The organism is Pseudomonas sp. NFR02 (genome assembly GCF_900119375.1).
Classification (GTDB): domain Bacteria; phylum Pseudomonadota; class Gammaproteobacteria; order Pseudomonadales; family Pseudomonadaceae; genus Aquipseudomonas; species Aquipseudomonas paracarnis.
Window position 1 is genome coordinate 628,729 of record NZ_FPJJ01000002.1, and the last position, 113,055, is coordinate 741,783.

The following is a 113,055-nucleotide window of genomic DNA, read 5'->3' on the forward strand; positions in this document are numbered from 1 at the left end:
GGCCTGGAAGGCTTGCAGTGCGGCGTGTGCCTCCAGCGGCAAGCTCATCGCAGCATGTCCAGCGCCTGGTCCAACGCTTCAAAAAAGCGCTCCAGGTCGTCGGAATCGTTGTAGAGCGCCAGTGAAACGCGGATGGCGCCTGACAGATTCATCGCCTTCAACAGCGGCATTGCGCAGTGGTGACCGGCACGCACAGCAATGCCTTGCTCGGTCAGCAGGTGGGCGAGGTCGGCGTTGTGCACGCCCGCCACCACAAAACTCACCAGCGCCACCTGCGGCGATCCCAGCACGCGTACGCCATTGCGGGCCTTAAGCCCACGCAGCAGGTAGTCATGCAGGGCGGCTTCGTGGGCGATCACCGCCGAGGGATCCAGTGAACTCAGGTAATCCAGGCTCGCGCCCAGGCCGATCACACTGGCAATCGGAGGAGTGCCGGCCTCGAAACCCAGCGGCGCGGGGCGAAAGCTGGCGCTGTGGTAGTCGGCCTGTTGCACCATCTCGCCGCCGAACTGCCAGTGGCGCAGGTGGTGCAGGGCCTCATTACGGCCATACAGCACACCCACGCCGTCCGGGCCGTAGAGTTTGTGGCTGGAAAATACGTAGAAGTCGCAGCCCAGGGCCTGCACGTCGTGACGGCCATGGACGATGCCTTGGGCGCCGTCCACCACCGTGAGGGCGTCGTGTGCCTGGGCCATCGTCAGCAAGGCTGGCAGCGGCTGCCAGGCACCGAGCACGTTGGATAACTGGCTCACCGCCAGCAAGCGTGTGCGTGGGCCAATCAAGCTGGCCGCGGCGTCCAGGTCGATGACGCCGTCATCGTCCAGAGGCAAGACCACCAGTGTGAGTGCGCGGCGTTTGGCCAATTGCTGCCAGGGCAACAGGTTGGCGTGGTGTTCCAGGGCGCTGATGGCAATCTCATCGCCCGCATTGAATAAGTGCTCCAGGCCATAGGCCAGGAGGTTCAGCGCAGAGGTTGCGCCGTGGGTAAACACGACCTGCCCGCTGTCACCTGCGTTCAACCACTGCGCGACCTTGCTGCGGCTGTCTTCGAACGCCTGGGTCGCATGGGCTCCGGGCAAATGCTGAGCACGGTGCACATTGGCTGCGCCATTGGCGTAGTAATGACTGATGGCATCCAGCAGGGCTTGGGGTTTTTGCGTGGTCGCGGCGCTGTCCAGATAGGTCTGGTCTTGCCGTTGCAGGGTGGCGATGGCCGGGAAATCGGCGCGCCAGGGGGAGGGCACAAGCATGGTGATCAAGACTCGTATAAGCGAGCCGCCCCCGAAGGTGCGGCCGCTAGTGGCATCGAGTGGCTGCTTAGTTGTGAGCGTGCAGCGCTTCGTTCAGTTCGATGGCCGATTTGTGGGTTTTGCACTCCACGGCACCGGTCTCGGAGTTACGACGGAACAGCAGGTCTGGCTGGCCAGCCAACTCACGCGCCTTGACCACCTTGACCAGTTGGTTCTGCTCATCCAGCAGGGCAACCTTGGTGCCGGCGGTGATGTACAGGCCCGACTCCACGGTGTTGCGGTCGCCCAATGGGATACCGGTACCGGCGTTGGCGCCGATCAGGCAGCCTTCGCCCACCTTGATTACGATATTGCCGCCGCCCGACAGGGTGCCCATGGTGGAGCAACCGCCGCCCAGGTCCGAGCCCTTGCCGACGAATACGCCCGCCGATACGCGGCCTTCGATCATGCCCGGGCCTTCGGTGCCCGCGTTGAAGTTGACGAAGCCTTCGTGCATCACGGTGGTGCCTTCGCCTACGTACGCGCCCAGGCGGATACGAGCAGCGTCAGCGATACGCACGCCAGCCGGTACGACGTAGTCGGTCATTTTCGGGAACTTGTCCACCGAGAACACTTCCAGCAGGTCGCCACGCAGGCGCGCTTCCAGTTGGCGCTCGGCCAGTTCATTGATGTCGATAGCGCCCTGGCTGGTCCAGGCCACGTTCGGCAACTGCGGGAACACGCCGGCCAGGCTCAGGCCGTGGGGCTTGACTAGGCGATGGGACAGCAGGTGCAGCTTGAGGTAGGCCTCAGGCGTGGAGGTCAGCGCTGCGTCTTCGGCCAGCAAGGTCGCGACCAGCGGCGTGTGGCTTTCGGCCAGGCGGCTGAGCAGGGCGGCCTGGGTAGCATCGACGCCTTTGAGCGCGTCGGCCAGTTGCAGGGCCTGGCTCACGGTGAAGGTGATCGCCTGGTTGCCTTCGGTGTAACCGAGGATCGGTGCGATGGCGGCAACGATTTCAGCCGACGGGTTGAGCAAGGGCTGTGCGTAAAACACTTCCAGCCAAGCACCTTGGCGGTTCTGAGTGCCGACGCCGAAGCCCAGGCTGAACAGGGAATTGGACATGCTGTTACCTCTACAAAAATGGAAGGCTGGCCTACTTGAGGGCCGCCGAATAACTATCTGGCTTGAAGCCAATCAGGGTTCTGTCACCGAGATCGAGCACCGGGCGCTTGATCATCGAGGGTTGTGCGAGCATCAATTCAATGGCTTTCGACTGATCGAGATCGGCTTTGCGTTCGTCTTCGAGTTTGCGAAAGGTGGTGCCCGCACGGTTCAAAACCACCTGCCAACCGTGCTCGTTGCACCATTGGGTCAAGTGTTCGCGGTCGATACCGGCTGTTTTGTAGTCATGGAACTCATAGCTCACCCCGTGCTCATCGAGCCAGGTGCGCGCCTTTTTCATGGTGTCGCAGGCTTTGATGCCGAAAAGGTGCAAGGTTTTGCTTGAAGCACTCAAGGAATTGCCCCCCTTTGGACGTATGAAAATGAAAGATCGCCGATTATGCCACGACCAGCGGGTTTCGGCGCCGCTCGTCAACAGCGTGCGACTTTTGCGCAAAGTGCCAGTGCGCAGCATAGGCGAGTAACATAGCCAGGTAACATAGCCGGGTAATATGGCACTTCAACGGCCAGTTGTTGCCTGATGTGTCGTTGCAAGTCGATTGTCCGGGAAACCCGCGTTATGCAAACCGCCTACACCGTTCTTATCCTGCTGATGCTGGTCAGCCTTTCGCGCCTGGTCGGGCGCATCATCCCACTGCCGTTGCCCCTGGTGCAGATCGCCGCCGGCGCCTTGCTGGCCTGGCCCACGTTGGGGCTGCATGTGGCGCTGGACCCGGAGCTGTTCCTGTTTCTGTTCCTGCCGCCACTGTTGTTTTCCGATGGTTGGCGCATGCCCAAGCGCGAGTTGTGGCGCCTGCGTGGTCCGATCCTGACGTTGGCGGTGGGGCTGGTGCTGTTCACCGTGGTGGGCGCTGGTTACTTTATTCATTGGTTGCTGCCCTCGATCCCCTTGCCGGTGGCCTTTGCCCTGGCAGCGGTTTTATCCCCGACGGACGCCGTGGCGGTATCGGCCATTTCCCAGAACCGTTTGCCCAAGCCGCTGATGCACATGCTCCAGGGCGAGGCCTTGATGAATGACGCGTCGGGCCTGGTGACTTTCAAGTTCGCCCTGGCCGCGGCGTTGACCGGAGTCTTTTCCCTGGCGGATGCCAGCCTGACGTTTGTACTGGTGGCAGTGGGTGGGTTGGCGATCGGCGTGGCGCTGAGCTGGCTGGTCGGCCGCCTGCGCGCCTGGATGATCGCGCGCGGTTGGGATGACCCGGCGACCCATGTGGTGTTCATGTTGCTGCTGCCCTTTGCTGCGTACGTACTGGCTGAACGCCTGGGCGCGTCCGGCATTCTCTCGGCGGTGGCGGCGGGCATGATGCAAAGCTGGCTCGACCTGCTGCCGCGCCAGACCAGCACGCGTTTGCTCAACCGCAGCGTCTGGTCGCTGCTGGAGTTTGCCTTCAATGGCCTGATTTTCCTGCTGCTCGGCCTGCAACTGCCGGACATCATCAAGGCTGTGGTCAGTCATGAAACCACGCTGTGGCCCACCTTGATGTATCGCTGCCTGGATGTGGTGGCGATCTTCCTGGTGCTGGTGGTATTGCGCTTTATCTGGGTGCAGAGCATCTGGCGGCTGTCGGGGTTGCTGCGCAGGCTGCGTGGCAAAAGCGCGCTGACCCTGGTGCCGACGGCCCGCTCCTGCTGGTTACTGACCGTCGGCGGTGTTCGCGGAGCGGTGACCCTGGCGGGCGTCATGTCGGTGCCCTTGTTGCTGGCGCCGGGCCAGGATTTCCCTGAGCGTGACCTGCTGATCTTTATCGCTGCCGGGGTGATCCTGCTGTCGCTGGTCGCTGCCTGCATCGCGCTGCCGTTACTGCTGCGTGGTGTCGAAAAAGGCCCGGATGAGAAGCGCCACAACGAAGTGCGCGAGGCCTGGAAGAAGACCGCCGTGGCGGCGATCCATGCGCTGGAGGCCCAGGAACCCGCCGAAGCCGAAACCCCGGATGCCGCTCAAGCTGCGCTGGCCACCGAGCTCAAGGCGCGGCTGATGGCGGAGTATCGTCATCAGTTGGATGTGTTTAATGATTCGGCTGAAGCCCAGGCGCTGGCGCTGCAGATGGACCAATTGGAGCGCAAGCTGCGGCTCAAGGCCCTACGCGCGCAACGGTTGGAGTTGTACAGCTTGAGCCGTCATCACCAGATTGGTGATGACGTGTTGAGGGAGGTGTTGGCGGAGTTGGATATGAGCGAGGCGAATTTGGGTCACATGAAGTGACCGGTAGGCCCTTAACGGCGACGCTGGATAAAGTCGCGAATCCGCTCAGCCGCTTCCACGCATTCGGCTAACGGCGCAACCAATGCCAGGCGCACACGCCCCGCGCCAGGGTTAAAGCCATCCACTTCGCGCGACAGGTAAGACCCCGGCACCACCGTCACATGTTCTTCCACGAACAAATCGCGGCAGAAAGTGGCGTCGTCACCCTCTACATTCGGCCACAGGTAAAAGCCGCCGTCCGGGCTTTGCACGTCCAGCACCGGCTTGAGGATCGCCAGCACCGCGTCGAACTTCTCGCGGTACAGGTCACGGTTGGCCAGTACGTGGGCTTCGTCCTGCCAGGCCGCAATGCTTGCAAGCTGGGTTTGCACGGGCATCGCGCAGCCGTGGTAGGTGCGGTACAGCAAAAAGGCTTTGAGGATCTCGGCGTCGCCGGCCACGAAGCCTGAGCGCAGGCCTGGCAGGTTGGAGCGCTTGGACAGGCTGTGGAACACCACGCAACGCTTGAAGTCCTGGCGCCCCAGCTCGACGCAGGCGCTGAGCAGGCCCGGCGGTGGGGTTTGCTCGTTAAAGTACAACTCGCTGTAGCACTCGTCGGCGGCGATGACGAAGTCATATTCGTCGGCCAGGGCGATGAGTTTTTTCAGGGTGTCGACCGGGATCAGCGCGCCGGTCGGGTTGCCTGGGGAGCACAGGAACAGGATCTGGCAACGTTTCCAGATGTCGGGGGAGACGGCGTCGAAGTCCGGGTTGAAGCCATTGCTGTCCAGGCACGGCAGGTAATGCGGCTTGGCCCCGGCCAGGAACGCGGCGCCTTCGTAGATCTGGTAGAACGGGTTGGGGCTCACCACCAGCGCGTCGTCGCCACGGTTGACCACGGTCTGGGTGAAGGCAAACAGCGCCTCGCGCGTACCGTTGACCGGCAGGATGTTGCGTGCCGGGTCCAGCCAGCCCTTGGGCACGTTGAAGCGACGTTCGCACCAGGCGCCGATGGCTTCGCGCAGGGCCGGAATACCCAAGGTGGTGGGGTACACCGCCATTTGATCGAGGTTATTGCTCAAGGCCTCGGCAACGAAGGCCGGTGAGGTGTGCTTGGGCTCGCCGATGGATAGCGCAATCGGGCGCTTGTCCGGGTTCGGCGTCACGCTGCCGAGCAGAGCGCGCAGTTTCTCGAAGGGGTAGGGCTGCAACTGGTTAAGGGCGTTGTTCATATAAGCCTCTGTCACGGTGAGCGCGGATCCTGTGGGAGCTGGCTTGCCTGCGATGGCCTCACTGCGGTCGACCTGACGCACCGAGGTGTCTGCATCGCAGGCAAGCCAGCGCCCACATGACTCCTGTTCACAAAGTTAAGAATTCAAATGGTCAGGCGCGTCAGCTCGACGCCGGGTTCCTGGCTCACGCTCAATTGCTCCACGATCGCCGCTTGCAAACGCAGGCACAGCTGCGGGTCGGACAGCGGCTGGTTATCGGCATCGGTGATAAAGAACACGTCTTCCACACGCTCGCCCAGGGTCGCAATCTTGGCGTTCTGCAACGACAGGTCGAACTCCAGGAAAATCCCGCCGATGCGTGCCAGCAGGCCCGGGCGATCCGGTGCGCTGAGCTCCAGCACCGTCACCGGTCGCTGTGCGTCGTTGGAGATGGTCACCTGGGGCGCAAAGGCAAAGTGCTTGAGCTGGCGCGGCACCCGGCGCTGGATGATGGTGGGGTAGTCGTCGGGGTTGCGCAGGGCTTCGGTAAGACCTTCGCGGATCTTTTTCACCCGCGCCGGGTTATCGCCAATTGAGTCGCCGTCGGTGTCGAGCACGATGTAGGTGTCGAGGGTGAACTGGCTGCTGGAGGTGATGACCCGGGCGTCGTGGATGTTCAGGTTGAGCTGGTCCATGGCCGCCACGGTCACGGCAAAGAAGTCGTGCTGGTCGGGGGCGTAGATGAAGATCTGCGTGCCGCCTTCGAATTCGCGCTGGGTGGTTTCCTTGATCAGGACCAACGGGCCGCCATCGGCGGGTTGCTGCAGGATCGCGTCGCTGTGCCAGGCCACGTCGCCGGCGGTGTGGCGCAGGAAGTAATCGTCACCCAGTTGCGACCAGAGTTGCTCGACGTCGTCCGGGTCGTTACCGCCGCGCACCAGGATATCCAGGGCTGCGCTTTGGGTGCGGCGGATCTGCTCTTCGCGGTCCACCGGGTTCTCCAGGCCACGGCGCAGGGCGCGCTTGGTCTCGGTGTATAGCTGGCGCAACAGGCTGGCGCGCCAGGAGTTCCACAGCGTCGGGTTGGTGGCGTTGATGTCGGAGACGGTCAGCACATACAGGTAATCCAGGCGGGTTTCATCGCCGACGATGCCGGCAAAGTCGTGGATCACCTGCGGGTCGGACAAGTCCTTGCGCTGGGCCGTGGTCGACATCACCAGGTGGTTCTGCACCAGCCAGACAATCAGGCGGCTGTCCCACACCGGCAACTGGTGGCGCTGGCAGAAGGCTTCGGCATCGACCGCGCCGATCTCCGAGTGGTCGCCATGCCGGCCCTTGCCGATGTCGTGGTACAAGCCGGCCAGGTAAATCAACTCGGGCTTGGGCAGCTTGGCCATCAGCTTACTGGCCAGCGGGAATTTCTCTGACACCTGGGTGTACTGCAACTTACGCAGATGCTTGATCAGGTTCAGGGTGTGGGCATCGACGGTATAGATATGGAACAGGTCGTGTTGCATCTGCCCGACGATAAAGCCGAACTCCGGCAGGTAGCGCCCGAGAATGCCGTAGCGGTTCATGCGCCGCAGGTTGCGATGGATGCCGATGCGGCACTTGAACAGCTCGATAAACAGGCTGGTGTTGCGGATATCGTTGCGAAAGTCGTCGTCGATCAGGTGACGGTTTTCCCGCAGCAAGCGGATGGTGTCGGCGCGCACGCCTTTGATCTCCGGCTGCTGGGCCATCAACACAAAGATTTCCAGCATGGCGAACGGTGTGCGGCGGAACACGTTGTCGTTACGCGCTTCGATATAGCCGTCATGCAGTTGGAAACGCGCGTTGATCGGCTGCGGCGGCGCTTCATCTTCGGGAGCCAGGATCACTTCTTCGAAGTGCTGGATGATCAAGTCGCTGAGCTGAGCAATGCTCATGACCACCCGGTAGTACTGCTGCATGAAGCTTTCAATGCTGGTCTTCGCATCTTCGCCTTCAAAGCCCAGAAGGGTAGCGATAGAGCGCTGGTGGTCGAAGAGCAGGCGGTCTTCGGAACGACCAGCCAGCATGTGCAGGGCGTAGCGCACCTTCCACAGGAATTCCTGGGACGAGGCCAGCAGAGTGTTTTCGCTCTCCACCAGAAAGCCTTCGCCAGCCAGGGCGCGCAGGTTCAGCGTGCCGTATTGGCGGCGCGCTACCCACAAAATCGTCTGGATATCCCGCAGCCCGCCCGGTGAGCCTTTGACGTTGGGTTCCAGGTTGTATTCGGTGTCGTTGTACTTGTGGTGCCGGGCTTTTTGTTCGGCGCGCTTGGCCAGGAAAAAGTCTTTGCTTGGCCACATGTGTGCGGTGCTGGTGACTTCGAGCATGCGCTGGCGCAGGCGCTCGGGGCCACAGATGGTGCGGCTTTCCATCAGGTTGGTGACCACCGTCAGGTCCGCACGGGCCTCTTCCGCGCATTCGTCCACCGAGCGTACGCTTTGGCCGACTTCCAGGCCGATGTCCCACAGCAACGTCAGAAAGCGCTCGATGGAATCGCGAAAGGTCTCGTGATCGGCCTTGTCCAGCAGGATCAGCAGGTCAATGTCGGAGTAGGGGTGCAGTTCGCCGCGACCGTAGCCGCCGACCGCCACCAGGGCGATATCGGCGTCGAAACTCCAATTGAACTGCTCCCAGGCCTTTTGCAGGATGTTATCGACGAACCAGGCGCGGTCTTCGATCAGGCGGCGAATATCCCGGCCACTGCGAAAGCGCGCATCGAGCACCTCGCGGGCTTGGCGGATGGCCTTCTTGAAGGCGGCGATGGGGCTTGCCTTCAATGCCAGCTCGGCCTGGAACTGGCCACGGTCGAAGAGTTCGGGATCCACCTGGGGCATCGATCGGCTTTCCTTTCTATCTATCAGTCAGTCACAACACGCTGTGGGAAAACCTGGGCAGCCTTCAGGCCGAAACGCGTGGGATGGTGTCGTCGGCGCGCAGGGTGAAGATTTCATAACCGGTGTCGGTGACCAGCAGGGTGTGTTCCCACTGGGCCGAGAGCTTGCGGTCCTTGGTGATGGCGGTCCAACCGTCGCCCAACACCTTGGTGTCGGCCTTGCCCTGGTTGATCATCGGTTCGATGGTGAAGGTCATGCCGGCCTTGAGTTCCATGCCGGTGCCCGCACGGCCGTAGTGCAGAATCTGCGGCTCTTCGTGGAACACTTTGCCGATACCATGGCCGCAGAATTCGCGTACCACCGAGAAGCCGTTCTTTTCCGCGTGCTTCTGGATCACTTCGCCAATGTCACCCAGGCGGCAGCCGGGTTTGACGATCTCGATGGCCTTGTACATGCATTCCTGGGTGACCTGGGACAGGCGCTCGGCCCACACCGGCACGTTACCGACGTGGAACATGCGGCTGGTATCGCCGTGGTAACCATCCTTGATCACAGTGACGTCGATGTTCAGGGTGTCGCCGTCTTTCAGTGGTTTGTCGCCCGGAATGCCGTGGCAGACCACGTGGTTGATCGAGGTGCAGATCGACTTGGGGAAACCTTTGTAATTCAGCGGGGCAGGGATGGCTTTTTGCACGTCGACTATATAGTCGTGGCAGATACGGTCCAGCGCTTCGGTGGTGACGCCGGGCTTGACGTGTTCGGCGATCATTTCCAGCACGTCGGCAGCCAGTTTGCCGGCAACGCGCATGCCTGCGATGTCTTCGGCGGTTTTCAAGGTAACGGTCATACAGGCTCTCTCTAGCGCGACGCGCTGAAATCAATACGGTTCACGGGGGCGCGACAAAGGGTTACAACATTCGCGCAAGTCCCAAAAAACGCGATTCTAACAGACGATGCTGGCAAATCATGCGCGTCTGGTGATCGCTTCTCTCTATGAGGTAGAGGCATGTTGGCTGTATTCAAGGGCTTACGCAAAGGCGGCGACCGGCAAATGTGATTGCGGGTTTCGTTTTTGCCGATGCTGTGGTATAAAATGCGCCGCTTTCCGGGGATACCCCGCAAAGCTTAAATCCACACACGTGTCGACACGATGACCTGGGTGCCGGAGGCCTTGATGCCGCTGGTTGGTCATTGGGATACGTGGAGGCCAAACCCGACTTATTAAGGAACTATCATGTCCCAAGTCAACATGCGCGATATGCTGAAGGCCGGTGTGCACTTCGGTCACCAGACCCGTTACTGGAACCCGAAAATGGGTAAGTACATTTTCGGCGCGCGTAACAAGATTCACATTATCAACCTTGAAAAAACCCTGCCAATGTTCAACGAAGCGCTGACTTTCGTAGAGCGTCTGGCCCAGGGCAAAAACAAGATCCTGTTCGTCGGCACCAAGCGTTCCGCTGGCAAGATCGTTGCTGAAGAAGCAGCACGTTGCGGTTCTCCGTACGTCGATCACCGCTGGTTGGGCGGCATGCTGACCAACTTCAAAACCATCCGTGCTTCCATCAAGCGTCTGCGTGACCTTGAAGTACAAGCCGAAGACGGTACTTTCGCCAAGCTGACCAAGAAAGAAGCGCTGATGCGCTCCCGTGATCTGGAAAAGCTCGATCGTTCCCTGGGTGGTATCAAGGACATGGGCGGTCTGCCTGACGCACTGTTCGTGATCGACGTTGATCACGAGCGCATCGCGATCACCGAAGCCAACAAGCTGGGCATCCCGGTTATCGGCGTAGTCGATACCAACAGCAGCCCGGAAGGCGTTGACTACATCATCCCAGGCAACGATGACGCAATCCGCGCTATCCAGCTGTACATGGGTTCGATGGCTGACGCTGTAATCCGTGGCCGCAACCACGTTGCTGGCGGTACCGAGCAGTTCGTTGAAGAAGCTCCGGTAGCTGCCGCTGAGTAACTGACGCCCTGGCGTTGACTCAGTAAGCAAAAAGGGGGCTTGGCCCCCTTTTTGCCACCTCGAAAACCATTTGTCGGCAGCGCAGCTACATTATTTGTAACGTGCAGCGGCCTACAACGGAGATTCGGGAAGAATTGATCGCCCGTTTGATCGGGTGGAATGGTTGAAAACCTATCCAAGAGGATTTTGAAATGGCAGAGATTACTGCAGCGTTGGTTAAAGAACTGCGTGAGCGTACTGGCGAAGGCATGATGGATTGCAAAAAGGCCTTGACCAAGGCCGGCGGCGACATCGAAAAAGCCATTGATGACATGCGTGCTTCCGGCGCCATCAAGGCTGCCAAGAAAGCAGGCAACGTGGCTGCTGAAGGCGCTATCGCTCTGAAAGAAGACGGCAAGTCCGCCGTTCTGCTGGAAGTGAACTCCCAGACCGACTTCCTGGCTCTGCAGGACGACTTCAAGGCATTCGTGGCTGCCAGCGTTGAAAAAGCGTTCGCCGAGAAAATGACTGACGCCGCTCCGCTGATCGAAGCTCAAGAAGCTGATCGCCTGGTACTGGTCGGCAAGGTTGGCGAAAACGTCAACATCCGTCGCCTGGTTCGCGTTGAGGGTGATGTGGTTGGTGGTTACCTGCACGGTAACAAGATCGGTGTTGCAGTTGTTCTGAAAGGCGGCGACGTTGAGCTGGCTAAAGACATCGCAATGCACGTTGCTGCAAGCAACCCTGAGTTCCTGCTGCCTTCGGAAGTGTCTGCCGACGCAATCGAACGTGAAAAAGCTGTGTTCCTGAGCCTCAACGCCGACAAGATCGCCGGCAAGCCAGAGAACATCGTTGAAAACATGATCAAAGGCCGTATCAGCAAGTTCCTGGCTGAAGCAAGCCTGGTTGAGCAGGCGTTCGTCAAGAACCCTGAAATCAAGGTTGGCGAACTGGCCAAGAAAGCCGGTGCTGAAATCGTTTCCTTCACTTACTTCAAAGTAGGCGAAGGCATCGAGAAGCCGGTCGACAACTTCGTTGAAGAAGTTGCTGCCCAGCTGGCTGCCGCCAAGCAATAAGACAGTTCCAAACTGTCGCCGAAAGAGGCTGCCCGCTCACGCGCGCAGCCTCTTTTCAAATGGGAAGGCCAATTTTATTTGGTTTCCTCTCGGAACTGGCTTACAAAGCCGTGTTCCGATGGCGCTGTGACAGCGTCCAGCTAGAGTGAACGCAAGCCGTAAACGGCTCGCCAAGAATTTTTAAAAAATACGCCGCAGGAGAGATTCGCAATGGCTCAGCAGGGCAGTGGTTATCAGGCTCGCTATAAACGCATTCTACTCAAGCTCAGCGGCGAGGCCCTGATGGGCTCGGAAGAGTTCGGGATCGACCCCAAGGTGCTTGACCGCATGGCGCTGGAAGTCGGCCAATTGGTCGGTATCGGTGTGCAGGTCGGCCTGGTGATTGGTGGTGGCAACCTGTTCCGCGGTGCGGCACTCAGTGCTGCCGGTATGGACCGGGTTACCGGCGACCACATGGGCATGCTGGCCACTGTGATGAACGCCCTGGCCATGCGCGACGCCCTGGAGCGCGCCAATATCTCGGCCATCGTGATGTCGGCAATTTCAATGGTTGGCGTGACCGATCATTATGATCGCCGCAAAGCCATGCGCCACCTGAACTCCAAGGAAGTGGTGATCTTTGCCGCTGGCACAGGTAACCCGTTCTTCACCACCGACTCGGCAGCATGCCTGCGTGCTATCGAAATCGATGCCGACGTGGTGTTGAAAGCGACCAAGGTGGATGGCGTTTACACTGCAGACCCATTCAAAGACCCGCATGCCGAGAAGTTCGATCATCTGACCTACGATGAAGTACTGGATCGCAAGCTGGGTGTCATGGACCTGACCGCTATCTGCCTGTGCCGCGACCACAAGATGCCGCTGCGCGTATTTAACATGAACAAGCCCGGCGCCCTGCTGAATATCGTACACGGCGGCGCAGAAGGGACTCTGATCGAGGAAGGCCAACAATGATCAACGAAATCAAGAAAGACGCCCAGGCGCGTATGCAGAAATCCCTGGAATCCTTGAGCCATGCCTTTGGCCAGATCCGTACTGGCAAGGCGCACCCAAGCATCCTGGGCAGCGTGATGGTGCCTTACTACGGTTCCGACACCCCGCTGAGCGGTGTAGCCAACGTGACCGTGAAGGATTCGCGCACCCTGCAAGTTGTGGCCTTCGAGCGCAACATGCTCGCGGCTGTCGACAAGGCTATCCAGAGTGCCGGCCTGAACCTCAACCCGACCAACCTGGGCGAGTTGCTGCTGATCTCCATGCCAGCCCTGACCGAAGAAACCCGAAAGGGCTTCACCAAGCAGGCGCGCAGTGCTGCTGAAGATGCGCGCGTTGCCGTGCGTAACATCCGCCGCGATGCGCTGGGCGACCTGAAGAAACTGGTCAAGGATAAGGAAATCAGCGAAGACGAAGAGCGCCGTGCCGTCGCTGATATCGACAAGCTGACCAAGGACGCCGAAGCCCAGATTACCAAGGCGACCGAAGAAAAAGAAAAGGACCTGATGGCCGTATAAGGGGTCAGGACGCCTTCATGGAAAAGACCAAGCAGACTGTGCCCTCCGTGGTGCCGCGCCATGTCGCGATCATCATGGATGGGAATAATCGCTGGGCGAAAAAACGCTTTATGCCGGGTGTTGCCGGGCATAAAGCGGGTGTTGACGCGGTAAGGGCGGTGATTGAAGTGTGCGCCGAGGCCAAGGTCGAAGTGCTGACCTTGTTCGCGTTCTCCAGTGAGAACTGGCAGCGGCCCGCCGATGAGGTCAGCGCCTTGATGGACCTGTTCTTCAAGGCCTTGCGTCGTGAGGCCAAGCGCCTCAATGACAACAACATCAGTCTGCGCATCATTGGTGATCGTTCGCGGTTCCATCCGGAGCTGCAAACGGCCATGCGCGAAGCCGAGGCCATCACTGCCGGCAGTAACCGTTTTGTACTGCAGATCGCAGCCAACTACGGTGGCCAGTGGGATATCGCCCAGGCTGCACAGCGGCTGGCCCGCGAAGTGCAGGCCGGCCATCTGCGCCCGGACGACATCACGCCCGAACTGTTGCAAACCTGCCTGGTGACCGGCGACCTACCGTTGCCGGACTTGTGCATTCGTACCGGTGGCGAGCATCGCATCAGCAATTTCCTGCTGTGGCAGCTAGCCTACACCGAGCTGTACTTCTCCGACCTGTTCTGGCCGGACTTCAAACACGATGCCATGCGTAATGCACTGGCCGATTTCGCTTCCCGTCAGCGTCGTTTCGGTAAAACGAGCGAGCAGATCGAAGCTGGAGCCCGGGTTTAAATGCTTAAACAACGAATCATCACGGCGCTGATCCTGCTGCCGATTGCCTTGTGCGGTTTTTTCCTGCTCGACGGTTCCGGCTTTGCGCTGTTCATCGGCTTGGTCGTGACCCTTGGGGCGTGGGAATGGGCGCGCCTGGCAGGTTTCGTCAACCAGTTGCCGCGTGTGGCCTACGCCGCCGTGGTCGCGCTGTTGTTGTTCTTCATGTACATCCTGCCGGACATCGCGCCCTGGGTGCTGGGAGCAGCAGTGTTGTGGTGGGCGTTGGCGACGTTCCTGGTACTCACCTATCCACGCACCAGTGGCCAATGGTCCAGCGTGGCCTGCAAGCTGGTGATCGGCCTGGCGATCCTGTTGCCGGCCTGGCAAGGGCTGGTGGAAATCAAGCGTTACCCGCTGGGCAACGAATTGATCCTGGCTGTAATGGTGTTGGTATGGGGTGCTGACATTGGTGCCTACTTCTCGGGTAGAGCCTTTGGCAAACGCAAGCTGGCCCCGGCCGTAAGCCCCGGCAAGAGCTGGGAAGGCGTATACGGCGGCCTGGCCTTGACGCTGCTGATCACCTTGGTGGTCGGTGTGGTGCGTGACTGGTCGGTAAAGGAAGTGCTTCTGGCCTTGCTGGGGACGGCTATTGTCGTCTTCATCTCGGTGGTGGGCGACCTTACCGAGAGCATGTTCAAACGCCAGGCGGGCATCAAGGACAGCAGTAACCTGCTGCCAGGCCATGGCGGTGTGCTTGACCGTATCGACAGTCTCACCGCTGCGCTGCCTATTTTTGCCGTGCTGTTGTGGATGATCGCTTCGTGAGCCGCCTGCAGCAGGTTACGGTGCTGGGCGCGACCGGCTCGGTCGGGCTCAGTACCCTTGATGTCATAGCGCGTCACCCCGATCGCTATCAAGTTTTCGCCCTGACCGGCTTCACGCGTTTGCGCGAGTTGCTGGCCTTGTGCGTGCGTCACTCGCCGCGCTTTGCCGTGGTGCCTGAGGCGGCTGCGGCTCGTAATCTGCAAGAGGATCTGCGGGCTGCCGGGCTGGCTACTCAGGTATTGGTCGGCGAGGCAGGGTTGTGCCAGGTCTCGGCCGATGCGGACGTGGATACCGTCGTGGCGGCGATTGTCGGTGCAGCCGGTTTGCGCCCGACCTTGGCGGCAGTCGATGCTGGCAAGAAAATCCTGCTGGCCAACAAAGAAGCCTTGGTCATGTCCGGCGCACTCTTTATGCAAGCGGTGCGTAAGAGCGGCGCGGTGCTGCTGCCTCTGGACAGCGAGCACAACGCCATCTTCCAGTGCATGCCCGGTGATTTTGCCCGCGGCTTGAGCCAGGTCGGCGTGCGCCGGATTTTGCTGACGGCATCGGGTGGCCCATTCCGCCAGACTCCGTCGGCCGAGCTGGACCATGTGTCTCCCGATCAGGCATGCGCTCACCCGAACTGGTCCATGGGGCGCAAAATCTCCGTGGATTCGGCGAGCATGATGAACAAGGGCCTGGAGTTGATCGAGGCATGCTGGCTGTTCGATGCGCGGCCTGACCAGGTTGAGGTGGTCATTCATCCACAAAGTGTGATCCATTCCCTGGTCGATTACGTGGATGGCTCGGTGTTGGCGCAGTTGGGTAACCCGGACATGCGCACACCGATCGCCAACGCCTTGGCGTGGCCTGAGCGGATTGATTCCGGCGTAGCACCGTTGGACCTGTTTGCAATTGCGCGCCTGGACTTCGAAGCTCCAGACGAGCAGCGTTTCCCTTGTTTGCGCCTGGCGCGGCAAGCGGCCGAGGCGGGTAACAGTGCCCCGGCGATGCTTAACGCGGCCAACGAAGTGGCCGTGGCGGCGTTTCTTGAACGGCGCATCCGCTTTCCGCAGATCGCGAGTATCATCGAGGACGTCCTGGCGCGTGAGCCGGTAGTGGCAGTGAATGACCTGGAGGCGGTGTTCGAGGCTGACACCAAGGCCCGAGCCCTGGCTGGGCAATGGTTGGATCGCAATGCGGGTTAGGCCGTGGGCAGGTTTGAGTCTTCAGGCATTGGATTGAAATGCGGAGAAATTAGATGAGTGCGCTCTACATGATTGTCGGCACCCTGGTTGCTCTGGGTGTGTTGGTGACCTTCCACGAATTCGGCCACTTCTGGGTGGCGCGTCGTTGCGGCGTCAAGGTATTGCGCTTTTCCGTCGGTTTCGGCATGCCGTTGTTGCGCTGGCATGATCGCCGCGGCACTGAGTTTGTCATTGCTGCTATCCCGTTGGGCGGCTACGTCAAGATGCTCGATGAGCGCGAAGGCGAAGTGCCTGCAGACCAACTGGACCAATCCTTCAATCGCAAGACCGTTCGTCAGCGTATCGCGATTGTCGCGGCGGGGCCGATTGCCAACTTCCTGTTGGCGATGGTGTTCTTCTGGGTTTTGGCCATGCTGGGCAGCCAGCAGGTGCGCCCGGTCATTGGCGCGGTCGAAGCCGACAGCATCGCGGCCAAGGCGGGCCTGACGGCAGGGCAGGAAATTGTATCGATTGATGGCGAACCCACCACAGGGTGGGGCGCGGTCAATTTGCAGTTGGTGCGTCGCCTGGGTGAAAGCGGCACCGTCAATGTGGTGGTGCGTGATCAGGACTCCAGCGCCGAAACCCCGCGGGCATTGGCGCTGGACCATTGGCTCAAGGGCGCCGATGAGCCCGATCCGATCAAATCCCTGGGGATCCGCCCTTGGCGTCCGGCCTTGCCGCCGGTGCTGGCCGAACTCGATCCAAAGGGGCCGGCCCAGGCTGCTGGCCTGAAAACCGGTGATCGCCTGTTGGCCCTTGATGGTCAGGCGCTGGGTGACTGGCAGCAGGTGGTCGACCTTGTGCGTGTGCGTCCTGATACCAAAATTGTGCTGAAAGTTGAGCGCGAGGGTGCTCAAATCGACGTCCCCGTGACCTTGTCGGTGCGAGGGGAAGCCAAGGCGGCCGGGGGATACCTGGGTGCCGGGGTCAAAGGTGTCGAATGGCCGCCATCGATGGTGCGAGAGGTCAGTTTCGGGCCTTTGGCCGCGATTGGCGAGGGTGCGAAACGCACCTGGACCATGAGCGTGCTGACCCTCGAATCCCTCAAGAAAATGTTGTTCGGTGAGCTCTCGGTAAAAAACTTGAGTGGACCGATAACCATTGCTAAAGTGGCGGGCGCTTCTGCCCAGTCGGGTGTCGCGGATTTCCTGAATTTCCTGGCTTATCTGAGTATTAGCCTTGGGGTTCTGAATTTGCTGCCCATTCCAGTATTGGATGGGGGGCATCTGCTGTTTTATCTGGTCGAGTGGGTGCGTGGTCGCCCCTTGTCGGATCGGGTGCAGGGTTGGGGGATACAGATTGGTATCAGTTTGGTGGTCGGGGTGATGTTGTTAGCCCTGGTCAACGATCTGGGACGTCTGTAACGCTTCGCTGAATTGCGAATCTGCCGCATTTTGCGGCAGTTTGTTTATTGCCAGTTGGAATAAGAAAGGACTTCATGAAACGTCTGCTGCTAACTGCGGTTCTCACCGTATTGATGATCGCCGAAGTTCACGCCGAGTCCTTCACCATCTCCGATATTCGCGTCAACGGCCTCCAGCGGGTTTCCGCGGGTAGCGTCTTTGGTGCCTTGCCGTTGAACGTCGGGGAACAGGCGGATGATCGTCGCCTGGTGGAATCCACTCGTGCGCTGTTCAAAACCGGGTTCTTTCAAGATATCCAACTGGGTCGCGAAGGTAACGTCCTAGTCATCACGGTCGTCGAGCGACCTTCCGTCGCGAGTATCGCGATCGAAGGTAACAAGGCCATCTCCACTGAAGACCTGATGAAGGGCCTGAAGCAATCGGGCCTGGCCGAGGGCGAGATCTTCCAGCGCGCAACCCTTGAGGGTGTGCGTAACGAGTTGCAACGCCAGTACGTCGCCCAGGGCCGCTACTCCGCGACCGTGGAAACCGAAGTGATCCCCCAGCCTCGTAACCGTGTGGGCCTGAAGGTCAACATCAACGAAGGCACCGTGGCCGCCATCCAGCACATCAACGTCGTGGGCAACACCAAGTTCCCTGATGAAGACCTGGTCGACCTGTTCGAACTCAAGACCACCAACTGGTTGTCGTTCTTCAAGAACGATGACAAGTACGCCCGTGAAAAACTCTCCGGTGACCTGGAGCGCCTGCGCTCTTACTACCTGGACCGTGGCTACATCAACATGGACATCGCTTCGACCCAGGTGTCCATCACCCCGGACAAGAAGCATGTCTACATTACCGTCAACGTCAACGAAGGTGAGAAGTACAAGGTTCGTGACGTCAAGCTCAGCGGTGACCTGAAAGTGCCTGAAGACCAGGTCAAGTCCCTGTTGCTGGTGCAGAAGGACCAGGTGTTCTCGCGCAAGCTGATGACCACTACCTCTGAGCTGATCACCCGCCGCCTGGGTAACGAAGGCTATACCTTCGCCAACGTCAACGGCGTGCCGACCCCGAATGATGAAGACCACACCGTGGACATCACCTTCGTCGTCGATCCGGGCAAGCGTGCCTACGTCAACCGCATCAACTTCCGAGGCAACACCAAGTCTGCGGACGAAGTGCTGCGTCGTGAAATGCGTCAGATGGAAGGTGGCTGGGCTTCGACCTACCTGATCGACCAATCCAAGACCCGTCTTGAGCGCCTGGGCTTCTTCAAGGAAGTCAACGTCGAAACCCCGGCCGTACCGGGTGTGGATGACCAGGTTGACGTGAACTACGCCGTTGAAGAACAAGCCTCGGGTTCGATCACTGCCAGTGTCGGTTTCGCCCAGAGCGCCGGTTTGATCCTGGGTGGTTCCATCACGCAGAACAACTTCCTGGGTACCGGTAACCGTGTGTCCATCGGCCTGACCCGCAGCGAATACCAGAGCCGATACAACTTCGGCTACACCGACCCCTACTGGACTGCAGACGGTGTGAGCCTGGGCTACAACGCCTTCTACCGCACCACCGACTACAAAGACCTCGATGTTGACGTTGCAAGCTATGCGATCGACAGCCTGGGTGCTGGTGTCAACGTGGGTTACCCGATCAGCGAAACCTCGCGCCTGACCTTTGGCCTTACCGCCCAGCAGGATGAGATCAAGACCGGTGTGTACACCGTGGACGAAATCTTCGATTTCACCCGTCGTGAAGGCGACAAGTTCCTGAACTTCAAGGCGTCTGCCGGTTGGTCCGAGTCGACCCTGAACAAAGGCGTACTGGCAACCCGCGGCCACTCCCAGAGCCTGACTGCGGAAGTCACCACGCCGGGCAGCGACCTGTCGTTCTTCAAGCTCGACTACCGCGGCCAGTTGTTCCAGCCGTTGAGCGATAACTACACCATGCGCCTGCACACAGAGCTGGGCTATGGTGACGGCTATGGTTCGACCGATGGCTTGCCGTTCTATGAAAACTACTATGCAGGTGGTTTCAATTCGGTACGTGGTTTCAAGGACAGCACCTTGGGTCCGCGTGGTACGCCAAGCCGCGGTGTTGACCGGACTGGTAACCAGGGCACTGTCGCTGACTCGGACAACGACCCGCTGCCATTCGGTGGTAACGTGTTGATCCAGGGTGGTGCGGAGATTCTGTTCCCGCTGCCGTTCGTCAAGGACCAGCGTTCCCTGCGTACTTCGGTCTTCTGGGACGTGGGTAACGTGTTCGACTCCAAGTGCGAACAGATCAAGAACCCAAGTGGCTTGAAGTCCAACACTCAGTGCAACGACGTAAGCCTCAGCAACCTGGCGAGCTCCGTGGGCGTGGGTGTGACCTGGGTGACTGCGCTGGGCCCGTTGAGCTTTGCTCTGGCCATGCCGATCAAGAAACCGGATAACGCTGAAACCCAGATTTTCCAATTCTCCCTCGGCCAGACGTTCTAAGCGTCTGACCTAAGATAACGACAACGGATTCTGTAGGAGTACATCGTGCGTAAGTTGACTCAATTGGTCTTGCTGGCCACTGTGCTGGTCACCACCCCGGCCTTCGCCGAAATGAAAATCGCGGTCCTGAACTATCAGATGGCCCTGCTGGAATCCGATGCGGCCAAGCGATATGCCGTGGATGCCGAGAAGAAATTCGGTCCGCAACTGACCAAACTCAAGACGCTGGAAAGCAGCGCCAAGGGTATCCAGGACCGCCTGGTAGCCGGTGGCGACAAAATGCAGCAAGGCGAGCGCGAGCGTCTGGAGCTTGAATTCAAGCAAAAGGCCCGTGACTATCAGTTCCAATCCAAGGAGCTGAACGAAGCCAAGGCTGTGGCCGACCGCGAAATGCTCAAGCAGCTCAAGCCTAAATTGGACAGCGCTGTGGAAGAAGTCATCAAGAAGGGTGCCTTTGACCTGGTGTTCGAGCGTGGCGCCGTGATCGACGTCAAGCCTCAATACGACATCACCCGCCAGGTGATCGAGCGCATGAACCAGCTGAAGTAAACCATGACAGCGACTATCAAACTCGGCGAGTTGGCCGAGTTCCTGGGGGCCACCTTACGTGGCTCCAAGGAGAAAGAAATCACTGGGCTAGCCACCTTGCAGGAGGCTGGCCCAGCTCAGTTGAGCTTCCTCGCAAATCCCCAATACCGTAAATACCTGGTCGACTGCCAGGCCGCAGCCGTGTTGCTGAAGGCCCCTGACGCCGAAGGGTTTACCGGGGATGCGCTGGTGGTGGCCGACCCGTACCTGTCGTACGCCAAGGCGTCGCACCTGTTCGATCCCAAGCCGAAGGCGGCTGGCGGTATTCACCCGTCTGCCGTGATCGCCGAGGATGCCCAGGTTGACCCTGCCGCCAGCATCGGTGCGTTTGCCGTGATCGAGAGCGGGGCGCGTATTGGTGCTGGTGTCACCGTGGGTGCCCACTGCTTTATCGGTGCACGCTGTGAAATTGGTGCCGATGGTTGGCTAGCCCCCCGCGTGACGCTCTACCACGATGTGCGTATTGGTCAACGTGTGGTCATACAGTCCGGTGCTGTTATCGGCGGCGAAGGCTTTGGCTTTGCCAACTCCAAAGGTGTCTGGCACAAGATTGCCCAGGTCGGTGGCGTACTGATCGGCGACGATGTGGAGATCGGTGTGAACACTGCTGTGGATCGCGGGGCCTTGGCCGATACCGTGATCGGTAACGGTGTGAAGCTCGACAACCAGATCCAGATCGCTCACAACGTACAGATTGGCGATCACACCGCCATGGCCGCCTGCGTGGGTATTTCCGGCAGCACCAAGATCGGCAAGCATTGCATGCTCGCCGGTGGCGTAGGGCTGGTGGGGCATATCGACATTTGCGACAACGTCTTCATCACCGGCATGACCATGGTGACCCACTCGATCACAGAGCCAGGGGCCTATTCATCCGGTACCGCGATGCAACCTGCGGCCGAATGGCGCAAGAGTGCCGCGCGTTTGAGGAAGATCGACGACATGGCACGACGTATCAAACAGCTTGAAAAGCGTGTCGGGGACGTGACCCCTGGCGGTAATGCTTCATCAGAAGGCTGATACCATTTCCATATCAAGTGTGCGCGGCCGCTAGACGGCCTCCTTGATTTGCTAGCGGGGCGTGCGCCTGGTGCGCCCGCCCCCAATCTTTATTACAGGCTTCCCCCCGAAATGATGGACATCAACGAGATTCGCGAATACCTGCCTCACCGTTACCCGTTCCTGCTGGTGGACCGCGTAGTGGACCTCAACGTCGAGGAAAAGCGCATTCGTGCCTACAAGAATGTCAGCATCAACGAACCATTCTTCAATGGTCACTTTCCTGCGCATCCAATCATGCCAGGTGTGTTGATCATCGAAGCCATGGCCCAGGCTGCCGGTATCCTTGGTTTCAAAATGCTCGACCTCAAGCCTGCCGACGGCACGCTTTACTATTTCGTGGGTTCCGACAAACTGCGTTTTCGCAACCCGGTCACCCCGGGTGACCAGTTGATCCTGGAAGCCAAGTTCATCAGTTGCAAACGCCAGATCTGGAAGTTTGAATGCCAGGCCTCGGTAGATGGCAAGCCGGTGTGCTCTGCCGAGATCATCTGTGCGGAACGCAAACTATGAGTTTGATTGACCCTCGCGCAATCATCGATCCGTCGGCCGTACTGGCCGCCGACGTTGAGGTCGGCCCTTGGTCGATCGTCGGCGCAGGTGTGGAAATCGGCGAGGGGACTGTCATCGGGCCGCACGTGATCCTCAAGGGTCCCACCCGAATTGGCAAACACAATCGTATCTACCAGTTTTCCTCGGTAGGCGAAGACACCCCGGACATGAAGTACAAGGGTGAAGAAACACGCCTGGTCATCGGTGACCACAACATCATTCGTGAAGGCGTCACCATTCACCGCGGCACCGTGCAGGATCGCGCCGAAACCACCTTGGGTGATCACAACCTGGTCATGGCCTATGCGCACATCGGCCATGACAGCGTGATCGGCAACCATTGTATTCTGGTCAACAACACTGCGTTGGCAGGCCATGTGCACGTTGATGACTGGGCGATCCTCTCCGGTTTTACCCTGGTGCATCAATACTGCCACATCGGCGCCCACAGCTTTTCCGGCATGGGCACCGCCATCGGCAAGGATGTCCCGGCGTTCGTGACGGTGTTCGGCAACCCTGCCGAAGCCCGTAGCATGAACTTCGAGGGCATGCGTCGTCGCGGTTTCAGCGAAGACGCCATCCACGCCCTGCGCCGTGCCTACAAGACGGTTTACCGCCAAGGGTTGACCGTGGAACAGGCCTTGGCCGAGTTGGCCGAGCCTGCCACGCAGTTCTCGGAAGTCGCGGTGTTCCGTGACTCCATCCAGACCTCGACTCGCGGCATCACTCGCTGATCATGGCCACTCTGCGTATTGCGCTCGTGGCCGGTGAAGCTTCCGGCGATATCCTGGGTGCCGGCTTGATGCGGGCGCTCAAGGCCCAGCATCCGGCGGTGGAATTTATCGGGGTCGGTGGCCCGTTGATGCAGGCCGAAGGCCTGACCTCCTACTTCCCCATGGAGCGCCTGTCGGTCATGGGGCTGGTGGAAGTCTTGGGGCGCCTGCGTGAGCTGCTGGCTCGCCGCAAGCTGTTGATCAAGACACTGATCGAAGAAAAGCCTGACGTCTTTATCGGCATCGATGCGCCGGATTTCACGCTCAATATCGAACTCAAGTTGCGCCAGGCCGGGATCAAGACCGTGCACTACGTCAGCCCATCCGTGTGGGCGTGGCGCCAGAAGCGTGTGTTGAAAATCCGCGAAGGTTGCGACCTGATGCTGACCTTGCTGCCATTCGAAGCCCGGTTCTACGAAGAGAAGGGCGTGCCGGTGCGGTTTGTCGGCCACACCCTGGCTGACGCCATTCCCTTGCAAGCTGATCGTGCGGCTGCGCGTGCCGAGCTGGGCTTGCGCGATGGCCCCTTGGTTGCGTTGATGCCAGGGAGCCGTGGCGGCGAGGTAGGACGTTTGGGAGCGCTGTTTTTTGATGCCGCCGAACGTCTCCAGGCGCAAAAGCCGGGGATCCGCTTTGTACTGCCCTGTGCCAGCCCACAACGCCGTGCCCAGATCGAAACCCTGCTGGAAGGTCGCAGCCTGCCGTTGACGCTGCTCGATGGCCAGTCCCACCTGGCCCTGGCAGCCTGCGATGCGGTGTTGATCGCCTCGGGCACCGCCACGCTTGAGGCCTTGCTGTACAAGCGGCCGATGGTCGTGGCCTATCGCCTGGCGCCACTGACCTTCTGGATTCTCAAGCGCATGGTCAAGAGCCCTTACATTTCCTTGCCCAACCTGTTGGCCCAGCGCCTGCTGGTGCCGGAGTTGTTGCAGGACGATGCAACGCCCGACGCGCTTGCGCAAACCCTACTACCCTTGATCGACGGCGGCGAAGAGCAGACCCGTGGTTTCGACGATATTCACCGCACGTTACGCCGTGATGCCTCGAACCAGGCGGCCGACGCCGTGTTGACCTTGATCGGCCATAAACAGGAAGCCTTATGACCATGCAAATGGGCCTGGATTTCAGCCTCGTTGCCCAGGCCCACGAACTGGTGGCGGGTGTTGACGAAGTCGGGCGCGGTCCGCTCTGTGGCGCAGTGGTTACGGCGGCGGTGATCCTTGATCCGAACCGCCCGATCCTGGGGCTCAACGATTCGAAGAAGCTCACCGAAGCCCGTCGCGAAAAACTCTATGACGAAATCTGTGAAAAAGCCCTGAGCTGGCATATCGCCCGGGCTGAAGTCGAAGAAATCGACGAGCTGAATATCCTGCACGCCACCATGCTGGCGATGCAGCGTGCTGTGGAAGGGCTGCACATCACCCCGAAAATGGCGATGATCGACGGTAACCGCTGCCCTAAACTGACAATGCCGTCCGAATCGGTGGTCAAGGGCGATAGCAAGGTTCCGGCCATTGCGGCTGCCTCGATCCTGGCCAAGGTCAGCCGCGACCGTGAAATGGCCGCGTTCGAATTGATCTATCCCGGCTACGGCATTGGAGGCCATAAAGGCTACCCGACCCCCGTTCATCTGGAAGCTCTGGCTCGGCTCGGCCCCACCCCGATCCATCGCCGCTCGTTTGCCCCGGTGCGCCAGGCTTATGAGGCCCGTGAAAGCCTGATCGAGGTTTAGCAGCAAGGCTGATGTTTTTACCCAGGCCCGGTACAATCCGGGCCTTGTTGTTTTCATGTATCAAGACAGGATCACTATGCCGGCTTCATTCGTTCATCTACGCCTGCACACTGAGTACTCCCTGGTCGACGGCCTGGTACGGATCAAACCGCTGGTCAAAACCCTGGTGGGCATGAACATGCCTGCGGTTGCGGTTACCGACCAGAACAACATGTGTTCCCTGGTCAAGTTCTACAAGAACGCCATGGGCGCCGGCATCAAGCCGATCTGCGGCGCCGATCTGTGGCTGTCCAACAAAGACCCGGATAACCCCCTGAGCCGCATCAGCCTGCTGGCGATGAACGGCGTGGGTTATCGCAACCTCACCGAACTGATCTCCCGTGGCTTTATCGATGGTCAGCGCAACGGCTCGATCATCATCGAGCGCGAGTGGGTGGCCGAAGCCAGCGAAGGCCTGATCATGCTCTCGGCCGCCAAAGAGGGCGAAATCGGTATCGCGCTGCTGGGCGGCAACCCTCAGGAAGCCGAAGTGCTGGCGCGTGAGTGGATGCAGGTGTTCCCAGGCCGGTTCTACCTGGAAGTCCAGCGCACCAACCGCCCCAACGATGAAGAGCATCTGCACGCTGCCGTAGCCCTGGCCGATAAGCTGGGTGCGCCGCTGGTGGCGACCAATGATGTGCGCTTTATCAAGAAAGAAGATTTCGAAGCCCACGAAACCCGCGTGTGCATCGGCGAAGGCCGGGCCCTGGACGACCCGCGCCGCTCGAAGAACTACAGCGAAGAGCAGTACCTCAAAAGCGCCGAGGAAATGGCGGAGCTGTTCAGCGACTTGCCCGAGGCCCTGGAAAACTCCGTCGAGATCGCCAAGCGCTGCAATATTGAAGTGAAGCTGGGCAAGCACTTTTTGCCCAACTTCCCGATACCCGATGGCATGACCATCGATGAGTATTTCCGCAAAGTGTCGTTCGATGGTCTGGAAGAACGCCTTAGTGTTCTGCTGCCCAAGGACACCACCGAGGACTACGAAGCCAAGCGCCAGGTGTATGTCGATCGGTTGAATTTCGAGCTGGATATCATTATCCAGATGGGATTCCCCGGTTACTTCCTGATCGTAATGGATTTTATCCAGTGGGCGAAAAACAACGGCGTGCCGGTAGGTCCGGGCCGGGGGTCAGGTGCTGGCTCGCTGGTGGCCTACGTACAGAAGATCACCGACCTTGACCCGCTTGAATATGACCTGCTGTTCGAACGGTTCCTGAACCCGGAACGGGTATCCATGCCCGACTTCGACGTCGACTTCTGCATGGATGGTCGTGACCGCGTCATTGAATACGTGGCCGAGAAATACGGCCGCAACGCAGTAAGTCAGATCATCACCTTCGGTTCCATGGCCGCCAAAGCGGTAATTCGCGACGTGGCGCGGGTGCAGGGCAAGTCCTACGGTTTGGCGGACCGCCTGTCGAAGATGATCCCGTTCGAAGTCGGCATGACCCTGGAAAAAGCCTACGAGCAGGAAGAAATCCTGCGCGACTTCATCAAGGTCGATGAAGAAGCCGCCGAAATCTGGGACATGGCGCGCAAGCTCGAAGGCGTGGTGCGTAACGTCGGTAAACACGCTGGTGGCGTGGTTATTGCGCCGACCAAGCTCACCGACTTTTCGCCGATCTATTGCGATGAAGAAGGCGACGGCCTGGTCACCCAGTTCGACAAGGACGACGTGGAGGCCGCCGGCCTGGTGAAGTTCGACTTCCTCGGCCTGCGGACCCTGACGATCATCGACTGGGCACTCAAGACCATCAACCGCGACCGTGCCAAGGTCGGCGAAGAACCGCTGGATATCGCGTTTATCCCGCTGGACGACAAACCGACCTATAGCCTGCTGCAAAAAGCCGAAACCACGGCGGTGTTCCAGCTTGAATCCCGGGGCATGAAGGAGCTGATCAAAAAGCTCAAGCCCGACTGCCTGGAAGACTTGATCGCACTGGTGGCCCTGTTCCGTCCGGGCCCGCTGCAATCGGGCATGGTGGATGACTTCATCAACCGTAAACACGGCCGCGCCGAGCTGGCTTACCCGCACTCCGACTACCAGTACGAGGGCCTCAAGCCCGTACTGGCGCCGACCTACGGCATCATCCTGTACCAGGAACAGGTGATGCAGATCGCCCAGGTGATGGCCGGCTACACCCTCGGCGGTGCGGACATGCTGCGTCGCGCCATGGGTAAGAAAAAGCCCGAGGAAATGGCCAAGCAGCGCGGCGGTTTCATTGAAGGTTGCGCCACCAACAACATCGATGCCGACCTGGCCGGTAACATCTTCGACCTGGTAGAAAAATTCGCCGGTTATGGCTTCAACAAATCCCACTCCGCCGCCTATGGCCTGGTGTCGTACCAGACCGCCTGGTTGAAAGCCCACTACCCGGCACCGTTCATGGCGGCGGTACTCTCGGCGGATATGCACAACACCGACAAGGTCGTGACCTTGATCGAGGAAGTGCGCACCATGAAGCTGCGCCTCGACGCGCCGGACGTGAACGCTTCGGAGTTCAAGTTCACGGTGAACGACGAAGGCCGCATCATCTATGGCCTCGGCGCGATCAAAGGCGTGGGCGAAGGTCCGGTGGAGGCCATCACCGAAGCGCGTCAGGACGGGCCGTTCAAGGACCTGTTCGATTTCTGCGCGCGGGTGGATCTCAAGCGCATCAACAAACGTACCCTCGATGGCCTGATCCGCAGCGGCGCACTCGACCGTCTTGGCCCGTATTTTCATGATGAGCCCAAGGCTTACCAGGCCAATATCGATCGTAACCGGGCGGTGCTGCTGACCGCCATGGAAGAGGCGATCAAGGCCGCCGAGCAGACCGCTCGTACCCATGACAGCGGCCACGCCGACCTGTTTGGCGGGCTGTTCGTCGAAGAGGATGCGGATGTCTACGCGAATCACCGCAAGGCCAAGGAGCTGACTCTGAAGGAACGCCTCAAGGGTGAAAAAGACACCTTGGGCCTGTACCTCACCGGTCACCCGATTGACGAGTACGAAGGCGAAATCCGCCGTTTTGCCCGTCAGCGCATCATCGACCTCAAACCGGCGCGGGATACCCAGACCGTCGCCGGTATGATCATCGCCCTGCGGGTGATGAAAAATAAGAAGGGCGACAAGATGGGCTTCATCACCCTCGATGACCGCTCGGGCCGCATCGAAGCGTCATTGTTTGCCGACGCGTTTCACTCCGCCCAATCGCTGTTGCAGACCGACGCCATGGTGGTGGTGGAAGGGGAGGTCAGCAATGATGACTTCTCCGGTGGCCTGCGCCTGCGCATCAAGCGCGTGATGAGCATGGAAGACGCCCGCACCAACCTGGCCGAAAGCCTGCGCCTGAAGGTCAAAACCGAAGCGCTTAAAGGCGATCAGCTACGCTGGTTGGGTGACCTGCTAAAACGCCATCGTGGCGCATGCCCGGTGACCATGGAGTACACCGGCAGCGATGCCAAGGCCATGTTGCAGTTTGGTGAGACGTGGCGAATTGATCCCGCTGATGGCTTGATTCAAGCTTTGCGTGACCAGTTCGGGCGAGACAACGTCTTCCTCCAATACCGTTGACGGTCAGATAGATCTGATCTCGACTAAACATTTAATCTCGACCTAAACGCGCCTCTCCCTTAAGGTAGGGCGCGAATAGACAACCGGCTGGCCAGGCACTCCCTGGCCGTCGACCCAAGACGGACGCTTATGAACCCGAATTTTCTTGATTTCGAACAGCCGATCGCTGACCTGCAAGCCAAGATCGAAGAGCTGCGCCTGGTCGGCAATGACAATTCGCTGAACATCGGTGATGAAATCGCTCGCCTGCAAGACAAGAGCAGCACGCTCACCGAAGACATCTTCGGCAAGCTGACCAGCTGGCAGATCGCGCGCCTGGCTCGCCACCCGCGCCGTCCCTACACCCTGGACTACATCGAACACATCTTCACCGAGTTCGACGAGTTGCACGGCGACCGTCACTTCTCCGACGACGCGGCCATTGTGGGCGGTATCGCTCGCCTGGACGACCAGCCGGTGATGGTGATCGGTCATCAGAAAGGCCGTGAAGTGCGCGAGAAAGTACGCCGCAACTTCGGCATGCCGCGCCCGGAAGGCTATCGCAAGGCGTGCCGCCTGATGGAAATGGCCGAGCGCTTCAAGATGCCTATCCTGACCTTCATCGACACGCCGGGTGCCTACCCGGGTATCGACGCCGAAGAGCGCAACCAGAGCGAAGCGATTGCCTGGAACCTGCGCGTCATGGCGCGCCTGAAAACCCCGATCATCGCCACTGTGATTGGTGAAGGTGGTTCCGGCGGTGCCCTGGCCATTGGTGTCTGCGACCAACTGAACATGTTGCAGTACTCGACCTACGCGGTGATCTCGCCGGAAGGTTGTGCCTCGATCCTGTGGAAAACCGCCGAAAAGGCGCCGGACGCTGCCGAAGCCATGGGCATCACCGCCGATCGCCTCAAAGGCCTGGGTATCGTCGACAAGGTTATCGCCGAGCCACTGGGCGGCGCTCACCGTGATCCGGCTGCCGCTGCTGCGACCATCCGTGCCGAGTTGGGGTCGCAACTGGCGATGCTCAAGAAGCTGGATAACGAAGCGCTGCTGGCTCGTCGTTATGAGCGCCTGATGAGCTACGGCCTTTAAGCCGACGCTGTACTCAATGTGGTAGCCGGCTTGTGTGGGAGCTGGCTTGCCTGCGATAGCATCACCTTGGTATCACTGATACACCGAGGTGCCTGCATCGCGGGCAAGCCCGGCTCCCACATTTGCTTTGTGTATGCTGACGAACGTATTCAAGCTTTGCGGCGGTGACGTGTGATGAAACCAACCCTGCCGGCCACACTCCTGCACACCCTGGCCCCCTGGCGCAACGCCCCGGCCTGGCATATCGCGTTCTCCGGCGGTCTCGACTCCACCGTCCTGCTGCACCTCCTGGCCTCATTGACCAAAATTGAAAATCTGCCTCCTGTCAGCGCCGTCCATGTCCACCATGGCCTGCAAGCTGCTGCCGATGCTTGGCCCTCTCATTGCCAATCAGTCTGCGACAGCCTGGGCGTACCTTTGTGCGTCATGCGCGTGCAGGTCAGTCAGGGTGCGAGCCTTGAACGCGCGGCCCGCGAGGCGCGCTACCAAGCGTTCATGCAAGTCATGGAGGCAGGGGAGGTGCTTTTCACTGGCCAGCATCGCGACGATCAAGCCGAAACCCTGCTGTTTCGCCTGCTGCGTGGCGCCGGTGTGCGAGGGTTGGCGGCTATGCCTGAGCATCGCCCGTTGGCCCAAGGCCGCTTGGTGCGGCCGTTGCTGGCGTGCACCCGTAGCGAGCTGGAAGCCTACGCCCATCAGCATCAGTTGCAGTGGATCGAAGACCCCTCCAACGTTGATTCCCGGTTTTCCCGCAATTACTTGCGTCACCGTGTACTCCCTGCCGTGACGGAGCGCTGGCCCCAGGCGATCACCCACCTGGCTCGCACGGCTGAACACATGGCTGAGGCTCAGGGGCTGCTCGACGAATTGGCGCTGATGGACCTGCAGCGCGCCGATCAGCCTTCTGCGTTTCCCTGGTTGCCTCTGCAGTCCCTGGCGCTTGAACCATTGCGTGAATTGTCCGATGCCCGCCAGCGTAACGCCCTGCGGCATTGGCTCATGCCACTGACCCGTTTACCCGACAGCGATCACTGGGCCGGTTGGCATGCCCTGCGCGATGCCAAGCGTGACGCACAGCCTCTGTGGCGCCTGGCCGACGGCCAAATGCAGCGTAGCGGTGAACGCATCTGGTGGTTGCCCACAACATGGTCGGAGTTTTCCGACGCATCGGTGAGCTGGCCCGATCCGCAAAATCCACTAGAGTTATCGGGTAATGGCCAACTGAGATTTATCGGCAAGGCTCCCGAAGGCCCGCTGCAGGTGAGTTATCGCCAGGGTGGCGAAATCATCGACGTACCGGGCCGAGGCCGGCGCGATCTCAAGCGTCTGCTGAATGAAAGCGGCATGCCGGGCTTCGTCCGTGGCAGATTGCCGCTGGTCTATCGGGGCGAGCAATTGCTGGCTGTGCCAAGCGTTGCGGGGGCATGGGCCCGGTCGATGGGTGAGGTGCAATTGGATTGGTTGCCACAGACCTGCGATCAAGGTTTGAGCTGATAGCGCCTTTCCGGTAGACTACGCTCCCTTCTTGATACAACTTCTGTGGATTCGCCTGAATCGCAGTCGTTGCCGATTACCAAGCAGTCTTTGCTGGGCGATTCCAAAAAATGTGTAGCGATCAACGTACCGGTGTTTCATTGCTGGTCTGTCACAACGCGGCGGTTTTTTTGAAAGGTGCACTGTGATTAATGCAGGTGATCGGGGGCTTCGGCCTTCCTTCGCTTTCCCCGGCGGCTCGGACCGCTTTAACGCAGACTTCTAGGGTTTTTCATGACGCGCTACATATTCGTCACGGGCGGTGTTGTTTCTTCATTGGGGAAAGGCATTGCCTCCGCTTCATTGGCGGCCATCCTGGAGGCGCGGGGACTTAAGGTCACCATGCTCAAGCTGGACCCGTACATCAACGTCGACCCGGGCACCATGAGCCCGTTCCAGCACGGTGAAGTGTTCGTCACCCACGACGGCGCCGAGACCGACCTGGACCTGGGCCACTACGAGCGGTTCATCCGCACGACCATGACCCAGAACAACAACTTCACCACCGGCCGTGTCTACGAGCACGTGTTGCGCAAAGAGCGCCGTGGTGACTACCTGGGTGCAACCATCCAGGTGATCCCGCACATCACCGACGAAATCAAGCGCCGTATCATCAAGGGTGCAGGCGATGCCGACGTGGCCATGGTCGAGATCGGTGGCACCGTGGGTGACATCGAGTCCCAACCGTTCCTCGAGGCCATCCGCCAGTTGCGTTTCGAAGTCGGCGCCAAGCGCGCGATGCTGATGCACCTGACATTGGTGCCGTACATCGCCACTGCCGGCGAAACCAAAACCAAGCCTACCCAGCACTCGGTCAAGGAACTGCGTTCCATCGGCCTGCAGCCGGATGTGCTGGTATGCCGCTCCGATCACCCGATCGACATTTCCTCGCGCCGCAAGATTGCGCAGTTCACCAACGTTGAAGAACGTGCGGTGATTGCCCTGGAAGACGCCGACACCATCTACAAGATCCCGGGCATCCTGCATTCGCAAGGCCTGGATGATTTTGTGGTCGAGCGTTTCGGCTTGCAGTGCGGCGGTGCAGACCTGTCCGAGTGGGAAGCGGTTGTCGACGCCAAGCTCAACCCTGAGCATGAAGTCACCATCGCCATGGTCGGTAAGTACATGGAGCTGCTGGACGCGTACAAGTCGCTGATCGAAGCCATGAGCCACGCCGGTATCAGCAACCGTACCAAGGTCAACCTGCGCTACATCGACTCCGAAGACATCGAGAACCAGGGCACTGCGCTGCTCGAAGGTGTTGACGCGATCCTCGTTCCCGGCGGTTTCGGCCTGCGTGGCGTGGAAGGCAAGATCACTGCCGTGCAGTACGCCCGTGAAAACAAGGTGCCGTACCTGGGTATCTGCCTGGGCATGCAAGTGGCCGTTATCGAGTTCGCCCGTAACGTGCTGGGCTGGAAAGACGCCAACTCCACCGAGTTCGATCACAGCAGCGGCCATCCGGTCGTGGGTCTGATCACCGAGTGGGAAGACGCCACTGGCGCGGTTGAAACCCGTACCGAAACGTCCGACCTGGGCGGCACCATGCGCCTGGGTGCACAGGATTGCCTGCTGGAAGCTGGCTCGCTGGTACACGACTGCTACGGCAAGGACGTGATCGTCGAGCGTCACCGCCACCGCTATGAAGTGAACAACAACCTGCTGCCGCAGATCAAAGAAGCTGGCCTGAAAATCTCCGGCCGCTCCGGTGATGGCAAGCTGGTTGAAGTGGTCGAGGCACCGGATCATCCGTGGTTCGTGGCGTGTCAGTTCCACCCGGAGTTCACCTCGACGCCGCGCGACGGTCACCCGTTGTTCAGTGGTTTCGTCAAAGCAGCACTGACGCAACATCAGAAGAAGGCGTAAACCTGATGGCCCAGAAGATCATTCGCGTAGGCGACATCGAGATTGCCAACGACAAGCCCATGGTGCTGTTCGGCGGCATGAACGTGCTGGAAAGCCGCGACATGGCGATGCAGGTGTGTGAGGAGTACGTGCGGGTCACCCAGAAACTGGGTATCCCTTACGTCTTCAAGGCCAGCTTCGACAAGGCCAACCGTTCGTCCGTGACCTCCTATCGCGGCCCGGGCCTTGAAGAAGGCATGCGGATCTTCCAGGACATCAAGCAAGCCTTCGGCGTGCCGATCATCACCGACGTCCACGAGCCTGAGCAGGCTGCCGTGGTCGCCGAGGTGTGCGACATCATCCAGTTGCCGGCCTTCCTGTCGCGCCAGACCGACCTCGTGGTCGCCATGGCCAAGACCGGCGCTGTGATCAACATCAAGAAAGCCCAATTCCTCGCTCCTCAGGAGATGAAACACATCCTGAGCAAATGCGTGGAAGCGGGTAACGACCAGTTGATCCTCTGCGAGCGGGGTTCGAGCTTCGGCTACAACAACCTCGTGGTGGACATGCTCGGTTTCGGCATCATGAAACAGTTCGAATACCCCGTGTTCTTCGACGTGACCCACGCGCTGCAAATGCCCGGTGGTCGTTCGGACTCCGCTGGCGGGCGACGTGCCCAGGTGACGGACCTGGCCAAGGCGGGCATGAGCCAGTCCCTGGCGGGCCTGTTTCTTGAAGCTCACCCGGACCCGGACAACGCCAAATGTGATGGCCCATGCGCCCTGCGCCTGGACAAGCTGGAGCCATTCCTGGCCCAACTCAAGCAGTTGGACGAGCTGGTCAAGAGTTTTCCGACGGTAGAGACCGCGTAACTGGCATTTCTCCGGTAGAATTTCCCACGCTTTACGCTCAGGCCCCCGGGCCTGAGCCTTGTCGTCTGCAAGCCTGCCCCGTTGTTCCACCCTTGCGGTCGGTCAAAAGATTTCCTTCAGCTGCGTCGTTTTCGTCAACTTTGGAGTGTTTACAACAATGGCAAAAATCGTCGACATCAAAGGTCGTGAAGTTCTCGACTCCCGTGGCAACCCCACCGTCGAAGCCGACGTGCTTCTCGATAACGGCATCATCGGCAGCGCCTGCGCGCCGTCCGGTGCTTCCACCGGTTCGCGCGAAGCGCTGGAACTGCGTGATGGCGACAAGAGCCGTTACCTGGGCAAGGGTGTACTCAAGGCTGTAGCCAACATCAACGGTCCGATTCGTGACCTGTTGCTGGGCAAGGACCCGCTGGACCAGAAAGCCCTGGACCACGCGATGATCAAGCTCGACGGCACTGAAAACAAAGGCAGCCTCGGCGCCAACGCCATCCTCGCGGTGTCCCTGGCAGCTGCCAAGGCGGCTGCGCAGGACCAGGACCTGCCGTTGTACGCACACATTGCCAATCTGAATGGCACACCGGGCGTCTACTCGATGCCGGTGCCGATGATGAACATCATCAACGGTGGCGAGCACGCAGATAACAACGTCGACATCCAGGAATTCATGGTACAGCCGGTTGGCGCCAAGTCCTTCTCCGAAGGCCTGCGCATGGGTACCGAGATTTTCCATCACCTCAAGGCTGTACTGAAGGCTCGTGGCCTGAGCACTGCCGTGGGTGACGAAGGCGGTTTCGCGCCGAACCTGGCCTCCAACGAAGACGCACTGAAAGTCATCTCCGAAGCCGTGGCCAACGCTGGCTACAAGCTGGGCACCGACGTGACCCTGGCCCTGGACTGCGCCGCCAGCGAATTCTATGAAGACGGCAAGTACAACCTGTCCGGCGAAGGCCAGGTGTTCAACTCCGAAGGCTTCGCTGAATACCTCAAAGGCCTGACCCAGCGCTACCCGATCATCTCGATCGAAGACGGCCTGGACGAGTCCGACTGGGATGGCTGGAAAATCCTCACCGACAAGATCGGCGAAAAAATCCAGCTGGTGGGTGACGACCTGTTCGTGACCAACACCAAGATTCTGAAAGAAGGCATCGACAAGAAGATCGCCAACTCGATCCTGATCAAGTTCAACCAGATCGGCACCCTGACCGAAACCCTGGAAGCCATCCAGATGGCCAAGGCCGCGGGCTACACCGCCGTGATCTCCCATCGCTCCGGCGAAACCGAAGATTCCACCATTGCCGACCTGGCCGTGGGTACTTCGGCGGGCCAGATCAAGACCGGTTCCCTGTGCCGTTCCGATCGCGTGTCCAAGTACAACCAATTGCTGCGCATCGAAGAGCAATTGGCAGGTAAAGCCAAGTACAACGGTCGTGGCGAGTTTCGCGGCTAAGCAGTAAATGGTAAAAAGTCGGCAGATAGCGTCAGAAATCTCACGAAAATGTGAATTTCGGCGCTAATCTGCTGACTGACAAGCGCAAGCCTGGTTTTTCCAGGCTTTGTGCTATCAGTTGCTGCAAAAGGTTTGCATGACTGTCTTTTTTAACTGGATACCCGGATTTCGATGCGCAGTCCCAATTGGTTGTTCCTCGTCTTGCTCTTGTTGCTGGCTGGCCTGCAGTACCGCCTATGGGTCGGTAATGGCAGCTTTGCGCAGGTGGAAGAACTGACCCAGCAAATTGCCGACCAGCGTGCCGAAAACGAACGCCTGCTGGAGCGCAACCGTGTCCTGGACGCTGAAGTGCTTGAGCTGAAAAAAGGCACGGAGACCGTTGAAGAGCGGGCTCGTCATGAGTTGGGCATGGTCAAGGAGGGCGAGACCCTCTACCAGTTGGCCCAATGAGCCACGATTTACCGGCCTTCTGGGCCGTGATTCCTGCCGCGGGCGTCGGTGCCCGTATGGCCGCAGACCGTCCCAAGCAGTACCTGCAACTGGGCGGGCGCACTATTCTCGAACACAGCCTCGGCTGTTTTCTCGACCACCCACGCCTCAAGGGCCTGGTGGTCAGTCTTGCAATTGACGATCCTTATTGGCCCACCTTGGCATGCGCCACTGACCCGCGTATCCAGCGTGCCGACGGGGGCTCGGAACGTTCCGGCTCGGTGCTCAATGCGCTGCTGCAACTCAACGCCCTGGGCGCCAGTGATGACGACTGGGTGTTGGTGCACGACGCTGCGCGGCCTAACCTGAGCCGTGATGACCTCGACAAATTGTTGGCGGAACTGGCTGACGATCCGGTAGGCGGCCTGCTGGCGGTGCCGGCGCGCGACACCCTCAAGCGTGTCGACAAGCATGGCCGTGTGGTGGATACCGTTGATCGCAGCCTGATCTGGCAGGCTTACACGCCGCAGATGTTCCGCCTGGGCGCCTTGCATCGCGCCTTGGCCGACAGCCTGGTGGCCGATGCGGTGATCACAGATGAAGCGTCGGCCATGGAATGGTCCGGGCAGGCGCCGCGCCTGATCGAAGGGCGTTCGGACAATATCAAGGTGACTCGGCCGGAAGACCTGGAGTGGTTGAAGTTGCGCTGGGCTAACCGGCGGTAACCTGTCAGACCGGGTCTGCTTCATCGCAGGCAAGCCAGCTCCCACATTTGATCGCTGCCACGTCCAACTGTGGGAGCCGGGCTTGCCCGCGATGAGGCCGGTGCAGACCACCTCAATTCAATGCTTGTACTCCGGCCTCTGCGCCAACCCCGCCTTCAAAAAGTCCACCAGCTTCCTCACCTTCGGCGACAAATGCCGCTGCTGCGGATACAACGCCCACACCGCAGTATTTGGCGGTTGATGAGCCTCCAGCAACGACACCAACGCCCCGCTGTGCAGATGCTCCAGCACGTAGTAATCCGGCAACTGGCACAAGCCCATGCCTTGTAACGCCGCATCCAGCACCGCTTGCCCGCTGTTGCAGCGCCAATTGCCTTGCACGCGCTGGGAAAATTCCCGCCCATCCTGGGCCATTTGCCAGATATCCGAGCTGCCAATCAGGCAGTTATGCCGGCTCAACTCCGACAAACTGTGTGGCCGACCGTACCGTTCGAGGTAGGAGGGCGACGCGCACAGGTACATGCGTCGAGGTGCCAGGCGGCTGGCAACCATGCGCGAGTCTTGCAGGCGTCCCAGGCGGATGGCCAGGTCGAGGCCTTCATGCACCAGGTCCAGCGAGCGGTTGGTCAACTCGATGTCCACGCGCAGTTGCGGATAGTGCGCCATGAATCGTGTCACCAGCGGCACGATAAAGCGTTCGCCATAGGCCACGGCGCAGGTCATGCGCAACATGCCCTTGGGTTCGCTGGTCAGGTCGCCCACCGCCCGCAACGCTTCCTCGCGACCGTCCTGCAGGCGTTGGCAGTGCTGCAGGAAGGTCTGACCGGCTTCGGTCAAAGTCACCTTGCGCGTACTGCGGTACAGCAATCGGGTTTGCAGGCGTTCTTCAAGGCGCGCCACTTGCCGGCTGACATGGGATGAAGACACCCCCAACCGTTCGGCCGCCGCCGTGAACTGGCTGCATTCGGCCACCGCGACAAACTCGTCAATGCCTTCCCAGCGGTTCTCCAGCATGGTGATTGTCCCTGTACAGCAATAATGTTTTGCTTTAGTTCGAATTATTCATCAATAGGTGATGATTTACACTCACCGTCTCAGTTTTTAACCCGATGGAGAAACCCGGATGATCAAGTCCCGTGCCGCCGTAGCCTTCGAGGCCAAGAAGCCCCTTGAGATTGTTGAAGTGGATGTCGCCATGCCCAAGGCTGGCGAGGTGCTGCTGCGGGTGGTCGCGTCCGGCGTGTGCCACACCGACGCCTACACCTTGTCGGGGGCGGACCCGGAAGGCATCTTCCCGTCGATCCTCGGCCATGAAGGCGGCGCAGTGGTGGAAGCCATCGGCGAGGGCGTAACTTCGGTGGCTGTGGGCGATCACGTGATCCCGCTGTACACCCCGGAATGCGGCAAGTGCAAGTTCTGTCTGAGTGGCAAGACCAACCTGTGCCAGGCCATTCGCGCCACGCAGGGCAAGGGCTTGATGCCGGATGGCACCACGCGTTTCTCCTACAAGGGCCAGCCGATTTTCCACTACATGGGCACCTCGACGTTCTCCGAGTACACCGTGCTGCCGGAAATCTCCGTGGCCAAGATTCCTAAAGAAGCGCCGTTGGAAAAAGTCTGCCTGCTCGGTTGTGGTGTCACCACCGGCATCGGTGCGGTGATCAACACCGCCAAGGTCAAGCCGGGCGACACCGTGGCCGTCTTCGGCCTGGGCGGTATTGGCCTGTCGGCGATTATCGGTGCAGTCAAGGCCAAGGCCGGTCGCATCATTGCTATTGATATCAACCCGGCCAAGTTCGAAATCGCCAAGCAACTGGGTGCCACCGATTGCATCAACCCGAAAGACTACGACCGCCCAATCCAGGACGTGATTGTCGACCTGACTGACGGCGGCGTGGACTTCTCTTTCGAGTGCATCGGCAATGTGCAACTGATGCGTGCGGCCCTTGAGTGCTGCCACAAAGGCTGGGGCGAGTCAGTGATCATCGGCGTGGCCGGTGCTGGCCAGGAAATTGCCACTCGCCCATTCCAGCTGGTCACCGGTCGCGTCTGGCGTGGTTCGGCGTTTGGTGGCGTGCGCGGTCGTACCGAATTGCCAAGCTACGTGGAAATGGCTCAGTCCGGTGAAATTCCGCTGGATACCTTCATCACCCACACCATGGGCCTGGAAGATATCAACAAAGCGTTTGACCTGATGCATGAAGGCAAGAGCATTCGTACCGTCATTCACTTCTGAGGTCGGCCATGAGTCTGGAAAACCTGTCATGCCAGAAGAGCTTCGGCGGCTGGCATAAACGCTACAAGCATCATTCCGATGTGCTCGGTTGCGACATGACCTTTGCCGTCTACCTGCCTCCGCAAGCGGAGCAGGGCGGCAAGCTGCCGGTGTTGTATTGGCTGTCCGGTTTGACCTGTACTGACGAAAACTTCATGCAAAAGGCCGGCGCCCAGCGCATGGCCGCCGAGTTGGGCTTGATTATCGTCGCGCCGGACACCAGCCCCCGTGGCCCCGGCGTGCCGGGCGACCCGGACAATGCCTGGGACTTCGGCCTCGGCGCCGGCTTCTACCTCAATGCCACCCAGGAACCCTGGGCCAAGCACTATCGGATGCATGACTACGTGGTGCAGGAATTGCCGGCACTGGTGGAGGCGCATTTCCCTGCGTCGGATAAGCGCGGCATCAGCGGCCACTCCATGGGCGGTCACGGTGCGCTGGTCTGTGCGCTGCGCAACCCTGGACGTTACCTGTCGGTGTCGGCATTTTCGCCGATCAACAATCCGATGGACTGTCCGTGGGGCCAGAAGGCCTTTTCCCGTTATTTGGGGGAAGAGCGCTCGAAGTGGCGTGAATGGGATGCCTGCGTGCTGATCAGCGAAGCCTCGGAAAAGTTGCCGCTGTTAGTGGACCAGGGCGATCGCGACGATTTCCTCGCCGTTCAGCTCAAGCCCGAAGCCCTGCTGCAAGCAGCCAAGGCAGCCAACCATCCGCTGGAACTGCGCCTGCAGCCTGGCTACGACCACAGCTACTTCTTCATCGCCAGCTTCATCGAAGACCATTTGCGGCATCATGGTCGTGCTTTGCTCGGTTAATCTGAGGCAAAAGTAGGTAGAATCACGCCCTGAATTAAATCGGGGCGTTTTTTTATGCGTATTGGCCACGGCTACGATGTGCACCGTTTCGCTGAAGGCGATTTCATCACCCTGGGCGGCGTGCGTATTGCACACCACCATGGGTTGCTGGCTCATTCCGACGGCGACGTGGTCTTGCACGCCTTGAGCGATGCCTTGCTCGGCGCGGCTGCATTGGGCGATATCGGCAAGCACTTCCCGGACACCGATCCCACCTTCAAGGGCGCGGACAGCCGTGTGTTGCTGCGCCATGTGGTCGGCCTGATCCATGCCAAGGGCTGGAAGGTTGGCAACGTCGATAACACCATCGTCGCCCAGGCGCCGAAAATGGCCCCCCATATCGAAGCGATGCGCACAGCGATCGCCGCAGACCTGCAAATTGAATTGGATCAAGTCAACGTGAAAGCCACCACCACCGAAAAGCTCGGGTTTACCGGTCGTGAAGAGGGCATCGCGGTGCACTCCGTCGCCTTGTTGCTGCGCGCATGAACGACCTGCAACTGCTGGGCCCGAGGGCCTATGGCGAGGCCCTGGGCAGCGCGGTACTCAAGGCCACAGCCGAAGACTTCCAGGTTGATGAGGTGCTGGACATCCCGCTGACCGGCGACGGCGAGCACCTGTGGCTGTGGGTGGAAAAGCGCGGCTTGAACACTGAGGAAGCGGCACGGCGTATCGCCAAGGCTGCTGGGGTGCCATTGCGCACCGTCAGCTATGCCGGGCTCAAGGACCGTCAGGCCCTGACCCGCCAGTGGTTCAGCGTGCAATTGCCCGGCAAGGCCGACCCGGACATGAGCGGCGCAGAAAACGACACCCTCAAGATCCTGAAAACCGCCCGTCACAAACGCAAGTTGCAGCGTGGGGCTCATTCGGCCAACGGCTTCACCTTGCGCCTGACCCAACTGGTCGGCGACACCGCTGCCATCGACGCACGTCTGCAGTTGATTGCCCGGCACGGCATCCCCAATTATTTCGGCACCCAGCGTTTTGGCCACAACGGCGGCAATGTGGCGGATGCTCGCGAGTGGGCTGCCCGCAAGGCCCTGCCCGAGCAGCGCAACGTGCGCTCGCGCTTGCTGTCCACCGCTCGCAGTTACCTGTTCAACCAAGTGTTGGCGGCTCGCGTCGCCGACGGTTCATGGCAGCGAGCCCAAGTTGGCGATCTGCTGGCGTTTACCGACAGTCGCAGTTTTTTTCCGGCCGGGGAAGCTGAGTGCAGTGACCCGCGCCTGGCGATTCTGGACCTGCATCCCACCGGCCCGCAGTGGGGCGAGGGCGATTCACCGGCGAAAGGTCTTACATACGAGCTGGAACAATCTGTCGCCGCTGGCGAAGCTGACCTACGTGATTGGCTGGTGAAGGCGGGAATGAGCCAGGAACGTCGCATTCTGCGACTGCCCATTGGCGGGTTGACGTGGCATTATCCCGGGCCTGACATTCTGCAATTGGAATTCGTCCTGCCGGCCGGATGCTTCGCCACTGTCTTGGTGCGCGAGCTTGTTGATCTGGTGCCGGTGGGGCAGACGGACAGCCCATGCGTATTCTGATATCAAACGATGACGGTGCCACCGCACCCGGTCTTGCCGCGCTCCATGCTGCGCTGCAGGATTACGCCGAGTGCGTGGTGGTTGCCCCCGACCAGGACAAGAGCGGCGCCAGCAGTTCGCTGACGCTCGACCGTCCGCTGCACCCGCGGGTCCTGGCCAATGGCTTTATCAGCGTTAACGGCACCCCCACCGACTGCGTGCACCTGGCGATCAACAGTCTGCTGGAGCACCAGCCAGACCTGGTGGTCTCGGGGATCAACCTGGGCGCCAACCTGGGTGATGACGTGCTGTATTCCGGTACCGTGGCGGCCGCCCTTGAAGGGCGCTTCCTGGGCCGCACCGGCTTTGCCTTTTCCTTTGCCTCGCGGCAATTGGATAATCTGGCGACGGCGGCGTATTACGCGCGCAAGCTGGTGGAGGCCCATGGCTCCCTGGACCTGCCGCCGCGTACGGTGCTCAACGTCAATATCCCCAACTTGCCCCTCGACCATATTCGCGGTATCCAACTCACGCGCCTGGGCCATCGCGCCCGTGCTGCGGCGCCCTTGAAGGTGGTCGACCCACGCGGCAAGGAAGGATACTGGATCGCCGCGGCCGGTGACGCCGAAGATGGCGGCGAGGGCACGGACTTTCATGCGGTGATGCAAGGCTATGTCTCCGTTACCCCGTTGCTGTTTGATCGCACCTTCAGTGATGCCTTCAGTGGCCTTGATGGCTGGCTGGAGGGACTGCGTTGATGGCTCGTGAACAAGACGACTTGTTGCGCCGCGGCATCGGGATGACCTCCCAGCGCACCCGGGAGCGGTTGATCCAGCGTCTGTATGAAGAAGGCTTGTCCAACGCACAGGTGCTGGAAGTAATCCGACGCACGCCGCGGCATCTGTTTGTTGATGAGGCACTGGCACATCGCGCCTATGAAGACACAGCGTTGCCCATCGGCCACAACCAGACCATCTCTCAGCCCTATATGGTTGCGCGTATGAGCGAGCTATTGCTGGCGGCGGGGCCGTTGGACAAGGTGCTGGAGATTGGTACCGGCTCTGGCTATCAGACGGCCGTGCTGTCGCAATTGGTAGAGCGAGTGTTTTCGGTCGAGCGCATCAAGGTGCTACAGGACCGGGCCAAAGAGCGTCTGGTGGAGCTGAACCTGCGCAACGTGGTATTCCGCTGGGGCGATGGCTGGGAGGGCTGGCCGGCGCTGGCGCCCTACAACGGTATCATCGTCACCGCCGTGGCCACCGATGTGCCGCAAGCCTTGCTGGATCAATTGGCACCTGGCGGGCGGCTGGTCATCCCGGTGGGCTCCGGCGAAGTGCAACAGTTGATGCTTATTATCCGTGAGGACGAAGGTTTTTCCCGGCATGTACTCGGTGCCGTGCGTTTCGTCCCCTTGCTCAACGGCCCGCTGGCCTGATCATTTATTCGCGGGCAGTGAATTCTGTAAGCGGGGATGTGTCTTACGGCGGGGTCTATTGAATCAACACACCTGGCAGCCACGATTAAACATGATGAATTTTTCCTTTCAGTCAGGTGCCAGTAAAAAGCCAATGCCCAGTTATACTTGCGTCATATTTCAAGCCTGATCCAGGCGTTAACGTTCAGCCACCACAAAGGGAGCGGCGGGTGAGTCTCACAGGTCCTGCGCAGCGAATGAGTAAAACAAGCTTTCAGCGACTGGTGCTTGGCCTTGTCTTGAGTTCCTTATTGGCAGCCTGCTCGAGCACGCCATCCGGCGGTGCGCGGGTCGTTGACCGTACCAACGCAACCCCCCAGAGACCTACGGTCACCACCGGCCAATACGTGGTGCGCAAAGGCGACACCCTGTTCTCGATTGCCTTCCGTTATGGCTGGGACTACAAGGCGCTGGCCGCCCGTAACAACATTCCTGTGCCGTATACGATCCATCCCGGGCAAACCATTCGTTTCGATGGTCGCTCGGGTTCTGCACCTACGGCAGTTGTGACAAAGTCGGGTTCTTCGCCATCGTCCTCAAGCAAGACCACCATCATCACTCGGCCTGCAGGCAGCGCCACGCCTACGGTTGCGAGCAAACCGGCACCCGCGCCGTTGCCACCTGCCGGGCCTGCGCCGACCGGTTGGGGATGGCCCTCAAACGGAGTGTTGATTGGAAAATTCTCTTCAAACGGTAGTTTGAATAAAGGCATTGATATCGCCGGGGATTTGGGACAGCCTGTTTTAGCTGCGTCTGATGGGACAGTGGTGTACGCCGGGAGTGGTTTGCGGGGCTACGGCGAGCTGGTCATCATCAAGCACAGCGATACCTACGTCAGTGCCTACGGTCATAACCGCAGGTTGTTGGTTCGGGAGGGGCAGCAGGTCAAGGTCGGACAGACGATTGCCGAAATGGGGTCAACGGGCACAGACCGGGTGAAACTGCACTTTGAGATTCGCCGCCAAGGGAAGCCTGTAGATCCGCTGCAATTCCTGCCCCGTCGTTGATGTGTTGCACAGCCTGTTCCCTCACGTAGAAGGAACAGGCTCCAGCGTTGCCAAGGATAGAGGCGTCGCTTGAGCTTGAGGTCGAACTCACCAAAGGACTATAACAATGGCTCTCAGTAAAGAAGTGCCGGAGTTTGACATCGACGATGAGGTTCTCCTTATGGAGGCCGGTATCGATTTGGAAACGATGTCAGATAATGAAGGGGTATCACCACCTTCAGTTCGCACCAAATCCAAGAATGCTGCCGCGTTGAAGCAGCACAAGTACGTTGACTATACGCGGGCGCTCGACGCGACCCAGCTGTACCTCAATGAAATCGGCTTTTCCCCTCTGTTGACCCCCGAAGAAGAAGTCCATTTTGCGCGTCTGTCGCAAAAGGGCGATCCGGCTGGGCGTAAACGCATGATTGAAAGCAACCTGCGCCTGGTGGTGAAAATCGCCCGACGCTACGTCAATCGTGGGCTGTCCCTGTTGGACCTGATTGAGGAGGGCAACTTGGGCTTGATCCGGGCTGTGGAGAAATTCGACCCTGAGCGGGGCTTCCGTTTCTCCACCTATGCCACCTGGTGGATTCGCCAGACCATCGAACGGGCGATCATGAATCAGACCCGCACGATCCGGTTGCCGATCCATGTGGTCAAGGAGCTCAACGTCTACCTGCGGGCGGCGCGTGAGCTGACGCAAAAACTCGATCATGAACCTTCGCCTGAAGAGATCGCCAACCTGCTGGAAAAACCGGTAGGGGAGGTCAAGCGCATGCTCGGCCTTAACGAGCGTGTCTCTTCGGTCGATGTCTCGCTGGGGCCGGACTCGGACAAGACCCTGCTGGACACCCTGACCGATGATCGTCCGACGGACCCTTGCGAGCTGTTGCAGGACGATGATCTTTCCCAAAGTATTGACCAGTGGCTGTCAGAGCTCACGGACAAGCAGCGTGAAGTGGTGATTCGCCGCTTCGGCCTGCGCGGTCATGAGAGCAGCACCCTGGAGGATGTAGGTCTGGAGATTGGTCTGACCCGTGAGCGGGTGCGGCAGATCCAGGTAGAGGGCCTCAAGCGCTTGCGCGAGATCCTGGAGAAGAATGGCTTGTCGAGTGAGTCGTTGTTCCAATAACGATTGGTAGGGCAGCGATGACAAAACGCCCGATGCATGTGAATGCATCGGGCGTTTTGCTGTGCCCTGATCGTTCCCACGCAGAGCGCGGGAACGATCAGGCATAAAAAAACCCCGCTTTTAAGGGCGGGGTTTTTTCGACTAAGTCAGTACAAGTTAGATAACTTGAACTTCTTCAGCTTGCATGCCTTTCTGACCGCGGGTAGCGATGAAAGAAACCTGTTGGCCTTCTTTCAGGCTTTTGAAGCCGTCGGATTGGATAGCTTTGAAGTGAACGAACAGGTCGTCACCGGATTGTGGAGTGATGAAGCCGAAGCCTTTTTCATCGTTGAACCACTTAACGGTACCAGTTTGGCGATTAGACATGGTGTATCTCCTTGGACAAAGTTAACTGCGACTCAGGAAAAGCCCTGGCCGAGACTGAGTGCAAAGAGCAGGAAAAATTCTTGGAGATGGTTGGATCGAAATTCAACATATCGTGTAGAGATTCTCAGTGACACAAGCAGCACAGTGGCGCCACCTTAACCCTTTTTCCGGAACGTGCCAATGGTATTTCCGAAGGTTTCTCTATTTTCGTGACTGGCGGTGGTATTTACAGTCATTGGCGCCTGCCGTCCGGGTCCCGGCCACGCTCGCTATGGCTTATAACCGGCCGTGCATTGATCAAGAAAACCCGTACGGCCTTTGAACCCCAACGCCGGCCCCGGTAAGATGGCCCACAGATTTTTTTCGCCTCGCTATTCAGGACACCGCCATGAGCATCAAATCGGACAAGTGGATTCGCCGCATGGCGCAGGAACACGGCATGATCGAGCCGTTCGTCGAACGTCAGATTCGTGGCGAAGGCGACGAGCGCGTGATTTCGTACGGTGTTTCCAGCTATGGCTACGACGTGCGTTGCGCCGATGAATTCAAGGTGTTCACCAACATCAATTCGGCGATCGTCGATCCAAAGAACTTCGACGAAAAGAGCTTCGTCGACGTCAAGAGCGACGTGTGCATCATCCCGCCCAACTCTTTCGCCCTGGCGCGCACCGTGGAATTCTTCCGTATTCCGCGCGACGTGTTGACCATCTGCCTGGGTAAAAGCACCTATGCCCGCTGCGGCATTATCGTCAACGTCACACCGCTCGAGCCGGAGTGGGAAGGCCACGTGACCCTGGAATTCTCCAACACCACCACCTTGCCGGCGAAAATCTACGCCAACGAAGGCGTGGCACAGATGCTGTTCCTACAGTCCGATGAGGCCTGTGAAGTGTCCTACAAGGACCGTGCGGGCAAGTATCAGGGCCAACGCGGCGTCACTCTCCCACGCGCTTGATCGAAAGCGCCTACGGGTAAAGGGAATTTGTCTGCAGAAAGTGACTCTATCTAGGTGTACTGCTTCGGCGCGTGTGAAACGCGCCGGGCCATACTTGAGGAGTACCTTATGAAGATCGACCCGCGAATCAGCGCAGAACTCGCCCGGCTTGAACCCAACCAGATTGGTGTTCTGGCCTGGTCCTTGATGGCCAACCCCGCGCACGCGGGGGGCATCCCTGGTCAACCCGAACCTGATTACCCACAGCCTACCGAACCGGGTGAGCCGACCTTACCGGACGAGCCGCCACCCGCGCCCGTTGCCTGATCCCTGAGCAGGCCTTATCGATCATTGAATCGGCCAGACCTGGTGATCGCCGATCACATAGATTCGGCGGTCTGGGGCCTGCTCCACGGCATAGCCCCCTGTAAACGCGCCAAAGGCTGGCAGCAGGCTTACCCGCCCGCCGACCTGGAAGCACGGCAGGCGTAGCCGTTGGCGCCCTTTACCGCGCAGGTGGTACACAGGATGCACATGCCCCGCCAGTACATGATGGCTGGCATGGGCGTCGGGCTCATGTTGCAAGGCGAAAGGGCCCATCAGCAGAGGCTCCGCGACCACGTCGATGCCCAAGTCCAGTGGTGGGTCGCCGGCACGTTTGTCGTGATTGCCGCGAATCAAGATCAAGGCCAGTGTGCGATTGCGCTCACGCCAGGCCCGGATTGCGTTCAGGGTGCCGCTGGCGTGAGAGCCGGGGCCGTGCAGGAAGTCGCCGAGAAAGATCAACTGCGCGCACGGCAGGGCCGATAACAGCCTGTCCAGGCGTTCCAGGTTGGCCGTAGTCGTGCCCTGTGGCACCGGCTGCCCCAGGCTGCGATAGGCCGACGCCTTGCCAAAATGCGCGTCGGCGATCAGCAAACATTTACGCGCGGGCCAGTACATAGCTTTCTCCGGCAATAGCCATAGCTCTTCACCTTCCAGCGTCAGTGGGTAATGCATCAGCCTTGCCCTTTGTCGGCGACTTTTTCCAGGTCCTTGACCATCCGCGCGATGCGCTCCGAGAGTTTTTCCGAGCTCATGCTTTCGCGCATCCGTTCTACCAGCAGCGGAAAGGCCAGGGGCGTGGGCCGCTGGATCCTGAGCAGGTCCAGCTTCAGCGTCGACAGATGATTCAGCGTCTGTTCCAGCCGGCGAATATCCAGCTCGTCCCGCAGAACTTCTTCCCCTGCCTGGGCCAGCAGCAGATTTTGTGGGTCATATTGCTTGAACACTTCAAAGAACAAACCACTGGAAGCCTGCACTTGTCGCGTGCTTTTTGGCGCGCCGGGATACCCGGCAAATACCAGCCCGGCGATTCGCGCAATCTCGCGAAAGCGGCGCAGGGCCAGTTCGCCGGCATTGAGGCTGGCAATTACGTCAGCCAGCAGGCCTTGGGGGCTCAGCAACCTTGTATTCAACAACTGGGGCCACTGCACCTCGGTGGCGCTCAACAGCTCCAGGCCATAATCATTCACCGCAATCGAAAAGGTCAGCGGCTGCTGCTGGCTGACCCGCCATGCCAGCAAACTGGCTAGGCCCAGGTGTACCTGGCGGCCAGCGAATGGGTACAGAAACAGGTGCCAGCCCTCTCGCGACCGCAGGGTTTCAGCCAGCAAATGCTCGCGGGTCGGCAGCCCGGACCAGCGCAATTGGGTATGCAGCAACGGTTGCACCGCCTTCATCTCTGGGCCGTCGAAGTGCCCATGCGCGGCGGCATCAAAACGCTCGACCACCGCCTGGGCCAGTTCGTTGGAAAGGGGCATGCGCCCGCCATTCCACCGTGGCACGGCGGCTTTTTTCGCGTTGCTGCGGCGTACGTAAGCGGTCATGTTTTCCACGCGCACCAATTCCAGCAACCGCCCCGCGAACAAAAATCCATCCCCCGGCTTGAGCCTTGCAATAAAGCCTTCCTCGACACTGCCCAGGTTCTTGCCGCCGCCGCCTTTGCTCCAGAACTTGAGCTGGATGCTGGCGTCACTGACGATGGTGCCCACGCTCATGCGGTGGCGGCGTGCCAGGCGGGCATCCGGAACGCGCCAGATGCCGTGCTCATCGGGCTCCACCCGGCGGTAATCCGGATAAGCGGTGAGTGACAGGCCACCATGGCGCACAAACCCCAGGGCCCAGGCCCAGTCCGCTTCGGTGAGGTCGCGATAGGCCCAGGCGCCGCGCACTTCATCCAACAGTGCCGCCGGGGTAAACCCGCCACCCAAGGCCATGCTGACCAAGTGTTGGACCAGCACGTCCAGCGGCTTGTACGGTGATTCCCGCGCTTCGATGCGCCGTTGGGCGATCGCATCCTGGGCGGCTGCGGCTTCCACCAGCTCCAGGCTGTGGGTGGGCACCAGCGTTACCCGTGAGGGCCGCCCTGGTGCGTGGCCGGAGCGCCCGGCGCGTTGCATCAGCCGCGCTACGCCCTTGGCGGAGCCGATTTGCAGCACCCGTTCCACCGGCAGGAAGTCAACGCCCAGGTCGAGGCTGGAAGTGCACACCACTGCCTTGAGCTGCCCATCTTTCAACGCTCGCTCCACCCAGTCCCGGGTCTCTCGCGATAACGAACCGTGGTGCAGGGCAATCAAGCCGGCCCAGTCCGGACGAGCGCCCAGAATCGCCTGGTACCAGATCTCGGATTGCGCGCGGGTGTTGGTAAATACCAGGCAACTGCTGCTGGCCTCTACCTCGGCGACCACTTGCGGCAACATCTTCAAGCCGATATGCCCGGCCCAGGGAAAGCGCTCGGTGACGGGCGGCAGCAAGGTGTCGACCTTCAGTGCCTTGGCCGTTTGCCCCTGTACATTGATGCCGCCGCCCTGTGGGGCCAGTACCTCCAAGGCGTGGGCCTGATTACCCAGCGTCGCGGAAATCCCCCACACCATCAACTCAGGATGCCAGTGCCGCAAGCGTGCCAGTGCCAGTTGCAACTGCACGCCACGCTTATTGCCGATCAGTTCGTGCCATTCGTCCACGATGACCATGCGCAGGTGCGCCAGGCTGGTTTCACTGTCGGCACGGGCCAGCATCAGGGTCAGGCTTTCCGGGGTGGTGACCAGGGCGGTGGGCTGGCGGCGGGTCTGGCGTGCGCGTTCGCTGCTGCTGGTATCGCCGGTGCGCAGGCCCACGCTCCAGGGAATGTGCAAGGCCTCCAACGGTGCTTGCAGGGCGCGTGCGGAGTCGGCGGCCAGGGCGCGCATCGGCGTGATCCACAGGACGGTCAGCGGCTCGGCAGGCGGTTTGCGCTTGCTTGTAGCGGGCGGGCGGGTAATGGCGAAACGGTTGAGTGCGGCAAACCACAAGGCATAGGTTTTACCCGCCCCGGTGCTGGCATGCAGTAACCCCGACTGGCCGGCCTTGACCGCGGCCCATACCTCTTTCTGAAAGGCGAATGGCTTCCAGCCTTGGGTGGCAAACCATTGCTTGGCGAAGTCGTGGGTTTTTGCCATGCGGCAGCGGACGCTCTGGAGGGGTTAGTTCAAAGACCCTTCAAGCAGTGCCGACGTTCCAACTGTAGGCGCGGGCTTGCCCGCGAACAAACCCCAGGCGCTGCGTTTAATCTGGAGGCCCGCGTTATCGTTGATGATTTTGGCGAGCAAGCTCGCGCCTACTTCAAATTGCCACTCAGAAACTGTTGCAAGCGTTCGCTTTTCGGATTGCCCAGCACATCCTCCGGCAAGCCCTGCTCCTCCACCAGACCCTGGTGCAGGAACAGCACCTGGCTTGAAACCTTGCGCGCAAAGCTCATCTCGTGGGTCACCATAATCATGGTTCGGCCTTCCTCGGCCAGGCCCTGGATCACCTTCAACACTTCGCCCACCAGCTCCGGGTCCAGCGCCGACGTGGGTTCATCGAACAGCATCACCTCCGGCTCCATGGCCAGGGCGCGGGCGATGGCGACACGCTGCTGCTGGCCGCCGGAGAGGAACGCCGGGTATTGATCAGCCACCCGCGCCGGCAGCCCGACTTTGTCCAGGTAGCGGCGGGCACGGTCTTCGGCGTCCTTCTTGCTGCAACCCAGCACGCGGCGCGGGGCCATGGTGATGTTTTCCAGCACGCTCATGTGGCTCCACAAGTTGAAGTGCTGGAACACCATTGCCAGCCGTGTGCGCAAGCGTTGCAACTCGGCGTCGTCGGCCACGCGCATGCCATGGCGGTCGCTGACCATGCGGATCGCCTGGCCGTCCAGGGTCATGGCGCCATCGTTGGGGGTTTCCAAAAAGTTGATACAGCGCAGGAAGGTACTCTTGCCTGAGCCACTGGCGCCGATCAGGCTGATCACATCACCGGTCTTGGCCTTGAGCGACACACCTTTGAGCACTTGATTGTCGCCATAGCTTTTGTGCAGGCCTTCAACGGTCAGTTTGTACATGGGGCATGCATCCTCAAGGCGAAAGTAGATAACCGCTGCGGTAGGCCTGTGTGCCGGCGACATGGCAGATCACCATGCCGGCCGTGGCCATGCGGCGTAGCGAACGGGCGTAAAGCAGCCCGGCGTGCTGGCAGTGCACAGGCGTTACGCGGTCTGTAATGGGGTCGATGATGTCGGCGACCCATTGCCCGGCCTCCAGGTATTGGCCTGGCAGGGCGTTGAATACCAGCAAGCCACCCACCGCCGTGGTCACCGGCTCCACCGCCGCCAACGGCGTAGCCGGGTAGGCCAGGGCAGGCAAGGGGGCTGCATTGTCGCGAATGGCGCCGAAGTGGATCAAATAATCAATGATGGCCTGGCAGTCCAGCGCGGCGAGGCCGTGGTTGACATCGCCCTGGCCACGCAGCTCGACGGTCACCGACAAGCTGCCCATGGGGATCGGGTAGCGTTCGCCGAAGCGTTGCTGCAACTGCCACCACACCAGGGTGAAACACTCATCAAAAGACTGCCCGCCGGAATCGGTGGCCAACAGGTTGGCCTGCGAACCCAGGTAGCGCGCCAACGGCTCTACCTGTGGCCAGGCTTCGGGCGTGGTGTACAGGTGCGTCACGGCTTCGAAGTCGCAATGCAGGTCCAGCACCACGTCGGCATCACAGGCCAGGCGTTGCAGCACCAGGCGTTGGGAGTGCAACTGGGTCTGGGCGGTGTGCGCGGCCAGGGCGTGGGACAGTGCGCTGCGGATCAATTGGGCATTGCGCTGGGGATCATCGCCCAGCAGGTCTTCGACCTGGTTACCGACGTCTTCGCTGAGGTCGACAAACAGGCGATTGAAGTTCTGCCCGCTTTCCAGTTCGTAGCGGCCCAAGGGGATGTCCATCAACACCTGTTCCAGTCCCACCGGGTTGGCGACGGGCACCAGCACGATTTCGCTACGCAAGCGCCCGGCCGTTTCAAGTTCTGCCAGGCGCGCCTTCAGATGCCAGGCCACCAGCATGCCCGGCAATTCATCGGCATGCAGGGAGGACTGGATGTACACCTTGCCTTCGGGCTGCTGCGGGCCGAAGTGAAAACTGTGGATCTGCCGCGCCGTGCCGGGCACCGGCGCGATCAAGTCATGTAGCTGATGGTGCATGCAAACTCCTTAGTGGCTCGGCCCGAGAAAGGCCAGCCAACGGCGTTCCGCCAGGCGAAACAGGCCGACCAGGGCAAAGGTCACCGTCAGATAGATCAGTGCGGCAATGCCGAATGACTGGAAGGTCATGAAGGTGGCGGAGTTGGCATCCCGCGCCACTTTGAGGATATCCGGGATCGTCGCGGTAAAGGCCACGGTGGTCGAGTGCAGCATCAGGATCACTTCGTTGCTGTAGTAGGGCAACGAGCGTCGCAACGCGGAAGGCATGATCACGTAGGCGTACAGCTTCCAGCCGCTTAGGCCATAAGCCTTGGCCGCCTCGACTTCGCCGTGGGCCATGCTGCGGATCGCCCCGGCGAAAATCTCGGTGGTGTAGGCGCAGGTGTTGAGGGCGAACGCGAGGAGGGTGCAGTTCATCGCATCGCGAAAGAACGCATCCAGCACCGGTTGTGCTCGTACGGCGGCAAGGCTGTAGATGCCGGTGTAGCAGATCAGCAATTGGATATAGAGCGGCGTACCACGAAACAGGTAGGTGTAGAACTGCACGGGCCAACGCACCAGGCGCTTGCGCGAAACGCGGGCGATAGACAGTGGAATCGATACCAGAAAACCAATGACCAGTGAGGCGCTGAGCAGCCACAAGGTCATGGCCAGACCGGTGATGTGCTGGCCGTCGCTATAAAGAAAGGGGCGCCAGTATTCCTGCAATAGCTCGATCATCGCACGGCCTCCCGGGCGCCTGCGGAGTAGCGACGTTCAAGTCGGCGCAAGACAAAGTTGGACGCGCTGGTGATCAACAGGTAGATCAGCGCCGCCAGCACCAGGAAATAAAACAATTGATAGGTGCTCTTGCCAGCGTCCTGGGCGGCTTTTACCAAGTCTGCCAGGCCGATGATCGACACCAGTGCGGTGGCCTTGAGCATCACCATCCAGTTATTGCCGATGCCCGGCAGCGCAAAGCGCATCATCTGCGGGAAGGTCACGTAGCGAAACCGCTGCCCGCGCTTGAGCCCGTAAGCGGTGGCGGCTTCGAGTTGGCCGCGGGGCACGGCGAGGATCGCACCGCGAAAGGTTTCGGTGAAATACGCACCGTAGATAAAGCCCAGGGTGATCACCCCGGCGCTGAACGGGTCGATCTCGATGTATTCCCATTCCATAAAGTCGGTAAAGCCACTGAGCCAGGTTTGCAGGCTGTAGAAAATCAACAGCATCAGCACCAGGTCCGGCACACCGCGAATCAGAGTGGTATAGAGCTGGGCGGGGATACGCACAATGGCCAGGCTGGACAGTTTGGCGCTGGCGCCGAGCAGGCCCAGCACTACGCTGACGGCCAGGGACAGCACCGACAACTTGATGGTCATCCAGGTGCCTTGCAGCAACAGCGGGCCGAAACCCTTCAGGCTGAATGCGCTCAGCCCGAGGGTTTGCAACAGATCTTCGAACATAAATCAGGACCTATGGCGATTAAAAAGCGCCCCACCCGAAGCAGGGCGCCCCAGGCATTATTTGCCGCTGTACAGGTTCAGATCGCCAAAGTGTTTCTTCTGGATAGTGGCGTAGGTGCCATCATCGTGTAACGCTTTGATACCTTTATCCAAAAGCGCCTTGAGTTCAGTGTTACCTTTTTTGATACCGATGGCGGTTTTCGACGGCAGCAGCGGGTCGTCGATAGCGGCGCTCACTTCATAGCCAGCACCGGCGGGCGACTTGAGAAAGCCCAGTTCGGCTTGCAGCATGTCCTGCACGGAAGCGTCGAGGCGCCCGGAGGTCAGGTCGGCGTACACCTGGTCCTGGTTGGCGTAAGCCTTGGTGGTCACCCCGGCTTTATCCAGTACGGCCTTGGCGTAGGCTTCCTGGATGGTGCCTTGCTCATAACCCACGGATTTGCCCTTGAGAGATTCTGGCGTCGAATAGCCAGCGCCTTTCTTGAACACCAGCGAAGTCGGGCCGGAGAACAGCTCGGAGGAGAAGTCGATGGCCTTCTCGCGCACTGGAGTCACGGTCATCGACGAAATCACGCCATCGAATTTATTGGCTTTCAGGCCCGGGATCATGCCGTCGAAGTCACTTTCGACCCACTTGCACTTGACCTTCAGCTCTGCGCAGATCGCATTGCCCAGGTCGATATCGAAGCCCACCAGGCTGCCGTCGGCGGCCTTGGATTCGAACGGTGCGTAGGAAGGGTCGACACCAAAACGCAATTCCTTGTATTCCTTGGCTGTAGCAACACCAGCAGCCATGCACAGAGCCAGTGCAGAAAGGGTCAGCAATGCTTTTTTCATTAGGTAATCCCTGGAAACCAAGATAAGCGCTTGTGGCGCGATTAGGACTGTTACTGAACGGTGTCAGACCCACCACAAGTAGCAATTTCTGCACCATAGTTCCGGATGGGCTTTTTAAACGGTGGGGTAAGGCAGTTCCAAGTGTAGGCGGTGCCCAAAAATGGGCATGGAATTTCCAGTGCACCATTCTGGATCTTTCATTTATCAAGAAGGTGGGAGGTGGATCAGGCCAACAGGTCTTGTAGCGTGGCCAGGTTGTCCGCTTCCTCCACCGCCTTGTCCTGGCGCCAGCGCAGCATCCGCGGAAACCGCACCGCAATTCCGCTCTTGTGCCGCTTGGACAGAGCAATCCCTTCAAAACCCAGCTCAAACACCATGCTCGGCGTCACGCTGCTGACCGGGCCGAACTTCTCCACTGTGGTTTTGCGCACAATGGCGTCGACCTTGCGCATTTCCTCGTCGGTCAGCCCGGAATACGCCTTGGCGAACGGCACCAGAGTGCGCTCGCTGCCTGGCGGGCCGTCCCATACCGCGAAGGTGTAGTCGCTGTAGAGGCTGGCGCGCCGGCCATGGCCGCGCTGGGCGTAGATCAACACGGCGTCGACGCTGAAGGGGTCGACCTTCCACTTCCACCACAGGCCCATGTCCTTGGTGCGGCCCACGCCGTAGAGGCCGTTGCGATCCTTGAGCATCATGCCTTCCACGCCCAGGCTGCGAGAGGCGTCGCGCTGCTCGGCCAAGGCTGCCCAGGTCTTGCCTTCCAGCAAGGGCGAGGGCAATAACACCGGTTGGTTGCACGCAGCGATGACCTGTTCCAATTGGGTACGGCGTTCGGCTTGGGTGTGGTTGCGCCAGTCGTCGCCCTGATACTCCAGCAGGTCGTACGCGAGCACCGCCACTGGCGCATCCTCAAGAACTTTTTTACTCAAGGTTTTACGGCCAATGCGCTGTTGCAGCAGCGCGAAGGGTTGCACCGAGTCTTTCCACACCACGATTTCGCCATCAATCACCGTACCATCGGGCACGCCACTGACCAGGCTGTGGAGTTCAGGGAAACGTTCAGTCAGCAACTCTTCCCCGCGAGACCAGACCCACAGGCGGCCCTCGCGCTTGACCAGTTGTGCGCGAATGCCATCAAACTTCCATTCCACCTGCCAATCGGCGGGTGAACCGAGCAGGGTGTCGAATTGCTCCACCGGTTGCGCCAGCCCGTGAGCCAGAAAAAACGGATAGGGTTGCCCGCCACGTTGCGCGTGCTCGTCGGATGATTCGGCGGCAATCAGCTTGAGGTAGCCTTCGGCTGTGGGACGGTTCGACAAATCGGTGTAGCCCACCAACCGCTGCGCCACGCGCTTGCTGTCGAGGTCGGCCATGGCAGCGAGGGCGCGGGTCACCAGCAGTTTGGATACGCCCACCCGAAAGCTGCCGGTGATCAACTTGATGCACACCATCAGGCTCGGTTGGTCCAGTTGCGCCCACAGCGCCGGCAGCCGGTCTGCAAGGTCCAAGGGTGGCAGACCGCGCAGGGGCAGCAGTTTTTCTTCCAGCCACACGGCCAGGCCGTCTTCGGATGTGTAGGTGGATTCTGGCAGGAGCAGTGAGATCGTCTCGGCCAGGTCACCTACGGACTGGTAGCTCTCTTCGAACAGCCAGGGTTCGATGCCGGCCGCTTCGGTGGCCATGTCCCGTAGCAGGCGCGTCGGCACCAGTTGCCGTGGCCTCCCGCCGCTGAGAAAGTACACCGCCCAGGCCGCATCGGCTGGCGGCGCCTGCAGGAAGTAGGCTTGCAGAGCCGCAAGCTTGGCATTGCTGGAAGTGGTGGCGTCGAGGTTGGCGTACAGCTCGGCGAAGGCTTTCATGCAGTAGCCTCTTCTTCGTCATTGCCGTATTCGGTGCTGAAGCCTTGGGCATCCAAGCCCTTTTCCCGCAGGTGACGCACCAACACACCGACCGAACCATGGGTGACCATTACCCGTTGTGCGCCGGTTTGTTCGATGGCCCACAACAAGCCGGGCCAATCGGCGTGGTCCGAGAGCACGAAGCCACGGTCCACACCGCGTCGCCGTCTGGTACCACGCAAGCGCATCCAGCCGCTGGCGAAGGCGTCGCTGTAGTCGCCAAAGCGGCGCATCCAGGTACTGCCTCCGGCGGAGGGCGGGGCGATGATCAGGGCTTGGCGCAGCAGTGGGTCGGTCTTTTTGAAGTCGCCGGCATACAGGGTCTCGGGGATGTAGATGCCCGCTTCGCGGTACACCCGGTTCAACGGCTCGACCGCGCCGTGGCTGAGGATCGGGCCGATGCTGGCGTCCAGCCCATGGAGAATGCGTTGGGCCTTGCCGAAGGAATAACAGAACAACACGCTGGCTTTGCCGCTGGCGATATTGGCCTTCCACCAGTCATTGATCCCGGCAAAAATCTGCGCCTGAGGCTGCCAGCGGTAAATCGGCAGCCCGAATGTGGATTCGGTGATAAAGGTGTGGCAACGCACCGGTTCGAAGGGTGCGCAGGTGCCATCGGGCTCGACCTTATAGTCGCCGGACGCCACCCAGACCTCGCCCTGGTATTCCAGGCGCACCTGGGCCGAGCCCAGAACATGCCCGGCTGGATGAAAACTCAAGGTCACGCCGTGATGCACCAACCGTTCGCCGTAGGCCAGGGTTTGCAGGTTGATGTCCTGGCCCAGGCGCCAGCGCAGGATACCTTCGCCGGGGGCGGCGGCCAGGTAGTGTTGATTGCCGGTGCGGGCGTGGTCGCCGTGGGCGTGGGTGATGACTGCACGTTCTACTGGGCGCCAGGGGTCGATGTAAAAATCACCGGCAGGGCAGTAGAGGCCTTCGGGGCGGGCGATGACAAGGTCCATGGGGGTGCCGGGGCGGTGGGCTTGTTAGTTATGAGGCGGGGCTGGGTGCAGAAGTTCTATCTGAATGCAGGTTGCAAAGGTGGGCTTGCCTTCGATGTTGGCCTAGAAGCCGACACCTATCTACCTGACACCTGACGATCCAACTGTGGGAGCTGGCTTGCCTGCGATGACGGCCTGACAGCCGAAGCTGTTATCCGTGTACATATCCATTTCTGCGGTAACGGCCACTTAGGGTTCCGCTTTTACAGCGGGTCACTTTTGGAAAAGAGCCCGGAATGCCGGCCCAGCCAAAAGTAACCAAAAAGGCTCTTGCCCCACCACTCGGCACCTCGCTTGGGCTCGGTGTGCCCGTAATCCGCCAGTGATTTGGGGGGCCGCCGCCACGCGCCATCCATGGCGCGGGGCGGCTAAACCGGCATCCCTGCCGGTTTACCCCCAAAATCCCTGTCGAATTCCGGCCAGCGTGGTTTGACGGGGCGCTTAAGATCAAAAGCAGATCAAGAGCGACTCGCTTCGCATCGTGGTTACCGTCGGCTGCTATCGCAGCAAGCCACACAGCGTTATCCGGTTTCGTCAAGGAAGCCCGGTTACTTACCGGGCGTCAGGGTCAACCTTGTCTTGCCATACACCTTTTCAAAGTTCTGCGGCTGCATCGGAAAGCTCAGGTATTGCGCCTTCAACGACGGGTCGATGCCGCTGACATAGTTCGGGCTGGCCGGGTTGCCGGATTGGCCGATGCCGCCCTGGCCCATCATTGGTTCCGCCTGGCCGAAGTCGATGATCATGCGCAGCGCCGACACCTGGGTCGCGTTGAAGTCCTGGCCCCAGCTATAGGGCGCCGGGTTCAAGGTGTTGTGGTCGCCACCGCTGGCAAAGGGGCCGCGGAGGACCTGGCCGCTGGTGTTTTTCCATGTGGTGCTGTGCAGCTTGCCCCACTGCCAGGCCTTGTGATCGGCGCCCAGTTGGCTGTCGCCAGTAGTGATGGCGGCGGCCAGGGTGCGGGCCAGGATCGCGGGTTTGTCTTCTTTTTGCGGTGTACGCGTGTCATCCCAGAACGGGCTGTCTTCACGGCCCAGCAGATGGTCGGCGATGGCCGAGTAGGACAGGCTGGCGTTGCTGACGAAGGCTTTCCAACTGGCGCTGTTTTCCGGGCCGAGTTTGTCGAGGAAGATCTGCCGGGCGCTTTCCTGCAGGAACAATTCATAGATCGCCGCGTCAGCCGAGGTGGTCGCCAGCCGCCCATCGAAGGCCATCAGGCGCTCCAGTGCTTCGCGGGCCTTGGCACGCTCCGCTGCCGGCAGGGCCTCGATGGCCTGCTTGAGGGGCTGGGCCATGCCGGGTGCCTGGAACATGCCCTTGAGCTTGGCGGCGAAGAGGGTGGTCTGGTCGTATTGCATGGCAATCAGGCTGCGGCTGTCATGCTTGCCGGCGTTGGCCAGTTGCGCCAGGCGCTCGTTGCGCTCCGGTGCATCCCAGGCGTTGGACAGTTGCATACCGTAGCCACGCGGCGCGGTGCGCTGGTTGGCGGTGCCGATCCAGCCTTGGGCCGGGTCCTGGTCGTACGGGTGCAGCATCGCGTCGGCGTAGCCGTCCCAGTCAAAGCGCGTGTCCCAGCCCGGCGATGGCAGCAGGCCTTCGCCTTCGCGGCGGTTGGGGAAGCGGCCGGTAACCTGCCAGCCGATGTTGCTGGCGTCGGCGAAGATCATGTTCAGGGCGATGGCGCGAATCTCGCGGGTAGCATCCGAGGCCTTGCCGGCGTTTTGTGCGCGGGACAGGTCGAAGAACGCATCCAGGCTCTTGTCGTCCTTGAAGTCGGCGGTTTGCAAAGCCAGGCCTAGACCGCTGGTGAGCGCCTGGCTGCTGTTGAGCAGGGCGCCGTGGCGGGTTTCGTACACCACTTCGCGAATCGAGCGCTGGCCCTTGATGAAGAAGGTTTCGTTGCGCACGCCGGCCGGCAGCCATTTGCCGTTGTTCTCGTAGTAAAGCGCGTTGCCCTGGCGTTTGACCTTCTCGAGGAACAGGTCCTGGGTGTCGCCCTTGACCGCGCTCATGCTCCACGCGACCTTGCCGTTGAAACCCGACAGCAGGGTCGGCAGGCCGGCAATCGAAGCACCGACAGCCTGGTATTTGGGCGCACGAATCTGCACGTAGTTCCACGGCGACGGTGCTTGTGGCTGCGCGGCGATGTCGTTGGCCAACAGGCTCCTGCCGCTGCGGCTGCGTTGCGGGCCAATGGCCCAGTTGCTTGAGGTGGTGACGCCCAGGGCATTAAGGCTGCGCAATTGCTGGCCCACCGTCTCTAGCCCGGCGAGGCCGGTGATCTGGCTCAGGTTGACGCCTTTGAGCTTGTCGGCTTCGGCCAGCGGGACGGGTTCGTCCGGTGCGCTTGGGGTGAGCCAGGCGAGTTTGTCGACGCCGACCTTTTGCGCCAGCACCAGGGCCGAAAGCTCCTCCTGCAAGTTGCTCGACTGGCTGAAATTGAGCAGGCAGAACAGCAGCGCCGAATCTTCCGGCTTCCAGTACTCGGGCTTGTAGCCGCTCTGGGCCAGGTCCGTCGGCAACTTGTCGCGATAACGGAACAGGTAGGCGTTGACGCCTCGGGCATACACTTCAAAGAAGCGTTTGAGGCGCGGCGACGAGGCGTTGTACAACTCGCCAGCGTTTTTCTTGAGGTTGACCGCCCGCATGAAACGGTCGACGTCCAGCACTTGCGGCCCCGACATTTCCGCCAGACGGCCCTGGGCCAGCAGGCGCAGGGTGACCATCTGGGTGATGCGGTCGCTGGCGTGCACGTAACCGAGGCTGAACAGTGCGTCGTGGAAGGTGTTGCTTTCGATCAGCGGCATGCCTTGGGCATTGCGGCGCACCGACACATTCTGTGCCAGGCCCTTGATTGGCTGCACGCCAGCAACGGGCGGCAGGGTGTCCTGGGTGTTCTGGAGCTGGCAACCGGCCAGGCCCAAGGCACTGACCACTGCCGCGGCAACGCCGAACCGGGGAAGAAAATGTAAGAGGGCTGGCGAGGCCATGGCAAAGCTCCTGCGGGGGGTAGCGTCAGTAAAGGCGCTACGTTAGTGAGCGCGGCGAAACGACGCAAGCGGGAGTTTTGGGTTAAGCATTAGAACTTGAGTCAGGCGCAGACCTGTGTGGGAGCGGGCTTGCTCGTGAAAGCAGTGTATCAGTCAGTGTCTGTATCAACTGACGGAACGCATTCGCGAGCAAGCCCGCTGCCACATTTGATCGCCTGCAACCTTGGATCAAGGCTGGGGCGGGGGCCGCCGGCATTTTGATCTTCAGTACGGTTTAAGCGCCGTGGCACTTCTTGAATTTCTTCTCGCTGCCGCACGGGCAAGGATCGTTGCGACCGACGTCCTTCAACGCATTGCGCACCGGCTCTTGATGAGCGTGGCCGCAGTTCGGGCCGTGGACATGGCCGTGGTCGTGATCATGGTGATCATGATCGTGGTTGCAGTCAGGACCATGGACATGAGGTTGCTGTGTCATCGATGTTGCTCCGGAATAAAATCGCCGGGGATTATCTCGCCATTGTGTGCCACCTGCACGTCATTACCGATGAATAATCCGGTTTTCAGTTCGCCTTCCAGGCGATAAGGCACGGGCTCGTCGGGATTTTTCAACATCTGCACCACCTCGCGCACCTGCGGCCAGAGGTTGGTGCGCACCGAGACCTTGAAGAATTTATGACCGCGTGGCGGTACGGTCAGCCACTCGTTGGACTCGCCTTCGGTCAACACCAGGTTGCCCAGGCTGACCTTGTAGACCAGGCCGCGCACGGTCAGGTCGGCGTCGTCGCGGTTGTCCACGCGAAAGTACAGCTTGAATTTCTGTTCCAGCAGCTTGGCCCGTACCACTTCGACCTTGACCAGGGAAACGTGGGGTGGCGGCGCGTCGTCTTCGAACCAGGACGCGCAGCCGGTCAGGCCCAGGGTCAACGCCAGTATCAAGCTATACATCCGAAGCATGGCGTTATCCCCGTCGAGTCATTAGAAGTAGCTGGAACAGCACTTCTTGAATTTCTGCCCACTGCCACACAAACAGGCATCGTTACGTCCGGCCTTCACTTCTACCGTAGGGTCGATGAAGTACCAGCGCCCTTCATTCTGTACGAAAGAAGACTGCTCGCGGTGACTATGTTCACCGGTAGCGTCATGCCAGCGCGCGGTAAAGGTGACGAAGGCGTGTTCCGGCTGGCCGCCGAACACCTCGGAGCTTTCAACCTCCAGCCCCAGCCAGGTGCTCTGGGCACTCCAGGCGGCAATGGCGTCGCGGTCCAGGCCGGCCTGTTGCGCAGGCAGCGTAGTGGCGACCAGGTAATCGACCAGGCCCAGCACATAGGCGCTGTAGCGCGAGCGCATCAACGCGCTGGCACAGGGGGCCGGGTGACCGGCGTGATAATGGCCGCAGCAGGCATCCAGCAGATTGCCGCTGCCACACGGGCAAATGGATGTACTCATCGGGTTACCACCAATACTTTCCGAAGTTTTCCGGGTTGGCCCAGAAGCGGGCGTTGAGCCAGTCCGGCACCTGTTTATAGTCAAGCAGATCATAGGTAAACAGCGTGAGTACCTGATCATCGCGTTGGAAGCGTTCACCGGCTTGCAGGGCCAGGGAGAAAAAGTCGGTGTCCTTCCAGTCGCAGGCACTCAGGTCGACCAGCACCGCAATGCGGCTGGCGTTGAGGTTACGAATGCCACCGAGCAAGGTCAGGCCTTGGGGTTTGGGCAGGTGCTCCAGGCAGTCGACCACCAGCGCGAGGTCAAAACGCTGCACCGCGAGGTCTTCCGACAACGGCCCTGGCGCGGCATAGAACACCTCGGTGTCCGGGTGCGCAGCTTTGAAGGCATCCAGCGCCGGAAATTGGCTGGCGCCCACTAACAACAGGCGTTTTGGCCTGTGAAGGTCCAGCAGGGCCGCCAAGGCGTGTTGGGGCGTACGGGCAGAAATTCCAGCGGTCATTGCAGATCCTCGCATCAAGACCGTAGAGACTAGCGCGGCTAGGCGCGTGGGCCTAGAGCGCGACGGTCGATACCCACCGAGGCAGAACTGAAGTTTTTTGATCCTTCACTGGCAAATCGCCGGTAGAAGTCGTTACTGTGCGCTCAAAGAAAAATTTGAAAACACTCAGGAGCCCCATGATGCGTAAGGTTTTTCTGCTGGCCCTGTTGGTCAGCCCCGTTGCCCTGGCCCAGAGCGTCAGTGTCGAAACCAATTCCTTGATGCGCCTGCCCAGCAGCACCAGCGTGTTGCAGCTTGAACGCCTGGACGTAGCGGACTACGGCACCTTGCTGATTCCGGCCACTATCAGCCAGGTCACGGTGGATGAGCTGCACTTGGGGCGCGACGCACGCATCACCATTGTGCCCGGCAATACCGCCTTGCAAATGCAAGTGCGCGAGGCGCAGTTGGAGCACGGTAGCCAGATCACCTCACGGGGCGCCCCCGGCACCCACGAAAAACCCGCCAAAGCTGGGCGTGACCTGACCTTGCGCATTAACTCGCTGACTGCCCAAGCGCTGTCGGTGGATGCCCGTGGCGGCGCTGGCGCCCAAGGATATGCGGGCCTGGACGGTGCCAACGGCGTGGACCCGGGTTGCACCTGGGGCTCAGCCGGGCGCGGCTTTAATGGCGATAACGGCGGCGATGGCCGGCCAGGGGCGGCGGGCGCCCAGGTACGCCTGGAGTTGCCGCAGGCGTTCCCGGCTGAACAGATCAAGGTCTGGGTCGATGGCGGGCCGGGCGGCCTGGCTGGGGTGGCGGGTAAACCCGGCAAGGGCGGGCAGTCCAAGGGTTGCCTGGTGTACCGCGCGGACGGCGGCGAAAAGGGCCGGCCAGGGTTGGAAGGGCAACCGGGGCCGGCTGGGCCTGCGGGGTCTGTGACTATCCAGCGGCTCTGAGTCGCCTGGCCTGACGCTATTGCGGGCAAGCCCGGCTCCCACATTTGGAATGCATTCCAGTGTGGGAGCCGGGCTTGCCCGCGATAGCGGTGTAAGGCTCGCCTCAGAACATCGGCCGAGCCGAAGCCACCGCCACCACCACCAACCCCACGATCAAATTAATCCCCACCAACCTGCGAATCTGCCCCAGCGCAGCCGCGCCCGCCGGCCAATTTTCAGCCGCCACCGCGGCCTTCAGCTCCGGGAACTTCAACGCCTGGATGCGGATAAACAACGCCGTCATCACCAGATACAACCCCATCATTACCTGCACATAACGCGGCGCGGTCTCAAAACCACTGAAACGCAGTTGCAGCAAACCAATGCCGCTGATCGGCAAAAGCACCACCGCCACCCATACCCATACAAAAAAACGTTGAAACACATTTGCCCATAGCTTGAGCCGGGCAGGGCCCTCAAGCGCCGCCATGGCGGCGGGGCGCAGGATCATCCAGGCGAAAAACATGCCGCCGACCCAGATCAAGGCGGCCAGTACATGCAGGGTATAAGCAAGGCTAAACGCGGTCATTGTGGTACTCCGTTCTGCGCGGGATTAATTAGCGGGGTATGATAGCGGCCGATCCGAACCACTGAAAATTTATCCAGCGTTTTTTGCGCCCGACTATCCATGATCAGCACTGAACTCAAAACCACGATCCAGGGCGCCTATTCGCGTTTTCTCGAAGCCAAGAGCTTGAAACCGCGCTACGGCCAACGCCTGATGATCGCCGAAGTGGCAAAAGTCCTCGGGGATATCGACACCGACGACGAAGGCCGCCGCGAGGGTGAGCCTGCGGTAGTGGCCGTCGAGGCCGGTACCGGTACCGGCAAGACCGTGGCCTACAGCCTGGCTGCGATCCCTACGGCCAAGGCTGCTGGCAAGCGCCTGGTGATCGCCACCGCTACCGTCGCGCTGCAAGAGCAGATCGTCTACAAAGACTTGCCCGACCTGATGCGCAACAGCGGCTTGAGCTTTACCTTCGCCCTGGCCAAGGGCCGTGGCCGCTACATGTGCCTGTCCAAGCTCGACGTATTGCTGCAGGAAGGCCACGCCCAAACCGCCACCGCCTCCTTGTTCGAAGAAGAAGGCTTCAAGATCGAGGTGGATGAGGCCAGCCAGAAGCTGTTTACCAGCATGATCGAGAAGCTGGCCGGCAACAAATGGGACGGCGACCGCGACAGCTGGCCCACCGCCCTGGAAGATTCAGACTGGGCGCGCCTGACCACCGACCATAGCCAATGCACCAACCGCCATTGCCCCAACTTCGGCCAGTGCGCGTTCTACAAGGCGCGCGAAGGCATGGGCAAAGTGGACGTCATCGTCACCAACCACGACATGGTATTGGCTGACCTGGCCCTGGGCGGCGGTGCGGTACTGCCCGACCCCCGCGACACCCTCTATGTGTTCGACGAAGGCCACCACCTGCCAGACAAGGCCATTGGCCATTTCGCCCATTACACCCGCTTGCGCTCCACGGCCGACTGGCTGGAAACCACTGCCAAGAACCTCACCAAGTTACTGGCCCAGCACCCGTTGCCCGGCGACCTGGGCAAGTTGATCGAGCAAGTGCCGGAGCTGGCGCGCGAGATCAAGACCCAGCAGCAATTCATGTTCAGCGCCTGCGAGCAGGTGGCGGACTTCAAGCCCGGTGAAGACGTCGAAGGCCGAGAGCGCCCGCGCCACCGTTTTGTCGGCGGGATGATTCCCGAGCACATGCGCGAAATGGGCATCGAGCTGAAGAAAGGCTTTTCACGCCTGACCGACCTGTTCACCCGCCTGACGGATTTGCTCAAGGAAGGCATGGATGGCGAGGTCAATATCGGCATCGCCAGCAACCAGGCCGAAGAGTGGTATCCCTTGTTCGGCAGTTTGCTGTCTCGTTCCCAAGGCAATTGGGAGCTGTGGACCGCCTTTACCGTCGAAGACCCGGAAGACAACCCGCCCATGGCCCGCTGGCTGACGTTGTCGGAAAGCGGTGCGTTGTTCGATATCGAGGTCAACGCCAGCCCGATCCTCGCCGCTGAAATGCTGCGCCGCAACCTGTGGAACGTCGCCTACGGCTGCCTGGTAACCTCGGCCACGCTGACGGCCCTGGGCACCTTTGACCGCTTCCGCATGCGCGCCGGCCTGCCGAAAAAAGCCGTCACCGCCGTGGTGCCCAGCCCGTTTCATCACGCTGACGCCGGCGTGCTGCGGGTGCCAGACCTCAAGGCCGACCCACGGGACGCGGCCGCGCACACGGCGGCGATCATTCGCGATCTGCCGTCGTTGGTGGAAGGCTCCCGCGGCACCCTGGTGCTGTTCTCGTCGCGCAAACAGATGCAGGACGTGTTCGACGGCCTCGACCGCGACTGGCGCAAGCAAGTGTTTATCCAGGGCAATCTGTCCAAGCAGGAAACCCTGAACAAGCACAAGGCGCGGGTCGACGGTGGGGATTCCAGCGTGTTGTTTGGCCTGGCCAGCTTTGCCGAAGGCGTGGACTTGCCCGGTGCCTACTGCGAACACGTGGTGATCGCCAAAATCCCGTTCTCGGTGCCGGATGACCCGGTCGAGGCCGCACTGGCCGAATGGATCGAAGCCCGGGGCGGCAACCCGTTCATGGAAATTTCGGTGCCGGATGCTTCACTGAAGCTGGTGCAGGCCTGCGGGCGTCTGCTGCGTACCGAAGAAGACCGCGGCACCATCACCTTGCTCGACCGTCGCCTGGTTACCCAGCGCTATGGCAAGGCGATCCTCAATGCCTTGCCGCCGTTCAGGCGCGAAATTTCTTAAGCCACCGTGGGCGGATTCGCCCACTCTGTGGTCTATCTCATCACTATCATCAGGCCAGTCATCGGCCGTTTGGGAGAACCTTGTTCGTATGATCCGCACGCTGCCCGCTCTTTTTGCCCTGCTGTTCGCTGCGCCTTTGATGGCGGCGCCCGAGGGGCAACAAACGCTGTTCAACTTCGTCCGGCCTGCCGATGTGGTCAAGGTGGCGACCCAGGACGCCAGCCTGCCGCAATACAACGCCGAACAAACCCCCGAAGGCGAGGTGCTGCGCCGCATCACCTTCAACCCAGCGGCCGAGCCGAGCCTGGTGCTCAGCCCGCAGACGGGGACGTGGGATTGGTCGCAATCGAGCGCCATGAGCCTGCGTATCCAGAGCGCAATGAACTGGGCGCTGACCCTTTACGTCAAGGTGCAGAGCGCCGACGGCAAGACGCTCGTCAGCCGCATCGACCTGCCGGCCGGCCCGGCCCAGACGTTGCTCGTCCCGCTGCAAGCCAACGCTCCCCTGAGCCAGGGCATGAAGGCCGGCCCGCCGATGCCGATGACGGTGGATGGCCAACGGGTATTGCTGGCCGCCAGCGCCGGCGAAATCGACCGCAGCCAGGTGGTCTCGGTGACCCTGTCGATGCTCAAGCCCAATGCCGCCCAAAGTATCCTGCTGGAGCGCTTTGGCGTGCAGGACAGCGAGCCAGTATTGAAGGCTGCCTACACTGAACTAGTGGATGCCTATGGCCAATCCAACCGCGCGCGCTGGCCGGAGAAGGTCAGCAACGACGAGCAACTCAAGGCATCGGCCGCCAAGGAACAACAGCAGCTCAAGACCTGGCTGGCCGAGCGAGACAAGTCCTCCCTGGATCAATACGGTGGCTGGAAGAAGGGCCCGGCCTTCGACGCCAGCGGCTTTTTCCGCACCCAGAAGCGCGACGGCCGCTGGTACCTGGTGACGCCGGACGGGCATCCGTTCTACTCCCTGGGTGTGAACACCGTGGCGCCGGACAACAGCCAGACCTACGTGGCGGGGCGCGAGTGGATGTTCGCGGCGCTGCCCAAGGCCGGCGAACCCTTTGACAAGTACTACGGCAGCGACGACAGCCGCACCGGCAACGGCGCCGGCGAAGGTCGCGGCTTTGGCTCAGGGCGTTGGTACGATTTCTACGGCGCCAACCTGCAACGCACTTACGGCGGTGACGCGTTGGACCAGCCACGCTGGGTGACCCATACCCTCGATCGCCTGCAAGCCTGGGGCTTTAACACCGTCGGCAACTGGAGCGATCCGGACCTGGCCACTGCCGACCGCGTGCCGTACACCTTGCCGCTGTCGATTGTCGGTGACTATGCCAGCATCAGTACCGGCACCGACTGGTGGGGCGGTATGCCCGACCCGTTCGACCCGCGTTTTGCCATGGCCACCGAACGCGCCGTGGCCATCGCGGCCCGCGATCATCGTGACGACCCGTGGTTGATCGGTTTTTTTGCCGACAACGAATTGGCCTGGGCCGGCCCCGGCGAGGATGCAAAATCCCGTTACGCCCTGGCCTACGGCACCCTGCGCATGACCACCGACGTGCCGGCCAAGCGCGCCTTCCTCAAGCAACTGCGCGATAAATACCGCAATGAAGAGGGCCTTTCCAAAGCCTGGGGCATTCAACTGGCCGGTTGGGAGCTGATGGAAGATCCCGGCTTTGAGCCGCCGATGCCCAGCCCTGAACACCCGGAGATCGAAGCCGACTTCAAGTATTTCCAGAAGACCTTCGCCGATGCTTACTTCAAGACCATTTCCGACTCGTTGAAGTGGCACGCGCCCAACCAGCTGTTGCTGGGCGGCCGTTTTGCGGTGAGCACGCCGGAAGCGGTCGCTTCGTGCGCGCAGTATTGCGATGTGCTGAGCTTCAACATGTACACCTTGAAACCCCAGGACGGGTATGACTTCGCCGCCCTGCGTGCGCTGGACAAACCGGTACTGATCACCGAATTCAACTTTGGCTCTGCCGACCGTGGCCCGTTCTGGGGCGGCGTGACGCAACTGGCCCGCGAAGAAGACCGCGGCGCGGCGTACTCCACCTTCCTCAAACAGGCGGTGGCCGAGCCGTCGATTGTCGGGGTGCACTGGTTCCAGTACCTGGACCAGCCGGTCACCGGGCGTCTGCTGGATGGTGAAAACGGCCATTTCGGCCTGGTCGGCATCACCGATGTACCGTTCCAGGGCTTTGTCGAGACGGTGCGCAAGAGCAACCTGGCCGCGCTCGACCAGTTGGGCCGTGAGGCGCAAAAAGCCAAGGCCACCCAAGCGATGCGTGAAAGTGAAGCCGGCAAGCCGGGGCGCGACGGCAAAGGCGCGGGGCAGGGCGCTGGGCATGCCGGTGGACACGCTGGAAACGGTCATTGATTCATCGTTGACGGGTTCACAAAACCTACAATGGCTGAAAGAATGGCGACCACTTTTCATGGTGTTTTCCGAGGGGACTTAGGTGCAGATTCAGGGTCATTACGAGCTGCAGTTCGAAGCGGTGCGCGAAGCCTTCGCCGCCCTGTTCGATGATCCTCAGGAGCGTGGTGCCGGGCTGTGCATCCAGATCGGCGGGCAAACCGTCGTCGACCTGTGGGCCGGTACTGCCGACAAGGACGGTGCCGAGGCCTGGCACAGCGATACCATCGTCAACCTGTTCTCCTGCACCAAGACTTTCACGGCAGTGACTGCCCTGCAACTGGTGGCCGAAGGCAAGCTCAAGCTCGATGCGCCGGTAGCCGAGTACTGGCCGGAGTTTGCCGCTGCTGGCAAGGACGCGATCACGCTGCGCCAGTTGCTCTGCCACCAGGCCGGGCTGCCCGCCATCCGCGAAATGCTGCCCACCGAGGCCCTGTACGATTGGCAATTGATGGTCGATACCCTGGCGGCGGAGGCCCCGTGGTGGACACCGGGCCAAGGCCATGGCTATGAAGCGATCACCTATGGCTGGCTGGTTGGCGAACTGTTGCGCCGCGCCGATGGGCGCGGGCCGGGGGAGTCGATCGTGGCGCGGGTGGCACGCCCCTTGGGGCTGGACTTCCATGTGGGCCTGGCGGATGAAGAGTTTTATCGCGTCGCCCATATCGCACGCAGCAAAGGCACTATCGGTGATGAAGCCGCGCAACGGTTACTTCAAGTAATGATGCGCGAGCCTGCGGCGATGACTACCCGTGCATTTGCCAACCCACCGTCTATTCTGACCAGCACTAATAAGCCCGAATGGCGACGCATGCAGCAGCCTGCGGCGAATGGCCACGGTAATGCACGCAGCCTGGCCGGGTTTTATAGTGGTTTGTTGGACGGTAGTTTGCTGGAAAGCGACATGCTCGAACAATTGACCCGCGAGCACAGTATCGGGCTGGATAAAACCTTATTGACCCAAACCCGTTTCGGCCTGGGCTGCATGTTGGATCAACCGCAGTTGCCCAATGCCACGTTCGGCCTTGGGCCACGTGCATTCGGGCATCCCGGGGCAGGGGGATCAGTCGGGTTTGCCGACCCTGAACATGATGTAGCCTTCGGTTTCGTGACTAATACCCTGGGGCCTTACGTACTTATGGACCCGCGGGCCCAGAAGTTGGTCGGAATATTGGCCGGTTGTCTATAAACCCCTTGCTGTTTCACAATTTTTTGTTACAAAGGCAAGTATAAAAAAGATGCTGAACGACATGTTGTAACTTGAATGTTCTTTTAGCGTCTGTTTAACGGGTCCCGCGACCCCCCTGGTTTTTTCTCATTTTGTGGATATCTCATGTTATCGAACAAGTCTTTGGCACTGGCGCTGTGCCTCACTATTACGGGTTGTGCACAAACTCCACAAAATGATGCCGAAGGTGGGCATTGGTGGTCATTTGGATCTGACAAAGCTGCAACCAAGGATCCAGTGGCCCAGACCGACGCCAAGCCGGATGCCAAACCCGACGCCAAGCCGGCCGCCGGTGCCAAGCCTGTTGAACCTGTCACCGCTGCTGCCGCTGCCCCGGCCGCCAAAGCCGACACCGGTTACAGCTGGTGGCCGTTTTCCACCAAGACCGCCGAAGAAAAAGCCGCCGACGCCAAGGCTGACCTGAAAGCCGACCTCAAGGCGGCAACGCCGGCCTCGGACGCAGCGCCTGTCGTCGCCAAGACCGATAGCGAGCCGCGCTGGTGGTGGCCGTTCGAAAGCAAGCCAAAGCCTTTGGCCAAGGTCGATGTGACCAACGTACAAATGCCTGACCCGAAAGTCACCCAAGCCTGGCTGGACGAATACGAACCACGCCTGCGTGCGGCCATCAAGGACAGCAACCTGCAACTGGAGCGCCGTGACAACACCCTGGTAGTGATTGCTCCGGTAGACGGTTCCTACAACCCGAAGCGCCCGGCCATGTTACTGCCGGTGACCCTGGGCCCGTTCACGCGGGTGGCCAAGGCTGTTGAAGCTGACCCGAAGACCGCCGTACTGGTGCTGGGCCACGTTGATGCCACTGGCAGTGCTCCCGCCAGCCAGGCGTTGAGCAAGGAGCGTGCGCAGTCCATCGCCTCGATTTTCAGCCTGAGTGGTCTGAAACAGGATCGCTTGATGCTGCGTGGCATGGGCGACCTTATGCCGCGTGCCGCCAACGACAGCAATCAGGGGCGTGCGCTGAACCGTCGCATGGAAATCATGTTCACTCAGCGTACAACGATGTTGGCACTGTTGAGCAAGTACAACTCCGGCAAGACCCCGCCCGTAGCCGAAATGGTCGCGGTGCAGAATGTGCCTGCACCAGCACCGGCGGCAAAAGCGCCTGCCAAAAAGGCCACGGCCAAGAAAGCGGCGGCCAAGCCAGCGGCTAAAAAGGCTGCGGCCAAGCCGGCTGCCAAGAAGCCGGCTACTGCAAAAGACAAGGCGGCACCCGCTTCGAACGACCAGGCGAAAAACTGAGCTGTTGAACCACGAGGATAAAGCCGCATGACCCAGGCACTGGCCGATATGCGCCGTGACTACACACGGGACGGTTTGAGCGAGGCCCAGGCCCCGGACGAGCCGTTTGCGTTGTTCCACCAATGGTTTGCTGATGCGGTGAAAACTGAACAGCCGCCAGTGGAGGCCAATGCCATGACGCTGGCGACGGTGGATCAGGACGGTCGCCCGCACTGCCGCATCCTGCTGCTCAAGGGCCTGGATGCACAGGGCTTTACCTTCTTCACCAACTATCAGAGCGCCAAGGGTGAACAACTCGCGGCGCGGCCGTTTGCGGCCATGACCTTCTTCTGGCCAACCCTGGAGCGCCAGGTACGCATTGAAGGGCGCGTGGCCAAGGTCACGCCTGAAGAGTCGGATGCTTATTATCAGGTGCGCCCATTGGGCAGCCGCCTGGGCGCCTGGGCCTCTCCGCAGAGCAAAGTCATTCGTGATCGCGAAGAGCTGCAGGCGCTGCTCAAGGCCACTGAAGAGCGTTTCAGCGATACCCAGCCCGATTGCCCCGAGCATTGGGGAGGGTACCGTTTACTGCCTGAGCGCATCGAGTTCTGGCAAGGCCGGGCCAGCCGCCTGCATGATCGCCTCAACTACCGTTTGCAAGACGGCCAATGGTGCCGCGAGCGCCTGGCGCCCTGAGCGTCACCTTTCGTCATCCCACCTGAATCAACACCGTTGCGTCGAAGTCTCTGTTCAAGAGACTTCGGACGCTTTCGGCTGTGCGGCTACACTGATCGAGCCGGTTATGGCATCGTTCCGTACCCTGGCTTGGTTACCGTTCGTCGAGTTCTCTGGTGCTGGCAGTCTGTACTCAGGCTGAATGAAAGCAAGTTTCTGCCTGGTGCGCCGTGACACGCGCCAAGCCACAGCGTTTAATGAATACCTGTCCTTTGGAGTTGATGCTATGCGTAAGTCCGTTTTACTAGTTGCCTGCTTTACCACCCTGTCGTTGCTGCTGGGTGGCTGCGCCTCGAGTCTGACCGGCGACTCGTACTCTCGTGATGAGGCGCGTCGTGTACAGACCGTTCGCATGGGCACCATCGAATCCCTGCGTCCAGTGAAAATTGAAGGCACCAAGACCCCAATCGGTGGCGCTGCGGGTGCAGTTATCGGCGGCGTTGGCGGCAGTGCCATTGGTGGCGGCCGTGGCAGCATCGTCACTGCTGTGATCGGCGCAGTTGCGGGCGGCCTGCTGGGCTCGGCCACTGAAGAAGGCCTGACCCGTACCCAGGGCGTGGAAATCACCGTGCGCGAAGACGACGGCAGCATGCGTGCTTACGTACAAGCCGTGCAGGAAAATGAAATCTTCCGCATTGGCGACCGCGTACGCATCATGACCGTCGACGGTACCAGCCGCGTTACTCGCTAAGCCTTAAGCTTCAGGCGAAGAAAAACCCCCAACCGGGTGACCGGTTGGGGGTTTTGTTTGTAGGAGCGAGCAAGCTCGCTCCTACAACTGACTGACTTCAATCATGCAACGACGGCTTTCTTGCGACTTGCCATCGCCGTCACCGCATACCCGATAAAGGCCGCCAGGATCGACCCGGTCAGAATCCCCATGCGATCTTCACCGGCAAACTCACTGGCGCCTGGCACAAACGCCAGGGAGCCGACAAACAGGCTCATGGTGAAGCCGATCCCGCACAGAATCGCCACGCCCATTACCTGACCCCAGTTGGCGCCGCTGGGCAGTGAGGCGATGCCGGTTTTGATCGCCAGCCAGGTGAGGCCGAACACACCGACGGTCTTGCCGATCAAGAGACCGGCGGCGATGCCCATGGGCACGGAGTGGGTGAAGCTCTCCAGGCTGACACCTGTCAGAGAGACCCCGGCATTGGCAAACGCGAACAGCGGCAGGATGGCGTAGGCCACCCACGGGTGCAGGGCGTGTTCCAGGCTCAGTAGCGGTGAGGTTTCGGCATTTTTGGTGCGCAGTGGAATGCAGAACGCCAGGGTTACACCCGCCAAGGTCGCATGCACACCGCTCTTGAGCACGCACACCCACAGGATCAGGCCGATGATCATATACGGCCCCAGTTTGATCACGCCCAGGCGATTCATCGCAATCAGCGCAATCAAGCACGCCCCCGCGCCCGCTAGGGATGCCGTGGACAAGTCAGCGGAATAGAACAAGGCAATGACGATGATGGCGCCAAGGTCATCAATGATCGCCAGGGTCATCAGGAACAGTTTCAGTGACACCGGTACGCGCTTGCCCAGCAGGGCCAGCACGCCCAGAGCGAAGGCAATGTCGGTGGCCATGGGGATCGCCCAGCCAGCGAGGGCGGCCGGGTTGTCCTTGTTCAGCGCCCAGTAGATCAGCGCCGGCACCACCATGCCGCCGATGGCCGCTGCGCCAGGCAACACCACTTGCGAAGGCTTGGACAGGTGACCATCGAGCAGCTCACGCTTGACCTCCAGGCCGATCAACAGGAAGAACAGGGCCATCAGGCCATCGTTGATCCAAAGCAGCGCCGGCTTGGCGATTTTCAACGCGCCAACCTGAGCCACCACCGGCGTGTCGAGAAAGGCGTTGTACAGGTGCGACAACGGTGAGTTGTTGATAATCAGCGCCAAAGCGGCAGCGGCGATCAACAACAGACCACTGGCGGCTTCCAGCTGGAAGAAACGGGTGAAAGTGCTACGCAGAGGCAAGGGATGCTCTCCAATCCAGGTTCAATAGGTGGGTACCCTAACCCGTACCGTTAGTTGTTAAAACAAAAGTTATATTCTTATTTGTTATAAGGGATGGGCCGGGGCATCGGTGGGCTAAAGACTAGCAATTGTGTGTCCAATTGCGTCGTCACTGTATCTGTGTGAAGCGTGGGAAACATCCTAAGATCACCGCTGAAAACCTTTAGAGAACCCACCATGAGCGACCACCGTACCTGGGCCCGCGAAGCCATTCGTATCATTGAAGCGGACTTCCAGCGGAGCGCCGATACCCACCTGATCCCGCTGCCATTACCGGGTTTGCCAGGCATCGAGCTGTACTTCAAGGATGAGTCCAGCCACCCCACCGGCAGCCTGAAACACCGGCTGGCGCGCTCGCTGTTCCTGTATGCGCTGTGCAATGGCTGGCTCAAGCCGGGCGCCCCCGTTATTGAAGCGTCCAGCGGCTCTACGGCGATCTCGGAAGCCTACTTCGCGCGCTTGCTCGGCTTGCCGTTTATTGCCGTCATGCCCGCGACCACGTCCCAAGAGAAGATCGCCCAGATTGCCTTCTACGGTGGCAAGAGCCATCTGGTCCAGGACCCGACGCAGATCTACGCCGAATCCGAACGCCTGGCCCAGGAAAGCGGGGGGCACTTCATGGACCAGTTCACCTATGCCGAGCGTGCCACCGACTGGCGGGCAAACAACAACATTGCCGAGTCGATCTTCCAGCAGATGCGCTTTGAGCAGCACCCGGAGCCGAGTTGGTTGATTTCCAGCCCTGGCACCGGCGGCACCACCGCGACCCTGGGCCGTTATGTGCGTTATCGCCAGCATTGCACCCGGGTGCTGTGTGCCGATGCCGAACGCTCGGTGTTTTTCGATTTCTACCAGAGTGGTGACGCCAGCCTGCGCCTGGACTGTGGCTCGCGGATTGAAGGGATTGGTCGCCCGCGGGTGGAGGCATCGTTTCTGCCCGCGGTGATTGACGCCATGGTCAAAGTGCCGGATGCAGTGTCCCTGGCGGCCATGCATTACCTGGCTGAGCGTTTGGGGCGACGGGTTGGCGGGTCCAGCGGGACCAACCTGATCGGTGCGCTGATGGCGGCGCAACAGATGAAAGCGGCGGGGGAGTCGGGGTCGATCGTTGCGATCTTGTGCGATGGTGGTGAGCGCTATGCCACGACCTATTACGATCAAGCGTGGCTGGCGGGGCGGGGCTATGAGCTGGAAGGGTTGATCGCGGCGGTTGCGGCGAGTGTCGAACGCGGTGAGGCGCTACCCGCTAACATCCTGCGCGCTAATATCTGACACCCCACTATCCAACTGTGTGCGGGCTTGCCCGCGAAAGCGGAGTGTCAGTCACTGAATTTTTAACTGCACCACCGCTATCGCAGGCAAGCCAGCTCCCACACTGGTCGTGTATTGCCCCCAGGATCAACGCCCGGCACAGATCCCCTGTGGGAGCGGGCTTGCTCGCGAAGGCAGCGTGTCAGTCGCTGCATCTTTAACTGAACCACCGTTTTCGCAGGCAAGCCAGCTCCCACACTGGATTTATGTTCGCCGTCAGCGTGCTTCAGGCCTCGATGCCGAGCATATCCCGCGCCAACGCCTCGGCGATCCGAATCCCGTCGACACCCGCCGACAGAATCCCACCGGCATAGCCTGCGCCTTCACCGGCCGGGAACAAGCCTTTGACGTTCAGGCTCTGCATCGACTCGTTGCGGGTAATGCGCAGTGGGGACGAGGTGCGGGTCTCGATGCCGGTCAGCACCGCATCGTGCAGCGAGTAGCCTTTGATCTGTTTCTCGAACGCTGGCAAGGCTTCGCGGATGGCTTCGATGGCGAAGTCCGGCAAGGCCAGCGCCAGGTCACCCAACGACACGCCGGGTTTGTAGGACGGCTCCACGCTGCCCAGCGCCGTGGAGGGTTTGCCAGCGATGAAGTCGCCCACCAGTTGCGCGGGGGCCTCGTAGTTACTACCGCCGAGGATGTAGGCGTGGGACTCCAGGCGTTCCTGCAACTCGATACCGGCCAGCGGGCCGCCTGGGTAATCCACCTCGGGGGTAATGCCTACCACGATGCCGGAGTTGGCATTGCGCTCGTTACGCGAGTATTGGCTCATGCCGTTGGTCACGACGCGATGGGGTTCCGAGGTCGCAGCCACGACGGTGCCGCCCGGGCACATGCAGAAGCTGTAGACCGAACGGCCATTCTTGGCGTGGTGCACCAGTTTGTAGTCCGCTGCGCCCAGCTTGGGGTGGCCAGCGTATTTGCCCAAGCGTGCGGCGTCGATCAGCGACTGCGGGTGCTCGATACGGAAACCCACCGAGAATGGCTTGGCCTCCATGTACACGCCACGGTCGTGGAGCATGCGGAAGGTGTCACGGGCGCTGTGGCCCAGGGCAAGAATCACATGCTTGGAGAGGATCTGCTCGCCGCCGTCGATGACCACGCCGTTCAACTGGCCGTCTTCGATCAACACGTCGGTGACCCGTTGTTCGAAGCGCACTTCACCGCCCAGGGCGATGATCTGCTCGCGCATGTTTTCTACCACGCCGGTCAGGCGGAAGGTACCGATGTGCGGCTTGCTGACGTAGAGGATTTCTTCCGGCGCACCGGCCTTGACGAACTCGTGCAGTACTTTGCGACCGTGGAATTTCGGGTCCTTGATCTGGCTGTACAGCTTGCCGTCAGAGAAGGTACCGGCGCCGCCTTCACCAAATTGCACGTTGGACTCTGGGTTGAGCACGCTTTTGCGCCACAGGCCCCAGGTGTCCTTGGTGCGTTGGCGCACTTCCTTGCCGCGCTCGAGGATGATCGGCTTGAAACCCATCTGTGCCAGCAGCAGGCCGGCGAAAATCCCGCAGGGACCAAAACCTACCACGATCGGCCGCTCAGCCAGGCCTTCCGGCGCCTGACCCACCACCTTGTAGCTGACATCCGGTGCCGGGTTGACGTTGCGGTCGTCGGCAAACTTGAGCAGCAGCGCGGCTTCACCCGTCACGTTCAGGTCGACGGTGTAGATGAAGCACAGCTCGGAGGTCTTTTTACGCGCATCGTAGCTGCGCTTGAACAGGGTGAAATCGAGCAGGTCATCACTGGCGATGCCCAGGCGCTGCACGATGGCCGTGCGCAGGTCTTCTTCGGGATGGTCGATGGGCAGCTTGAGTTCGGTGATTCGTAACATGACAGGATCCGGTAGGCGGCGGGCAAGAAGGCCGGCTGTTTTGCAAACCGGCGATTATAAGCCCCAATGGCAAGTTTCCGTCAGGTTAAAACAGCACAGGGGCTAATCAGTCGTCCCGCGAGCCGCCGAACGCCGCGCACCCACGCTGCACCTGGCCGTTCACGCGCAGCTCGGCGCTCATGTGCTGCAGGCTGCCGCTCACACTGTCGACGCAGCGCTGGGGCGCCACCCATAGTTCGATGTGCTGGTTATTGGCTTCGGTCATCAGGTTGAAGCGGCCGTCGCCCAGTTGTTCCTCGACGTACGGCACTGCCAAAGGTGGCTGGCCTTCGCGCTCCAGCACCATGCCCTTGGCCGTGACGTTCATCGCCCAGGCGGGTTTATGGCCGTTGGCCCGCAGGATCATGCGCTTGAAATCCGGGTCAGAGCACGCTGAGGTCGAGCGTTCGACGCGATACAGCTGTTGCAGGTCCACTGAACCCTGGGTGCCGCTGGCGACCCCGGAAAACTTGCCACGCAGGTCGGCAAACAGTATGCCCTGCTGGCCAGCCAGCGAGGCGGCTTCCTGCAGGACGCTGGTGCCGCCGGTATCGTTGACCACGTAGCTACGCTGGTCGCCACAGGGCTGGAACAGCAGTTTGCCGTCCACCGCCGTCAACTCACCCTGCATACGGGTCAGCCCGACAGTCGATGGCTTGGCCGGCTCGCTTTCGAACAATTGGCAGGCGGCGAACACAGGAAGCAAGGCAAACAGGGCGAGGGTACGGGCGGCGCGCATTATCGGGTCTCCAGGCAAGTGCCGCCACGTTACGCAGGCTGGCCGTGCATCACAAGCCCGCTTGCCAGCTTCAGGCGTTTCTTACGGATCTCACCCTCAACCTACGATAAAGGTCTGACCGGTTTGCAGGCCCTCGACGCTTTTGGCGTAAGCCAGTGCCACATCGGCGGCCGGGGCAGGTTTGTAGCCACGGAAATAGGGAGCATAGCTGCCCATGGCTTCCAGCAACACCGTCGGGCTGACCGAGTTGATGCGCAGGCCGCGTGGCAACTCGATGGCCGCCGCTTTGACGAAGGCGTCCAGTGCACCGTTGACCAAGGCCGCCGAAGCACCGGTGCGGATCGGGTCACGGTTCAGAATGCCGCTGGTGAACGTGAACGAAGCACCGTCGTTGGCGTATTCACGGCCGATCAACAGCAGGTTGACCTGGCCCATCAGTTTGTCACGCAGGCCCAGTTCGAAATCGCTGTCGTTCATGTCTGCCAGGGGCACGAAGTTGACGCTGCCTGCCGCGCAGATCAGGGCGTCGAACTTGCCGGTCTGCTCGAACAGTTTACGGATCGAGTTGCTATCGCTGATATCCACCTGGAAGTCACCGCTGGTGCGGCCGATGCTGATCACTTCGTGGCGCTGGGCCAACTCTGCCTTGACGGCTGAACCGATGGTGCCGCTGGCACCAATCAATAGGATTTTCATCGTGCTGTTCCTCTGGGGCTGATTCCCTGTAGGAGCGAGCTTGCTCGCTCCTACAGGGGTTGGGATTTGCATTCAGTCTAGTGTGGCTTTTTAGCTGGATAAACGCGCTAATAGGCAACCTTTGGTTTTCAAATGGAAACAATCCATGAGCGAAATGGATGACTTGGCGGCGTTCGCCGTGCTGATCGAAGCCGGCAGTTTCACTGTGGCGGCCGCACAATTGGGCTGCAGCAAAGGGCAGTTGTCCAAGCGCATCAGCCAGTTGGAAGCGCAGTTTGCCGTGGTTTTGCTGCACCGCACTACGCGCAAGCTGAGCCTTACTGCTGCCGGCGCGGCGTTGCTGCCCCAGGCACAAGCATTGGTGGTGCAGGTGGAACGCGCGCGCCAGGCCTTGGCGCGGCTCAAAGATGATTTGGCCGGCCCTGTACGTATGACTGTCCCGGTGTCGTTGGGTGAAACCTTTTTCGATGGCTTGTTGCTGGAATTTTCCAAGCAATACCCGCAGGTGCAGATCGAGCTGGAGCTTAACAACAGCTACCGGGACCTGGCGCGCGATGGCTTTGACTTGGGCGTTCGCTCAGGCTCCCTCGAAAATGAACGCCTGGTAGCCAGGCCTTTACTGGCCTGGCATGAGATGACCTGCGCCAGCCCGGCCTATCTGGAACAGCATGGCGAGCCGCAGACCCCGGCGGACCTGGCGGCGCACAGCTGTTTGCTCAACAGTCATTACAGTGGTCGCGAGGAATGGTTGTACCACCAGCAACACGAATTGCTGCGGGTAAAGGTGAGCGGTACCTTCGCCTCCAACCACTACAACCTGCTGAAAAAAGCCGCCTTGGTCGGCGCCGGTATTGCTCGCCTGCCGTCCTACGTTTTACCCACGGAGCTGGCTGATGGCCGATTGCGCTGGCTGCTGCGCGAGTATCAGACGCGCAGCATGCCGATGTACCTGGTGCATCCCTACCAAGGCGGCCTGCCACGGCGTACCCAAGTGTTGGCCGACTACCTGGTGGACTGGTTCAAGCGCAGCGGCGAGGCACTGGATCGACTTCAGCGATAACGACGGGCAATCAGGTGGTCGATGGACAGCCAACCTGGGCCTTTGGCAAGCAACAGCAATAACAGCGCAAGCCAGGTGCCATGAGTGGGATAGGCGTCGGGGTAGACGAACAGTTGGATGGTCAGGGTCATGCCGATCAAGGCCAGGGCCGAAAAACGCGTGGCGAACCCCAGTAGGATCAATACCGGAAAAAAGTGCTCGGCAAAGGTTGCCAAGTGCGCGGCCACCTCGGGCGACAGCAGAGGCAATTGGTATTCGCTGCGAAATAAAAACAGGGTCGAGGCGGCAAGTTTGGGCTCACCCCATTGGAAGGTGCCGCTGATCAGGTCAATGGCAAAGCCTTCGACCTTGGTCTGGCCAGACTTCCAGAACACCGCCGCAATGGAGAAGCGCGCGATAAAGGCGATCAGGCTGTAGGGGATTTTTTCAAACAGTGCGACGGTTCGCTTTACCAGGCAAGGAGCGGGAATGTTCATGGCAATACCTCGGGTTGCAGATGCAAATGAGTGATGGCGTCGTGGCTGATCAACAGCGTGAGACATTGGTGCAAATCGAATTCGGTGGAGGCTTCCAGGGCATCAGCGATGGCCATTTCCAGCCCGGCGCCTTGGTTGAGGCGGTTGATAAAGGTCACAGACCCGCGGTCGATGGCGAACACCTTGACCGCTAAGCCTTGGCGCACGACCAGCGCGCCTTGGGCATACCAAGGGTGCAAAGTGGCGATAGCCCCGTCGACCTGATGCGCCGCCCAGACCGATACCACCGCGTAGGAAGATTCCAGCGTGGCAAGTGACGGATGCAGTCGTACACGCAGTTGCCCCAGTTGCGCGCAGCCTTGCAGTTGCCGAAGTACGCTGTGCTGATCCAGAACCTGGCAATCCGCCGCGTGATAAGCGCGAACCCTCAAGCGTTCCAGCCGGGCGACATCGGCCAGGTAGGGCACGCTCGAGGCCGGTTCGAAACCTTGGATAAAGTCAGAGAACGTGCTGCCGTACTCACTTATCAACGGGCTGGTGGGCGGATGAGCCTGGGCATACAGGCCGGCCATGGCGCGGAAAAATTCATCGCCGACCAGTTGCCGGGCCACCGGGTAGGCGGCCGCCAAAGCATTGATCAACGCGCTATGGACATTGTTTCGATACACCGCAAAGCGGCTCGTCGGCTCAGCACCGTTGCTGCTGAACACGCCCTCGGGGCAGGTTGCTTGCGGGGCCAGTAAAGCCTCGGCGAATGTTTGCTGAATACTCATCTGTCCACCTGCGACAAATACCATTCGGCCTGCCGGGCCTCTGTTTGCAGCACGCTGAACGCGGGCACCTGGTTATCCCGCTCGATCAGCGTCGCCACCGCTCCGGTTCGCGCCAGTACCTGTGCGTACAGCTGCCACACGGCGTTATCGATCGGCGCGCCGTGGTCGTCGATTAGTAGGCGGTCGCCCAGGCTGTCGGTGTCTTCGGCAAAACCGGCCAGATGAATCTCACCCACCGCGTGCAATGGCAGGGCATCGATGTAGGCCAGCGGGTCGCGCTGGTGATTGATGCAGGACACGTAGACGTTGTTGACGTCGAGCAGCAGGCCGCAACCGGTCCGGCGGACGATCTCGCTGATAAAGTCGGTTTCGTCCAAAGTAGAGCGCTGGAACTGCAGATAAGTAGACGGGTTTTCCAGCAGCATCGGGCGCTTGAGCATGCTCTGTACTTGGTCCACGTGTTCGCATACCCGCTCCAGGGTGCTGGCGTCGTAGGCCAGGGGCAGCAGGTCGTTGAGAAACACCGGGCCGTGGCTGGACCAGGCCAGGTGTTCGGAAAAAGACTGGGGTTGGTAGCGTTCGATCAGCGTGGCCAGGCGTGCCAGGTGCTCGCGGTCCAGAGGACCTTCGCCGCCAATAGACAGGCCGACGCCGTGCAGTGACAGGGGGTACTGCGCACGAATCAACCCCAGGTAGTGATGAAACGGGCCGCCGGCCACCATGTAGTTTTCGGCGTGTACTTCGAAAAAACCGATGTCGGGGCGGGTCTCGAGCACCTCGGTGAAGTGCTCGGTCTTGAGCCCCAGCCCGGCCCGATAGGGAAGGCCGGGCACCTGAGCCGGTGAGACCGCGTGTTGGGCTGTAGGCGTCATCATCAGTACTCAGGCTGCGCGGGGTTCAGGATTTGGCGGTGAAGGCCGCTTCCTGGCCAAAACCGGTCGGCGAGGTGGTGCTTGGGGTCTGGGTGCACGTGCCGGCGGGGACCAGCTTCCAGGCATTGGCCTGGTCTTTGGTTTTGGAGGTGCCAGCGCAGGAAGTGCCGGCGCCCGCGGCGCAGTCATTCTTGCCGGCTTCAGCCACGCCGAAGCATTTCTGCATGTCGTCGGCCGCGTGGGCCGTGGTGGTCAGGGCGGACAGGCTCAGGGCAGAACCAAGGGCCAGAACGAGGGTGGCAGCGGACAGTTTGGTGGTCATGGTGTGTCTCCAGCAGTGGTTGAATGCGCAGGCTTGATTGCCTGCATGCACCACTAGAGAGGGCTCGACGAATTGCGTTACACAAACTTCGAAAATAAATTAAATATTAGGGTTCACACCAAACAAATGTGGGAGCGGGCTTGCTCGCGAATGCAGTGTGTCAGCCAACAGTTTCCTGGCTGATTCACCGCATTCGCGAGCAAGCCCGCTCCCACATTTTTGATCCGGTTCCTGTGGCAGCCTTCGTTTAGCCGCCGAGGTACGCCTCCCGCACCTTCGGATCCGTCAGCAATTGCTCGCCAGTGCCCTGCATCACCACCCGGCCATTCTCCAGCACATAGGCACGGTCAGCGATTTTCAGCGCCTGGTTGGCGTTCTGCTCCACCAAAAACACCGTCACACCGTCCTTGCGCAGTTGTTCGATGATGTCGAAGATCTGCTGGATGATGATCGGTGCCAGGCCCAGGGAAGGCTCGTCCAGCAACAACAGCTTGGGCTTGCTCATCAGCGCCCGGCCGATGGCGAGCATTTGCTGCTCGCCGCCGGACATGGTGCCGCCGCGCTGGCTGAAGCGTTCCTTGAGGCGGGGGAACAGGTGCAGCACCTTGTCCATTTGTTCCTGGTAATCGCCCTTGTCGGTAAAGAACCCACCCATGGCCAGGTTCTCTTCCACGGTCAGGCGCGAAAACACCCGACGGCCTTCCGGCACCACCGCAATGCTCTTGCGCATGATCTCGGCGGAGTGCTTGCCCACCAGTTCTTCACCCATGTAGCGGATGCTGCCACTGTAGGCTTGCGGCGAACCGCACAAGGTCATCAGCAAGGTCGATTTGCCAGCCCCGTTGGCGCCGATCAGGGTCACGATCTCACCCTGGCGTACTTCGACGTTGACGCTGTGCAGGGCCTGGATCTTGCCGTAGAAAGTGGAAACGTTTTCGAATTGCAGCATTTTACGCTTCCCCCAAGTAGGCTTTGATCACTTCAGGATTGTCGCGGATCTGCTCCGGCGTCCCATTGGCCAGCGGCGTGCCCTGGTTGATCACCACGATGTGGTCGGAGATGCTCATGACCAGTTTCATGTCGTGTTCGATCAACAGCACCGTGGCATTGTTTTCCTCACGCAGCACACTGATCAGCGCCTTGAGGTCTTCGGTTTCCTTGGGGTTCAGGCCCGCGGCAGGTTCGTCGAGCATCAGGATGCGCGGGCGGGTCATCATGCAACGGGCGATTTCCAGGCGACGCTGCTGGCCGTAGGCGAGGGTGCCTGCCGGGCGGTTGGCGAACTCGGTCAGGTTGACCTTGTCCAGCCAGTACGCCGCGTATTCCATGGCCTCGCGCTCGCTCTTGCGGAACGCCGGGGTCTTGAACAGACCTGCGAAGAAGTTGGTGTTCAAGTGACGGTGCTGGGCGATCAACAGGTTCTCGACCGCCGTCATGTCCTTGAACAACCGCACGTTCTGGAAGGTACGCACCACGCCCTTGCGAGCGATCTCGTGACCGGCCAGGCCCTGGATCGGCTGGCCGTCCAGCAGGATGCTGCCGCCGCTCGGCTTGTAGAAGCCGGTGAGGCAGTTGAACACCGTGGTCTTGCCGGCGCCGTTGGGGCCGATCAGTGCTACCACTTGTTTCTCTTTGACGGTCAGGGCCACGCCATTGACCGCTAGCAAACCGCCGAAGCGCATGCTCAGGTTTTCGACTTTCAGGATCTCGCGGCTCATTTGCGCAGCTCCATGTGTGGACGTTGCATGGGCAGCAGGCCTTGAGGGCGCCAGATCATCATCAGCACCATCATGGCGCCGAACATCAACATGCGGTATTCGCTGAACTCACGCATCATTTCCGGCAGCAGGATCATCACGATGGCCGCCAGGATCACGCCCAGTTGCGAGCCCATGCCACCCAATACCACGATGGCGAGAATGATCGCCGACTCGATAAAGGTGAACGATTCCGGCGTCACCAGGCCTTGGCGAGCGGCAAAGAAGCTGCCGGCAAAGCCTGCGAACGCAGCGCCCAGGGTGAACGCGGAAAGCTTGATGATGGTAGGGTTCAGGCCCAGGGCGCGGCAGGCGATTTCATCTTCGCGCAACGCTTCCCAGGCGCGCCCGATGGGCATGCGCAGCAGGCGGTTGATCACGAACAGAGCCGCCAATGCCAGCAACAGCGCGACCAGGTACAGGAACACCACTTTGCTCACCGGGTTGTAGGCAATCCCGAAGTACTCGTGGAAAGTCTGCATGCCTTCGGCGGCAGTGCGATCGAACGACAGCCCGAAGAACGTCGGCTTGGGAATGCTGCTGATACCGTTGGGGCCACCGGTGATATCGGTGAGGTTACGCAAGAACAGGCGAATGATTTCCCCGAAGCCCAGGGTCACGATGGCCAGGTAGTCACCGCGCAGGCGCAGCACCGGGAAGCCCAGCAGGAAGCCGAACGTAGCCGCTGCCATACCGGCCAGTGGCAGGCAGATCCAGAAGCTCCAGCCCAGGTAGTGCGAGAGCAGCGCGTAGGTGTAGGCACCCACGGCGTAGAAGCCCACATAACCCAGGTCGAGCAGGCCGGCCAGGCCCACTACGATGTTCAGGCCCAGGCCCAGCAACACATAGATCAGGATCAGGGTGGCAATGTCGACCGCGCCGCGCGAGCCGAAGAACGGCCAGATCAGCGCCGCGATGATCAACCCGATGATGATGTAGCGCTGGGTGCGCGGCAGGGTCAGAAATTGGCTGACCTTGGGCGACACCAACGGGCCACGGTTGCCCTTGAACAAGGCACCGACCTGCTGCGTGAACAGTACACGCAGGAACATCAGCACCGAACACAGGGCGATGATGGTCAGGGTCACTGGCCCGGTGCCGTGCACCTCCAGGTTGATGCCGACAATGCTCAGCTTGAGGCCGAGTACCGGAAAGGCCACGGCCCATACCAGCAAGGCGCTGAAAAACGCCGATTTAAGATATCTGCTCATACTTTCTCAACCTCCGGACGGCCCAGGATGCCGGTCGGACGGAACAACAACACCAGAACCAACAGGCCGAACGCGACGACGTCCTTGTACTGGTCACCGAAGATATCGGCGCCAAAGGCTTCGGCCACTCCCAGCACCAGCCCGCCGAGCATGGCGCCCGGAATGCTGCCGATGCCGCCCAATACCGCTGCGGTAAAGGCTTTGAGGCCCACCAGGAAACCGGCGTTGGGGTTGATCACGCCGTATTGCATGCTCAGCAACACGGCCGCCACGGCCGCCAGCGCAGCACCAATGACGAAGGTCAGGGCGATGATGTTGTTGGTGTTGATGCCCAGCAGGTTGGCCATCTTGATGTCTTCGGCGCAGGCCCGGCAGGCGCGGCCCAGACGGGAGCGAGAGATGAACAGCGTCAGGCCCAGCATGGCCACCAGGGTGACCACGAAAACCAGAATCTGCATGTACGAAATCAGCACTTCTTGTGCGCCACCCGGGCCGAAGGAGATGCTCCCCGGAATCAGGTTGGGAATGGACTTGTCCTTGGAGTCCTGGGACAGCAATACGGTGTTCTGCAGGAAAATCGACATGCCGATGGCAGAAATCAGCGGGATCAAACGGTTGCTGCCACGCAAGGGACGGTAGGCAACCCGCTCGATGCTGTAGCCATAGGCACTGGTCACGATGATCGACGCCAGGAACGCAGCGGTCATCAACAGCGGCAGGGAGTGGATCCCCATCATGGCCAGCCCGGCAAGGGCGATAAAGGCCACGTAGGAACCAATCATGTACACCTCGCCATGGGCGAAGTTGATCATTCCAATGATGCCGTAAACCATTGTGTAGCCAATGGCTATCAAGGCATAGGTGCTGCCAATGGTCAGGCCATTAACCAGCTGTTGGAAAAAATGATAGATCTCAGGCATTACAGCGCTCCTAAAAACCCGATACGCATTTCACTGGTGGAGTCATTTCCGGCTCGGTGCCCTGTTCTGTGACCAGGTTGCACAAAGCGTTTGCCAGCGAACCGCTGGTGACGGTTTTAAGATTTTCAGGTGAGCCAGCGCCCGGATCGCGGGTGACATGGCCCATAAACCTCGTAAAACAAAGCCCACTGCTTGCACAGTGGGCTTGTTGACCAGTAACGCCTGGCTTACTGAGGGGAAACTTCGGTTTTTGGTTTACCGAAGTGCCATTCGTAGACCACGAACTTGAAGTCCTTCAGGTCGCCCTTGGCGTCGAAGCTCAGGTCGCCCGTAGGGGTCTTGAAGGTACCGGCATGGATGGCCTCGGCCACTTTGGCGGTGTCTTCGCTCTTGGCGGCCTTGATACCGCCGGCAATGACCTCAACCGCCGAGTAGGCCGGGAACACGAACGGACCGGTTGGGTCCTGCTTGTTCTTGGCGAACTCTTCAACGATGGCTTTGTTGGCAGGGTCGGTGTCGAAGGACTTCGGCAGGGTCACCAGCAGGCCTTCGGATGCACCTTGGGCGATTTGCGAGATGGAGTCGTTGCCGACGCCTTCCGGGCCCATGAACTTGGCGTTCAGGCCTTTTTCCTTGGCTTGGCGCAGGATCAGGCCCAGCTCAGGGTGGTAGCCGCCGTAGTAGACGAAGTCGACGTTGGCTTGCTTGAGTTTCTGGATGATCGAGGAGAAGTCTTTGTCACCGGCGTTCAGGCCTTCGAAGACGGCAACCTTGGTGCCTTTTTCTTCAAGGGTCTTCTTCACGGCGCTGGCGATACCTTCACCGTATTGCTGCTTGTCGTGAAGGACGGCGACGATTTTCGGTTTCACGTGGTCGGCGATGTAGTTGCCGGCTGCCGGGCCTTGTGCGCTGTCCAGACCAATGGTGCGGAAGATCAGCTTGTAGCCACGGGAAGTGATTTCAGGGCTGGTGGCGGCCGGGGTAATCATGATGACGCCTTCGTCTTCATAAATATCCGACGCTGGCTGAGTGGAGCTGGAGCAGAGGTGGCCGACGACGAACTTGACGCCATCATTGACCACTTTGTTGGCAACGGCCACGGCTTGCTTTGGATCGCAAGCGTCGTCGTATTCCTTGGCCTCAAGCATCTTGCCGTCTACGCCGCCCTTGGCGTTGATGTCTGCGATGGCTTGCTTGGCACCCATGAATTGCATGTCGCCGTATTGCGTCACCGGACCGGTCTTGGGGCCGGCGATGCCGATCTTGATGGTGTCGGCTGCGAACGAATGGCCGGCAACCCCAGCCAGGACCATAGCGGCAAACAGTTTGGAAATCTGCTTAGTAGCCTTATTCATAGTGCTCCACTCTTACTGTTGTATTTTTTATAGTTCTAGCGGCCTTGTGAGCTGCAGAACCGGATCAGATATCGCGGATATCCCCCCGGCATTGCCCTGGCAACTGTACCGGTACAGTGTAGAGCGCCGGTTGATCGCTTGAAAAGCTGGCAGCTGGGGGCAAAACCTGGGTGTGTCGCTTAAGTGAAAGAAAAAGACAGAATTGCGCGGGGTTGCTGATAGCTTTCAAGGCATTCCGTGGCTTTCCTGGCAGTTTCAATCGCTACTTCATTTGCTACTGGGTTTTTCTGCCTGAGCGACGGGGCTATGATTGCGCCGATTTTTTACTCAGGTGAATTCCCATGACGCAAGAACCAAGCACCCTCTATGCCAAGCTGCTCGGTGAAACCGCCGAAATTTCCTGGAAGGAGCTTGAACCGTTCTTTGCCAAGGGTGCCCTATTGTGGGTCGATGCCGGCCTGGATTTGATCGAGGCCGCCGAAGGAATGGCCGAAGACAACCGTGACAAAGTCGCCGCCTGGCTGGCTGCAGGCACCCTTGGCGAGGTGTCTGCGACGCGGGCATTGGACCTGGTGGAACGGGATCCAAGCTTATGGGCGGTAGTGGTCTCGCCGTGGATCCTGATCCAGGAAAGGGCGCGGTAATAATGGCGCGCACGAAAAAGGTGCGTATTTTTCACGGAGTGAAGTGTGTAGCCGAGTAACCGCTCAACGCGTGATGGCACCTTGCCGTAGAGAAAGGTCACAGCCGAGGGTGACGTAAGCGTCACGGGAACAGTTGAGGGCAGAAGGAATGAGTGGCGCAATTGTTTCCGGGTATGACGCGGCGTGAAGAGAAGCAACGATCACACCACCACTCCCCGTGCCCGGGTCTCAGCGAATCGGCCTGACAATAGAAGGCGAGCCGATACGCCCTGGCGCCGGGTCTTTTGGCTGCGCAGCGTCGTTGCCTTCCACGCTTGGCAGATATAACGGATTGCGCATGGCAATGCCCTGCATCACGCCGATGATGTCATCGAAAGGCACCGCCGGGCTGAGCAGGTAGCCCTGGATGTAGTCGCAGCCATGCTTGAGCAGCAGCTCGAACTGCGCCTGGGTTTCCACGCCCTCGGTGACCACCTGCAAGTGCAGGGTGTGGGCCATGCCAATAATCGCCTGGACAATTTCACTGTCTGCGGTGGACTTGGGGATGTCCTGGATAAACGAGCGGTCGATCTTCAAAGTGTTGAGCGGCAAGCGCTTGAGGTAAGCCAGCGACGAATAGCCGGTGCCGAAGTCATCGATGGCCAGCGACACACCCAGGGCGCGGATCTGCCGCAACAGCGCCAAGGTACTGCTGATGTTGCCCATCAACGCGTTTTCAGTGACTTCCAGTTCCAGGCGGTTGGTGCCTATGCCGGCGAAGCGCAGGGCGTCTTCGATTTCATCGGCCAGTTCGTCACGCGCCAGGTTCAGCGCCGAGCAATTCACGGCCATGATCAGCTCGGTGTAGCCCCGGTCAGACAACAGGCTCAGGTCGTGACAGGCCTGACGCAATACCCAGTGGTCCAGCTCGGCGATCAGTCCGTTGTTCTCGGCGATGCCGATAAAGCGGTCCGGGGCCAGTAGCCCGTGTTGGGGGTGCTGCCAGCGCACCAGGGCTTCCAGGCGTGTGACCTTGCCCAGTTTCATGTCAAAGATCGGTTGATAAAACAGCACCAGCTGGCTGCGCGTACGCAAGGCGGCGCGCAGTTCTTCTTCCAGTTGCAGCTCAAGAAAGGCACGGGTTTTAAGGTTGGAACTGAAGAAGTTCAAACAATTGCGCCCCGCATCCTTGGATTGGTACAGCGCCAGGTCGGCGGTTTTCAGCAGCTCTTCGCAGGTGTGGCCGTCCTCGGGGAACAGGCTGATACCGATACTGGTGGTCATCACCATGCGTCGGCCGGCCAGTTCGATGGGCTCTTTCATCTTCTGCATGATGCGCTGGGCCATGTGCCGGGCTTCGTCGCGGTGATGAATATTGACCAGGATGCAGAACTCATCGCCGCCAAAGCGTGCCACTACATCTTCATGGCTGCGTATCGAGCCCTTGATATGCCCGGCGAGCACTGTGAGCAACTGGTCGCCCGCGTCATGGCCCAGGCTGTCGTTGATACGCTTGAAATGGTCGATATCAAGGAAGATCACCGCCAGCATGCCTTGGCTGCGGGTTTTTTCCGCGACTTTTTCCGCAAAGATCTGATTGAAACCACGGCGGTTAAGCAGGCTGGTCAGTGCGTCGAAGTGGGCCACTTGTTGCAGCGAAGCGCGGGCCTGGTCGAGTTCGCTGAGCAGCGCGTTGACCCGACGCAGGTCACGCTCCTTGTGTTGCAACTTCTTGTCGGCCAGGGCTGCGCTGATGCTGCTGCCGATTACCAGCAAGGTGATCATGGCGACCGACAGGCCCAGTTGAATCGGGTTGTTATCCGCCGGTAACGAAAGATCCGCGCCACTGGGCACCAGCATTTGCATAGCCGCCATGCCGGTGAAGTGCATGCTCAGAATCCCGGCGCCCAGCACCAGGCTGGCGGCGTATTTGAGCAGTTGGTGAAACACGCCGGCACCGTTGCGCAGGTAACTGGACAGCAACAATGCGGCCAGGCTGGCGCCCATGGCAATCGCCACCGAGGCCAAAAACAGCCGTGTTTCGAAGTACACCTGGGCCTGGGAGCGCATAGCTGACATGCCCACGTAGTGCATCAACGCGATACCCAGCCCCATCCACACCGAAGCCACCAGGTACTGATGAAAGCGCAGGTGGGTATGACTGAGGGTCTGCATGGCAAGCAACGAGGCGATCAGGGCGATCAGCAGCGAGGCGAACGTCATGATCAGTTCGTAGTGAATGGCGATGGGGGCCTGGAAGGCCAGCATGCTGATGAAGTGGGTCGACCAGATGCCGCCTGCCAGGCAACCGGCACCCAGCCAGCGCCAATGGCGGCGGGCGGTGGGGTCTTCGACATGGCCCACACGTTCGGCCATGTCCAGGGTACCGAAACCCGCCGCGCAGGCGACCAGGTACGCCAGCAGCACCAGAAACGGGTTATGACTGCAGTTGAGCAATAAATGCCCGCTGTCTGGAAGGTCGGTAAAAAAATGCTGCCCCAGCCATTCCATAGCTTATCCCGTCACAGAGCCATGTCACTGCCAGCGGCGATGACCTATGAGGTCGAGTATAGAAGTCTCTCGAGATTTGCCATGAGTAATGGCGTTTTGATCTCAAATTATTTTGATATGCCGTCCATAGCGTTTGGTGCTAAGCGCTGATGGGCAGGTCGAGTTCGAAGTGCGGGGCCTCCAACGGGGCCAGGCCGAATGCGGCACGGGCAGCGTCGCAATCGACATTTTGCACGCCCTGGCTCCAGGACGCCTCGAACTCGCGACACACGCTGGAGCGCTGCTCATAAATTGAGCAGCTGGTGGCCTGTCCGACTTCACCTTCAAGGCTGCAACACCGTGCCGGTTTGCGGTCGGTGCCGATCATCGCCACGCGGCTGGGGTTGATCTGCACCACCAGGTCATCGGGCACCGTGCCCCCGGACGAGGCGCACTCACCCCAAAAGAAGGACACGCGAAAGTGTGAACAGCAGGCACCGCAATTCAGACACGGACTGGCTTCGGACATGGGCGTCATCAATAAGGAAGTAGGGTGGGGGTGTTACAGGAAGGCTCGCCATTCTATCCGTGCCATGGCCGTTGGGAAGGGGGGTACGCACTTATATTTTCGTGGGACAAATCACCGTGTTGCCGGCTGAAATCATGCCCTATCAGCTTTACGAATCATTACAGACAACCCCGCCTTACCTGACTATGTTGCAGGTACCGGGCAGGATGCATCGGGCATCACAGCTCTCATAACAATAAAAGAGACGGACCCATGCAGAACTCGACCCAAGCGGCGAATGCCTGGCGCATTCTGTTCCTGCTGTTCCTGGCCAACCTGTTCAACTTCTTCGATCGCACCATCCCCGCGATTATCATCGAGCCGATCCGCATGGAATGGCACTTGAGCGACTTTCAGCTCGGTATCATCGGCACCGCCTTTACCATCGTCTACGCCATTGCCGGGCTACCGCTCGGGCGCCTGGCCGACACCGGCTCACGCAGCAAGTTGATGGGCTGGGGCTTGTTCGCCTGGAGCGGGCTGACGGCGGTTAACGGCATGGTCGGCAGTTTCTGGACCTTCCTGCTGGTGCGCATGGGCATTGGCATCGGCGAAGCCAGCTATGCACCCGCGGCCAATTCGCTGATTGGCGACCTCTTTCCCGCCCACCGCCGTGCCCGAGCCATGGGGATTTTCATGCTTGGCTTGCCCTTGGGCCTGTTGCTGGCGTTCTTTACCATCGGCGCGATGGTCAAGGCGTTCGACAGCTGGCGCGCGCCCTTCTTTATCGCGGCGGTGCCGGGGCTGATCCTGGCGGTGTTTATGTTCTACATAAAAGAACCCAAGCGCGGCGCGGCGGAAACCGTGCAGGTCTCCCAGGAGCGCGTCGACCGCCCGATCCGCCGCGTGCTGGCCGTGCCGACCTTCCTGTGGCTGGTGCTGGCCGGGCTGTGCTTTAACTTTGCCACCTATGCGTGCAACTCATTCCTGGTGCCGATGCTGCAACGCTATTTCCTCATGCCGTTGCAGGACGCGGCCGTCGCGACGGGCGTCATTGTCGGCCTGACCGGCTTGGTGGGCCTGACGCTGGGCGGCTGGATTGCCGACAAGATTCATCAGCGGGTCGCCAATGGTCGATTGTTGTTTGCCGCCTTCAGCTTGATCATCTCCACGGGCACCACCGCCTGGGCATTGCATGCCGGGCGCGTCGAAATCGGAGTATTTGTCGCGCTGTTCAGTGTGGGCTGGTTGTTTGCCTACAACTTCTATACCTGCGTGTATACCGCGATCCAGGACGTGGTCGAACCGCGTTTGCGCGCGACGGCGATGGCGCTGTTCTTTGCTGGGCTGTATTTGCTCGGCGGTGGCATGGGGCCGGTGGTGGTTGGGGCGCTGTCCGATCACTTTGCCCATTCGGCGATGTATGCGGCCGGGGCGCAGCAGATGACCGAGGCTTATAAAGCGGTGGGCTTGCATGACGCCATGTACCTGATTCCGGTAGCGCTGTTCTTGACCATGCTTTTTCTGTTCCAGGCCTCGCGCAGTTTTGTGCGTGATGCCAAGCGGATGAAGGAAGGGTTGAGTGCGGCTGAGGTGCCGGCAACTGCGGTAACGGCGTGAGACCGAGTGATCGTTCCCATGCTCTGCGTGGGAACGCCGCTCTGGACCGCTCTGCGTCCGCTTTAAAGTCGTGACGCAGAGCGTCACATGATGCATTCCCACGCAGCGTGGGAACGATCTCTAAAAAGGCCCGCACTAAGCGGGCCTTTTACGTTCAGCGGTTTATCAACCTGCCACCAGCACCCGAATCGCTTCCAGTCGCAGTGCCGCTTTATCGAGCATGGCCAGGCCTTGCTCGCGCTGGTTGCGCAAGGCGACCAGCTCGCTGTCACGCACGGTCGGGTTGACCGCTTGCAACGCGGTCAGGCGCGCCAGCTCTTCGTCAGTGTCTGCCGCGAGGCGACGCTTGGCTTCGGCGACACGCTCGGCGTGACGCGGGGCGATCTTCTCTTCACCGGCGTTGATGCGCGGGGTGAGTTGGTCGCGCTGCGCCTGCACGAATTTGTTCGCGCTGGCCCGTGGCACGCTTTCCAGCTGGTCATTCAAGGTCACGAACGACACGCGGCCCGACAAATCGTTGCCGTTGGCATCCAGCAGGCAGCGCAAGGCGGCCGGTGGCAGGTAGCGGCCCAGTTGCAGGGAGCGCGGGGCGACCACTTCGCTGACATACAGCAGTTCAAGCAATACGGTGCCTGGCTTGAGCGCCTTGTTCTTGATCAGCGCCACGGCGGTGTTGCCCATGGAACCGGACAGCACCAGGTCCATGCCGCCCTGCACCATCGGGTGTTCCCAGGTGATGAACTGCATGTCTTCGCGCGACAGCGCCTGGTTACGGTCGTAGGTAATGGTCACACCTTCGTCGTCGCCCAGGGGGAAGCTGGCGTCGAGCATTTTTTCGCTAGGCTTGAGGATCAGCGCGTTTTCCGAATGGTCTTCGCTGTCGATGCCGAACGCGTCGAACAGGGTTTCCATGTAGATCGGCAGGGCGAACTGGTCGTCTTGTTCGAGGATGTCCTCGACCAGGGCATCGCCTTCGCCGGCGCCGCCGGAATTGAGTTCGAGCAAACGGTCACGACCGGTGTGCAGCTCCTGCTCCAGGCGCTCGCGCTCGGCACGGGCTTCGTCGATCAGGGCTTGCCACTCGCCGTCATCGGCGGCTTCCAGCAAGGGCAGCAGGCGCGGGCCGAACTGATGCTGCAAGGCGTTGCCGGTCGGGCAGGTGTTGAGGAAGGCATTGAGCGCTTCGTGGTACCACTGGAACAGGCGTTCTTGCGGGCTGGTTTCCAGGTACGGCACGTGCAGTTCGATCACGTGTTTCTGGCCGATCCGGTCCAGGCGCCCGATGCGCTGTTCCAGCAGGTCGGGGTGAGACGGCAGGTCGAACAGCACCAGGTGATGGGAAAACTGGAAGTTGCGGCCTTCACTGCCGATTTCCGAGCAGATCAGCACCTGGGCGCCGAACTCTTCATCGGCAAAGTAAGCGGCGGCGCGGTCACGCTCGAGGATGTTCATGCCTTCGTGGAACACCGTGGCCGGGATGCCGGAGCGCACGCGCAGGGCGTCTTCCAGGTCCATGGCGGTTTCGGCGTGGGCGCAGATCACCAAAACCTTGGTGCGCTTGAGCATTTTCAGCTGGTCGATCAGCCACTCGACCCGCGGGTCGAAGCGCCACCAGCGGTTCTCTTCCTCGACATCCGGTTGCGCCTGGAAGCTGACTTCCGGGTACAGCTCGGCGTGTTCGCCCAGGGGCAGTTCGAGGTATTCGTCCGGGTTCGGCAGCGGGTAGGCGTGCAGCTTGCGCTCAGGGAAGCCTTGCACCGCGGCACGGGTGTTGCGAAACAGCACGCGGCCGGTACCGTGGCGGTCGAGCAGTTCACGCACCAGGCGGGCACTGGCTTCGCTGTCGCCATCGTTGACGGCGGTGAGCAGGGCTTCACCTTCGTCACCAAGGAAGCCTTGGATGGTCTTGTGCGCGGCCGGTGACAGGCGGCCCTTGTCCAGCAGCTCCTGCACGGCTTCGGCCACCGGGCGATAGTTTTCGCTCTCGGCGCGGAAGGCTTGCAGATCGTGGAAGCGGTTCGGGTCCAGCAGGCGCAGGCGCGCAAAATGGCTGTCCTGGCCCAGTTGTTCCGGGGTGGCGGTCAGCAGCAGCACGCCTGGAATTACTTCGGCCAGTTGTTCGACCAGCGAGTATTCGGCGCTGGCCTTGTCTTCGTGCCATACCAGGTGGTGGGCTTCGTCGACCACCAGCAAGTCCCAGCCAGCGGCGAACAGCGCGTCCTGGGCCTTCTCGTCGTCCACCAGCCATTCCAGCGCAACGAGTGCAAGCTGGGTGTCTTCGAACGGGTTGGTGGCATCGCTTTCGATAAAGCGCTCTTCATCGAACAGCGCAACCTGCAGGTTGAAGCGGCGGCGCATTTCCACCAGCCATTGGTGCTGCAGGTTTTCCGGAACCAGGATCAGTACGCGGCTGGCACGGCCCGAAAGCAGTTGGCGATGGATCACCAGGCCCGCTTCGATGGTCTTGCCCAGGCCCACTTCGTCCGCCAGCAACACGCGTGGCGCGATACGGTCCGCGACTTCGCGGGCGATGTGCAGTTGGTGGGCAATCGGTTGGGCGCGTACGCCACCCAGGCCCCACAGCGAGGACTGCAACTGGCGGCTGGTGTGTTCCAGGGTGTGGTAGCGCAGCGAGAACCACGCCAGCGGGTCAATCTGCCCGGCGAACAGACGGTCACTGGCCAGGCGGAACTGGATAAAGTTGGACAGTTGGGTTTCCGGCAGGGTGACCTGCTCGTTCTGCCCATTGAGGCCGTGGTAGACCAGCAGGCCATCGACGTCGTCGACTTCCTGTACGGTCATTTTCCAGCCTTCGAAATGGGTGATGGTGTCACCCGGCGAAAACCTCACGCGAGTAAGGGGCGCATTCCGTAGCGCATACTGGCGAGTGTCGCCAGTGGCCGGATAGAGCACGGTCAACAAGCGGCCGTCCTGTGCCAGAACGGTGCCTAACCCCAGCTCTGCTTCGCTGTCACTAATCCAGCGTTGCCCCGGTTGATACTGCTGCGCCATGCTGCCTGACTCCCGCCGTGAAAAAGCCGACTATGTTAACGGAACACGGCCCGGCGCCCAAGAACTCTGACAAAAACTACGCTGTTTGTACGGGCCGGCGGAAATTGAATCGACGGGTGGCGGGCACTTGAGAGTGTCGACTGAGTCACAGCTTGGCACGCCGGTGCTCAAGTCGCCCTGCCACCCGCCGACAGCCTGTTGATCAGGAGAATAATTATCATGCTGCCACCCATGCTGCCCGTCAGTGTTGTGCCGGTCACGTCGCAACTCGACCCGGCACGCCAGAAGCCGGATATTCCGCCGGTGGTGCCCGTTCAACCGGGCTCCAACGAGAGCACGATCGACCTGAAAAAAGGCGATGCCGAGCAATCGACCTTTCTGCTGCGCGAAGAGCAGCGTCGCCAGCAGGAGCAGCAGAAACGCCGGCGCGAAGCCGACGACGACGCGGAGCAGCATTTGCCGATTCCCGGCGACTTGCTCAACGCTGACAACACCGTGCCCGTGGCGCCGCTGATCGAAGACGCGCCGCGCCAGGGCCTGTGGGTGGATATCGAGGTCTAACCGTTCAGTTCGCGCAGGGCCTTCACCAGCAGCTCAATATCGTCATCGGTGTTGAGCGGGCTGACGGAGATGCGCGCAACGCTGCTCAACCCACGTGCTTGCATGTCCAGCGGGGTGTAGGCCACGCCATTGGCGCCGATGTTGATGCGCTTTAACCCCAGGCGTTGTTTGAGTTCAAAACTATCCCAGCCGGCCAGGTTGAACGCGATCAAGCCTGAATGCGTGTTGCCCAAGTCGTGCAAGCTGATCCCCGGTATCTGACGCAGTGCGTCGCGGATTCGCGCGCTGGTCTGCAAGACTCTTTGCCATACCCGCTCAATCCCCAGTTGATTGATCTCGTGCAACGCATTGCCCAGGCCGGCCAGCAGGGCGAAAGAGACTTCGCTGGTTTCAAAGCGCCGGGCGTCGTTGCGCAGGTCGAAGCCTTCGGCGGTCCAGGGCGCTGAAAACACGTCGCGTTGGGCCGGGTTCAGATGCGGCAGAAAATCCGGCCTGATATACAGCAGCGCGGTACCGCGAGGCCCGCGCAGGTGTTTGCGGCCGGCAGACTTGAGCACATCGCACTGCAACGCTTGCACATCCACCGGCAGTTGGCCGACGGCTTGGCCCGCGTCGATGAAGTAGGGGATGGCATGCCGCCTGGCCACATCGCCGATGGCCTGGGCCGGGTTGATCAAGCCACCGTTGGCCGGCAGCCAGGTGAGGTCGATCAGCTTCACCTTGGCATCCAGCATCGCCTCCAACGCCACCGGGCAGGCCGCGCCGCTGGCATCGCACGGGATGACCTCCACCCGCGCCCCGGCTTGAATGGCCAGTTCCATGCTCGCCAGGTTACCGCCCCATTCGTGGCGCCCCACCAGAATTCTATCACCCGGCTGCCAGGGCCCCAGCGCCTGGAAGGCCATGCTCCAGGCCGTCGAGCCACTGCTGGCGAAGGCAATCGCTGAGGCGGGCGCATTGAGCAACTGCCCAGCGGCGCGGCGGGCCTTTTCCACTAAGATGGCACCCTGTTCTCCGGCCTCCATCGGGCCGTCGCGGGCTTCGCGTTGCAGCTGTTCGATGATGGCGTCGAGCGTCGCCTGGCTGGGCAAGGAGGCTCCAGCATGATTGAAGTGCACGAGGCCGGACTGGCAACCGGGCGTGGCTTCTCGCAGGTGCTGGATTTGCAGCGGGCTCATGGCTGCAGCTCGAAAATGGCGTCCACTTCCACGGCGACACCAGCCGGCAGACTGCAAACCCCTACGGCGGTGCGCACGTGCCGGCCCTTGTCGCCGAGGGCGTTGACCAGCAGGTTCGAAGCGCCATTGGCGACCAGGCTTTGGCGCTGGAAGTCGGCGCTGCTGGCAATGAACACGCCCAGGCGAAGGATGCGCACCACCCGCGACAGGTCATCGCCCAGCGCATCGCTTAATTGCCCCAGCAGGCCCAGCGCTGCCAATTCCGCCGCTTGGGCGCCATCTTCATCGCTGAGAGAATCGCCCAGCCGGCCAATGTAGGCGGGTTTGCCATCGATCATGGGAATTTGTCCCGAGATGAACAGCTGGTGTTGGCTGATCACATGATTGATGTAGTTGGCTGCGGGTTGGCTGTGCGTAGGCAGTGTCAGGCCGAGGGCGTGTACGCGCTGGCGGATGGAGTCAGTCATGGTGAAATCCTCTGGTGTCAGAAGGTTCCAGCATGTTGGTGGTGGCGAGGGGCGACAAACGGATAGATCTCAACCGACGTATCTAAAAAACTCACGCGTCGGCACACGCTTGCTTCAACCACTGACTGAAGCATTCAGCCGCCTCACTGAGCGGACCTTGGGGGGCGATCAGCCAATAGCCGATGTCGCTGTGATAGGGCGGCCAGTCAAAGGCCTCCACCAGGCTGCCGTCGTGGAGCCTGCGTTCAATCAGGCGATGGCGGCCCATGGCGATACCCTGGCCGGCCACGCTCGCTTCGACCACGATGTTGTAGTCATGCAACATCACGCGGGGGTGATGATCGAGGTTGATCTGGTAATGGGCGGACCAATCGGTCCACTCGAAAGGGCGGTGCGAGGTCGCCATCAACAACGGGCCTGTGGCGACCTGCCTGGCCTTGAACGCCGGGCTGCATACCGGTGACAGGGTTTCGGTCATCAGGCGTGTGGCGAGCACGTCGGGCCAGTCGCCCTTGCCGTAGCGGATGGCCAAGTCAACTTCGGCCGTGGCGACGTTGGCCAATTGAATCGCGGGCAGCAATTCCACCTGGATATGCGGGTGGCGCTGTAGAAACTCGGCCAGGCGCGGCGCCAGCCACAGCGTGGCAAAGGACGCCAGCAAGCCGATACGCAATACACTGGCGCACGGCGCTCCCCGCTGGCTGCGTGTTGCAGCGGCGATGGCGTCCAGGGCAGGGCGTATTTGCGCGTAGTAATCTTGCCCGGCCAACGTCAGGTCGATCGCACGGGTTCGCCGGATAAACAGCGGCTTGCCCAAGTGGTGCTCGAGCTTATGTACCTGGTGGCTCAGCGCACTTTGGGTCACCGACAACTCGTCAGCCGCCTTGATAAAACTCAAGTGCCGTGCCACGGCCTCGAAGGCGCGCAGGGCCAGCAGCGGTGGAAGGTCGTTGTGCAAGGCCACCTGGATGCACCTCCTGGGCAGGGTAGAAAGTGCCGATTTTGGTCGATGGCCTGCATTTTGTCGCCCGCTTAATTGCCGTCGGGCGGGGCAGGCCGCATTATTGAGGCATTCTCGCCACGACGTAAGCCAAGCCATGAGTGATGACGACAAGCTGATCGACCTGAACGCCGAACGTGCCAAGCGCGTTCACGACCTTAATGACAAGCGCCTGAATGAAGTGCGCCAAGCCTTTGAGCAAGCCATGCCCTTGGGCAAGCCCAAGAAGAAGTCGAAGAACAAGCCGAAAAAACGTTGAAACGTCCTGCCTCTATTGATGCAGGTCAGTTATTCCCTTTCTTTACGCCCCGTTGTGGGCGACATTGATCCTGGTCAATTTCCCACTGTGCCTTCTCTATTAACTTAGCCCTATCGCAACAGGGCAAGTGCAGGAGGCCGGTCATGTTTTTCGATAATGTGGTTTTTGCCGGAGTGCTGACTGTTAGCCTCATGGTGCTGTTTTTTGTAGGGTTTGGATTTTTTATCTGGAAAGACGCGAACAAGCGTAAAAAACCTTAAGTCTTTCCGGGTTACATGAGCACGCAAGGCATTTTGGGCGACTTCGGTCGCCCTTTTTTTTGGCAAAACGCACCGCAGTTTTTGATCGTTCCCACGCTCCGCGTGGGAACGCATCCCGTGACGCTCCGCGTCACCCGTGCGCCAGTGGGACGCGGAGCGTCCGTGGCGGCATTCCCACGCAGAGCGTGGGAACGATCATAAAAAAAGGTGCGACCCTCGCGGATCGCACCTTTTTTATTGCCGGCTGGCTATCAGTTGCCCAAAGCCTTGGACGCCAGCCAGAACAACCCGGCCGAGAGGCCTACGGTCGCTGGCAAGGTCAATACCCAGGCCATCAGGATGGTCTTGACGGTGCCACCTTGCAGGCCGCTTTTGTTCGCAACCATGGTGCCTGCCACGCCAGAAGACAGGACGTGGGTGGTGGACACTGGCAGGGCGAAGATGTTGGCGAAGCCGATCATGGTGGCCGTGGTGATTTGCGCCGACATGCCCTGGGCATAGGTCATGCCTTGCTTGCCGATCTTTTCACCGATGGTCAGCACCACGCGCTTCCAGCCCACCATGGTGCCCAGGCCCAGGGCCAGTGCGACCGCGAGGATCACCCAGAACGGGGCGTACTCGGTGGTGGCGGTCAGGTCTTTGCGCAGCTTGTCGAGGTCGGACTTCTCACGGGAGTCCAGGCCTGGCAGCTTGCCGACCTTTTTCGCGGTGTCATCCAGGCAAAGCAGGTAGCGACGTACCTCGATGCGGTGGTCGGCCGTCAGCGAGTGGTAGTCCGAGACGCCCTTGAGGGTGCCCAGCAGCGCGTTGATCGTCGGTTCGGTCTGCTGCGGGTTGCAGCGGAACTTGCCCGGCAGGTCATCCTTCACGCTTTTGCCCAGGGCCAGGAATTCACCGAGGGTCTCGTGGTTGCGCTGGTAGAACTGGTTCAGGTGCAGGGTGGCGTCGCGGGTACGTTCGATCTGGTAAGTGGTGCTGCCCAGGTCCAATACGAACTGCGCCGGCACGATACCGATGAGCACCAGCATGATCAGGCCGATGCCCTTCTGGCCATCGTTGGAGCCGTGCACGAAGCTCACCGCCATGGCCGAAATCACCAGGACGAGGCGGTTCCAGAATGGCGGGTGCTTTTTGTCGTCAAGCTTGCGGCGCTGGTCCGGGGTCTTGTGCATCTTCGACAGCGGACGCCACCACTTCAGACCGATCAGTACCAGAGCGGCGACCAGAAAGCCCGCCATCGGCGAGAATACCAGGGACGCGCCGATATCCACGGCCTTCTGCCAGTTCACACCGTCAGCCAGGGGGATGTCGTTGATCAACGCGTTGGCCAGGCCGACACCAAGGATCGAGCCGATCAGGGTGTGGGAGCTGGAGGCGGGGATACCGAAGTACCAGGTGCCCAGGTTCCAGGTGATCGCTGCTGCCAACAATGAGAAGACCATTGCCAAGCCATGGCCGGTGTTCACATTGATCAGCAACTCCACCGGCAGCAAGTGCACGATGGCGTAGGCGACACCGACACCACCGAGCAATACGCCGAGGAAATTGAACACCCCGGAGAAGAACACGGCCAGGTGTGGCGGCATGGCTTTGGTATAGATGACTGTGGCCACCGCGTTAGCGGTGTCATGAAAGCCATTGATGAACTCGAAGGCGAGGACAAAGGCCAGGGCGAGCAACAGGCTCACTAGAACCCAAGCATCCAGTCCGCTGAATAAATCGATCATGAAGGTTTTCTGACCCGGTCGTAAGGGGGCGCGATTATGCCAGAAAACATCAGTAATCGATGCATTAGCTGCTCATCGGTAACAATCTTCCTGGAAAAAAACGCGGCAGGACGCACGCATCCCAGGGTTTTCGGGGCTTTGGCAAGTCTTTGATTTATAAAGCGCAGGCCGCAGAAGGCGGGCTTTAGTCATGAAAATGCCATGCCTGAAACATTTGTATGAAATTTCGTGGGTGGCTGTAGGTTACTGACCAGTGGACGCTAAAGCGGGTGCCCTCTGCCAGTACTTCACCGGCAGAGACAGCACGACCCTTAAGGCTCGAACCGAAGCGCTTATGGCTCCTCGGTCTTGAGTTCCTGCTCGATCTTTTGGATTTCCTGGGCAAATGCCTGGTCTAGCAGGCTGGCGCGTTTACGCCATGGCTTGCGTTCCGGCTCGGGTTGCGCGGCGTAGGTGGTGACTTCCCCGCCGTAGACATCCTTGTAACGTTGCTCCTGGCGCTCAAGTTCCGCGCGCAGTTCATCTTTCGTCACAGTATTACCTAATTGAGTTGAGTTTATTGATTGCGCAGCGTCATGCCTGAAAGTCGTGCTCGGGCGATTCCAAATAGAACAATAAAACGTTCAAATGGGTAAATAGGCCTGAGGGCAGTTCTTTTAAGCGAATACTTGTGTCCGGCCCTGCATACAACCCGCAACGCCCGGTGAGCTCCACTCCCGATACATACCGGGCCGACCTCTGCACAGGTTGCATTATAGCGGCGCATTTGAATAACACTATCATCATGAAGTTAAAAAGCGTCAACGATGTGTCAGAGGTTTGTTACATGCTGGCGTCGGTATTTGTGAACACCGTCATCATCCTGGCAGGGTAAATGCCCCTGCTTTATAGATGCATCAGGCAAATCTGAAACCAGGGCCGCGAGGTGTGCGCCAGCGCCGGCCAAATTGCGATAATCGCATGGTCGTTCGATAATCGCCCAATGTTGCCGGCGCTGACTTGTGCAGGGCAACCGGCACGGCTTGTAATAGCCGCCAACCCTCCCGTGGTGATAACAAGAGAAGGCCCCTTGAAATGAACGATCAATTGCGCAACTCCTTTGCATCAGTGGCGCCGCCGATCGTGGCTTCACCGGCCAAGCGCATCCAGGCATTCACCGGTGATCCGGATTTCATGACGTCCCTGGCCCGTGGCCTGGCCGTGGTGCAGGCATTTCAGGAGCGTAAGCGTCACCTGACCATCGCCCAGATCAGCCATCGCACGGAAATTCCCCGCGCCGCCGTGCGCCGCTGCCTGCATACCTTGATCAAGCTCGGCTACGCCACCACGGATGGGCGCACCTACTCGCTGTTGCCCAAGGTACTGACCCTCGGTCATGCCTATCTGTCGTCCACACCGCTGGCTGTTTCGGCCCAGCCTTACCTGGACCGCATGAGCGAGCAACTGCATGAAGCCTGCAACATGGCCACCCTGGAAGGCGATGACATTCTTTATATCGCCCGTTCCGCCACCACCCAGCGTCTGATCTCGGTTGACCTGTCGGTGGGTGGGCGCTTGCCTGCATATTGCACGTCCATGGGCCGCATTCTGCTGGCCGCCCTCGATGACGCTTCGCTGCAGGATTATCTCGACCATGCCGACCTGCAAACCAAGACCAGCCGCACCCTGACCACGCCGCAAGCGTTATTGGAATGCCTGCAACAGGTGCGTCAGCAGGGCTGGTGCATTGTCGACCAGGAACTGGAGCAGGGCCTGCGTTCCATCGCGGTGCCGGTGTATGACGCGTCCGGCCAGGTGTTGGCCGCGCTTAATGTCAGCACCCATGCCGGGCGGGTCAGCCGCAGCGAGTTGGAGCAGCGCTTTTTGCCGAGCATGCTCAGCGCCAGCCGTGAGCTGAGTGCGCAGCTGTTTGCCTAAGCTGTTCGGTGACCGCACAGATCCCGGCTGGCTCGATTGACGGTGTTTCCCTTGGCTTATTAATGTGCGGCAGCGCTCTGAGGAGCTGCCCAATAAGAATGATGACCCCAGGTCGTCAGCCCGCCATCGGTGTGGAATAAAAATAATGAATCAGCCTTCTGTCGGTACCACCCTGGACGTACAGTCCTTTATCAACACCCAGCCACTCTCGCGGTATCAGTGGCGCGTGGTGATCCTGTGTTTCCTGATTGTCTTTCTCGACGGCCTCGACACCGCCGCGATGGGCTTTATCGCGCCCGCGCTGTCCCAGGACTGGGGCATCGACCGCGCCAGCCTCGGCCCGGTGATGAGCGCCGCGTTGATCGGCATGGTGTTTGGCGCACTCGGTTCCGGCCCCCTGGCCGACCGCTTTGGCCGCAAAGTCGTGCTGGTCGGCGCGGTGTTGGTGTTTGGTGCGTTCAGCCTGGCGTCGGCCTACAGCACCAATGTCGACCAGTTGCTGGTGCTGCGCTTTCTCACCGGCCTGGGCCTGGGCGCCGGCATGCCGAATGCCACCACCTTGTTGTCTGAATACACCCCCGAGCGGCATAAATCCTTGTTGGTGACCAGCATGTTCTGTGGCTTCAACCTCGGCATGGCCGGTGGTGGGTTTATTTCGGCCAAGCTGATCCCGGCCTTCGGCTGGCACAGCCTGTTGCTGATCGGCGGCATCCTGCCGTTGATCCTGGCTGGGGTGCTGCTGGTATGGCTACCGGAATCGGCGCGTTACCTGGTGGTGCGCAATCGCGGCGCCGACAAGGTGCGCAAGACCCTGGCCCCTATCGAGCCAAACATCGTTGCCCAGGCCTCTCACTTCAGCGTACCGGAGCAAAAAACCGTCAAGGCCCGCAATGTGTTCGCGGTGATCTTCTCGGGCACCTACAGCGCTGGCACCTTGCTGTTGTGGCTCACGTACTTCATGGGCCTGGTGATCGTTTACCTGCTGACCAGTTGGCTCCCCACCTTGATGCGCGACAGTGGCGCGAGCATGGAGCAAGCCGCGTTCATCGGCGCGCTGTTCCAGTTTGGTGGGGTATTGAGCGCGGTGGGCGTGGGCTGGGCGATGGACCGGTTCAACCCGCACAAAGTGATCGGCACGTTCTATCTGCTGGCCGGGGTGTTTGCCTACGCGGTGGGGCAGAGCCTGGGCAACATCACGTTGTTGGCCACCCTGGTGCTGGTCGCCGGGATGTGCGTCAACGGTGCGCAATCGGCGATGCCGTCGCTGGCGGCGCGTTTCTACCCCACCCAAGGCCGTGCCACCGGTGTGTCGTGGATGCTCGGCATCGGCCGCTTCGGCGCGATCCTGGGAGCGTGGATGGGCGCAACCTTGCTGGGCCTGGGCTGGAACTTCGAGCAGGTGCTCACCGCATTGGTGATACCGGCGGCCTTGGCCACGGCAGCGGTAATGATTAAGGGCATGGTCAGCCATGCCGATGCGACCTGAAACCGATCACTACCCCTGTGGGAGCTGGCTTGCCTGCGATAGCGGTGCTGAATCCACTCGCGCCATCGCAGGCAAGCCAGCTCCCACATTGACCCTGTTCCTTGCGATGGTTAGTTAAGCAACAATCGGTTCGATAATCGAACGCTCAGTCGATTATCGGATTGTTTGGCCTATTTCCCCGGCTTAATCTTCTAGCACTTCGGCGCCACCTCAGCGCCTTTTTCGATCAACACCGGGAGCCCAACCCCATGGCTGAAATCCTCACCCTGCGTGATGCGGTCAAGCGCTTCGTGAACGACGGCGATACCGTCGCCCTCGAAGGCTTCACCCACCTGATCCCTACGGCCGCAGGCCATGAAATCATTCGTCAGGGCAAGAAAGACCTGACGCTGGTGCGCATGACGCCTGACCTGATCTACGACCAGTTGATCGGTGCCGGCTGTGCGCGCAAGTTGATTTTCTCCTGGGGCGGCAACCCGGGCGTGGGTTCCCTGCATCGGCTGCGCGACGCGGTAGAGAAACAATGGCCGCAAGCGCTGGAGATCGAAGAGCACAGCCACGCCGACCTGGCCAATGCCTACGTCGCCGGTGCCTCCGGCCTGCCGTTCGCGGTGTTGCGGGCCTATGCCGGTTCCGACTTGCCCAAGGTCAACCCGCTGATCAAGACCGTCACCTGCCCCTTCACCGGCGAAGTGCTGGCGGCGGTGCCATCGGTGCGTCCGGACATCACTGTGATTCACGCGCAGAAAGCCGATCGCAAAGGCAACGTGCTGCTCTGGGGCATTCTGGGGGTGCAAAAGGAAGCGGCGCTGGCGGCCAAGCGCTGCATCGTCACCGTCGAGGAAATCGTCGACGACCTGAATGCGCCGATGAACAGCTGCGTGCTGCCGACCTGGGCGCTGACGGCGGTGTGTCACGTACCCGGTGGTGCCCATCCTTCCTACGCGCACGGCTACAACGAGCGGGATAACCGCTTCTACCAGGCGTGGGACCCGATTGCCCGCGACCGCGGGACCTTTACCGCCTGGATCGACGAATACATCCACGGCACTGCCGACTTCAGTGAATTCCAGGCCAAGCTGGCCGCCGCGCAGGAGGCTAAGTAATGGCTTATTCCACCAATGAAATGATGACCGTCGCCGCCGCACGCCGCCTCAAGAACGGCTCGGTGTGCTTCGTCGGCATCGGCCTGCCATCCAAGGCGGCCAACCTGGCGCGCCTGACGTCCTCGCCGGATGTGGTGCTGATCTACGAGTCCGGCCCGATTGGGGCCAAGCCCAGCGTGTTGCCGCTGTCCATCGGCGATGGCGAGCTGGCGGAGACCGCCGACACCGTGGTGCCCACCGGTGAGATCTTTCGCTACTGGCTGCAGGGCGGGCGCATTGATGTCGGTTTTCTCGGCGCGGCCCAGGTCGACCGTTTCGGCAATATCAACACCACCGTGGTCGGTGATTATCACCAGCCCAAAGTGCGTTTGCCGGGTGCCGGTGGCGCGCCGGAAATCGCCGGTTCGGCCAAGAGCGTGTTGATCATCCTTAAGCAATCGTCCCGTTCGTTTGTGGACAAACTGGACTTCATCACCTCCGTCGGTCACGGCGAAGGTGGCGACTCACGCAAGCGTCTGGGCCTGCCCGGCGCCGGCCCGGTGGGCATCATTACCGACCTGTGCATCATGGAGCCGGAGGAGGGCAGCCATGAGTTCGTGGTCACTGCACTGCATCCCGGCGTGAGCCGCGAGCAAGTGGTCGCCGCCACCGGCTGGGCGATTCGCTTTGCCGACCAGGTGAGCACCACCGCTGAACCCACCGAGACCGAACTGACCGCCCTGCGTGACCTCGAAGCACGCACCGCCGCCGCCCATGGCCAAGCACCGGGAGAAGCCTGATGCGCGAGGTATTTATCTGCGATGCCATTCGCACGCCGATTGGCCGTTTCGGTGGTGGCCTGTCCACGGTGCGCGCCGATGACCTGGCGGCGCTGCCGATCAAGGCGTTGATCGAGCGTAACCCGTCGGTGGACTGGAGCGCCGTAGACGAAGTCTTCCTCGGCTGCGCCAACCAGGCAGGTGAAGACAACCGCAATGTGGCACGCATGGCGCTGTTACTGGCGGGGCTGCCGGAAAGTATTCCCGGCGTGACCCTCAACCGCCTCTGTGCCTCGGGCATGGATGCCATCGGCACCGCCTTTCGTGCGATTGCCAGCGGTGAAATGGAGTTGGCGATTGTCGGTGGCGTCGAATCGATGTCCCGCGCTCCGTTTGTGATGGGCAAGGCCGACGCGGCGTTCTCGCGCAACATGAAGTTGGAAGACACCACCATTGGCTGGCGCTTTATCAACCCGCTGATGAAGGCCCAGTACGGTGTGGATGCCATGCCGCAGACCGCCGATAACGTGGCCGATGACTATCAGGTTTCCCGCGCCGACCAGGACGCTTTCGCCCTGCGCAGCCAGCAACGCACCGCCGCTGCCCAGGCCGCCGGGTTCTTTGCCGAGGAAATCGTTCCGGTGCGGGTCGCCCATAAAAAAGGCGAAACCCTGGTGGAACACGATGAACACCCACGGGACACCACGTTGGAAGCCCTGGCCAAGCTCAAGCCAGTCAACGGCGCGGACAAGACCGTCACTGCCGGCAATGCCTCGGGCGTCAACGACGGCGCCGCCGCGCTGATCCTCGCCAGCGCCGAGGCCGTCAAGCAACACGGCCTCACCGCCCGCGCCCGTGTGCTGGGCATGGCCAGTGCCGGTGTCGCCCCGCGGGTGATGGGCATCGGCCCGGTGCCGGCGGTGCGCAAACTGGTGGAGCGCCTGGGGTTGGCGGTCACCGACTTTGATGTGATCGAACTCAACGAAGCCTTCGCCAGCCAAGGCCTGGCGGTGCTGCGCGAGCTGGGTATCGCTGACGATGCGCCCCAGGTCAACCCCAACGGCGGCGCCATTGCCCTCGGTCACCCCTTGGGGATGAGTGGTGCGCGGTTGGTGATGACGGCCCTGCACCAATTGGAAAAAACCGGCGGCCGCAAAGGCCTGGCGACCATGTGCGTGGGCGTCGGCCAAGGCCTGGCCCTGGCGATTGAACGCGTCTGATAACTAAAAGAGGATTGCTCCATGAGTGACAAGCCCGGTTACCGGCGCCCGCAAGCGGGCACTCAACCTGATTACCTGCACCCGGCCTACCAGTCGACGAACCTGCGTTCGCCTTCACAGCCTTTGGTGTTCCTGCCCCATTCCTTGTCGGAAATCACGGGCCCGACCATCGGCGCCGAACGTATCAATGAGAAGGACAACGACCTGACAGCCCAGCATGAGGGCGAGCCGCAAGGCGAGCGCATCATCATTCATGGCCGTGTGCTGGACGAAAACGGCCTGCCAGTGCCGGGCATCCTTGTGGAGATCTGGCAGGCCAATGCCGCCGGCCGCTACAACCACAAGCGCGACCTGCACGATGCACCCCTGGACCCGAATTTCACCGGCACCGGGCGCACCGTCACCGACGCCGACGGCTGGTACCAGTTCCAAACCATCAAGCCAGGCGCCTACCCGTGGGGCAACCACCACAACGCCTGGCGCCCGGCGCATATCCACTTTTCGCTGTTCGGCCCCAGCGTGCTGACGCGCCTGGTGACGCAAATGTATTTCCCGGGCGACCCGTTGCTGGAATACGACCCGATCTACAACTGCGTGCCGGACACCAGCGCCAAGCAACGCTTGATCGCCAGTTTCGACCTGGAAAAAACCATTCCTTCCTATGCCCTCGGCTACCGCTGGGACATCGTCCTGCGCGGCCGCGACGCCACGCCGATGGAGAAATGAGATGACACTCAACGCGACCACGTCCCACACCGTCGGGCCGTATTACCACATTGGCCTGACCTGGCTGAACCGTGAAGACCTGACCGTCACTGCCACCCTCGGCGAACGCGTGGCAATCAGCGGCCAAGTGGTGGACGGCAACGGTGATGTCGTCAACGACGCCATGCTGGAAGTCTGGCAGGCCAATGCCGCCGGCAAATATGCTCACCCCGAAGACGAGCAGGACAAAGCGCTCGACCCGAACTTCGAAGGCTTTGGCCGCGTGCCGGTGGATGCCGAAGGGCGTTTCCGCTTTACCACCGTCAAGCCGGGCAGTGTGCCGGGGCTCAAGGGCACCACCCAGGCGCCGCATTTGGTGGTGCTGGTGTTTGCCCGTGGGTTGGTGAAGCACTTGCTGACGCGGATTTATTTTGACGGTGAGGCCTTGAACGGCGATGACCCGTTGCTGGCGTGTGTGCCGGCAGAGCGTCGTGGCACCTTGATTGCCCAGGCGGATGCGGCAGGGGTTTATCAGTGGAATGTGATTTTGCAGGGCACAGATAAGGAAACGGTGTTCTTCGACTATTGAGTTGGCTGTAACGATCGTTCCCACGCTCTGCGTGGTAATGCATCCCGTGACGCTGCGCGTCACCCGCGAACGGCAGGACGCGGAGCGTCCCATGCGGCATTCCCACGCAGAGCGTGGGAACGATCATCCAGGCTCCACCTATCCAAAAGTCTGCTTGCGGAACAGGGTTGTTGCAAAGTATGTCTAGGCTATAACCGTTCCCACTGAGTAAAAAAACATGACAACAAAAACCAGCCACTACACCGGAGAAGAACGCAGCAAAAGGATCTTTGCGATTGTCGGTGCGTCCTCCGGCAACCTGGTCGAATGGTTCGACTTCTACGTCTATGCCTTCTGCGCGATTTATTTTGCTCCGGCGTTTTTCCCCTCGGACGACCCCACGGTGCAGTTGCTCAACACCGCCGGGGTGTTTGCCGCCGGGTTCCTGATGCGACCGATCGGTGGCTGGTTGTTTGGCCGGGTGGCCGACAAGCACGGGCGCAAGAACTCGATGATGATCTCGGTGCTGATGATGTGCGGCGGCTCCCTGGTCATCGCCTTTCTGCCGACCTACAACGCCATCGGTGCCTGGGCGCCAGCGTTGCTGTTGGTGGCGCGGCTGTTCCAGGGCTTGTCGGTGGGCGGCGAATACGGCACCACGGCCACTTACATGAGTGAAGTCGCGCTCAAGGGCCAGCGTGGCTTCTTTGCTTCGTTCCAGTACGTGACCCTGATCGGCGGCCAGTTGCTGGCGGTGCTGGTGGTGGTGATCCTGCAACAGATCCTCACCGAAGAAGAACTGCGCGCCTGGGGCTGGCGCATCCCGTTTGTGATCGGCGCTATAGCCGCCGTGATCTCCCTGCTGCTGCGTCGCACCCTGAAAGAAACCACCAGCAAGGAAATGCGTGAAGACAAGGACGCCGGCAGTATCGTCGCGCTGTTTCGCGACCACGGCAAAGCCTTCATTACGGTGCTGGGCTACACCGCCGGCGGCTCGCTGATTTTCTATACCTTCACCACCTACATGCAGAAGTACCTGGTGAATACCGTGGGCATGCACGCCAAGACGTCGAGCTACATCATGACCGGCGCGCTGTTTCTGTACATGTGCATGCAGCCGTTGTTCGGCATGTTGGCCGACAAGATTGGCCGGCGTAATTCCATGCTCTGGTTTGCCTGCCTTGGCACGCTGTTTACCGTGCCGATCCTGCTGACCTTGAAAACCGTGACCAGCCCGTTTTTGGCGTTTGTGCTGATCACCCTGGCCTTGGCGATTGTCAGCTTCTACACCTCCATCAGCGGCCTGGTCAAAGCGGAGATGTTCCCGCCCCAGGTGCGTGCATTGGGCGTGGGCCTGGCGTATGCGGTGGCTAACGCGGTGTTTGGCGGTTCGGCAGAAGTGGTTGCGCTGAGCCTCAAATCCATCGGCATGGAAAACACCTTTTATTGGTACGTCACCGCGATGATGGCGGTGGCCTTCCTGTTCAGCTTGCGCCTGCCGAAACAGGCGGCGTACCTGCATCACGATCTGTAAGGGATGAGTTATGACGCTGCGCACGAGCAATCAACTGTTCGACGCTTATTTCACCGCTGACAGCATGGCCGAAGTGTTCTGTGACCAGGGGCGTTTGCAGGGCATGCTGGATTTCGAGGCCGCACTGGCCCGGGCGCAGGCCCGGGTCGGGTTGATTCCCCAGGCCGCTGTCGCACCGATTGCCCAGGCGTGCCTGGCGTCGCTGTATGACGTGGACGCCCTTGGCAGCGCGATTGCCACGGCGGGCAACTCTGCGATTCCATTGGTGAAGGCGTTGGGCAAGTTGATCGCCAGTGAGGACGCCGACGCCGAGCGTTATGTACACCTGGGCGCAACCAGCCAGGATGTGATGGACACCGGCCTGGTGCTGCAACTGCGCCGTGGGGTGGAATTGATCGAGGCCGACCTGGCTCGCCTGGGGGAGGTGTTGGCCGCCCAGGCTCAGCGTTACGCCACCGTGCCGTTGGCCGGGCGCACCTGGTTGCAGCAGGCGACGCCGGTCACCCTGGGAATGAAAATCGCCGGTTGGCTGGGCGCGGTGACGCGCAGTCGCCAGCGCCTGGCCGAATTGAAACCGCGCCTGCTGGTCCTGCAATTTGGCGGCGCCTCGGGCACCTTGGCAGCGCTGGGCGAACACGCCATGCCCGTGGCCGAAGCCTTGGCCGCCGAGTTGCAACTGGGTTTGCCGGAACAACCCTGGCACACCCAGCGTGACCGCCTGGTGGAGTTTGCCAGCCTGCTTGGCCTGATCGCCGGTAGCCTCGGCAAGTTGGGCCGCGATATCAGCCTGTTGATGCAGACCGAAGCGGCCGAGGTGTTCGAGCCTTCGGCGCCGGGCAAGGGCGGTTCGTCCACCATGCCGCACAAGCGTAACCCGGTGGGCGCCGCAGTGCTGATCAGCGCGGCCACCCGCGTACCAGGCCTGGTGGCAACGATGTTCAGCGCCATGCCTCAAGAGCACGAACGCAGCCTGGGCTTGTGGCACGCCGAATGGGAAACCTTGCCAGAGATTTGCCGCTTGGTGTCCGGTGCCTTGCACCAGGCAATTCTGGTCAGTGAAGGGCTGGAGGTGAATGCCGAACGTATGGCACACAACCTCGACCTGACTCAGGGCCTGGTACTGGCCGAAGCGGTGAGTATCGTGCTCGCCCAACGCTTGGGCCGCGACACTGCGCACCATCTGCTGGAGCAGTGCTGCAAACGTGCGGTCGCCGAGCAGCGCCATTTGCGCGCGGTACTGGCGGATGAGCCGCACGTCACCGCCGAGCTGTCGGCGGCTGAATTGGACCGCCTGCTCGACCCGGCCCATTACCTGGGCCAGGCGTCTACCTGGGTCACGCGTGCGGTGACCGAACATTTTGCTTTGACTGCCTGAGGAGACCGCTGTGGCTTTTGTACAACTCGCCGAGGGCGAACTGCATTACCAACTCGAGGGGCCCGCCGACGCACCGGTACTGGTGCTGTCCAATTCCCTGGGTACCGACCTGCATATGTGGGATATCCAGATTCCGGCCTTTACCGAGCATTTTCGTGTGCTGCGTTTCGACACCCGTGGCCACGGCCAATCCCTGGTGACCGAGGGGCCTTACAGCATCGAGCAACTGGGGGCAGACGTGCTCGCACTGCTGGATGCGCTGGATATCCAGAAGGCGCATTTTTGCGGATTGTCCATGGGCGGCTTGATCGGCCAATGGCTGGGCATTCATGCCGGCGAGCGCCTGCAACGCCTGGTGGTGTGTAATACCGCGGCCAAGATCGGCACGCCCGAGGTGTGGAACCCGCGTATCGAAATGGTCCTGCGTGATGGCGCCGCCGCGATGGTGGCGCTGCGCGATGCGTCCATTGCGCGCTGGTTCACCGCAGATTTCGCCGCTGCCAACCCGCACCAGGCCAAGCAGATCACCGATATGCTCGCAGCCACTTCGCCCGAGGGGTATGCCGCCAACTGCGGCGCCGTGCGCGATGCGGATTTTCGTGAGCAATTGTCCTCGATCAAGGTGCCGACCCTGGTGATTGCCGGCACCGAAGACGCGGTAACGCCGCCAGCCGGCGGCCACTTTATCCAGAGCCATGTGCAGGGCGCCGAGTACGCCGAGTTCTATGCAGCGCACTTGTCCAACGTTCAGGCCGGTGCTGCGTTCAGCGACCGGGTGATCGAATTTCTGCTGGCCCGCTGAGGAGCTATTTGTGGACGAGAAACAACGTTACGCCGAGGGCCTGCAGGTGCGCCGCGAAGTACTGGGCAATGCCCATGTCGACCGCAGCCTCAATGCCCTGACCGAGTTCAACAGCGAGTTCCAGGAAATGATCACCCGCCACGCCTGGGGTGACATCTGGACCCGCCCCGGCCTGCCTCGGCATACCCGCAGCCTGATCACCATCGCGATGCTGATCGGCATGAACCGCAGTGAAGAACTGAAGCTGCACCTGCGTGCCGCCGCCAGCAACGGCGTAACCCGCGCCGAGATCAAGGAAGTGCTGATGCAGAGTGCGATCTACTGCGGGATCCCGGCAGCGAATGCGACGTTTCACCTGGCGGAGTCGGTGTGGGATGAGTTGGGTGTGGAGTCTCGCCAACAAGACTGAATGTGAAAGGCGATCACCTGTGGGAGCTGGCTTGCCTGCGATTGTAGCGACGAGGTCTGACTGGGGACCGTGTTGTCTGCATCGCAGGCAAGCCAGCTCCCACAGGGGATCGTCACAGGTTTAAGGTATTAGTGGGAATCAGCATCCCACAGCCAATTCCACACCCCAGGCAGGTGCACCGGCTCGTTCACAGCCTTGACCGTCCGGGCCAGCGCTGCGCGTTCCAGCGCGGCGTGGTCGGTATAGAACGGCTCGGCCGCGGTCTTCAAACCGTTGACCCGTGCGCTGTCCATCAGAATCTGCAAGTACTCCTGCATATGCCGCGCGGTGTAGCGGTTGATGTCATGGAAGGTCACCACTACCGGGATCACACCCTCCACTGTCGGTAGTTCACCTAAGGCGATGCGTTCGCGTACCACCGACAGTTGCCGATACAGGTTGGCCCGCCGACGCGGGCTGGCGTTGAAGCCCCAGATCTTGCCGTCATTGGCGCTCAAATCCGTCAACAGTACCTGCATGCCGTGGCGTTGGTAGGCGGCGAAGGTGCGCTTGTCGTAGTTCCAGAAGGGTGGGCGTACCAGCACGGGGGGCGCGCCCGTGATGGCGGCAATGTCTGCGGCGCCTTCGGTAAGGGTGTGTTCCAGCGTGGCGTCGTTCAACCAGCGATGATTGGTGTGAAACGCGGTGGCCGTGTGGAAGGCCAGGACATGGCCAGCGGCGAATTCTCGTTCCATGGTCTTGCGGCCTCGGGAACTGCCGCCTGCGCGAGCGGCTTCGGTCTGCAGGAAGAACACCGCCTTGATCCCCGGCAGCACCGGGTTGTTGGCCAGGTCCGCCACTACCGAACGGCTCGGATTGTTGTAGCCCGAGGCGCTTGGGCCATCGTCGAAGGTCAGCAAAAAGCGGATCGGCGCCTGGGCCAGCAGGCGTTGTTCGGTCTGTGGTGTCAGGGCGATGGGTGCGCTGATACAGCCCCCCAGGCTCAAGACCAGGGCAAACAAAGCGATTGCTGTAGCGAAGGATTTCATGCCGTGCAGGGCCCGAGTAAAGGCCGCTGCTGGGGGGATCAGCAGCGGCAGGCGCGCACCATACAGTAAGTGCTATGCCGGTTTACAGCAGACTGATCGGATAGCTGACGATCAACCGGTTCTCATCGAACTCGTTGTTGCTGTAGTCCCTGCGCATACTCGAATTGCGCCAGCGCACGTTGAGGTTTTTCAGCGTGCCGCTTTGCACCGTATAGCCTACTTCGGTCTCGCGGCCCCACTCCTTGCCGTCGGTGATGGTGCCGGTGTGCACGTTGCTGCCGCTGATATAGCGGTTCATCAGGGTCAGGCCTGGTACACCGAGGGCGGCGAAGTTGTAGTCGTGGCGAACCTGCCAGGATTTTTCCTGTGCGTTGTCATAGCTGGAGTTGTAGCTGTCGTTGGCCAGGGT

106 protein-coding genes (2 of these 106 cut by a window edge) are annotated in these 113,055 nt (G+C 60.6%); 59 read left to right on the forward strand and 47 right to left on the reverse strand.

Going from position 1 to position 113,055, the window contains the following annotated elements; translation table 11 throughout:
* The 4 genes from BT199_RS08585 to BT199_RS08600 form a co-directional block, all read right to left on the reverse strand.
* A protein-coding gene (locus BT199_RS08585; RefSeq protein WP_072434302.1) for a SufE family protein crosses the window boundary here: on the reverse strand, positions 1–48 show its start. 366 nt of this gene lie to the left of the window's left edge; 48 of the gene's 414 nt are visible here — the first part of the coding sequence; its start codon is at positions 46–48; the stop codon falls past the left edge of the window.
* Entirely contained in the window at positions 45–1,250 is a 1,206-nt protein-coding gene (locus tag BT199_RS08590) for an aminotransferase class V-fold PLP-dependent enzyme (RefSeq protein WP_072434303.1), read from the reverse strand. Before BT199_RS08590 ends, BT199_RS08585 begins: the two co-directional genes overlap by 4 nt.
* Positions 1,251–1,317: 67 nt before the next feature.
* On the reverse strand, positions 1,318–2,352 hold the full coding sequence (gene dapD, locus BT199_RS08595) for a 2,3,4,5-tetrahydropyridine-2,6-dicarboxylate N-succinyltransferase (RefSeq protein ID WP_014717226.1): 1,035 nt from the start codon (positions 2,350–2,352) through the stop codon (positions 1,318–1,320).
* A gap of 31 nt (positions 2,353–2,383) precedes the next feature.
* Positions 2,384–2,692: an arsenate reductase gene (locus BT199_RS08600; RefSeq protein ID WP_229999207.1), complete on the reverse strand. Its 309-nt coding sequence runs from the start codon at positions 2,690–2,692 to the stop codon at positions 2,384–2,386.
* A gap of 279 nt (positions 2,693–2,971) precedes the next feature.
* Here BT199_RS08600 and BT199_RS08605 point away from each other — a divergent pair, with 279 nt between their 5' ends.
* Positions 2,972–4,615: a Na+/H+ antiporter gene (locus BT199_RS08605; protein ID WP_014717228.1), complete on the forward strand. Its 1,644-nt coding sequence runs from the start codon at positions 2,972–2,974 to the stop codon at positions 4,613–4,615.
* A gap of 11 nt (positions 4,616–4,626) precedes the next feature.
* Here BT199_RS08605 and dapC read toward each other — a convergent pair whose 3' ends face one another.
* The 3 genes from dapC to map form a co-directional block, all read right to left on the reverse strand.
* A complete protein-coding gene (gene dapC, locus BT199_RS08610; RefSeq protein WP_060767066.1) occupies positions 4,627–5,826 on the reverse strand; it encodes a succinyldiaminopimelate transaminase in 1,200 nt (399 codons plus the stop codon).
* Between the two features lie 143 nt (positions 5,827–5,969).
* Positions 5,970–8,672 (reverse strand): [protein-PII] uridylyltransferase, encoded by a 2,703-nt coding sequence (locus BT199_RS08615; RefSeq protein WP_014717230.1) that lies wholly within the window; start codon positions 8,670–8,672, stop codon positions 5,970–5,972.
* A 64-nt stretch (positions 8,673–8,736) separates the two neighbouring features.
* Entirely contained in the window at positions 8,737–9,519 is a 783-nt protein-coding gene (gene map / locus BT199_RS08620) for a type I methionyl aminopeptidase (RefSeq protein ID WP_003189156.1), read from the reverse strand.
* Between the two features lie 387 nt (positions 9,520–9,906).
* On the opposite strand from map, the gene rpsB reads away from it, so the two are divergent.
* From rpsB to ispD, 23 genes are all read left to right on the forward strand, one after another.
* Positions 9,907–10,644 (forward strand): 30S ribosomal protein S2, encoded by a 738-nt coding sequence (rpsB, locus tag BT199_RS08625; protein ID WP_003189158.1) that lies wholly within the window; start codon positions 9,907–9,909, stop codon positions 10,642–10,644.
* A gap of 191 nt (positions 10,645–10,835) precedes the next feature.
* Positions 10,836–11,699, forward strand: coding sequence for a translation elongation factor Ts (gene tsf / locus BT199_RS08630; RefSeq protein WP_072434304.1), 864 nt, complete (start codon positions 10,836–10,838; stop codon positions 11,697–11,699).
* 210 nt (positions 11,700–11,909) lie between these two features.
* Positions 11,910–12,653: a UMP kinase gene (gene pyrH / locus BT199_RS08635; protein ID WP_003189161.1), complete on the forward strand. Its 744-nt coding sequence runs from the start codon at positions 11,910–11,912 to the stop codon at positions 12,651–12,653.
* On the forward strand, positions 12,650–13,207 hold the full coding sequence (frr, locus tag BT199_RS08640; RefSeq protein WP_003189163.1) for a ribosome recycling factor: 558 nt from the start codon (positions 12,650–12,652) through the stop codon (positions 13,205–13,207). Before pyrH ends, frr begins: the two co-directional genes overlap by 4 nt.
* A gap of 17 nt (positions 13,208–13,224) precedes the next feature.
* Complete coding sequence (gene uppS, locus BT199_RS08645) at positions 13,225–13,980, forward strand: polyprenyl diphosphate synthase (protein WP_003189167.1); 756 nt, start codon at positions 13,225–13,227, stop codon at positions 13,978–13,980.
* Positions 13,981–14,787 (forward strand): phosphatidate cytidylyltransferase, encoded by an 807-nt coding sequence (locus BT199_RS08650; protein ID WP_032903249.1) that lies wholly within the window; start codon positions 13,981–13,983, stop codon positions 14,785–14,787. It begins immediately after the preceding gene.
* Complete coding sequence (gene ispC, locus BT199_RS08655; RefSeq protein WP_019817859.1) at positions 14,784–15,974, forward strand: 1-deoxy-D-xylulose-5-phosphate reductoisomerase; 1,191 nt, start codon at positions 14,784–14,786, stop codon at positions 15,972–15,974. The genes BT199_RS08650 and ispC overlap by 4 nt, the downstream gene beginning before the upstream one ends.
* A gap of 53 nt (positions 15,975–16,027) precedes the next feature.
* On the forward strand, positions 16,028–17,380 hold the full coding sequence (gene rseP, locus BT199_RS08660) for a sigma E protease regulator RseP (RefSeq protein ID WP_014717233.1): 1,353 nt from the start codon (positions 16,028–16,030) through the stop codon (positions 17,378–17,380).
* Between the two features lie 74 nt (positions 17,381–17,454).
* Entirely contained in the window at positions 17,455–19,842 is a 2,388-nt protein-coding gene (gene bamA / locus BT199_RS08665) for an outer membrane protein assembly factor BamA (RefSeq protein WP_014717234.1), read from the forward strand.
* Between the two features lie 45 nt (positions 19,843–19,887).
* Positions 19,888–20,391 carry an OmpH/Skp family outer membrane protein gene (locus BT199_RS08670; RefSeq protein WP_003189173.1) on the forward strand — a complete coding sequence of 168 codons (504 nt, stop codon included), beginning with the start codon at positions 19,888–19,890 and terminating at the stop codon, positions 20,389–20,391.
* Between the two features lie 3 nt (positions 20,392–20,394).
* Positions 20,395–21,450 carry a UDP-3-O-(3-hydroxymyristoyl)glucosamine N-acyltransferase gene (lpxD, locus tag BT199_RS08675; protein ID WP_072434305.1) on the forward strand — a complete coding sequence of 352 codons (1,056 nt, stop codon included), beginning with the start codon at positions 20,395–20,397 and terminating at the stop codon, positions 21,448–21,450.
* 111 nt (positions 21,451–21,561) lie between these two features.
* On the forward strand, positions 21,562–22,002 hold the full coding sequence (gene fabZ / locus BT199_RS08680) for a 3-hydroxyacyl-ACP dehydratase FabZ (protein ID WP_003172281.1): 441 nt from the start codon (positions 21,562–21,564) through the stop codon (positions 22,000–22,002).
* Positions 21,999–22,775, forward strand: a complete 777-nt coding sequence (gene lpxA, locus BT199_RS08685; RefSeq protein WP_014717236.1) for an acyl-ACP--UDP-N-acetylglucosamine O-acyltransferase — start codon at positions 21,999–22,001, stop codon at positions 22,773–22,775. The genes fabZ and lpxA overlap by 4 nt, the downstream gene beginning before the upstream one ends.
* 2 nt (positions 22,776–22,777) lie before the next feature.
* Positions 22,778–23,917 (forward strand): lipid-A-disaccharide synthase, encoded by a 1,140-nt coding sequence (gene lpxB / locus BT199_RS08690; protein WP_019817858.1) that lies wholly within the window; start codon positions 22,778–22,780, stop codon positions 23,915–23,917.
* Between the two features lie 2 nt (positions 23,918–23,919).
* Positions 23,920–24,546: a ribonuclease HII gene (gene rnhB, locus BT199_RS08695; protein ID WP_175556202.1), complete on the forward strand. Its 627-nt coding sequence runs from the start codon at positions 23,920–23,922 to the stop codon at positions 24,544–24,546.
* A gap of 76 nt (positions 24,547–24,622) precedes the next feature.
* Positions 24,623–28,144 carry a DNA polymerase III subunit alpha gene (gene dnaE / locus BT199_RS08700; protein ID WP_003189180.1) on the forward strand — a complete coding sequence of 1,174 codons (3,522 nt, stop codon included), beginning with the start codon at positions 24,623–24,625 and terminating at the stop codon, positions 28,142–28,144.
* A gap of 129 nt (positions 28,145–28,273) precedes the next feature.
* Positions 28,274–29,221, forward strand: a complete 948-nt coding sequence (locus tag BT199_RS08705) for an acetyl-CoA carboxylase carboxyltransferase subunit alpha (RefSeq protein WP_003189182.1) — start codon at positions 28,274–28,276, stop codon at positions 29,219–29,221.
* Between the two features lie 174 nt (positions 29,222–29,395).
* Entirely contained in the window at positions 29,396–30,715 is a 1,320-nt protein-coding gene (gene tilS / locus BT199_RS08710; protein ID WP_072434307.1) for a tRNA lysidine(34) synthetase TilS, read from the forward strand.
* A 273-nt stretch (positions 30,716–30,988) separates the two neighbouring features.
* A complete protein-coding gene (locus BT199_RS08715) occupies positions 30,989–32,620 on the forward strand; it encodes a CTP synthase (RefSeq protein ID WP_003189189.1) in 1,632 nt (543 codons plus the stop codon).
* A gap of 5 nt (positions 32,621–32,625) precedes the next feature.
* Positions 32,626–33,471, forward strand: coding sequence for a 3-deoxy-8-phosphooctulonate synthase (gene kdsA / locus BT199_RS08720; protein ID WP_003189190.1), 846 nt, complete (start codon positions 32,626–32,628; stop codon positions 33,469–33,471).
* Positions 33,472–33,628: 157 nt separating this feature from the next.
* Positions 33,629–34,918 (forward strand): phosphopyruvate hydratase, encoded by a 1,290-nt coding sequence (gene eno / locus BT199_RS08725; protein WP_003189193.1) that lies wholly within the window; start codon positions 33,629–33,631, stop codon positions 34,916–34,918.
* 171 nt (positions 34,919–35,089) lie between these two features.
* Positions 35,090–35,368, forward strand: coding sequence for a cell division protein FtsB (gene ftsB, locus BT199_RS08730; RefSeq protein WP_003189195.1), 279 nt, complete (start codon positions 35,090–35,092; stop codon positions 35,366–35,368).
* Positions 35,365–36,072: a 2-C-methyl-D-erythritol 4-phosphate cytidylyltransferase gene (gene ispD, locus BT199_RS08735; RefSeq protein WP_014717241.1), complete on the forward strand. Its 708-nt coding sequence runs from the start codon at positions 35,365–35,367 to the stop codon at positions 36,070–36,072. The genes ftsB and ispD overlap by 4 nt, the downstream gene beginning before the upstream one ends.
* Positions 36,073–36,189: 117 nt before the next feature.
* On the opposite strand, the gene BT199_RS08740 is transcribed toward ispD, so the two are convergent.
* A complete protein-coding gene (locus BT199_RS08740) occupies positions 36,190–37,086 on the reverse strand; it encodes a LysR substrate-binding domain-containing protein (protein ID WP_072434308.1) in 897 nt (298 codons plus the stop codon).
* Positions 37,087–37,195: 109 nt separating this feature from the next.
* On the opposite strand from BT199_RS08740, the gene BT199_RS08745 reads away from it, so the two are divergent.
* The 8 genes from BT199_RS08745 to rpoS all read left to right on the forward strand — a co-directional run bounded on the left by BT199_RS08745 (position 37,196) and on the right by rpoS (position 44,319).
* Positions 37,196–38,308 (forward strand): S-(hydroxymethyl)glutathione dehydrogenase/class III alcohol dehydrogenase, encoded by a 1,113-nt coding sequence (locus BT199_RS08745; RefSeq protein ID WP_014717243.1) that lies wholly within the window; start codon positions 37,196–37,198, stop codon positions 38,306–38,308.
* Positions 38,309–38,316: 8 nt separating this feature from the next.
* Positions 38,317–39,162, forward strand: a complete 846-nt coding sequence (gene fghA / locus BT199_RS08750) for an S-formylglutathione hydrolase (protein ID WP_058410376.1) — start codon at positions 38,317–38,319, stop codon at positions 39,160–39,162.
* Between the two features lie 54 nt (positions 39,163–39,216).
* A complete protein-coding gene (gene ispF, locus BT199_RS08755) occupies positions 39,217–39,690 on the forward strand; it encodes a 2-C-methyl-D-erythritol 2,4-cyclodiphosphate synthase (protein WP_003189207.1) in 474 nt (157 codons plus the stop codon).
* Complete coding sequence (gene truD, locus BT199_RS08760) at positions 39,687–40,745, forward strand: tRNA pseudouridine(13) synthase TruD (protein ID WP_014717246.1); 1,059 nt, start codon at positions 39,687–39,689, stop codon at positions 40,743–40,745. The genes ispF and truD overlap by 4 nt, the downstream gene beginning before the upstream one ends.
* Complete coding sequence (surE, locus tag BT199_RS08765; protein WP_014717247.1) at positions 40,733–41,482, forward strand: 5'/3'-nucleotidase SurE; 750 nt, start codon at positions 40,733–40,735, stop codon at positions 41,480–41,482. Before truD ends, surE begins: the two co-directional genes overlap by 13 nt.
* 41 nt (positions 41,483–41,523) lie before the next feature.
* Positions 41,524–42,159: a protein-L-isoaspartate(D-aspartate) O-methyltransferase gene (locus BT199_RS08770; protein WP_169850588.1), complete on the forward strand. Its 636-nt coding sequence runs from the start codon at positions 41,524–41,526 to the stop codon at positions 42,157–42,159.
* A gap of 209 nt (positions 42,160–42,368) precedes the next feature.
* The gene (locus tag BT199_RS08775) at positions 42,369–43,205 is read left to right on the forward strand and encodes a peptidoglycan DD-metalloendopeptidase family protein (protein WP_003189213.1); all 837 of its coding nucleotides are present in this window, start codon (positions 42,369–42,371) and stop codon (positions 43,203–43,205) included.
* Positions 43,206–43,311: 106 nt separating this feature from the next.
* Positions 43,312–44,319 (forward strand): RNA polymerase sigma factor RpoS, encoded by a 1,008-nt coding sequence (gene rpoS / locus BT199_RS08780; RefSeq protein ID WP_003189214.1) that lies wholly within the window; start codon positions 43,312–43,314, stop codon positions 44,317–44,319.
* Between the two features lie 156 nt (positions 44,320–44,475).
* Here the strand turns inward: rpoS and BT199_RS08785 are convergent, their stop codons facing one another.
* Complete coding sequence (locus BT199_RS08785) at positions 44,476–44,685, reverse strand: cold-shock protein (protein ID WP_002554837.1); 210 nt, start codon at positions 44,683–44,685, stop codon at positions 44,476–44,478.
* A gap of 388 nt (positions 44,686–45,073) precedes the next feature.
* Here BT199_RS08785 and dcd point away from each other — a divergent pair, with 388 nt between their 5' ends.
* Positions 45,074–45,640 carry a dCTP deaminase gene (gene dcd, locus BT199_RS08790; RefSeq protein WP_003189215.1) on the forward strand — a complete coding sequence of 189 codons (567 nt, stop codon included), beginning with the start codon at positions 45,074–45,076 and terminating at the stop codon, positions 45,638–45,640.
* A 108-nt stretch (positions 45,641–45,748) separates the two neighbouring features.
* Positions 45,749–45,946, forward strand: coding sequence for a hypothetical protein (locus BT199_RS08795; RefSeq protein ID WP_005785769.1), 198 nt, complete (start codon positions 45,749–45,751; stop codon positions 45,944–45,946).
* A gap of 21 nt (positions 45,947–45,967) precedes the next feature.
* On the opposite strand, the gene pdeM is transcribed toward BT199_RS08795, so the two are convergent.
* The 14 genes from pdeM to BT199_RS08865 form a co-directional block, all read right to left on the reverse strand.
* A complete protein-coding gene (gene pdeM / locus BT199_RS08800) occupies positions 45,968–46,618 on the reverse strand; it encodes a ligase-associated DNA damage response endonuclease PdeM (RefSeq protein WP_072434309.1) in 651 nt (216 codons plus the stop codon).
* Positions 46,618–49,098 (reverse strand): ligase-associated DNA damage response DEXH box helicase, encoded by a 2,481-nt coding sequence (locus BT199_RS08805; protein WP_072434310.1) that lies wholly within the window; start codon positions 49,096–49,098, stop codon positions 46,618–46,620. Before BT199_RS08805 ends, pdeM begins: the two co-directional genes overlap by 1 nt.
* Positions 49,099–49,256: 158 nt before the next feature.
* Positions 49,257–50,021: an ABC transporter ATP-binding protein gene (locus tag BT199_RS08810; protein WP_034126849.1), complete on the reverse strand. Its 765-nt coding sequence runs from the start codon at positions 50,019–50,021 to the stop codon at positions 49,257–49,259.
* 13 nt (positions 50,022–50,034) lie between these two features.
* Complete coding sequence (locus tag BT199_RS08815; RefSeq protein WP_072434311.1) at positions 50,035–51,153, reverse strand: succinylglutamate desuccinylase/aspartoacylase family protein; 1,119 nt, start codon at positions 51,151–51,153, stop codon at positions 50,035–50,037.
* 9 nt (positions 51,154–51,162) lie between these two features.
* Positions 51,163–51,873, reverse strand: a complete 711-nt coding sequence (locus BT199_RS08820; RefSeq protein ID WP_003189226.1) for an ABC transporter permease — start codon at positions 51,871–51,873, stop codon at positions 51,163–51,165.
* Complete coding sequence (locus BT199_RS08825; RefSeq protein ID WP_014717254.1) at positions 51,870–52,598, reverse strand: ABC transporter permease; 729 nt, start codon at positions 52,596–52,598, stop codon at positions 51,870–51,872. The genes BT199_RS08820 and BT199_RS08825 overlap by 4 nt, the downstream gene beginning before the upstream one ends.
* A 57-nt stretch (positions 52,599–52,655) precedes the next feature.
* A complete protein-coding gene (locus tag BT199_RS08830) occupies positions 52,656–53,435 on the reverse strand; it encodes a transporter substrate-binding domain-containing protein (protein ID WP_014717255.1) in 780 nt (259 codons plus the stop codon).
* A 224-nt stretch (positions 53,436–53,659) separates the two neighbouring features.
* Entirely contained in the window at positions 53,660–55,294 is a 1,635-nt protein-coding gene (locus BT199_RS08835) for an ATP-dependent DNA ligase (RefSeq protein WP_072434312.1), read from the reverse strand.
* Entirely contained in the window at positions 55,291–56,295 is a 1,005-nt protein-coding gene (locus BT199_RS08840) for a ligase-associated DNA damage response exonuclease (RefSeq protein WP_072434313.1), read from the reverse strand. The genes BT199_RS08835 and BT199_RS08840 overlap by 4 nt, the downstream gene beginning before the upstream one ends.
* Positions 56,296–56,882: 587 nt before the next feature.
* Positions 56,883–59,324, reverse strand: a complete 2,442-nt coding sequence (locus BT199_RS08845) for a penicillin acylase family protein (protein ID WP_072434314.1) — start codon at positions 59,322–59,324, stop codon at positions 56,883–56,885.
* Between the two features lie 274 nt (positions 59,325–59,598).
* Complete coding sequence (locus BT199_RS08850; protein WP_003189235.1) at positions 59,599–59,799, reverse strand: SEC-C metal-binding domain-containing protein; 201 nt, start codon at positions 59,797–59,799, stop codon at positions 59,599–59,601.
* On the reverse strand, positions 59,796–60,278 hold the full coding sequence (locus tag BT199_RS08855; RefSeq protein WP_014717259.1) for an LEA/WHy family protein: 483 nt from the start codon (positions 60,276–60,278) through the stop codon (positions 59,796–59,798). The genes BT199_RS08850 and BT199_RS08855 overlap by 4 nt, the downstream gene beginning before the upstream one ends.
* 21 nt (positions 60,279–60,299) lie before the next feature.
* The gene (locus tag BT199_RS08860; protein ID WP_003189238.1) at positions 60,300–60,770 is read right to left on the reverse strand and encodes a YchJ family protein; all 471 of its coding nucleotides are present in this window, start codon (positions 60,768–60,770) and stop codon (positions 60,300–60,302) included.
* 4 nt (positions 60,771–60,774) lie between these two features.
* Complete coding sequence (locus tag BT199_RS08865) at positions 60,775–61,272, reverse strand: DUF6231 family protein (protein WP_014717260.1); 498 nt, start codon at positions 61,270–61,272, stop codon at positions 60,775–60,777.
* Positions 61,273–61,451: 179 nt separating this feature from the next.
* On the opposite strand from BT199_RS08865, the gene BT199_RS08870 reads away from it, so the two are divergent.
* The gene (locus BT199_RS08870; protein WP_019817848.1) at positions 61,452–62,210 is read left to right on the forward strand and encodes a collagen-like protein; all 759 of its coding nucleotides are present in this window, start codon (positions 61,452–61,454) and stop codon (positions 62,208–62,210) included.
* A gap of 103 nt (positions 62,211–62,313) precedes the next feature.
* On the opposite strand, the gene BT199_RS08875 is transcribed toward BT199_RS08870, so the two are convergent.
* Positions 62,314–62,778, reverse strand: coding sequence for a CopD family protein (locus BT199_RS08875; RefSeq protein ID WP_014717262.1), 465 nt, complete (start codon positions 62,776–62,778; stop codon positions 62,314–62,316).
* A 99-nt stretch (positions 62,779–62,877) separates the two neighbouring features.
* Between BT199_RS08875 and dinG the strand changes: the two genes are divergently transcribed.
* From dinG to BT199_RS08905, 6 genes are all read left to right on the forward strand, one after another.
* On the forward strand, positions 62,878–65,022 hold the full coding sequence (dinG, locus tag BT199_RS08880; protein ID WP_014717263.1) for an ATP-dependent DNA helicase DinG: 2,145 nt from the start codon (positions 62,878–62,880) through the stop codon (positions 65,020–65,022).
* Between the two features lie 88 nt (positions 65,023–65,110).
* Positions 65,111–67,408: a beta-galactosidase gene (locus tag BT199_RS08885; RefSeq protein WP_038449331.1), complete on the forward strand. Its 2,298-nt coding sequence runs from the start codon at positions 65,111–65,113 to the stop codon at positions 67,406–67,408.
* 82 nt (positions 67,409–67,490) lie between these two features.
* Entirely contained in the window at positions 67,491–68,636 is a 1,146-nt protein-coding gene (locus BT199_RS08890; protein WP_014717265.1) for an EstA family serine hydrolase, read from the forward strand.
* 144 nt (positions 68,637–68,780) lie between these two features.
* Positions 68,781–69,932 (forward strand): OmpA family protein, encoded by a 1,152-nt coding sequence (locus tag BT199_RS08895; protein ID WP_072434315.1) that lies wholly within the window; start codon positions 68,781–68,783, stop codon positions 69,930–69,932.
* Between the two features lie 27 nt (positions 69,933–69,959).
* A complete protein-coding gene (gene pdxH / locus BT199_RS08900; protein WP_019817843.1) occupies positions 69,960–70,607 on the forward strand; it encodes a pyridoxamine 5'-phosphate oxidase in 648 nt (215 codons plus the stop codon).
* A gap of 265 nt (positions 70,608–70,872) precedes the next feature.
* The gene (locus BT199_RS08905; RefSeq protein ID WP_003189251.1) at positions 70,873–71,337 is read left to right on the forward strand and encodes an outer membrane lipoprotein; all 465 of its coding nucleotides are present in this window, start codon (positions 70,873–70,875) and stop codon (positions 71,335–71,337) included.
* Positions 71,338–71,438: 101 nt separating this feature from the next.
* Here the strand turns inward: BT199_RS08905 and nhaA are convergent, their stop codons facing one another.
* Positions 71,439–72,623 (reverse strand): Na+/H+ antiporter NhaA, encoded by a 1,185-nt coding sequence (gene nhaA / locus BT199_RS08910; protein ID WP_019817842.1) that lies wholly within the window; start codon positions 72,621–72,623, stop codon positions 71,439–71,441.
* Positions 72,624–72,839: 216 nt separating this feature from the next.
* Between nhaA and BT199_RS08915 the strand changes: the two genes are divergently transcribed.
* Positions 72,840–73,934: a PLP-dependent cysteine synthase family protein gene (locus BT199_RS08915; RefSeq protein WP_072434316.1), complete on the forward strand. Its 1,095-nt coding sequence runs from the start codon at positions 72,840–72,842 to the stop codon at positions 73,932–73,934.
* Between the two features lie 265 nt (positions 73,935–74,199).
* Here the strand turns inward: BT199_RS08915 and BT199_RS08920 are convergent, their stop codons facing one another.
* The 3 genes from BT199_RS08920 to BT199_RS08930 form a co-directional block, all read right to left on the reverse strand.
* Positions 74,200–75,813 carry an NAD(P)/FAD-dependent oxidoreductase gene (locus BT199_RS08920; RefSeq protein WP_014717270.1) on the reverse strand — a complete coding sequence of 538 codons (1,614 nt, stop codon included), beginning with the start codon at positions 75,811–75,813 and terminating at the stop codon, positions 74,200–74,202.
* Positions 75,814–75,919: 106 nt separating this feature from the next.
* On the reverse strand, positions 75,920–76,591 hold the full coding sequence (locus tag BT199_RS08925; RefSeq protein ID WP_014717271.1) for a COG3650 family protein: 672 nt from the start codon (positions 76,589–76,591) through the stop codon (positions 75,920–75,922).
* A 96-nt stretch (positions 76,592–76,687) separates the two neighbouring features.
* Positions 76,688–77,287, reverse strand: coding sequence for a short chain dehydrogenase (locus BT199_RS08930; protein ID WP_014717272.1), 600 nt, complete (start codon positions 77,285–77,287; stop codon positions 76,688–76,690).
* Positions 77,288–77,432: 145 nt separating this feature from the next.
* On the opposite strand from BT199_RS08930, the gene BT199_RS08935 reads away from it, so the two are divergent.
* Entirely contained in the window at positions 77,433–78,347 is a 915-nt protein-coding gene (locus BT199_RS08935; protein WP_072434317.1) for a LysR family transcriptional regulator, read from the forward strand.
* Here the strand turns inward: BT199_RS08935 and BT199_RS08940 are convergent.
* The 9 genes from BT199_RS08940 to BT199_RS08980 all read right to left on the reverse strand — a co-directional run bounded on the left by BT199_RS08940 (position 78,338) and on the right by BT199_RS08980 (position 86,033).
* A complete protein-coding gene (locus BT199_RS08940) occupies positions 78,338–78,823 on the reverse strand; it encodes a DoxX family protein (protein ID WP_014717274.1) in 486 nt (161 codons plus the stop codon). The genes BT199_RS08935 and BT199_RS08940 overlap by 10 nt on opposite strands.
* Positions 78,820–79,596 (reverse strand): HvfC/BufC N-terminal domain-containing protein, encoded by a 777-nt coding sequence (locus tag BT199_RS08945; RefSeq protein WP_014717275.1) that lies wholly within the window; start codon positions 79,594–79,596, stop codon positions 78,820–78,822. Before BT199_RS08945 ends, BT199_RS08940 begins: the two co-directional genes overlap by 4 nt.
* On the reverse strand, positions 79,593–80,471 hold the full coding sequence (locus BT199_RS08950; protein ID WP_072434318.1) for an MNIO family bufferin maturase: 879 nt from the start codon (positions 80,469–80,471) through the stop codon (positions 79,593–79,595). The genes BT199_RS08945 and BT199_RS08950 overlap by 4 nt, the downstream gene beginning before the upstream one ends.
* 22 nt (positions 80,472–80,493) lie before the next feature.
* Positions 80,494–80,790 carry a BufA1 family periplasmic bufferin-type metallophore gene (locus tag BT199_RS08955; protein WP_014717277.1) on the reverse strand — a complete coding sequence of 99 codons (297 nt, stop codon included), beginning with the start codon at positions 80,788–80,790 and terminating at the stop codon, positions 80,494–80,496.
* A 247-nt stretch (positions 80,791–81,037) separates the two neighbouring features.
* The gene (locus BT199_RS08960) at positions 81,038–81,739 is read right to left on the reverse strand and encodes an ABC transporter ATP-binding protein (protein ID WP_003193540.1); all 702 of its coding nucleotides are present in this window, start codon (positions 81,737–81,739) and stop codon (positions 81,038–81,040) included.
* A 1-nt stretch (position 81,740) separates the two neighbouring features.
* Positions 81,741–82,508 carry a high-affinity branched-chain amino acid ABC transporter ATP-binding protein LivG gene (gene livG, locus BT199_RS08965; RefSeq protein WP_003193538.1) on the reverse strand — a complete coding sequence of 256 codons (768 nt, stop codon included), beginning with the start codon at positions 82,506–82,508 and terminating at the stop codon, positions 81,741–81,743.
* A complete protein-coding gene (locus tag BT199_RS08970; protein ID WP_014717278.1) occupies positions 82,505–83,758 on the reverse strand; it encodes a high-affinity branched-chain amino acid ABC transporter permease LivM in 1,254 nt (417 codons plus the stop codon). Before BT199_RS08970 ends, livG begins: the two co-directional genes overlap by 4 nt.
* The gene (gene livH / locus BT199_RS08975; protein WP_003193535.1) at positions 83,755–84,678 is read right to left on the reverse strand and encodes a high-affinity branched-chain amino acid ABC transporter permease LivH; all 924 of its coding nucleotides are present in this window, start codon (positions 84,676–84,678) and stop codon (positions 83,755–83,757) included. Before livH ends, BT199_RS08970 begins: the two co-directional genes overlap by 4 nt.
* A 227-nt stretch (positions 84,679–84,905) precedes the next feature.
* On the reverse strand, positions 84,906–86,033 hold the full coding sequence (locus BT199_RS08980; protein WP_038449342.1) for a branched-chain amino acid ABC transporter substrate-binding protein: 1,128 nt from the start codon (positions 86,031–86,033) through the stop codon (positions 84,906–84,908).
* A 341-nt stretch (positions 86,034–86,374) separates the two neighbouring features.
* Between BT199_RS08980 and BT199_RS08985 the strand changes: the two genes are divergently transcribed.
* Positions 86,375–86,677: a DUF2288 domain-containing protein gene (locus tag BT199_RS08985; RefSeq protein ID WP_014717281.1), complete on the forward strand. Its 303-nt coding sequence runs from the start codon at positions 86,375–86,377 to the stop codon at positions 86,675–86,677.
* 228 nt (positions 86,678–86,905) lie between these two features.
* Here the strand turns inward: BT199_RS08985 and BT199_RS08990 are convergent, their stop codons facing one another.
* Positions 86,906–89,167, reverse strand: coding sequence for a putative bifunctional diguanylate cyclase/phosphodiesterase (locus BT199_RS08990; protein ID WP_014717282.1), 2,262 nt, complete (start codon positions 89,165–89,167; stop codon positions 86,906–86,908).
* Between the two features lie 139 nt (positions 89,168–89,306).
* Positions 89,307–89,675 carry a YkgJ family cysteine cluster protein gene (locus tag BT199_RS08995; protein ID WP_014717283.1) on the reverse strand — a complete coding sequence of 123 codons (369 nt, stop codon included), beginning with the start codon at positions 89,673–89,675 and terminating at the stop codon, positions 89,307–89,309.
* 252 nt (positions 89,676–89,927) lie between these two features.
* Between BT199_RS08995 and BT199_RS09005 the strand changes: the two genes are divergently transcribed.
* Entirely contained in the window at positions 89,928–91,274 is a 1,347-nt protein-coding gene (locus BT199_RS09005; RefSeq protein WP_072434319.1) for a spinster family MFS transporter, read from the forward strand.
* Between the two features lie 165 nt (positions 91,275–91,439).
* Here the strand turns inward: BT199_RS09005 and rapA are convergent, their stop codons facing one another.
* Positions 91,440–94,286 carry an RNA polymerase-associated protein RapA gene (gene rapA, locus BT199_RS09010; RefSeq protein ID WP_058410206.1) on the reverse strand — a complete coding sequence of 949 codons (2,847 nt, stop codon included), beginning with the start codon at positions 94,284–94,286 and terminating at the stop codon, positions 91,440–91,442.
* 219 nt (positions 94,287–94,505) lie between these two features.
* Between rapA and BT199_RS09015 the strand changes: the two genes are divergently transcribed.
* Positions 94,506–94,847 carry a hypothetical protein gene (locus BT199_RS09015; protein ID WP_014717286.1) on the forward strand — a complete coding sequence of 114 codons (342 nt, stop codon included), beginning with the start codon at positions 94,506–94,508 and terminating at the stop codon, positions 94,845–94,847.
* On the opposite strand, the gene BT199_RS09020 is transcribed toward BT199_RS09015, so the two are convergent.
* The 3 genes from BT199_RS09020 to BT199_RS09030 all read right to left on the reverse strand — a co-directional run bounded on the left by BT199_RS09020 (position 94,844) and on the right by BT199_RS09030 (position 97,456).
* Positions 94,844–96,025 carry an aminotransferase class V-fold PLP-dependent enzyme gene (locus tag BT199_RS09020; RefSeq protein ID WP_072434320.1) on the reverse strand — a complete coding sequence of 394 codons (1,182 nt, stop codon included), beginning with the start codon at positions 96,023–96,025 and terminating at the stop codon, positions 94,844–94,846. The genes BT199_RS09015 and BT199_RS09020 overlap by 4 nt on opposite strands.
* Positions 96,022–96,492 (reverse strand): RidA family protein, encoded by a 471-nt coding sequence (locus tag BT199_RS09025; RefSeq protein ID WP_038449351.1) that lies wholly within the window; start codon positions 96,490–96,492, stop codon positions 96,022–96,024. Before BT199_RS09025 ends, BT199_RS09020 begins: the two co-directional genes overlap by 4 nt.
* 91 nt (positions 96,493–96,583) lie before the next feature.
* Complete coding sequence (locus tag BT199_RS09030) at positions 96,584–97,456, reverse strand: LysR substrate-binding domain-containing protein (protein WP_058410208.1); 873 nt, start codon at positions 97,454–97,456, stop codon at positions 96,584–96,586.
* 133 nt (positions 97,457–97,589) lie between these two features.
* Here BT199_RS09030 and BT199_RS27220 point away from each other — a divergent pair, with 133 nt between their 5' ends.
* Together BT199_RS27220 and ccoM are read left to right on the forward strand one after the other, a co-directional pair.
* Positions 97,590–97,751 carry a hypothetical protein gene (locus tag BT199_RS27220; protein WP_005785860.1) on the forward strand — a complete coding sequence of 54 codons (162 nt, stop codon included), beginning with the start codon at positions 97,590–97,592 and terminating at the stop codon, positions 97,749–97,751.
* Positions 97,752–97,894: 143 nt separating this feature from the next.
* On the forward strand, positions 97,895–98,011 hold the full coding sequence (ccoM, locus tag BT199_RS27595; protein ID WP_019817835.1) for a cytochrome c oxidase subunit CcoM: 117 nt from the start codon (positions 97,895–97,897) through the stop codon (positions 98,009–98,011).
* Between the two features lie 251 nt (positions 98,012–98,262).
* On the opposite strand, the gene BT199_RS09035 is transcribed toward ccoM, so the two are convergent.
* A complete protein-coding gene (locus BT199_RS09035; protein WP_003189291.1) occupies positions 98,263–99,738 on the reverse strand; it encodes an inorganic phosphate transporter in 1,476 nt (491 codons plus the stop codon).
* Between the two features lie 332 nt (positions 99,739–100,070).
* Entirely contained in the window at positions 100,071–100,271 is a 201-nt protein-coding gene (locus tag BT199_RS09040) for a hypothetical protein (protein WP_003189295.1), read from the reverse strand.
* Positions 100,272–100,812: 541 nt separating this feature from the next.
* Here BT199_RS09040 and pcaR point away from each other — a divergent pair.
* The 11 genes from pcaR (at position 100,813) to pcaC (ending at position 111,618) form a co-directional block, all read left to right on the forward strand.
* On the forward strand, positions 100,813–101,655 hold the full coding sequence (gene pcaR / locus BT199_RS09045; protein ID WP_014717290.1) for a pca regulon transcriptional regulator PcaR: 843 nt from the start codon (positions 100,813–100,815) through the stop codon (positions 101,653–101,655).
* A 145-nt stretch (positions 101,656–101,800) separates the two neighbouring features.
* The gene (locus BT199_RS09050) at positions 101,801–103,141 is read left to right on the forward strand and encodes a 4-hydroxybenzoate transporter PcaK (RefSeq protein ID WP_072434321.1); all 1,341 of its coding nucleotides are present in this window, start codon (positions 101,801–101,803) and stop codon (positions 103,139–103,141) included.
* 248 nt (positions 103,142–103,389) lie between these two features.
* On the forward strand, positions 103,390–104,247 hold the full coding sequence (locus BT199_RS09055; RefSeq protein ID WP_014717292.1) for a CoA transferase subunit A: 858 nt from the start codon (positions 103,390–103,392) through the stop codon (positions 104,245–104,247).
* The gene (locus BT199_RS09060) at positions 104,247–105,026 is read left to right on the forward strand and encodes a CoA-transferase subunit beta (protein ID WP_072434322.1); all 780 of its coding nucleotides are present in this window, start codon (positions 104,247–104,249) and stop codon (positions 105,024–105,026) included. Before BT199_RS09055 ends, BT199_RS09060 begins: the two co-directional genes overlap by 1 nt.
* Positions 105,023–106,225 (forward strand): 3-oxoadipyl-CoA thiolase, encoded by a 1,203-nt coding sequence (gene pcaF, locus BT199_RS09065; protein ID WP_175556203.1) that lies wholly within the window; start codon positions 105,023–105,025, stop codon positions 106,223–106,225. The genes BT199_RS09060 and pcaF overlap by 4 nt, the downstream gene beginning before the upstream one ends.
* Before the next feature lie 21 nt (positions 106,226–106,246).
* A complete protein-coding gene (gene pcaH, locus BT199_RS09070) occupies positions 106,247–106,951 on the forward strand; it encodes a protocatechuate 3,4-dioxygenase subunit beta (RefSeq protein WP_019817832.1) in 705 nt (234 codons plus the stop codon).
* Between the two features lies 1 nt (position 106,952).
* Positions 106,953–107,519, forward strand: a complete 567-nt coding sequence (pcaG, locus tag BT199_RS09075) for a protocatechuate 3,4-dioxygenase subunit alpha (protein ID WP_014717295.1) — start codon at positions 106,953–106,955, stop codon at positions 107,517–107,519.
* A 217-nt stretch (positions 107,520–107,736) separates the two neighbouring features.
* Positions 107,737–109,032: an MFS family transporter gene (locus BT199_RS09080; RefSeq protein ID WP_072434324.1), complete on the forward strand. Its 1,296-nt coding sequence runs from the start codon at positions 107,737–107,739 to the stop codon at positions 109,030–109,032.
* A 10-nt stretch (positions 109,033–109,042) separates the two neighbouring features.
* Positions 109,043–110,407 carry a 3-carboxy-cis,cis-muconate cycloisomerase gene (locus BT199_RS09085; protein WP_072434325.1) on the forward strand — a complete coding sequence of 455 codons (1,365 nt, stop codon included), beginning with the start codon at positions 109,043–109,045 and terminating at the stop codon, positions 110,405–110,407.
* 10 nt (positions 110,408–110,417) lie between these two features.
* A complete protein-coding gene (gene pcaD / locus BT199_RS09090; protein ID WP_060767160.1) occupies positions 110,418–111,209 on the forward strand; it encodes a 3-oxoadipate enol-lactonase in 792 nt (263 codons plus the stop codon).
* A 10-nt stretch (positions 111,210–111,219) separates the two neighbouring features.
* Positions 111,220–111,618, forward strand: coding sequence for a 4-carboxymuconolactone decarboxylase (pcaC, locus tag BT199_RS09095; RefSeq protein WP_072434326.1), 399 nt, complete (start codon positions 111,220–111,222; stop codon positions 111,616–111,618).
* A gap of 128 nt (positions 111,619–111,746) precedes the next feature.
* Here pcaC and BT199_RS09100 read toward each other — a convergent pair whose 3' ends face one another.
* The gene (locus BT199_RS09100; RefSeq protein WP_072434327.1) at positions 111,747–112,646 is read right to left on the reverse strand and encodes a polysaccharide deacetylase family protein; all 900 of its coding nucleotides are present in this window, start codon (positions 112,644–112,646) and stop codon (positions 111,747–111,749) included.
* A gap of 82 nt (positions 112,647–112,728) precedes the next feature.
* Positions 112,729–113,055, reverse strand: the 3' portion of a protein-coding gene (locus tag BT199_RS09105; RefSeq protein WP_019817827.1) for an OprD family porin. Its footprint extends 924 nt past the window's final position; 327 of the gene's 1,251 nt are visible here — the last part of the coding sequence; its start codon lies beyond the right edge, outside the window; its stop codon occupies positions 112,729–112,731.

What these genes read in the sequence shown, in the direction of transcription:
- tilS (WP_072434307.1), top strand. Translation starts at nt 29,396, where the DNA reads ATGAAACCAACCCTGCCGGCCACACTCCTGCACACCCTGGCCCCCTGG.
- surE (WP_014717247.1), top strand. Translation starts at nt 40,733, where the DNA reads ATGCGTATTCTGATATCAAACGATGACGGTGCCACCGCACCCGGTCTT.
- BT199_RS08590 (WP_072434303.1), bottom strand. Translation starts at nt 1,250, where the DNA reads ATGCTTGTGCCCTCCCCCTGGCGCGCCGATTTCCCGGCCATCGCCACC.
- ispF (WP_003189207.1), top strand. Translation starts at nt 39,217, where the DNA reads ATGCGTATTGGCCACGGCTACGATGTGCACCGTTTCGCTGAAGGCGAT.
- pdeM (WP_072434309.1), bottom strand. Translation starts at nt 46,618, where the DNA reads ATGCATTACCCACTGACGCTGGAAGGTGAAGAGCTATGGCTATTGCCG.
- BT199_RS09020 (WP_072434320.1), bottom strand. Translation starts at nt 96,025, where the DNA reads ATGAGCCCGCTGCAAATCCAGCACCTGCGAGAAGCCACGCCCGGTTGC.
- BT199_RS08820 (WP_003189226.1), bottom strand. Translation starts at nt 51,873, where the DNA reads ATGATCGAGCTATTGCAGGAATACTGGCGCCCCTTTCTTTATAGCGAC.
- BT199_RS08950 (WP_072434318.1), bottom strand. Translation starts at nt 80,471, where the DNA reads ATGATGACGCCTACAGCCCAACACGCGGTCTCACCGGCTCAGGTGCCC.
- BT199_RS08715 (WP_003189189.1), top strand. Translation starts at nt 30,989, where the DNA reads ATGACGCGCTACATATTCGTCACGGGCGGTGTTGTTTCTTCATTGGGG.
- BT199_RS08770 (WP_169850588.1), top strand. Translation starts at nt 41,524, where the DNA reads ATGACCTCCCAGCGCACCCGGGAGCGGTTGATCCAGCGTCTGTATGAA.
- tsf (WP_072434304.1), top strand. Translation starts at nt 10,836, where the DNA reads ATGGCAGAGATTACTGCAGCGTTGGTTAAAGAACTGCGTGAGCGTACT.
- BT199_RS09035 (WP_003189291.1), bottom strand. Translation starts at nt 99,738, where the DNA reads ATGATCGATTTATTCAGCGGACTGGATGCTTGGGTTCTAGTGAGCCTG.
- BT199_RS08805 (WP_072434310.1), bottom strand. Translation starts at nt 49,098, where the DNA reads ATGGCAAAAACCCACGACTTCGCCAAGCAATGGTTTGCCACCCAAGGC.
- BT199_RS09100 (WP_072434327.1), bottom strand. Translation starts at nt 112,646, where the DNA reads ATGAAATCCTTCGCTACAGCAATCGCTTTGTTTGCCCTGGTCTTGAGC.
- BT199_RS08985 (WP_014717281.1), top strand. Translation starts at nt 86,375, where the DNA reads ATGACGCAAGAACCAAGCACCCTCTATGCCAAGCTGCTCGGTGAAACC.
- BT199_RS08815 (WP_072434311.1), bottom strand. Translation starts at nt 51,153, where the DNA reads ATGCACCATCAGCTACATGACTTGATCGCGCCGGTGCCCGGCACGGCG.
- bamA (WP_014717234.1), top strand. Translation starts at nt 17,455, where the DNA reads ATGAAACGTCTGCTGCTAACTGCGGTTCTCACCGTATTGATGATCGCC.
- BT199_RS08980 (WP_038449342.1), bottom strand. Translation starts at nt 86,033, where the DNA reads ATGAATAAGGCTACTAAGCAGATTTCCAAACTGTTTGCCGCTATGGTC.
- dapC (WP_060767066.1), bottom strand. Translation starts at nt 5,826, where the DNA reads ATGAACAACGCCCTTAACCAGTTGCAGCCCTACCCCTTCGAGAAACTG.
- BT199_RS08935 (WP_072434317.1), top strand. Translation starts at nt 77,433, where the DNA reads ATGAGCGAAATGGATGACTTGGCGGCGTTCGCCGTGCTGATCGAAGCC.
- BT199_RS08855 (WP_014717259.1), bottom strand. Translation starts at nt 60,278, where the DNA reads ATGCTTCGGATGTATAGCTTGATACTGGCGTTGACCCTGGGCCTGACC.
- BT199_RS08830 (WP_014717255.1), bottom strand. Translation starts at nt 53,435, where the DNA reads ATGAAAAAAGCATTGCTGACCCTTTCTGCACTGGCTCTGTGCATGGCT.
- BT199_RS08905 (WP_003189251.1), top strand. Translation starts at nt 70,873, where the DNA reads ATGCGTAAGTCCGTTTTACTAGTTGCCTGCTTTACCACCCTGTCGTTG.
- BT199_RS08785 (WP_002554837.1), bottom strand. Translation starts at nt 44,685, where the DNA reads ATGTCTAATCGCCAAACTGGTACCGTTAAGTGGTTCAACGATGAAAAA.
- BT199_RS08920 (WP_014717270.1), bottom strand. Translation starts at nt 75,813, where the DNA reads ATGTTACGAATCACCGAACTCAAGCTGCCCATCGACCATCCCGAAGAA.
- BT199_RS09085 (WP_072434325.1), top strand. Translation starts at nt 109,043, where the DNA reads ATGACGCTGCGCACGAGCAATCAACTGTTCGACGCTTATTTCACCGCT.
- rseP (WP_014717233.1), top strand. Translation starts at nt 16,028, where the DNA reads ATGAGTGCGCTCTACATGATTGTCGGCACCCTGGTTGCTCTGGGTGTG.
- uppS (WP_003189167.1), top strand. Translation starts at nt 13,225, where the DNA reads ATGGAAAAGACCAAGCAGACTGTGCCCTCCGTGGTGCCGCGCCATGTC.
- BT199_RS09005 (WP_072434319.1), top strand. Translation starts at nt 89,928, where the DNA reads ATGCAGAACTCGACCCAAGCGGCGAATGCCTGGCGCATTCTGTTCCTG.
- BT199_RS08930 (WP_014717272.1), bottom strand. Translation starts at nt 77,287, where the DNA reads ATGAAAATCCTATTGATTGGTGCCAGCGGCACCATCGGTTCAGCCGTC.
- BT199_RS08860 (WP_003189238.1), bottom strand. Translation starts at nt 60,770, where the DNA reads ATGAGTACATCCATTTGCCCGTGTGGCAGCGGCAATCTGCTGGATGCC.
- dapD (WP_014717226.1), bottom strand. Translation starts at nt 2,352, where the DNA reads ATGTCCAATTCCCTGTTCAGCCTGGGCTTCGGCGTCGGCACTCAGAAC.
- BT199_RS08740 (WP_072434308.1), bottom strand. Translation starts at nt 37,086, where the DNA reads ATGCTGGAGAACCGCTGGGAAGGCATTGACGAGTTTGTCGCGGTGGCC.
- map (WP_003189156.1), bottom strand. Translation starts at nt 9,519, where the DNA reads ATGACCGTTACCTTGAAAACCGCCGAAGACATCGCAGGCATGCGCGTT.
- BT199_RS08870 (WP_019817848.1), top strand. Translation starts at nt 61,452, where the DNA reads ATGCGTAAGGTTTTTCTGCTGGCCCTGTTGGTCAGCCCCGTTGCCCTG.
- lpxA (WP_014717236.1), top strand. Translation starts at nt 21,999, where the DNA reads ATGAGTTTGATTGACCCTCGCGCAATCATCGATCCGTCGGCCGTACTG.
- BT199_RS08825 (WP_014717254.1), bottom strand. Translation starts at nt 52,598, where the DNA reads ATGTTCGAAGATCTGTTGCAAACCCTCGGGCTGAGCGCATTCAGCCTG.
- BT199_RS08835 (WP_072434312.1), bottom strand. Translation starts at nt 55,294, where the DNA reads ATGAAAGCCTTCGCCGAGCTGTACGCCAACCTCGACGCCACCACTTCC.
- eno (WP_003189193.1), top strand. Translation starts at nt 33,629, where the DNA reads ATGGCAAAAATCGTCGACATCAAAGGTCGTGAAGTTCTCGACTCCCGT.
- BT199_RS09060 (WP_072434322.1), top strand. Translation starts at nt 104,247, where the DNA reads ATGGCTTATTCCACCAATGAAATGATGACCGTCGCCGCCGCACGCCGC.
- BT199_RS08915 (WP_072434316.1), top strand. Translation starts at nt 72,840, where the DNA reads ATGAGCGACCACCGTACCTGGGCCCGCGAAGCCATTCGTATCATTGAA.
- BT199_RS08600 (WP_229999207.1), bottom strand. Translation starts at nt 2,692, where the DNA reads ATGAAAAAGGCGCGCACCTGGCTCGATGAGCACGGGGTGAGCTATGAG.
- BT199_RS08895 (WP_072434315.1), top strand. Translation starts at nt 68,781, where the DNA reads ATGTTATCGAACAAGTCTTTGGCACTGGCGCTGTGCCTCACTATTACG.
- BT199_RS08955 (WP_014717277.1), bottom strand. Translation starts at nt 80,790, where the DNA reads ATGACCACCAAACTGTCCGCTGCCACCCTCGTTCTGGCCCTTGGTTCT.
- rpsB (WP_003189158.1), top strand. Translation starts at nt 9,907, where the DNA reads ATGTCCCAAGTCAACATGCGCGATATGCTGAAGGCCGGTGTGCACTTC.
- BT199_RS08745 (WP_014717243.1), top strand. Translation starts at nt 37,196, where the DNA reads ATGATCAAGTCCCGTGCCGCCGTAGCCTTCGAGGCCAAGAAGCCCCTT.
- dnaE (WP_003189180.1), top strand. Translation starts at nt 24,623, where the DNA reads ATGCCGGCTTCATTCGTTCATCTACGCCTGCACACTGAGTACTCCCTG.
- livG (WP_003193538.1), bottom strand. Translation starts at nt 82,508, where the DNA reads ATGAGCCGCGAGATCCTGAAAGTCGAAAACCTGAGCATGCGCTTCGGC.
- rpoS (WP_003189214.1), top strand. Translation starts at nt 43,312, where the DNA reads ATGGCTCTCAGTAAAGAAGTGCCGGAGTTTGACATCGACGATGAGGTT.
- pcaH (WP_019817832.1), top strand. Translation starts at nt 106,247, where the DNA reads ATGAGTGACAAGCCCGGTTACCGGCGCCCGCAAGCGGGCACTCAACCT.
- BT199_RS08925 (WP_014717271.1), bottom strand. Translation starts at nt 76,591, where the DNA reads ATGCGCGCCGCCCGTACCCTCGCCCTGTTTGCCTTGCTTCCTGTGTTC.
- pcaR (WP_014717290.1), top strand. Translation starts at nt 100,813, where the DNA reads ATGAACGATCAATTGCGCAACTCCTTTGCATCAGTGGCGCCGCCGATC.
- BT199_RS09015 (WP_014717286.1), top strand. Translation starts at nt 94,506, where the DNA reads ATGCTGCCACCCATGCTGCCCGTCAGTGTTGTGCCGGTCACGTCGCAA.
- BT199_RS27220 (WP_005785860.1), top strand. Translation starts at nt 97,590, where the DNA reads ATGAGTGATGACGACAAGCTGATCGACCTGAACGCCGAACGTGCCAAG.
- dinG (WP_014717263.1), top strand. Translation starts at nt 62,878, where the DNA reads ATGATCAGCACTGAACTCAAAACCACGATCCAGGGCGCCTATTCGCGT.
- BT199_RS09050 (WP_072434321.1), top strand. Translation starts at nt 101,801, where the DNA reads ATGAATCAGCCTTCTGTCGGTACCACCCTGGACGTACAGTCCTTTATC.
- BT199_RS08650 (WP_032903249.1), top strand. Translation starts at nt 13,981, where the DNA reads ATGCTTAAACAACGAATCATCACGGCGCTGATCCTGCTGCCGATTGCC.
- fghA (WP_058410376.1), top strand. Translation starts at nt 38,317, where the DNA reads ATGAGTCTGGAAAACCTGTCATGCCAGAAGAGCTTCGGCGGCTGGCAT.
- BT199_RS08990 (WP_014717282.1), bottom strand. Translation starts at nt 89,167, where the DNA reads ATGGAATGGCTGGGGCAGCATTTTTTTACCGACCTTCCAGACAGCGGG.
- BT199_RS09055 (WP_014717292.1), top strand. Translation starts at nt 103,390, where the DNA reads ATGGCTGAAATCCTCACCCTGCGTGATGCGGTCAAGCGCTTCGTGAAC.
- BT199_RS08850 (WP_003189235.1), bottom strand. Translation starts at nt 59,799, where the DNA reads ATGACACAGCAACCTCATGTCCATGGTCCTGACTGCAACCACGATCAT.
- ccoM (WP_019817835.1), top strand. Translation starts at nt 97,895, where the DNA reads ATGTTTTTCGATAATGTGGTTTTTGCCGGAGTGCTGACTGTTAGCCTC.
- BT199_RS08995 (WP_014717283.1), bottom strand. Translation starts at nt 89,675, where the DNA reads ATGTCCGAAGCCAGTCCGTGTCTGAATTGCGGTGCCTGCTGTTCACAC.
- BT199_RS08945 (WP_014717275.1), bottom strand. Translation starts at nt 79,596, where the DNA reads ATGAGTATTCAGCAAACATTCGCCGAGGCTTTACTGGCCCCGCAAGCA.
- BT199_RS08970 (WP_014717278.1), bottom strand. Translation starts at nt 83,758, where the DNA reads ATGAGCAGATATCTTAAATCGGCGTTTTTCAGCGCCTTGCTGGTATGG.
- truD (WP_014717246.1), top strand. Translation starts at nt 39,687, where the DNA reads ATGAACGACCTGCAACTGCTGGGCCCGAGGGCCTATGGCGAGGCCCTG.
- BT199_RS08960 (WP_003193540.1), bottom strand. Translation starts at nt 81,739, where the DNA reads ATGCTGCAATTCGAAAACGTTTCCACTTTCTACGGCAAGATCCAGGCC.
- pyrH (WP_003189161.1), top strand. Translation starts at nt 11,910, where the DNA reads ATGGCTCAGCAGGGCAGTGGTTATCAGGCTCGCTATAAACGCATTCTA.
- rapA (WP_058410206.1), bottom strand. Translation starts at nt 94,286, where the DNA reads ATGGCGCAGCAGTATCAACCGGGGCAACGCTGGATTAGTGACAGCGAA.
- BT199_RS08605 (WP_014717228.1), top strand. Translation starts at nt 2,972, where the DNA reads ATGCAAACCGCCTACACCGTTCTTATCCTGCTGATGCTGGTCAGCCTT.
- BT199_RS08865 (WP_014717260.1), bottom strand. Translation starts at nt 61,272, where the DNA reads ATGACCGCTGGAATTTCTGCCCGTACGCCCCAACACGCCTTGGCGGCC.
- BT199_RS08795 (WP_005785769.1), top strand. Translation starts at nt 45,749, where the DNA reads ATGAAGATCGACCCGCGAATCAGCGCAGAACTCGCCCGGCTTGAACCC.
- BT199_RS09080 (WP_072434324.1), top strand. Translation starts at nt 107,737, where the DNA reads ATGACAACAAAAACCAGCCACTACACCGGAGAAGAACGCAGCAAAAGG.
- dcd (WP_003189215.1), top strand. Translation starts at nt 45,074, where the DNA reads ATGAGCATCAAATCGGACAAGTGGATTCGCCGCATGGCGCAGGAACAC.
- rnhB (WP_175556202.1), top strand. Translation starts at nt 23,920, where the DNA reads ATGCAAATGGGCCTGGATTTCAGCCTCGTTGCCCAGGCCCACGAACTG.
- pdxH (WP_019817843.1), top strand. Translation starts at nt 69,960, where the DNA reads ATGACCCAGGCACTGGCCGATATGCGCCGTGACTACACACGGGACGGT.
- pcaG (WP_014717295.1), top strand. Translation starts at nt 106,953, where the DNA reads ATGACACTCAACGCGACCACGTCCCACACCGTCGGGCCGTATTACCAC.
- kdsA (WP_003189190.1), top strand. Translation starts at nt 32,626, where the DNA reads ATGGCCCAGAAGATCATTCGCGTAGGCGACATCGAGATTGCCAACGAC.
- BT199_RS08885 (WP_038449331.1), top strand. Translation starts at nt 65,111, where the DNA reads ATGATCCGCACGCTGCCCGCTCTTTTTGCCCTGCTGTTCGCTGCGCCT.
- ispD (WP_014717241.1), top strand. Translation starts at nt 35,365, where the DNA reads ATGAGCCACGATTTACCGGCCTTCTGGGCCGTGATTCCTGCCGCGGGC.
- BT199_RS08840 (WP_072434313.1), bottom strand. Translation starts at nt 56,295, where the DNA reads ATGGACCTTGTCATCGCCCGCCCCGAAGGCCTCTACTGCCCTGCCGGT.
- ftsB (WP_003189195.1), top strand. Translation starts at nt 35,090, where the DNA reads ATGCGCAGTCCCAATTGGTTGTTCCTCGTCTTGCTCTTGTTGCTGGCT.
- BT199_RS08845 (WP_072434314.1), bottom strand. Translation starts at nt 59,324, where the DNA reads ATGGCCTCGCCAGCCCTCTTACATTTTCTTCCCCGGTTCGGCGTTGCC.
- BT199_RS08705 (WP_003189182.1), top strand. Translation starts at nt 28,274, where the DNA reads ATGAACCCGAATTTTCTTGATTTCGAACAGCCGATCGCTGACCTGCAA.
- BT199_RS08810 (WP_034126849.1), bottom strand. Translation starts at nt 50,021, where the DNA reads ATGTACAAACTGACCGTTGAAGGCCTGCACAAAAGCTATGGCGACAAT.
- lpxD (WP_072434305.1), top strand. Translation starts at nt 20,395, where the DNA reads ATGACAGCGACTATCAAACTCGGCGAGTTGGCCGAGTTCCTGGGGGCC.
- BT199_RS09025 (WP_038449351.1), bottom strand. Translation starts at nt 96,492, where the DNA reads ATGACTGACTCCATCCGCCAGCGCGTACACGCCCTCGGCCTGACACTG.
- livH (WP_003193535.1), bottom strand. Translation starts at nt 84,678, where the DNA reads ATGCCTGAGATCTATCATTTTTTCCAACAGCTGGTTAATGGCCTGACC.
- frr (WP_003189163.1), top strand. Translation starts at nt 12,650, where the DNA reads ATGATCAACGAAATCAAGAAAGACGCCCAGGCGCGTATGCAGAAATCC.
- lpxB (WP_019817858.1), top strand. Translation starts at nt 22,778, where the DNA reads ATGGCCACTCTGCGTATTGCGCTCGTGGCCGGTGAAGCTTCCGGCGAT.
- BT199_RS08615 (WP_014717230.1), bottom strand. Translation starts at nt 8,672, where the DNA reads ATGCCCCAGGTGGATCCCGAACTCTTCGACCGTGGCCAGTTCCAGGCC.
- BT199_RS08875 (WP_014717262.1), bottom strand. Translation starts at nt 62,778, where the DNA reads ATGACCGCGTTTAGCCTTGCTTATACCCTGCATGTACTGGCCGCCTTG.
- BT199_RS08940 (WP_014717274.1), bottom strand. Translation starts at nt 78,823, where the DNA reads ATGAACATTCCCGCTCCTTGCCTGGTAAAGCGAACCGTCGCACTGTTT.
- fabZ (WP_003172281.1), top strand. Translation starts at nt 21,562, where the DNA reads ATGATGGACATCAACGAGATTCGCGAATACCTGCCTCACCGTTACCCG.